Annotated in this window: 115 protein-coding genes (2 of these 115 running past the window's edge); 52 read left to right on the top strand and 63 right to left on the bottom strand. The window is 71.7% G+C overall.

Annotated elements, in window-relative coordinates; translation table 11 throughout:
• Both dapD and L2K70_RS03850 read left to right on the top strand, forming a co-directional pair.
• Window positions 1-408, top strand: the final stretch of a protein-coding gene (gene dapD, locus L2K70_RS03855) for a 2,3,4,5-tetrahydropyridine-2,6-dicarboxylate N-succinyltransferase (protein WP_236399238.1). The gene continues 522 nt to the left of window position 1, outside the view; only the last 408 of its 930 coding nucleotides appear in the window; the start codon falls outside the window, past its left edge; its stop codon occupies window positions 406-408.
• A 13-nt stretch (window positions 409-421) separates the two neighbouring features.
• Window positions 422-1,390, top strand: coding sequence for a VldE C-terminal domain-containing protein (locus L2K70_RS03850; protein ID WP_372477466.1), 969 nt, complete (start codon window positions 422-424; stop codon window positions 1,388-1,390).
• A gap of 27 nt (window positions 1,391-1,417) precedes the next feature.
• Here the strand turns inward: L2K70_RS03850 and L2K70_RS03845 are convergent, their stop codons facing one another.
• Genes L2K70_RS03845 through fdxA form a run of 3 tightly spaced genes read right to left on the bottom strand, consistent with a single transcriptional unit; the run spans window position 1,418 to window position 3,766 of the window.
• Entirely contained in the window at window positions 1,418-2,260 is an 843-nt protein-coding gene (locus L2K70_RS03845) for an NAD(P)-dependent oxidoreductase (protein WP_236399235.1), read from the bottom strand.
• Between the two features lie 16 nt (window positions 2,261-2,276).
• Window positions 2,277-3,443, bottom strand: a complete 1,167-nt coding sequence (gene dapC, locus L2K70_RS03840) for a succinyldiaminopimelate transaminase (RefSeq protein ID WP_308195725.1) — start codon at window positions 3,441-3,443, stop codon at window positions 2,277-2,279.
• A complete protein-coding gene (gene fdxA, locus L2K70_RS03835) occupies window positions 3,440-3,766 on the bottom strand; it encodes a ferredoxin (RefSeq protein WP_236399232.1) in 327 nt (108 codons plus the stop codon). The genes dapC and fdxA overlap by 4 nt, the downstream gene beginning before the upstream one ends.
• 67 nt (window positions 3,767-3,833) lie before the next feature.
• On the opposite strand from fdxA, the gene L2K70_RS21540 reads away from it, so the two are divergent.
• A complete protein-coding gene (locus L2K70_RS21540; protein ID WP_236399228.1) occupies window positions 3,834-4,766 on the top strand; it encodes a GNAT family N-acetyltransferase in 933 nt (310 codons plus the stop codon).
• On the opposite strand, the gene L2K70_RS03825 is transcribed toward L2K70_RS21540, so the two are convergent.
• The 6 genes from L2K70_RS03825 to L2K70_RS03800 form a co-directional block, all read right to left on the bottom strand.
• Window positions 4,748-5,719, bottom strand: a complete 972-nt coding sequence (locus tag L2K70_RS03825; RefSeq protein ID WP_236399226.1) for a DUF389 domain-containing protein — start codon at window positions 5,717-5,719, stop codon at window positions 4,748-4,750. The genes L2K70_RS21540 and L2K70_RS03825 overlap by 19 nt on opposite strands.
• 19 nt (window positions 5,720-5,738) lie before the next feature.
• Window positions 5,739-7,493, bottom strand: coding sequence for a VanW family protein (locus tag L2K70_RS03820; RefSeq protein WP_236399223.1), 1,755 nt, complete (start codon window positions 7,491-7,493; stop codon window positions 5,739-5,741).
• A complete protein-coding gene (locus L2K70_RS03815; protein WP_236399220.1) occupies window positions 7,465-7,845 on the bottom strand; it encodes a hypothetical protein in 381 nt (126 codons plus the stop codon). Before L2K70_RS03815 ends, L2K70_RS03820 begins: the two co-directional genes overlap by 29 nt.
• Window positions 7,846-7,855: 10 nt before the next feature.
• Window positions 7,856-8,758 carry an N-acetyl-1-D-myo-inositol-2-amino-2-deoxy-alpha-D-glucopyranoside deacetylase gene (mshB, locus tag L2K70_RS03810; protein WP_236399217.1) on the bottom strand — a complete coding sequence of 301 codons (903 nt, stop codon included), beginning with the start codon at window positions 8,756-8,758 and terminating at the stop codon, window positions 7,856-7,858.
• Between the two features lie 4 nt (window positions 8,759-8,762).
• Window positions 8,763-9,053, bottom strand: a complete 291-nt coding sequence (locus tag L2K70_RS03805; protein WP_372477465.1) for a hypothetical protein — start codon at window positions 9,051-9,053, stop codon at window positions 8,763-8,765.
• A 144-nt stretch (window positions 9,054-9,197) separates the two neighbouring features.
• Window positions 9,198-10,049 carry a hypothetical protein gene (locus tag L2K70_RS03800; protein WP_236399212.1) on the bottom strand — a complete coding sequence of 284 codons (852 nt, stop codon included), beginning with the start codon at window positions 10,047-10,049 and terminating at the stop codon, window positions 9,198-9,200.
• A 374-nt stretch (window positions 10,050-10,423) separates the two neighbouring features.
• On the opposite strand from L2K70_RS03800, the gene L2K70_RS03795 reads away from it, so the two are divergent.
• Window positions 10,424-11,542 (top strand): hypothetical protein, encoded by a 1,119-nt coding sequence (locus tag L2K70_RS03795; RefSeq protein WP_236399209.1) that lies wholly within the window; start codon window positions 10,424-10,426, stop codon window positions 11,540-11,542.
• 101 nt (window positions 11,543-11,643) lie between these two features.
• Here the strand turns inward: L2K70_RS03795 and L2K70_RS03790 are convergent, their stop codons facing one another.
• The 3 genes from L2K70_RS03790 to L2K70_RS03780 are packed head-to-tail and all read right to left on the bottom strand — an operon-like array spanning window position 11,644 to window position 14,836.
• Entirely contained in the window at window positions 11,644-12,450 is an 807-nt protein-coding gene (locus tag L2K70_RS03790) for a thioesterase family protein (protein ID WP_236399206.1), read from the bottom strand.
• Between the two features lie 25 nt (window positions 12,451-12,475).
• Window positions 12,476-13,516 (bottom strand): family 43 glycosylhydrolase, encoded by a 1,041-nt coding sequence (locus L2K70_RS03785; RefSeq protein ID WP_236399204.1) that lies wholly within the window; start codon window positions 13,514-13,516, stop codon window positions 12,476-12,478.
• A 30-nt stretch (window positions 13,517-13,546) separates the two neighbouring features.
• Window positions 13,547-14,836, bottom strand: a complete 1,290-nt coding sequence (locus tag L2K70_RS03780) for a cytochrome P450 (protein WP_236399201.1) — start codon at window positions 14,834-14,836, stop codon at window positions 13,547-13,549.
• 54 nt (window positions 14,837-14,890) lie between these two features.
• On the opposite strand from L2K70_RS03780, the gene L2K70_RS03775 reads away from it, so the two are divergent.
• Complete coding sequence (locus L2K70_RS03775; protein ID WP_236399198.1) at window positions 14,891-15,217, top strand: DUF3054 domain-containing protein; 327 nt, start codon at window positions 14,891-14,893, stop codon at window positions 15,215-15,217.
• Window positions 15,201-16,427 carry an MFS transporter gene (locus tag L2K70_RS03770; RefSeq protein WP_236399195.1) on the top strand — a complete coding sequence of 409 codons (1,227 nt, stop codon included), beginning with the start codon at window positions 15,201-15,203 and terminating at the stop codon, window positions 16,425-16,427. The genes L2K70_RS03775 and L2K70_RS03770 overlap by 17 nt, the downstream gene beginning before the upstream one ends.
• Window positions 16,428-16,433: 6 nt before the next feature.
• On the opposite strand, the gene L2K70_RS03765 is transcribed toward L2K70_RS03770, so the two are convergent.
• The 4 genes from L2K70_RS03765 to L2K70_RS03750 are packed head-to-tail and all read right to left on the bottom strand — an operon-like array spanning window position 16,434 to window position 19,359.
• Window positions 16,434-16,634: a hypothetical protein gene (locus L2K70_RS03765; protein ID WP_236399193.1), complete on the bottom strand. Its 201-nt coding sequence runs from the start codon at window positions 16,632-16,634 to the stop codon at window positions 16,434-16,436.
• A gap of 27 nt (window positions 16,635-16,661) precedes the next feature.
• Window positions 16,662-17,426, bottom strand: coding sequence for an FAD:protein FMN transferase (locus L2K70_RS03760; protein WP_236399189.1), 765 nt, complete (start codon window positions 17,424-17,426; stop codon window positions 16,662-16,664).
• On the bottom strand, window positions 17,423-17,938 hold the full coding sequence (locus L2K70_RS03755; RefSeq protein ID WP_236399184.1) for an FMN-binding protein: 516 nt from the start codon (window positions 17,936-17,938) through the stop codon (window positions 17,423-17,425). The genes L2K70_RS03760 and L2K70_RS03755 overlap by 4 nt, the downstream gene beginning before the upstream one ends.
• A 26-nt stretch (window positions 17,939-17,964) precedes the next feature.
• A complete protein-coding gene (locus L2K70_RS03750) occupies window positions 17,965-19,359 on the bottom strand; it encodes a ferredoxin reductase family protein (protein WP_236399181.1) in 1,395 nt (464 codons plus the stop codon).
• Window positions 19,360-19,485: 126 nt separating this feature from the next.
• Here L2K70_RS03750 and L2K70_RS03745 point away from each other — a divergent pair, with 126 nt between their 5' ends.
• Together L2K70_RS03745 and L2K70_RS03740 are read left to right on the top strand one after the other, a co-directional pair.
• A complete protein-coding gene (locus L2K70_RS03745; protein WP_236399178.1) occupies window positions 19,486-20,391 on the top strand; it encodes a carbohydrate kinase family protein in 906 nt (301 codons plus the stop codon).
• Window positions 20,391-21,290, top strand: a complete 900-nt coding sequence (locus tag L2K70_RS03740; RefSeq protein ID WP_236399176.1) for a pseudouridine-5'-phosphate glycosidase — start codon at window positions 20,391-20,393, stop codon at window positions 21,288-21,290. Before L2K70_RS03745 ends, L2K70_RS03740 begins: the two co-directional genes overlap by 1 nt.
• 7 nt (window positions 21,291-21,297) lie before the next feature.
• Here L2K70_RS03740 and L2K70_RS03735 read toward each other — a convergent pair whose 3' ends face one another.
• The gene (locus L2K70_RS03735; RefSeq protein WP_236399173.1) at window positions 21,298-21,675 is read right to left on the bottom strand and encodes a DUF6916 family protein; all 378 of its coding nucleotides are present in this window, start codon (window positions 21,673-21,675) and stop codon (window positions 21,298-21,300) included.
• Window positions 21,676-21,746: 71 nt separating this feature from the next.
• On the opposite strand from L2K70_RS03735, the gene L2K70_RS03730 reads away from it, so the two are divergent.
• The gene (locus tag L2K70_RS03730; protein ID WP_236399170.1) at window positions 21,747-22,061 is read left to right on the top strand and encodes a DUF6916 family protein; all 315 of its coding nucleotides are present in this window, start codon (window positions 21,747-21,749) and stop codon (window positions 22,059-22,061) included.
• Window positions 22,062-22,087: 26 nt separating this feature from the next.
• Here the strand turns inward: L2K70_RS03730 and L2K70_RS03725 are convergent, their stop codons facing one another.
• From L2K70_RS03725 to L2K70_RS03705, 5 genes are all read right to left on the bottom strand, one after another.
• Window positions 22,088-22,423, bottom strand: coding sequence for a GNAT family N-acetyltransferase (locus tag L2K70_RS03725; RefSeq protein ID WP_236399168.1), 336 nt, complete (start codon window positions 22,421-22,423; stop codon window positions 22,088-22,090).
• A gap of 161 nt (window positions 22,424-22,584) precedes the next feature.
• Entirely contained in the window at window positions 22,585-23,106 is a 522-nt protein-coding gene (locus L2K70_RS03720) for a phage tail protein (RefSeq protein ID WP_236399164.1), read from the bottom strand.
• A gap of 9 nt (window positions 23,107-23,115) precedes the next feature.
• On the bottom strand, window positions 23,116-23,619 hold the full coding sequence (locus L2K70_RS03715; RefSeq protein WP_236399161.1) for a phage tail protein: 504 nt from the start codon (window positions 23,617-23,619) through the stop codon (window positions 23,116-23,118).
• Window positions 23,620-23,628: 9 nt separating this feature from the next.
• Window positions 23,629-24,126, bottom strand: a complete 498-nt coding sequence (locus tag L2K70_RS03710; protein ID WP_236399157.1) for a phage tail protein — start codon at window positions 24,124-24,126, stop codon at window positions 23,629-23,631.
• A 36-nt stretch (window positions 24,127-24,162) separates the two neighbouring features.
• Entirely contained in the window at window positions 24,163-30,342 is a 6,180-nt protein-coding gene (locus L2K70_RS03705; RefSeq protein WP_236399154.1) for an Ig-like domain-containing protein, read from the bottom strand.
• Between the two features lie 165 nt (window positions 30,343-30,507).
• Here L2K70_RS03705 and L2K70_RS03700 point away from each other — a divergent pair, with 165 nt between their 5' ends.
• The 3 genes from L2K70_RS03700 to L2K70_RS03690 are packed head-to-tail and all read left to right on the top strand — an operon-like array spanning window position 30,508 to window position 32,152.
• Window positions 30,508-30,924, top strand: coding sequence for a VOC family protein (locus L2K70_RS03700; RefSeq protein ID WP_236399151.1), 417 nt, complete (start codon window positions 30,508-30,510; stop codon window positions 30,922-30,924).
• A complete protein-coding gene (locus tag L2K70_RS03695; protein ID WP_236399148.1) occupies window positions 30,921-31,481 on the top strand; it encodes a GNAT family N-acetyltransferase in 561 nt (186 codons plus the stop codon). The genes L2K70_RS03700 and L2K70_RS03695 overlap by 4 nt, the downstream gene beginning before the upstream one ends.
• Window positions 31,478-32,152 carry a DedA family protein gene (locus tag L2K70_RS03690; RefSeq protein ID WP_236399145.1) on the top strand — a complete coding sequence of 225 codons (675 nt, stop codon included), beginning with the start codon at window positions 31,478-31,480 and terminating at the stop codon, window positions 32,150-32,152. The genes L2K70_RS03695 and L2K70_RS03690 overlap by 4 nt, the downstream gene beginning before the upstream one ends.
• Window positions 32,153-32,167: 15 nt before the next feature.
• Here the strand turns inward: L2K70_RS03690 and L2K70_RS03685 are convergent, their stop codons facing one another.
• The 4 genes from L2K70_RS03685 to L2K70_RS03670 all read right to left on the bottom strand — a co-directional run bounded on the left by L2K70_RS03685 (window position 32,168) and on the right by L2K70_RS03670 (window position 35,373).
• Entirely contained in the window at window positions 32,168-32,797 is a 630-nt protein-coding gene (locus tag L2K70_RS03685; protein ID WP_236399142.1) for an NADPH-dependent F420 reductase, read from the bottom strand.
• Between the two features lie 42 nt (window positions 32,798-32,839).
• A complete protein-coding gene (locus tag L2K70_RS03680) occupies window positions 32,840-33,571 on the bottom strand; it encodes an FAD-binding oxidoreductase (RefSeq protein ID WP_236399139.1) in 732 nt (243 codons plus the stop codon).
• Window positions 33,568-34,179 (bottom strand): sulfite oxidase-like oxidoreductase, encoded by a 612-nt coding sequence (locus L2K70_RS03675; RefSeq protein WP_236399136.1) that lies wholly within the window; start codon window positions 34,177-34,179, stop codon window positions 33,568-33,570. Before L2K70_RS03675 ends, L2K70_RS03680 begins: the two co-directional genes overlap by 4 nt.
• Window positions 34,180-34,257: 78 nt before the next feature.
• Window positions 34,258-35,373, bottom strand: a complete 1,116-nt coding sequence (locus L2K70_RS03670) for a sugar phosphate isomerase/epimerase family protein (protein ID WP_236399133.1) — start codon at window positions 35,371-35,373, stop codon at window positions 34,258-34,260.
• A 151-nt stretch (window positions 35,374-35,524) separates the two neighbouring features.
• Between L2K70_RS03670 and L2K70_RS03665 the strand changes: the two genes are divergently transcribed.
• On the top strand, window positions 35,525-36,205 hold the full coding sequence (locus L2K70_RS03665; RefSeq protein ID WP_236399130.1) for a class I SAM-dependent methyltransferase: 681 nt from the start codon (window positions 35,525-35,527) through the stop codon (window positions 36,203-36,205).
• Between the two features lie 286 nt (window positions 36,206-36,491).
• Here the strand turns inward: L2K70_RS03665 and L2K70_RS03660 are convergent, their stop codons facing one another.
• Window positions 36,492-38,219 carry a sulfatase-like hydrolase/transferase gene (locus L2K70_RS03660; RefSeq protein ID WP_236399127.1) on the bottom strand — a complete coding sequence of 576 codons (1,728 nt, stop codon included), beginning with the start codon at window positions 38,217-38,219 and terminating at the stop codon, window positions 36,492-36,494.
• Between the two features lie 307 nt (window positions 38,220-38,526).
• Here L2K70_RS03660 and L2K70_RS03655 point away from each other — a divergent pair, with 307 nt between their 5' ends.
• Complete coding sequence (locus L2K70_RS03655; protein WP_268930130.1) at window positions 38,527-39,432, top strand: formylglycine-generating enzyme family protein; 906 nt, start codon at window positions 38,527-38,529, stop codon at window positions 39,430-39,432.
• A 12-nt stretch (window positions 39,433-39,444) separates the two neighbouring features.
• Here the strand turns inward: L2K70_RS03655 and L2K70_RS03650 are convergent, their stop codons facing one another.
• The 5 genes from L2K70_RS03650 to L2K70_RS03630 all read right to left on the bottom strand — a co-directional run bounded on the left by L2K70_RS03650 (window position 39,445) and on the right by L2K70_RS03630 (window position 42,851).
• A complete protein-coding gene (locus L2K70_RS03650) occupies window positions 39,445-39,738 on the bottom strand; it encodes an STAS domain-containing protein (RefSeq protein WP_236399120.1) in 294 nt (97 codons plus the stop codon).
• 107 nt (window positions 39,739-39,845) lie between these two features.
• Window positions 39,846-40,022 carry a hypothetical protein gene (locus L2K70_RS03645; protein ID WP_236399118.1) on the bottom strand — a complete coding sequence of 59 codons (177 nt, stop codon included), beginning with the start codon at window positions 40,020-40,022 and terminating at the stop codon, window positions 39,846-39,848.
• A 101-nt stretch (window positions 40,023-40,123) separates the two neighbouring features.
• Window positions 40,124-41,479, bottom strand: coding sequence for a CotH kinase family protein (locus L2K70_RS03640; RefSeq protein ID WP_236399115.1), 1,356 nt, complete (start codon window positions 41,477-41,479; stop codon window positions 40,124-40,126).
• The gene (locus tag L2K70_RS03635) at window positions 41,476-42,255 is read right to left on the bottom strand and encodes a polyphosphate polymerase domain-containing protein (RefSeq protein ID WP_236399112.1); all 780 of its coding nucleotides are present in this window, start codon (window positions 42,253-42,255) and stop codon (window positions 41,476-41,478) included. The genes L2K70_RS03640 and L2K70_RS03635 overlap by 4 nt, the downstream gene beginning before the upstream one ends.
• Window positions 42,252-42,851, bottom strand: coding sequence for a DUF4956 domain-containing protein (locus L2K70_RS03630; RefSeq protein WP_236399109.1), 600 nt, complete (start codon window positions 42,849-42,851; stop codon window positions 42,252-42,254). The genes L2K70_RS03635 and L2K70_RS03630 overlap by 4 nt, the downstream gene beginning before the upstream one ends.
• Before the next feature lie 191 nt (window positions 42,852-43,042).
• On the opposite strand from L2K70_RS03630, the gene L2K70_RS03625 reads away from it, so the two are divergent.
• The 4 genes from L2K70_RS03625 to L2K70_RS03610 are packed head-to-tail and all read left to right on the top strand — an operon-like array spanning window position 43,043 to window position 47,247.
• Window positions 43,043-43,984: a phosphodiester glycosidase family protein gene (locus L2K70_RS03625; RefSeq protein WP_236399106.1), complete on the top strand. Its 942-nt coding sequence runs from the start codon at window positions 43,043-43,045 to the stop codon at window positions 43,982-43,984.
• 3 nt (window positions 43,985-43,987) lie between these two features.
• The gene (locus tag L2K70_RS21535; RefSeq protein WP_236399104.1) at window positions 43,988-45,112 is read left to right on the top strand and encodes a GtrA family protein; all 1,125 of its coding nucleotides are present in this window, start codon (window positions 43,988-43,990) and stop codon (window positions 45,110-45,112) included.
• 43 nt (window positions 45,113-45,155) lie between these two features.
• Window positions 45,156-46,685, top strand: coding sequence for a carbohydrate-binding domain-containing protein (locus L2K70_RS03615; RefSeq protein WP_236399100.1), 1,530 nt, complete (start codon window positions 45,156-45,158; stop codon window positions 46,683-46,685).
• 55 nt (window positions 46,686-46,740) lie between these two features.
• Window positions 46,741-47,247, top strand: a complete 507-nt coding sequence (locus L2K70_RS03610; RefSeq protein ID WP_236399097.1) for a hypothetical protein — start codon at window positions 46,741-46,743, stop codon at window positions 47,245-47,247.
• Window positions 47,248-47,358: 111 nt separating this feature from the next.
• Here L2K70_RS03610 and L2K70_RS21530 read toward each other — a convergent pair whose 3' ends face one another.
• The 8 genes from L2K70_RS21530 to L2K70_RS03570 all read right to left on the bottom strand — a co-directional run bounded on the left by L2K70_RS21530 (window position 47,359) and on the right by L2K70_RS03570 (window position 54,521).
• Window positions 47,359-48,045, bottom strand: a complete 687-nt coding sequence (locus tag L2K70_RS21530; protein WP_236399094.1) for a sensor histidine kinase — start codon at window positions 48,043-48,045, stop codon at window positions 47,359-47,361.
• A 223-nt stretch (window positions 48,046-48,268) separates the two neighbouring features.
• The gene (locus tag L2K70_RS03600; RefSeq protein ID WP_236399092.1) at window positions 48,269-49,243 is read right to left on the bottom strand and encodes an AraC family transcriptional regulator; all 975 of its coding nucleotides are present in this window, start codon (window positions 49,241-49,243) and stop codon (window positions 48,269-48,271) included.
• Between the two features lie 66 nt (window positions 49,244-49,309).
• Window positions 49,310-49,903: a hypothetical protein gene (locus tag L2K70_RS03595; protein ID WP_236399089.1), complete on the bottom strand. Its 594-nt coding sequence runs from the start codon at window positions 49,901-49,903 to the stop codon at window positions 49,310-49,312.
• A gap of 52 nt (window positions 49,904-49,955) precedes the next feature.
• Window positions 49,956-51,104: a zinc-dependent alcohol dehydrogenase gene (locus L2K70_RS03590; RefSeq protein WP_236399088.1), complete on the bottom strand. Its 1,149-nt coding sequence runs from the start codon at window positions 51,102-51,104 to the stop codon at window positions 49,956-49,958.
• Between the two features lie 43 nt (window positions 51,105-51,147).
• Window positions 51,148-52,314 carry a zinc-dependent alcohol dehydrogenase gene (locus tag L2K70_RS03585; protein ID WP_236399086.1) on the bottom strand — a complete coding sequence of 389 codons (1,167 nt, stop codon included), beginning with the start codon at window positions 52,312-52,314 and terminating at the stop codon, window positions 51,148-51,150.
• A 5-nt stretch (window positions 52,315-52,319) separates the two neighbouring features.
• Entirely contained in the window at window positions 52,320-52,802 is a 483-nt protein-coding gene (locus L2K70_RS03580) for a hypothetical protein (RefSeq protein ID WP_236399084.1), read from the bottom strand.
• Window positions 52,799-53,371 (bottom strand): type 1 glutamine amidotransferase domain-containing protein, encoded by a 573-nt coding sequence (locus tag L2K70_RS03575; RefSeq protein ID WP_236399082.1) that lies wholly within the window; start codon window positions 53,369-53,371, stop codon window positions 52,799-52,801. Before L2K70_RS03575 ends, L2K70_RS03580 begins: the two co-directional genes overlap by 4 nt.
• Window position 53,372: 1 nt before the next feature.
• Window positions 53,373-54,521, bottom strand: coding sequence for a glutathione-independent formaldehyde dehydrogenase (locus L2K70_RS03570; protein ID WP_236399080.1), 1,149 nt, complete (start codon window positions 54,519-54,521; stop codon window positions 53,373-53,375).
• Between the two features lie 218 nt (window positions 54,522-54,739).
• Here L2K70_RS03570 and L2K70_RS03565 point away from each other — a divergent pair, with 218 nt between their 5' ends.
• The gene (locus L2K70_RS03565; protein WP_236399079.1) at window positions 54,740-55,594 is read left to right on the top strand and encodes a helix-turn-helix transcriptional regulator; all 855 of its coding nucleotides are present in this window, start codon (window positions 54,740-54,742) and stop codon (window positions 55,592-55,594) included.
• A 26-nt stretch (window positions 55,595-55,620) separates the two neighbouring features.
• A complete protein-coding gene (locus L2K70_RS03560; protein WP_236399077.1) occupies window positions 55,621-56,007 on the top strand; it encodes a DUF4186 domain-containing protein in 387 nt (128 codons plus the stop codon).
• On the opposite strand, the gene L2K70_RS03555 is transcribed toward L2K70_RS03560, so the two are convergent.
• Entirely contained in the window at window positions 56,004-56,456 is a 453-nt protein-coding gene (locus tag L2K70_RS03555) for a winged helix-turn-helix transcriptional regulator (protein ID WP_236399075.1), read from the bottom strand. The two genes, L2K70_RS03560 and L2K70_RS03555, sit on opposite strands and share 4 nt — an antisense overlap.
• Before the next feature lie 76 nt (window positions 56,457-56,532).
• On the opposite strand from L2K70_RS03555, the gene L2K70_RS03550 reads away from it, so the two are divergent.
• Complete coding sequence (locus L2K70_RS03550) at window positions 56,533-57,768, top strand: MFS transporter (protein ID WP_236399073.1); 1,236 nt, start codon at window positions 56,533-56,535, stop codon at window positions 57,766-57,768.
• Here L2K70_RS03550 and L2K70_RS03545 read toward each other — a convergent pair.
• Window positions 57,731-58,315, bottom strand: coding sequence for a TetR/AcrR family transcriptional regulator (locus tag L2K70_RS03545; RefSeq protein WP_236399070.1), 585 nt, complete (start codon window positions 58,313-58,315; stop codon window positions 57,731-57,733). The two genes, L2K70_RS03550 and L2K70_RS03545, sit on opposite strands and share 38 nt — an antisense overlap.
• 132 nt (window positions 58,316-58,447) lie before the next feature.
• On the opposite strand from L2K70_RS03545, the gene L2K70_RS03540 reads away from it, so the two are divergent.
• Entirely contained in the window at window positions 58,448-59,029 is a 582-nt protein-coding gene (locus L2K70_RS03540; RefSeq protein WP_236399068.1) for a hypothetical protein, read from the top strand.
• Window position 59,030: 1 nt separating this feature from the next.
• Window positions 59,031-60,512: a dihydrolipoyl dehydrogenase family protein gene (locus tag L2K70_RS03535; protein WP_236399066.1), complete on the top strand. Its 1,482-nt coding sequence runs from the start codon at window positions 59,031-59,033 to the stop codon at window positions 60,510-60,512.
• 67 nt (window positions 60,513-60,579) lie between these two features.
• On the opposite strand, the gene L2K70_RS03530 is transcribed toward L2K70_RS03535, so the two are convergent.
• Complete coding sequence (locus tag L2K70_RS03530) at window positions 60,580-61,071, bottom strand: SPFH domain-containing protein (RefSeq protein WP_236399064.1); 492 nt, start codon at window positions 61,069-61,071, stop codon at window positions 60,580-60,582.
• Window positions 61,072-61,155: 84 nt separating this feature from the next.
• Here L2K70_RS03530 and L2K70_RS21525 point away from each other — a divergent pair, with 84 nt between their 5' ends.
• Both L2K70_RS21525 and L2K70_RS03520 read left to right on the top strand, forming a co-directional pair.
• A complete protein-coding gene (locus L2K70_RS21525) occupies window positions 61,156-61,956 on the top strand; it encodes a GAF and ANTAR domain-containing protein (RefSeq protein WP_236399063.1) in 801 nt (266 codons plus the stop codon).
• 93 nt (window positions 61,957-62,049) lie between these two features.
• Entirely contained in the window at window positions 62,050-62,709 is a 660-nt protein-coding gene (locus L2K70_RS03520; protein WP_236399061.1) for a TetR/AcrR family transcriptional regulator, read from the top strand.
• Between the two features lies 1 nt (window position 62,710).
• Here the strand turns inward: L2K70_RS03520 and L2K70_RS03515 are convergent, their stop codons facing one another.
• Window positions 62,711-63,508, bottom strand: a complete 798-nt coding sequence (locus L2K70_RS03515; protein ID WP_236399059.1) for an alpha/beta hydrolase — start codon at window positions 63,506-63,508, stop codon at window positions 62,711-62,713.
• 66 nt (window positions 63,509-63,574) lie between these two features.
• On the opposite strand from L2K70_RS03515, the gene L2K70_RS03510 reads away from it, so the two are divergent.
• Both L2K70_RS03510 and L2K70_RS03505 read left to right on the top strand, forming a co-directional pair.
• Window positions 63,575-64,969: a flavin-containing monooxygenase gene (locus L2K70_RS03510; protein ID WP_236399057.1), complete on the top strand. Its 1,395-nt coding sequence runs from the start codon at window positions 63,575-63,577 to the stop codon at window positions 64,967-64,969.
• A gap of 70 nt (window positions 64,970-65,039) precedes the next feature.
• Window positions 65,040-65,918: an alpha/beta hydrolase gene (locus L2K70_RS03505; RefSeq protein ID WP_236399055.1), complete on the top strand. Its 879-nt coding sequence runs from the start codon at window positions 65,040-65,042 to the stop codon at window positions 65,916-65,918.
• 16 nt (window positions 65,919-65,934) lie between these two features.
• Here the strand turns inward: L2K70_RS03505 and ychF are convergent, their stop codons facing one another.
• Window positions 65,935-67,011 (bottom strand): redox-regulated ATPase YchF, encoded by a 1,077-nt coding sequence (gene ychF, locus L2K70_RS03500; RefSeq protein WP_236399052.1) that lies wholly within the window; start codon window positions 67,009-67,011, stop codon window positions 65,935-65,937.
• A 315-nt stretch (window positions 67,012-67,326) separates the two neighbouring features.
• Here ychF and L2K70_RS03495 point away from each other — a divergent pair, with 315 nt between their 5' ends.
• Both L2K70_RS03495 and L2K70_RS03490 read left to right on the top strand, forming a co-directional pair.
• Window positions 67,327-67,818, top strand: coding sequence for a PH domain-containing protein (locus L2K70_RS03495; protein ID WP_236399049.1), 492 nt, complete (start codon window positions 67,327-67,329; stop codon window positions 67,816-67,818).
• Window positions 67,815-69,335: a PH domain-containing protein gene (locus L2K70_RS03490; protein WP_236399047.1), complete on the top strand. Its 1,521-nt coding sequence runs from the start codon at window positions 67,815-67,817 to the stop codon at window positions 69,333-69,335. Before L2K70_RS03495 ends, L2K70_RS03490 begins: the two co-directional genes overlap by 4 nt.
• A 6-nt stretch (window positions 69,336-69,341) precedes the next feature.
• Here L2K70_RS03490 and L2K70_RS03485 read toward each other — a convergent pair whose 3' ends face one another.
• Both L2K70_RS03485 and L2K70_RS03480 read right to left on the bottom strand, forming a co-directional pair.
• Complete coding sequence (locus L2K70_RS03485) at window positions 69,342-71,144, bottom strand: acyl-CoA dehydrogenase (protein ID WP_236399044.1); 1,803 nt, start codon at window positions 71,142-71,144, stop codon at window positions 69,342-69,344.
• 72 nt (window positions 71,145-71,216) lie between these two features.
• Window positions 71,217-72,029, bottom strand: a complete 813-nt coding sequence (locus L2K70_RS03480) for a matrixin family metalloprotease (RefSeq protein WP_236399042.1) — start codon at window positions 72,027-72,029, stop codon at window positions 71,217-71,219.
• A gap of 229 nt (window positions 72,030-72,258) precedes the next feature.
• On the opposite strand from L2K70_RS03480, the gene L2K70_RS03475 reads away from it, so the two are divergent.
• Window positions 72,259-73,038 carry an exodeoxyribonuclease III gene (locus L2K70_RS03475; RefSeq protein WP_236399038.1) on the top strand — a complete coding sequence of 260 codons (780 nt, stop codon included), beginning with the start codon at window positions 72,259-72,261 and terminating at the stop codon, window positions 73,036-73,038.
• Between the two features lies 1 nt (window position 73,039).
• Here L2K70_RS03475 and L2K70_RS03470 read toward each other — a convergent pair whose 3' ends face one another.
• Complete coding sequence (locus L2K70_RS03470) at window positions 73,040-74,362, bottom strand: MFS transporter (RefSeq protein ID WP_236399405.1); 1,323 nt, start codon at window positions 74,360-74,362, stop codon at window positions 73,040-73,042.
• A 77-nt stretch (window positions 74,363-74,439) separates the two neighbouring features.
• Between L2K70_RS03470 and L2K70_RS03465 the strand changes: the two genes are divergently transcribed.
• The 3 genes from L2K70_RS03465 (at window position 74,440) to L2K70_RS03455 (ending at window position 77,201) form a co-directional block, all read left to right on the top strand.
• Complete coding sequence (locus tag L2K70_RS03465) at window positions 74,440-75,417, top strand: GlxA family transcriptional regulator (RefSeq protein ID WP_236399037.1); 978 nt, start codon at window positions 74,440-74,442, stop codon at window positions 75,415-75,417.
• 148 nt (window positions 75,418-75,565) lie between these two features.
• Window positions 75,566-76,735 (top strand): DNA recombination protein RmuC, encoded by a 1,170-nt coding sequence (locus L2K70_RS03460; protein WP_236399034.1) that lies wholly within the window; start codon window positions 75,566-75,568, stop codon window positions 76,733-76,735.
• Window positions 76,736-76,757: 22 nt separating this feature from the next.
• Window positions 76,758-77,201 (top strand): DUF6542 domain-containing protein, encoded by a 444-nt coding sequence (locus tag L2K70_RS03455; RefSeq protein WP_236399031.1) that lies wholly within the window; start codon window positions 76,758-76,760, stop codon window positions 77,199-77,201.
• Between the two features lie 6 nt (window positions 77,202-77,207).
• Here the strand turns inward: L2K70_RS03455 and L2K70_RS03450 are convergent, their stop codons facing one another.
• Complete coding sequence (locus L2K70_RS03450) at window positions 77,208-77,831, bottom strand: L-threonylcarbamoyladenylate synthase (protein WP_236399028.1); 624 nt, start codon at window positions 77,829-77,831, stop codon at window positions 77,208-77,210.
• Between the two features lie 8 nt (window positions 77,832-77,839).
• Window positions 77,840-78,844, bottom strand: a complete 1,005-nt coding sequence (locus L2K70_RS03445; RefSeq protein ID WP_236399025.1) for a 4-hydroxy-3-methylbut-2-enyl diphosphate reductase — start codon at window positions 78,842-78,844, stop codon at window positions 77,840-77,842.
• Between the two features lie 38 nt (window positions 78,845-78,882).
• Between L2K70_RS03445 and xseA the strand changes: the two genes are divergently transcribed.
• Both xseA and L2K70_RS03435 read left to right on the top strand, forming a co-directional pair.
• On the top strand, window positions 78,883-80,136 hold the full coding sequence (xseA, locus tag L2K70_RS03440; RefSeq protein ID WP_236399022.1) for an exodeoxyribonuclease VII large subunit: 1,254 nt from the start codon (window positions 78,883-78,885) through the stop codon (window positions 80,134-80,136).
• Window positions 80,129-80,338, top strand: coding sequence for an exodeoxyribonuclease VII small subunit (locus tag L2K70_RS03435; RefSeq protein WP_236399018.1), 210 nt, complete (start codon window positions 80,129-80,131; stop codon window positions 80,336-80,338). The genes xseA and L2K70_RS03435 overlap by 8 nt, the downstream gene beginning before the upstream one ends.
• A gap of 102 nt (window positions 80,339-80,440) precedes the next feature.
• Here L2K70_RS03435 and L2K70_RS03430 read toward each other — a convergent pair whose 3' ends face one another.
• Window positions 80,441-81,001 carry a DUF4245 family protein gene (locus L2K70_RS03430; protein WP_236399016.1) on the bottom strand — a complete coding sequence of 187 codons (561 nt, stop codon included), beginning with the start codon at window positions 80,999-81,001 and terminating at the stop codon, window positions 80,441-80,443.
• Between the two features lie 184 nt (window positions 81,002-81,185).
• On the opposite strand from L2K70_RS03430, the gene L2K70_RS03425 reads away from it, so the two are divergent.
• The 5 genes from L2K70_RS03425 to glpX are packed head-to-tail and all read left to right on the top strand — an operon-like array spanning window position 81,186 to window position 85,133.
• Window positions 81,186-81,593 (top strand): TOBE domain-containing protein, encoded by a 408-nt coding sequence (locus tag L2K70_RS03425; protein ID WP_236399013.1) that lies wholly within the window; start codon window positions 81,186-81,188, stop codon window positions 81,591-81,593.
• Window positions 81,590-82,339: a molybdate ABC transporter substrate-binding protein gene (gene modA / locus L2K70_RS03420; protein ID WP_236399010.1), complete on the top strand. Its 750-nt coding sequence runs from the start codon at window positions 81,590-81,592 to the stop codon at window positions 82,337-82,339. Before L2K70_RS03425 ends, modA begins: the two co-directional genes overlap by 4 nt.
• A gap of 10 nt (window positions 82,340-82,349) precedes the next feature.
• Complete coding sequence (locus L2K70_RS03415) at window positions 82,350-83,141, top strand: ABC transporter permease (RefSeq protein ID WP_236399008.1); 792 nt, start codon at window positions 82,350-82,352, stop codon at window positions 83,139-83,141.
• 11 nt (window positions 83,142-83,152) lie between these two features.
• Window positions 83,153-84,115 (top strand): sulfate/molybdate ABC transporter ATP-binding protein, encoded by a 963-nt coding sequence (locus L2K70_RS03410; RefSeq protein ID WP_236399005.1) that lies wholly within the window; start codon window positions 83,153-83,155, stop codon window positions 84,113-84,115.
• 10 nt (window positions 84,116-84,125) lie between these two features.
• The gene (gene glpX, locus L2K70_RS03405) at window positions 84,126-85,133 is read left to right on the top strand and encodes a class II fructose-bisphosphatase (protein WP_236399003.1); all 1,008 of its coding nucleotides are present in this window, start codon (window positions 84,126-84,128) and stop codon (window positions 85,131-85,133) included.
• On the opposite strand, the gene L2K70_RS03400 is transcribed toward glpX, so the two are convergent.
• On the bottom strand, window positions 85,098-85,928 hold the full coding sequence (locus tag L2K70_RS03400) for an alpha/beta fold hydrolase (protein ID WP_236399000.1): 831 nt from the start codon (window positions 85,926-85,928) through the stop codon (window positions 85,098-85,100). The genes glpX and L2K70_RS03400 overlap by 36 nt on opposite strands.
• Window positions 85,929-86,020: 92 nt before the next feature.
• Between L2K70_RS03400 and L2K70_RS03395 the strand changes: the two genes are divergently transcribed.
• A complete protein-coding gene (locus L2K70_RS03395) occupies window positions 86,021-86,941 on the top strand; it encodes an alpha/beta fold hydrolase (RefSeq protein ID WP_236398997.1) in 921 nt (306 codons plus the stop codon).
• Between the two features lie 87 nt (window positions 86,942-87,028).
• On the opposite strand, the gene galK is transcribed toward L2K70_RS03395, so the two are convergent.
• The gene (gene galK / locus L2K70_RS03390) at window positions 87,029-88,126 is read right to left on the bottom strand and encodes a galactokinase (protein ID WP_236398994.1); all 1,098 of its coding nucleotides are present in this window, start codon (window positions 88,124-88,126) and stop codon (window positions 87,029-87,031) included.
• 101 nt (window positions 88,127-88,227) lie between these two features.
• Here galK and L2K70_RS03385 point away from each other — a divergent pair, with 101 nt between their 5' ends.
• The 4 genes from L2K70_RS03385 to L2K70_RS03370 are packed head-to-tail and all read left to right on the top strand — an operon-like array spanning window position 88,228 to window position 92,579.
• A complete protein-coding gene (locus L2K70_RS03385) occupies window positions 88,228-89,526 on the top strand; it encodes an extracellular solute-binding protein (RefSeq protein WP_236398992.1) in 1,299 nt (432 codons plus the stop codon).
• Window positions 89,523-90,473: a carbohydrate ABC transporter permease gene (locus L2K70_RS03380; protein ID WP_236398989.1), complete on the top strand. Its 951-nt coding sequence runs from the start codon at window positions 89,523-89,525 to the stop codon at window positions 90,471-90,473. Before L2K70_RS03385 ends, L2K70_RS03380 begins: the two co-directional genes overlap by 4 nt.
• Window positions 90,473-91,312, top strand: a complete 840-nt coding sequence (locus L2K70_RS03375; RefSeq protein WP_236398986.1) for a carbohydrate ABC transporter permease — start codon at window positions 90,473-90,475, stop codon at window positions 91,310-91,312. Before L2K70_RS03380 ends, L2K70_RS03375 begins: the two co-directional genes overlap by 1 nt.
• A 7-nt stretch (window positions 91,313-91,319) precedes the next feature.
• A complete protein-coding gene (locus L2K70_RS03370) occupies window positions 91,320-92,579 on the top strand; it encodes an ABC transporter ATP-binding protein (protein ID WP_236398983.1) in 1,260 nt (419 codons plus the stop codon).
• A gap of 12 nt (window positions 92,580-92,591) precedes the next feature.
• Here L2K70_RS03370 and L2K70_RS03365 read toward each other — a convergent pair whose 3' ends face one another.
• Together L2K70_RS03365 and L2K70_RS03360 are read right to left on the bottom strand one after the other, a co-directional pair.
• Window positions 92,592-94,220: an alpha-amylase family protein gene (locus L2K70_RS03365; RefSeq protein ID WP_372477471.1), complete on the bottom strand. Its 1,629-nt coding sequence runs from the start codon at window positions 94,218-94,220 to the stop codon at window positions 92,592-92,594.
• A 399-nt stretch (window positions 94,221-94,619) separates the two neighbouring features.
• The gene (locus L2K70_RS03360; RefSeq protein ID WP_236398977.1) at window positions 94,620-95,705 is read right to left on the bottom strand and encodes an ABC transporter ATP-binding protein; all 1,086 of its coding nucleotides are present in this window, start codon (window positions 95,703-95,705) and stop codon (window positions 94,620-94,622) included.
• Between the two features lie 285 nt (window positions 95,706-95,990).
• On the opposite strand from L2K70_RS03360, the gene L2K70_RS03355 reads away from it, so the two are divergent.
• From L2K70_RS03355 to L2K70_RS03345, 3 genes are all read left to right on the top strand, one after another.
• Window positions 95,991-97,370: an ABC transporter substrate-binding protein gene (locus L2K70_RS03355; RefSeq protein ID WP_236398974.1), complete on the top strand. Its 1,380-nt coding sequence runs from the start codon at window positions 95,991-95,993 to the stop codon at window positions 97,368-97,370.
• A gap of 110 nt (window positions 97,371-97,480) precedes the next feature.
• Complete coding sequence (locus tag L2K70_RS03350) at window positions 97,481-98,449, top strand: carbohydrate ABC transporter permease (RefSeq protein ID WP_236398971.1); 969 nt, start codon at window positions 97,481-97,483, stop codon at window positions 98,447-98,449.
• Window positions 98,446-99,393, top strand: coding sequence for a carbohydrate ABC transporter permease (locus L2K70_RS03345; RefSeq protein WP_236398968.1), 948 nt, complete (start codon window positions 98,446-98,448; stop codon window positions 99,391-99,393). The genes L2K70_RS03350 and L2K70_RS03345 overlap by 4 nt, the downstream gene beginning before the upstream one ends.
• Here the strand turns inward: L2K70_RS03345 and L2K70_RS03340 are convergent.
• Window positions 99,383-100,780, bottom strand: a complete 1,398-nt coding sequence (locus L2K70_RS03340; RefSeq protein ID WP_236398965.1) for a GH1 family beta-glucosidase — start codon at window positions 100,778-100,780, stop codon at window positions 99,383-99,385. The genes L2K70_RS03345 and L2K70_RS03340 overlap by 11 nt on opposite strands.
• Window positions 100,781-100,818: 38 nt before the next feature.
• On the opposite strand from L2K70_RS03340, the gene L2K70_RS03335 reads away from it, so the two are divergent.
• Window positions 100,819-101,874 carry a LacI family DNA-binding transcriptional regulator gene (locus L2K70_RS03335; RefSeq protein ID WP_236398962.1) on the top strand — a complete coding sequence of 352 codons (1,056 nt, stop codon included), beginning with the start codon at window positions 100,819-100,821 and terminating at the stop codon, window positions 101,872-101,874.
• Here L2K70_RS03335 and L2K70_RS03330 read toward each other — a convergent pair.
• Both L2K70_RS03330 and L2K70_RS03325 read right to left on the bottom strand, forming a co-directional pair.
• On the bottom strand, window positions 101,868-102,515 hold the full coding sequence (locus L2K70_RS03330; RefSeq protein ID WP_236398958.1) for a DUF1707 SHOCT-like domain-containing protein: 648 nt from the start codon (window positions 102,513-102,515) through the stop codon (window positions 101,868-101,870). The two genes, L2K70_RS03335 and L2K70_RS03330, sit on opposite strands and share 7 nt — an antisense overlap.
• A gap of 44 nt (window positions 102,516-102,559) precedes the next feature.
• The gene (locus L2K70_RS03325) at window positions 102,560-103,642 is read right to left on the bottom strand and encodes an NAD(P)-binding domain-containing protein (RefSeq protein ID WP_236398955.1); all 1,083 of its coding nucleotides are present in this window, start codon (window positions 103,640-103,642) and stop codon (window positions 102,560-102,562) included.
• A 57-nt stretch (window positions 103,643-103,699) separates the two neighbouring features.
• Between L2K70_RS03325 and L2K70_RS03320 the strand changes: the two genes are divergently transcribed.
• Complete coding sequence (locus tag L2K70_RS03320; RefSeq protein WP_236398952.1) at window positions 103,700-104,467, top strand: isocitrate lyase/PEP mutase family protein; 768 nt, start codon at window positions 103,700-103,702, stop codon at window positions 104,465-104,467.
• A gap of 105 nt (window positions 104,468-104,572) precedes the next feature.
• Entirely contained in the window at window positions 104,573-104,965 is a 393-nt protein-coding gene (locus tag L2K70_RS03315; protein WP_236398949.1) for a PLD nuclease N-terminal domain-containing protein, read from the top strand.
• Between the two features lie 21 nt (window positions 104,966-104,986).
• Here the strand turns inward: L2K70_RS03315 and L2K70_RS03310 are convergent, their stop codons facing one another.
• The 4 genes from L2K70_RS03310 to L2K70_RS03295 form a co-directional block, all read right to left on the bottom strand.
• Entirely contained in the window at window positions 104,987-106,045 is a 1,059-nt protein-coding gene (locus L2K70_RS03310; RefSeq protein WP_236398946.1) for an ABC transporter ATP-binding protein, read from the bottom strand.
• Entirely contained in the window at window positions 106,042-106,830 is a 789-nt protein-coding gene (locus L2K70_RS03305; protein ID WP_236398943.1) for an ABC transporter permease, read from the bottom strand. The genes L2K70_RS03310 and L2K70_RS03305 overlap by 4 nt, the downstream gene beginning before the upstream one ends.
• Window positions 106,827-107,588, bottom strand: coding sequence for an ABC transporter permease (locus L2K70_RS21520; protein WP_236398941.1), 762 nt, complete (start codon window positions 107,586-107,588; stop codon window positions 106,827-106,829). Before L2K70_RS21520 ends, L2K70_RS03305 begins: the two co-directional genes overlap by 4 nt.
• Window positions 107,589-107,776: 188 nt before the next feature.
• The gene (locus tag L2K70_RS03295) at window positions 107,777-108,901 is read right to left on the bottom strand and encodes an ABC transporter substrate-binding protein (RefSeq protein ID WP_236398938.1); all 1,125 of its coding nucleotides are present in this window, start codon (window positions 108,899-108,901) and stop codon (window positions 107,777-107,779) included.
• A 170-nt stretch (window positions 108,902-109,071) separates the two neighbouring features.
• Between L2K70_RS03295 and L2K70_RS03290 the strand changes: the two genes are divergently transcribed.
• Complete coding sequence (locus tag L2K70_RS03290; protein ID WP_236398935.1) at window positions 109,072-110,793, top strand: fumarate hydratase; 1,722 nt, start codon at window positions 109,072-109,074, stop codon at window positions 110,791-110,793.
• Between the two features lie 13 nt (window positions 110,794-110,806).
• Here the strand turns inward: L2K70_RS03290 and L2K70_RS03285 are convergent, their stop codons facing one another.
• On the bottom strand, window positions 110,807-111,578 hold the 3' portion of the coding sequence (locus L2K70_RS03285; protein ID WP_236398932.1) for a putative endonuclease domain-containing protein. Its footprint extends 218 nt past the window's final position; 772 of the gene's 990 nt are visible here — the last part of the coding sequence; the start codon falls outside the window, past its right edge; its stop codon occupies window positions 110,807-110,809.

Below are 111,578 nucleotides of genomic sequence, written 5' to 3'. Positions count from 1 at the left end.
AACTTCAATGCCGGCACGCTCGGCGCATCCATGGTCGAGGGCCGCATCTCCGGCGGCGTCGTCGTGGGTGACGGCTCGGACATCGGCGGCGGCGCCTCGATCATGGGGACGCTGTCCGGCGGCGGCAAGGAGGTCATCTCGGTCGGCGAGCGCTGCCTCCTCGGGGCCAACGCGGGCATCGGCATCTCGCTCGGAGACGACTGCGTCGTCGAGGCCGGCTGCTACGTCACCGCCGGCACCAAGGTCACCGTCACCGACATGGACGGCAAGCCCGCCGTTGTGAAGGCCCACACGCTCTCGGGCGTGGACAACATCCTGTTCCGCCGCAACTCGGTCAGCGGCGCCGTCGAGGCCGTGCCGTGGAAGGGCGAGGGCATCGCCCTCAACGCGGCACTGCACGCCAACTAGCGGGGGCCTGAGCATGCCGTCCCTGCGGACGGCCACCATCGGGGCGGTGGTGGCCCTCGGAGCGGTCGCCACCACGGTCGTCCTCGTCGACCGCGGCGGCGTGCCGACCATCCTCGACACGTCCGGCTGCACCGCGGAGGTCGACGGCCACACGGTGGAGATCGACCTCGAGCAGGCCGAGAACGCCGCCCTCATCACGGCCGTCTCGATCCAGCGCGGGATGCCCGCGCGTGCGGCCAGCATCGCGCTCGCCACGGCCTTCCAGGAGTCCAAGCTCTACAACATCGACTACGGCGACCGGGACTCGGTCGGCCTCTTCCAGCAGCGCACGTCGCAGGGCTGGGGCACGGTCAGGCAGCTGATGGACCCCGTCTACGCCACCAACGCCTTCTACGACGCGCTCGAGAAGATCGACGGCTACCGCGACATGGAGATCACCGAGGCCGCGCAGGCGGTGCAGCGCTCGGCGTACCCCGATGCGTACGCCGACCACGAGGAGGACGGGCGCGCGCTCGCCTCGGCCCTCACCGGCAACTCGCCCGAGGCGATGTGGTGCGACGTACCGGGCGACGCCGACGAGGAGCCGGACGAGCTCGACGGGTCGGGCCTCACCGCCCGCGCCGCGGTGGTCCGCGCCGACCTCGAGGCCCGTTTCGGCTCGCTCTCCCTCGGCGGCTTCGAGCCGCAGGGCGTCTCGAGCGGCCACATGGAGGGCTCCGCGCACTACGAGGGCCGCGCGATCGACATCTTCTACCGGCCCGTCTACGCCGAGAACAGGCAGCGCGGCTGGGCGATGGCGACCTACCTCGTCGCCAACGCCGACCGCCTCGACATCAAGACGCTGATCTTCGACGACCGGATCTGGCACGCGGGCTCGCGGTCGGGCGACGGCTGGACCGACTACCGGGTGCCGTCGTCGTCGCGGGGCGACCGGCAGATCCTGGAGCACCGCGACCACGTGCACGTCGACGTCTTCGACTGACGGGCCCGGCCGGGCCAGGGGCGTGGTTCAGAAGACGGTGCGCACCGCGGCCATGTCGTCGTCACCGTGGCCCGCTTCGCTCGCGTCGGCGAACAGGGCCAGCACCGCCGTCAGGAGTCGGTCGTCGACCGACGCGCCGTGCGCCGCGTCGCGGATCAGCCCGAGGTCCTTGACCACGCCGTCGACCGCGAACGACGGCGTCCAGTCGGCGCTCGTCATCGCGGCACCCTTCAGGTGCGCGTAGGGCGCGTCGACCGCACCGCCCGCGATCGCGTCGAGGAACAGCTGTGCGTCGAGGCCGAGGGCCTCCGTGAGGGCGACCGACTGGCCGAGCGCCGCGGTCAGCGAGGCCACCCAGGCGTTGCAGGCGAGCTTGAGCCGGGACCCGGCGCCAGGACGGTCCCCTGCGCGCACCACGCGTGAGCCGATCGCGTCGGTGACCGGTCGCGCCGCCTCGAGCGCGGCGTCGTCACCGGCGGCGAGCACGACCAGCGCGCCCTGCTCGGCCGGCGCCTTGGTGCCGAGGACGGGGGCGTCGAGCAGCAGCCAGCCACGCTCCTCCGCGAGCGCGGCGACGCGGTCGGTGCCCTCGAGCCCGATCGTCGACGCCTGCACCCACACGCAGCCGTCGGGGAGCGAGGCGCCGCCCATCACCTCGAGGACCGAGTCCGTGTCGAAGAGGATCGTCACGACCGCCTCGGCGTCGGCCACTGCGTCGGCCGGGTCGGTCGCGACGCGGGCGCCGTCCGCGGCGAGCGGCTCGGCGCGCGAGGCCGTCCGGTTCCAGACCGTGACGTCGTGTCCCTCCCGCAGCAGCGAGTGGGCCATGCCCACGCCCATCGTCCCGGTGCCCATCACGGTCACGCGCATCGCGGCTCCTCCTCGATCAGTCGGTGAGACGGGCCACCGCGGCGTCGATCCGCTCGTCGGTGGCGGTGAAGGCGACGCGGACGTGCCGGCCGCCGGCCGCGCCGTAGAAGTCGCCAGGGGCCACGAGGATGCCCTTCTCGGCGAGCCACGCGACCGTCGCCCAGCAGTCCTCGGCACCCTCCTCGACCTGGCGCTGTGCCCACAGGTAGAGCGACGCCTCGGAGTGGTCGATCCGGAACCCGGCGCCCTCGAGCGCCTGCTTCAGCTTCGCCCGCCGGGCGGCGTACGTCGCGTGCTGCCGCTCGACGTGCTCGTCGTCCTCCAGCGCGGCGATCATCGCGCGCTGCTGCGGGCCGGGCATCTGCAGACCCAGGTTCTTGCGGACCGCCAGGAGCTCACCGACCAGAGCCGGGTCACCGGCGACGAAGGCGCAGCGGTAGCCGGCGAGGTTGGAGCGCTTGGAGAGCGAGTGCACGGCCAGGATCCCGTCGTGGGAGCCGCCGCTGACCCGCGGGTCGAGGATCGAGAGCGGCGGGTCGTCCGTCCACGCGCACTCGATGTAGCACTCGTCCGAGACGAGGATCGTGCCGCGCTCGCGGCACCAGTCCACGACCTTGCGCAGGTGGTCGAGCGGCAGGACCCGACCGCTCGGGTTGGCCGGACTGTTGAGCCACAGCAGGCGCGGCGTGCGCGGGCCGAACGCCGTCAACGAGTCCGTGGCCAGGCTGTCGGCACCGGCGAGCGCGGCGCCGACCTCGTAGGTCGGGTAGGCGAGGGCCGGGTAGCCGATGAGGTCTCCCGCCCCGATCCCGAGGTGGAGCGCCATCGACCCGATGAGCTCCTTGGACCCGATGACCGGCAGCAGGCCGTCGAGGCCGAGGCCGGTCACGCCGTGGCGGCGCGCCAGCCAGTCGATGGCCGCGCGGCGGGTGGCCTCGAGACCGATGGTCGTCGGGTAGCCCGGCGCGTCAGCGGCCGCGCGCAGCGCCTCCTGGACGACCTCGGGCGTCGCGTCGACGGGCGTGCCGACCGACAGGTCGACGATCCCGTCGGCGTGCGAGCGGGCGGTCGCGGCGTGGGCCGTGAGCTTGTCCCACGGGAAGTCGGGAAGCCGCTCGGAGACCTTCCGGTGGTCTCGTGACGGTCGCTGTGCGACCTCCTCGACCAGCGGAAGGTCACTCACTCGTCGTGCTCCTGCGGGGGCAGCGCGGCGACGAGCTCGTGGTCCTTGTCGATGAGGCCCATCTTGGCCGCCCCACCGGGCGAGCCGAGGTCGTCGAAGAAGTGGACGTTGGCGTCGTAGTAGCCCTTCCACTCCTCCGGGGTGTCGTCCTCGTAGAAGATCGCCTCGACCGGGCAGACCGGCTCGCAGGCGCCGCAGTCGACGCACTCGTCGGGGTGGATGTAGAGCATCCGCTTGCCCTCGTAGATGCAGTCGACGGGGCACTCGTCGACGCACGCGCGGTCCTTGAGGTCGACGCACGGCTGGGCGATGACGTAGGTCACCAGGTCCTCCTGAGGAGCGGGGAGCACGGATGGGGAATCGAACGCGGATCACTCTAGTATCCGGGGCGTGTCAGGCACGGCAGAACCCCAGCCAGTGGGCAGGCACTCCCTCGGCCCGCACGTCGTCGGGCAACGGATCGTGGTGCGCCACCGGCTCGTTGACGGCTCGGCGACCGACGTCCTGGGTGTCTGCACGGCGTGGGGTCAGGGCGTCCTCACCGTCGACCGGGACGGGCACGGCCCCGTCACCATCCCCCTGGCCGACGTCATCACCGGCAAGCCCGTCCCACCCCGCGCGTCCGTGCGCGCCCGGGTCGAGGCGCAGGAGGTCGAGGAACGCACCGGCGCCCTGTGGTCGTCGATCGCGACCGAGGCGCTCGGCGGCTGGCTGCTGCGTGCCTCTCCCCCGCACGGTGGCCGGCTGCGCCGCCGCGGCAACTCCGCGCTCGCCATGCGCGAGCCCGGCATCGGCTGGGTGGACGCCGCCTTCGGCGTCCGCCGCTACTACGACGCGCTCGACCAGACGCCGGTCGTCCAGGTGGAGCGCGGGTCGTCGGTCGAGGCGCGGCTCGCGCCGCTCGGCTTCGCCCCGGTCGCCCTCCCCGACGGGGACGGGACCGGAGCGGACGGCGACGCCCATGCCCAGCTCGCCTCCGTCGCGCGGGCGCTGCGGTCAGCGCGGGCCGCCGCACCCACGGTCGACGCGGCGCTCGACGAGACGCCGTACGACGCCACGGTGTCGGTCGCGGGCGGCGTGGCGTCGGGTCGCGGCGTGCTGACGGGCGACTGGCTGCTCCTCGAGTCCCTGGCCGTCGACGAGGACCACCGACGCCGCGGTCTCGCGACGGCGGTCCTCGCCGAGCTGCTCGACTGGGGCGCGTCGCTCGGGGCGACGACCGCAATGCTCCACGTCGAGACCGTCAACACGGGGGCGATCGCGCTCTACGAGCGGCACGGCTTCGTCACGCACCACACCAACCGCTACCTCGTCGCGCGCTGATCCGACCGCGTGAAGAGCCGCTGTGCGGCCCGGAGCGTACGGACCCACAGCAGGCGCTGCAGGACGAGGACGAGCATCCCGGCGACGACCATCCCGCCGATGTTCACGGCGAGCTGGGCGGCGGACCCGCGGATCTCCGACGGCGCCCACACGCCCAGCGCGAGCGCGAGGTTGCCGACCGCGGGGATCGTCGTCACCGAGATGAAGACGCCGACCATCGCGTTGGCCCGCGCGGTCGTCATGGCCAGCACCCCTGCGGCGCCGGCGATCAGCGCGACGATGAACGACCACCGGTCGGGGTGCCAGATGAACCCGGTCTGCGGGCGCGGGCGGGTGACCATGTCGGCGGTGATCAGGCCGGTGAGGCCGGCGACGAGGCTGAGGAGCGTGACGACGACGACGGAGACGAGGACGCCGGTGACGAGCAGCCGCAGCGCCTTGCCGCTCAGCCGGAGCCGGCCGAACACGAGGCCGGTCGCGATCGCGGCGACCGTCCCGAACTCGGGACCGACGACCATCGCGCCCACGACCAGCACGGCCGAGTCGGTGATGACGGCGATCGAGGCGAGCATCGTGGCGAGGACGAAGAACAGGTAGTAGGAGACCGTCGGCCGGCTCGCGGCGTAGCACTGCTCGATGACCGCCTCCCACACGACGGCGTCGTCGGGGTCGCCCGGTGCGGCTCGTTCGAGGCGGCGCGCGGCGGTGAACGGCGTGCTGGTCGGCGTGGTGACGACGATGCCACCGGACTCGTGCAGGCCCAGCCGCTTCAGCCGGGCGATCACCTCGCCCGCGAGCTCGCGGGCCACGTCGCACTCGACGAGGTCGCCCATCGGTGCCAGGGACGCGCCCCGGGTCAGCGTGAGGTTGGCGGAGCGGTCGTCGTGGCACAGCAGGTCGACGACCTGGTCGCTCAGCTCGGCCGGGACGGTGAGCCGCAGGTGGAGCAGCATGGCGGAAGTGTCGCAGCGATCACTCGTCGACGGCGTCGGGATTGGTGCAGACCACCGTGTCGCTGGGGATGTAGGTGGTGCTGAAGACCTCGTCGGGGCGGGTCTCGGTGTTGCCGTTGACCGGCGTGAAGGAGCGGGTGACATCGATGTCGAAGCCGCCGTAGCCCTCGTTGGGGTGGCACTTCAGGTCGTCGATCCTGCGGACCTTCGCCTGGGTGATGTTGTGCCGCGGCCCCTCGGTGGTGGTGATGTCCCAGTACTTCGTGGAGTACATCGTCACCGTGGCGACGCCGGAGGTGGAAGGAGTCGACGGCGTCACCGATGCCTGGATGAGCACGCCGTACGGGGTGTCGTTCCTGAACCGCAGGTCGACCGATCCCCAGGCCACGGTGGCCTCGCGGCCGACGGGGTAGCGGTCGATGTAGAACGAGTGCGGCTTGTGCTCGACGTCCTCGAGGCCGGCGAAGAACATCGCGTTGAACGTCGTCGTGGCGATCTGCGAGACGCCGCCGCCGAGGTCCTGGACCAGGATGCCGTCGTTGATGATGTAGCCCTTGGTGAACCCGTTCGCCTCGGTGCGCTCGCCCACGGTTCCGTTGAGCGAGAACGTCTCCCCCGGCTTCAGCACGGTGCCGTTGATCAGCTCGGCCGCGCGGCCGAGGTTGATGTTGCGGTACTCGGCGTAGGGGAAGTAGGTCGTGAAGGTCGAGACCTGCTCGGTGATCTTGAGGTCTCGTGCGTCCTGGGTCGTGAAGGCCGGCTCGGCGACCTTGGCCGTGAGCGCGAGGGTCCGCTCGCCCTGCGGCTTGGCGACGGTCTCGAGGAACCCCGCCTCGAGCTCCTCCTCGTCGAAGGTGATGCCCGGCTTGGCGGGGACGACCTGGGGCCTGCCGTCGACGAGGGCGACGCTCGCGTCGACCGGGGCGCCCTGCGTGATCCTGGCGTCGACGACCTCGGAGAGCTTCGCGGCGTCGAGGGTCGGCACGAGCTCACCGTCGGTCGGCACGAGGCTGAGCGCCGCGGTGTAGTCGGCTGGGAAGACCTTGACGCCGGATCCGTCGAAGCTCAGCGTCACCGGCGCGGCGACCGCCGGCGACGCGAAGCCGTCGAGGGCTTCCTGCACGTCACCCGCGTCGATGGCGGGGGCGACGTCGACCGTCTCGAGGGCGACCGTGCCGGGCTCGTCCTCGAGGAAGGCCGTGCGCAGGGCCGTGAGGGTGTCGCCCGGATCGAGGGCCTTGCCCGTGACCGCGTCCTTCTTCACCACCCGGGCGCCGTCGAAGCCGACAGCGCCGTCGCGGGCGGCCGTGCCGTGCTGCTCGTCGAGGGTGGCGAGGTAGCCCTGGAAGGCCGCGTCGTCCACGCTCACCTCGGCCTCGGAGGCGTCGCCGCCGGTGAAGTAGTTCCACAGGCGGACCGGGTCCCAGCTCTCCTCGCCGCCCGCCTCGGCGACGGACGCCTCGTAGTCGACCGACAGGCCGGCCTGGGCGGGGTCGACCTCGACCGGGGTGCCGTCGATCGTCGTGGCGATCGGCCGGTTCACCGTGTCGGCGAGGCCGGCCTGGAGCCGCTGCGCGGCCTCGGCCTGGGGGTGCCCGCCGATGCGGACCCCGGAGACCGTCGTGTTGCGCGGGACCTTGTCGCCGGCGACGTAGTGCGCGGCGACGTACAGCCCTCCGAAGATCGCGACGAGCCCGAGCAGGAGCCACCCGACGACGGAGGCGCCCGCCTTGTCGCGAGGCGGCCTACTGGTGCTCTGGGGGTTCTTCGCCACGCGGCGAGTCTAGGTAGGGCGTGCTCGAACTCCCGGATCCGCGCCGCGCCCCGGCACCACTGCGCACGGTCAGCAGCGCACCCAGCAGCAGCACCGACGAGGCGGCCAGCCACGACCAGCCGGGCGCGTCGGAGGCGATCAGGAAGCCCCCGGCCGGCCGCTCGAGCGCACCCCGCAGGACGGCGAGGCACCAGCCGGTCGCGAAGGCGAGGCGTACGACGCCGGGCGACAGCCAGCCCAGCGCCGCAAGCCCCGCCGCCGCAGCCAGCGCCAGGCCCCACCACTCCTGGTGGAGGAGCGTCCCGGCCGTGCCGGAGACCAGCCCCACGACCCCGGCGAGCAGGGCCCTCACCGAGGGCCCCTCACAGCCCGGCGAAGAGGTCCTCCTCGAACCCGTCGGCGTCGAGGGGTCCCGGGGTGCCCTTGACGAGGCGGTAGTACTCGTCGGACCACCACGAGTGCCCGCTCTCCGCGCCGGAGAAGAAGTGCCCGTCCTGCTCCACCTGGGTCGCGTGCTGGCGCAGCGCCCCCATCTTGCGCTCGACCGTCGCCGACCCGTCGACGCGGGCGCTGATGAGCTCGTCCGGGGTGACGAACGGCGGGAGCTTGCCGTCGGGCTCCATGCCCTTGAACGTCTCGGTGTCACCCGACTCGCGCAGCTGGCGCAGGCTCTCGCGCATCCGCGACTCGCTCATCGCGGTCCAGTAGATCTTGGCGATGTCGTGCGGCTCGCCGAGGTCGCGCTTGTAGGACGGGACCGCCGCCAGCTGGGCGGCGTACATCGCGACGCGGTGGGCCTGGATGTGGTCGGGGTGGCCGTAGCCGCCGAACTGGTCGTAGGTGACCAGCACCTGCGGGCGGACCTCGCGGATCACCTTCACCAGCTCGTCGGCCGCCTCGTTGAGGTCCGCGGTCCAGAACGCGTTGTCCGGGATCGACTCGGCCGGGATCGCGTGGCCGTCCTCGTGCCAGGCCATGCCGGAGTCGTGGAAGCGGCCGAACCCGCCGAGGAAGCGGTGGTCGGTGACGCCGAGGACCTTCATCGCCTCGTCCAGCTCGCCGCGGCGGTGCTCGCCGAGACCGCCCTCCTTCTCGTAGGCGAGGTGGGCCAGCTCGGGCACGAGGACCTCACCCATCTCGCCGGCCGTGCAGGTGACGAGGGTGACGCCGACGCCCTCGTCGACGTAGCGCGCCATGGTGGCGCCGGTGCCGATGCACTCGTCGTCGGGGTGGGCGTGCACGAGCAGGATGCGGTGGTCGGTCATTCACTCAGCCTAGGTCTGGGCGCTTGATGCGCTTCGGAGCGGTCGGGAGGTGCAACGGCGGCAACGGGTCGCCCTGTTCCCCGGGCTCGTCGTCCTCGTCGAGCCACCCGTCGTGGGAGTCCACCAGGACCTCGAGCATGAACGGCGGGGCGTCGGTGAGCACCGCCCACGGGTGGTCCTCGTCGTCGTCCTCCCCCGCCAGCCGTTCCCGCTCGACGTGCGCCTCGAAACCGTCCGCGCGCAGCTGCCGGACGACGGCCTGCGCGTCGTCCTCGTCGAAGAAGATCGCCCTCACGGAGACCATCCTCCACCCGGCCTTCCCGCTCTCTGCAGGCCGGCGCTCCCGCCCCCGCCCGCTGGGGTAGTCCGCATCAATTGTCACGCCTGGCCCCGATTGGAAGGTGAAGATTGATGCGGACTATCCCAGCTCCCGGCCGCATCAAAGCCCGCGAGCCGCAGCCCAGGCCGGCCACCAGTCAGGTTGCTCGAGGGTCCAGAGCCGGTCCCCCGGCTCGCGGAAGAGAGCACGAGCGCGAGCTGCGTGCATCCGCTTCGAGACCAGGTCGACGTCCGACAAGTCACCGCCGACCACCTCGAAGCACTCGATGCCGGCATCGCGCAGGCGCTGCTCGCGGGCAACGTCCTGACGATGCCGCTCGCCCTCCTTGTGGTCCGCCCCCTGGTACTCGCCGGCGCACCCGGACAACGGCTCGAAGAGGTCCACCACCGCGATGAGGCGACCATCGAGATCGAAGATCGGCACGTTGCAGAGCGGCCGGCCGAGCTCGGCGTCCAGGATCCAGATCAACGCCATCTTGGCCTCCGTCCTGGACCAGCACCCGAGCCCCGCCAGCGCGACGGCGTCGCGCGCCAGGCCGATCCCGGTCCATGGATTGTGGCTAGCCACGTAGCGGGAGAACTCGTCGTACGACAACAGGCCGGCCGCCACCGCCACCTCGATGTCGGCGACGGCGTCCCGGAGGCGGCCGTGACGGCGCATCTCGTCGAACAGCGCTCGAGCAGGAACGGTCGTCCAGACGCCGCACACCAGCTCGCGCTCGTCCTTCGCGAGCTGCTCGCGAGTCACGACCACGCGATCGTCGGCGCGAAGCAGCGCCGGACCGGTGACGATGGGGACGGGCGCCAGCACACCATCGTCGGCGAACACCGACCCGTCGAAGAACCGAGCGCCGCGGAACCGCAGGCTCGCCCACCCCGTCACCGCGCCGTACGACCGGATGCGGTTCCCCTGCTCGAGGATGTGCTGGTGGATGCCCCGCTCGGTCGCCAAAGGGACGAACCGACCCGGCGAGGTCTGACGCCACCGGGGGCCATACGCCTGGCGTCGCGTGGGGCCGTCCGCCCCCGTCGGATCGACCTGAACCGGCACGACCAAGCCATCGGGGCGCGCTTCCCAGGCTGCCTTCTTCGGGTACATCCCGAGATCACATCGCCGGGTCCTGACGTCTCGCGCACCGAGCCGACCGGGCCTGTGGAGAGTGGCTCCCCACGCAGTCTGTGGATGATTGCCGGCTGTGCTCGCCTCCCGCTCCCGGGGTAGTCCTCATCAGGTTTCACCTGCGCCGGGTGCCTCGGGGTGACAATTGATGCGGACTACCCGTTGGAGGGGCGGCAGGCTGACCGACCGTGGCTAGGGTCGAGCGCGTGAGCACCGCGTCGGAGTCGCCGTACGTGCAGGGGGTCCACCTGCAGCGCACGGACGAGAACGTGCGCGAGATCGCGGCGCTGGCCGAGGTGCTGGGCGAGCCGACGGGGCTCGACGGCGTGCTGGGCGACCTGAAGTGGGAGGTACGGCGCTCGCGGGTCCCGCGGCTGCTGGGCCGGGCGGTGCGCGAGGCCTACCGGTGGGACGACTACGACGAGCAGGACGAGCAGTGGTACCCGCAGGGGATCTCCACCAGCGCCGACTCCTCCGACACCGAGGCCTTCCAGACGGCGACCGGCGACGGGCGGCGGGTGGTCGTTGCGACGTGGTACTCGACCGGCAAGGACGGCACGAAGCGCGGGTCGCGGGTCACCTTCGTCGACCTCGATGCGCGCAAGTACCGCCACGTCCTGCTCGTCGCGCCGGTCTTCGACAAGACCGGGCGGCTGGCCCTCAAGCCGATGAGCATCCACGCCGGCGGCATCGTGTGGGCCGGCCCCTACCTCCACATCGCGGCCACCAGCCGAGGCTTCGTGACCGCGCGGGTCGACGACATCATGCGGGTGAGCGGCGACGACGCGCACCCGGAGAGGTTCGGCATCGACGGCCGCACGCTCTACTCCTACGGCCACCGCTACGTCCTGCCGGTGCGGTTCACCTACCAGGCCTACGCCGACGAGGGCCACGAGAAGCTGCGGTACTCCTTCATGTCGCTCGACCGGCGGTCCGACCCGCCCGCGCTGATCGCCGGCGAGTACGCCCTCGACCCGGACGCGTCCACCCGGCTCGCCCGGTACCCCCTAGACCCGCAGACGTGGCAGCTCGCCGTGGGGGATGACGGGTTCTCGCGCCCGTTGGCGATCGACGAGGGCGGTGTGCGGCAGATGCAGGGCGCCGTGATCGCGTCGGGGCGTTACCACGTCACCGTCTCCCACGGGCCGTGGACGCCGGGCTCGATCCACGCCGGCCAGCCGGGCTCGATGACGGAGCACCGGTGGGCGCTGCCGATGGGTCCCGAGGACCTCAGCTACTGGCCGTCGACCGACCGGATCTGGTCGGTCACGGAGCACCCCCGGCGGCGCTGGATCGTCGCGATGGACCGCGCCTTCTTCGACTGACTCGCCGTTGAGTCTCCTGGAGACTCAAGGTCGAGCACCGCCCGCGACACGCCCGAGCTGCACGGTTGAGTCTCCCAGCGACTCAGGGGCAAGGCTGCAGGTCAGCGGCGGGGCTGCATCGCCAGCTGCCGGCTCTGGGCGACCAGGCGGCCGGCGGAGTCCCAGACCTCGCAGTCCTCCTCGAACATCCCGCCAGCGACGTTGCGGGTGCGGTGCGAGACCTTCAGCCAGCCGGGCGTGGGGACGGCACGCACGTGCACCGTCAGCTCGAGCGTCGGTGCCCAGCCGGGCAGGCCGAGGTCGAACGTCACAGGCGGGAGGGCGTCGCACACCATCAGCAGCCCGACCGGGTCGACGTCGTGGCCGTCGGCCATCCGGAACCAGCCCTGGATGAGTCCGTTGCCGCTCGGCGCACCCATCGCCCAGCCCACGCAGGCCGGGTCGAAGCGGATGTCGAAGCGCTCCATCAGCGGCGCGATCCGGCGCACCTCCTCGGGCGCCATCGTGCCCGGGACGCACTCCTCGATCGGCGGGAGCGCGGGCTCCTCAGCCGTCGTGGCCACGTCGCCGTGCATCGCCCGCAGGTCGCCGTATGTCGCCAGCGCGGTGATGCGGGTGACGCCCTCCTGGCCGAGCTCGGCCGCCACGGTGGCGACGCTGCCGCCCTCGCGCAGCACCCGCGTCGAGACCTGCGCGGGGCCGGGCGTGGAGGCGGAGAGGTAGTAGGCGCTCACCGAGAGCGGGTGGGGCTTGGCAGGCACGCTCTCGGCGACCGCGCGGCCGAGGATCCCGAGCAGGTAGCCGCCGTTGACGCCGCCGCCGACCACCCAGCCCGGGTCGAGCTCCGCGCCGAAGAGGCCGTCCCCGGTCGCGGTGACGGAGGTGTGCGTGTCCCACTCGGATGGCATGGACCGAGCGTAGGACCGGCCGGGCTCAGCCGGCGCGGAGCCAGTCGGTGACCTGCGGCACACCACCGAGCCAGCCGAGCTCGGCGGCGTACATCGCCCGCACCCCGCGCTGCCGCGGCTTGTGGTCCCACTTGCCGCGACCCACGCACGGCAGGTCGGTGCCACGACAGGTCCAGCCGTGGAGGAACAGCAGGGTCCGCCCACCGCTCCCCTCGACGAGGTCGGCGCCGCCGGGACCGCACAGTGGCGTCGTGGCGTCGTCGAGCAGCGTCGACGGGACCGCGGCCGACCAGTCGAGCAGGGACGGCGCGATCCGCCACGTGGTCGCGTAGCCGCAGCGCGTCCAGTCGCCCTCCGACGTCAGCATCACGTAGCCCTCGGGGCGCTGCGTGAGGACCGGGTTCTCGATCACGCCGGCCGAGCGGACGAGCTCGATGCTCGTCGCGCCGGGCGCGACCGACTGGCCGGTCTCAGCGAGCGGGACGAGGCGGATCGTGGACGGGACCCGGTCGGTCTTGTAGAGCAGGTACGGCGTCCCGTCGGCGTCGCGGAAGAAGGACGGGTCGATCACCCCCGCACGCGGCAGGGTGGGGTCGCGTGGCAGGAGCGGGTCCTGCGCGGTCGGCACGCCGGCGTAGGACGGGCACACCAGCGGGCGACGGCCGACCGGGCGGAACGGGCCGCGCGCCGAGTCGGAGCGGGCCACGCCGATGCAGCGGCCGGTCGTGCCGAGGCTGGACACGGGAGTCGCGTAGTAGAGGACCCACGTGCCCTGGACGCGCTCGACGTCGACGGCCCAGATGCCACCGTCACGCGACCAGCCGGGGCGGTGGGTGAGCAGCCCGGGACCACGACGCCACGGACCGTCGGCGCTGCGCGACCAGGCGTGCGGCACCCGGTCGCCGGTCGAGTACGCGACCAGGCCGCTGCCGGTGGCGACGACCGCCGGGTCCGGGAAGTCGACGTCGAGCACCGGACGCGGTACGTCGTCGGCCACCGCGGGGGTCGTGACGCCGAGCAGCGCCATCGCGAGGGCGACCAGCAGCAGCACTCCCCGGGTCGGCACGGGGTGGACCGTATCCCGAGGGGGACGGGTTCAGGGCCGCAACGTGGCGGGAAGTCGCTCGTAGCCGCGCAGGATGCGTGTCGCGCGGCGGCGGGCACCCGGGTCGAGCCGCAGGTCGGGGTAGCGCTGCCAGATCGTGCGCAGGCCGACCTCGCCCTCCATCCGCGCCAGCTGGGCCCCGAGGCAGTGGTGCCGCCCGGCGGAGAAGGCGATGTGGTCGCGGGCGTTGGGGCGGGCGACGTCGAAGCGCAGCGGGTCCTCGAAGACCTCGGGGTCGCGGTTGGCCGCGCCGAGGATCGCGGTCACCATCGAACCGGCCTTGACCGGCGAGCCGGCGACGTCGGTGTCGCGCAGCGCCATCCGGCCGGTGAGCAGGACGGGCGGGTCGAGCCGCAGCGCCTCCTCGACCACGTTGGTCCACAGCGACGGGTCGGCGTCGACGCGCGCCCGCTCGGCCGGGTTGTCGTGCAGGAGAGCGATGCCGTTGCCGAGCAGGTTCACCGTCGTCTCGAAGCCGGCGGCGAGGACCAGCCCGGCCGTCGCCTTGAGCTCCGTCTCGGTGAGGCCCTGGCCGTCCTCGCGCACGGTCACGAGCTGGCTGAGCAGGTTGTCGCCCGGGTCGCGGCGCAGGCGCTCGAGGTGGTCGCCGAGCCAGGCGTCGAAGCGCGCCAGCGCCTGCGAGACCGAGCGGTAGCGCGCGTAGCCGAGCCCGAGGTCGAGGCTCGGCGCGGCCGCGGAGCCGAAGTCCAGCACCGTCCCGCGCTCGGCGTCGGGCACCCCGAGGATCTCGGCGATCACCGTCACCGGCAGCTGCGCGCAGTAGGACTCGACGAGGTCGACCGAGCTCGTCGCGTGCGGCTCGAGCGCGTCGAGGAGCTCGGTCGCGATCTGCTCGGTGCGCTCGCGCAGCCTCTCGACCGCACGCATCGTGAAGACCCGCGTCACCAGCTTGCGGTAGCGGGTGTGGTCGGGTGGCTCGGTCACCAGCAGGGACGGTGGCTGGACCGGGTGCAGCGTAGACGGCGCGGCCCACCGGACGACCCGCCCGATCGCGCCCTCCGCCGTCGGCAGGCCCGACCGGAAGTCGTCGCTCGTCAGCACCTGGCGCACGCCCGGGTGACTGGTCACGACCTGCCCGATGCTCGAGCGGTAGAGCGGCCCCCGCGCCCGGATCTCCTCGATCAGGTCGAAGACGGCTTCCTCGGAGCCCAGCGAGCCGATGCGGATCAGCCGCGCCTGGAGGTCACCGCGCGCGGCCGCCCGCCGGAGGTAGAGCGTGGGGAGGCCGTGGGCCACGCTCCAGTGCACCGTCGACTTCATGTCCCGACAGTAACCGTGCCTAGGGTCTGACACATGTCCGATCGAAGATGGCTCGTGATCGATCTCGTCCTCGTCGGCGTCTTCGCGGTGATCGGCCGGCTCAGCCACTACGGCACCCTCACCGCGGGCGGCTGGTGGACGACGGCGTGGCCGTTCCTGACGGGAACGCTGCTCGCCTGGGCCGCGCTGGTCGCCGTACGACGTCCGGGCGGGGCGACCACCTCGGGTGTGGTCGTCTGGCTCGGCGCGCTCGTCGGTGGGATGGTGCTGCGCCAGGCGAGCGGACAGGGCACGGCCACCGCCTTCGTCGTCGTGGCCACCCTCGTCCTCGGCGCGCTCCTGGTGCTGCCTAGAGTCGGTGCACGTGTCCGACGCCGATGACCGCCCCTCGACCCGGTCGCACGGCGCGGCCCTCCCCTTCGCCGTCCTGGTCGCCGCCGTCGTCCTCGTCTCGATCAACCTCCGACCGGGCGCGTCGTCCGTGGGCCCGGTCCTCGAGGAGGTGCGCGACGGCCTCGGGATGAGCGCCGGCGTGGCCGGTGCGATGACCGGACTGCCGGGCCTCTGCTTCGGCATCGTGGGTGCGCTGTCGGTCGCCTTCGCCCGTCGCATCGGCACGACCGCCGGCATCGCGATCGGGCTCGCGGTCGCCGCAGCCGGGCTGCTGCTGCGCGTGGCCGCCGACAGCGAGCCGCTCTTCCTCGTGCTGACCGTGGTCGGCCTGTCGGGCATGGCCGTCGGCAACGTGCTGGTGCCGGCATGGGTGAAGGCGCACGGCCACGCCGTCGCGCTGATGACCGTCTACGGCACCGGCCTGGTCGTCGGCGGCACCATCGGCTCGCTCCTCACCGCCCCCGTCAGCGAGGCGACGGGCTCGTGGCGCGCCGGACTCGGCCTGTGGGGCGTCCTGGTCGCGGTGGCGCTGCCGCTCTGGGGGTGGCTCGCGGTGCGCGAGCGTCGGTCACCGGCCGAGCGCGAGGTGAGCGGTGAGGCGCCGGCGGGCCGCGTCGTCCACTCCCCCACGGCGATCGCGCTCACCGTGCTGTTCGGCGTGCAGTCGATGCACGCCTACGTGCAGTTCGGCTGGCTGCCCACGGTCTACCGCGACGCGGGGCTCTCGTCGTCCACCGCAGGCGCGCTCCAGGCGCTGCTGTCGTCCGTCGGCATCCTCGGGGCGCTGGTGATGCCGACGATCATCGCGCGCGGGCGCGGGCTGCGGCCGATCACGGTGTCGTTCGGGGTCGCCCTCGCGACCGGCTACGCCGGCCTGGTCGTCGCGCCCGCGACGGTGCCGTGGCTGTGGGCGATCATCCTCGGCTACTCGGGCCTGGCGTTCCCGACCGCGATCGCCCTCATCACCGCGCGCACCCGCCATCCGGCCGTCACCGCCCAGCTCTCCGGGTTCGTGCAGCCGGTCGGCTACGCCCTCGCCGCGATCGGGCCGTTCGCCGTGGGGCTCGTCCACGAGGCCACCGAGGGCTGGACGCTGGTGCTGGTCCTCCTCGCGCTCACCTCGGTGCCGCTCACCCTCGCCGCGCTCCGTGTCGCGCGGCCGACGTACGTCGACGACGAGCTCGAGCGGGTCCGGTAGCAGCGCTCAGTCGTTGCGGCCGCGACCTCCGAGGCGGTGGTGGATCGTGACCGGAGCCTCGCCGAGGTGGCCGGTGCCGGTCCCCGGCCGCTGACGACGACCGCCCATCCCGGGACGGGTGAGGTCCTCCCAATCACGCCGGCGCTGCCGCTCGCTCAGCACGTGCACGACGACGACGACCGCGACGACCACCCCGATGAGGACCATCCGTCGACGGTACGCCCGATCGCTCGCTCAAACCACGACCTCCGCGCGGCCGTCCGCCCACACCACGACCCCGGTCCGCAGTCGCGAGCGCAGCCACTGCGGGCCGTCGAGGCCGAGCGCAAGCGCCGTGGTCGCGTCGATGTCGACGCTGGTGAGGTCGGCGCCGATGACCGTGACGGACGCGACGGCCTCCGCCGGCCCCCCGGTGCGCGCGTCGACGACGTGGGCGCCGCGGTGGGCCGTGCCGGAGGTCGCGACGGCAGCGCGGCGCACGGGCACCTGCGCGACCAGCCGCGTCGGGTCGAGGGGGTGCTCGATCCCGACCAGCCACGGCTCGCCGGCGTCGTCGGCCACGTGGCACACCATGTCGCCGCCGACGGAGAGGCAGACGTCGGTGTCGGCCAGCGCGAGCAGGGGGCGTACGGCTCGGTCGACGGCCCAGCCCTTCACGACTCCGCTCGGCTCGAGACGTCGTACGCCGTCCGGGCCGGGGAGGAGGATGTCGAAGGCACCGCCGGACGACGCGCGGGCGGCGTCGCCGAGCCGGAGCACCTCGGCGACCGCCGGATCGCACTCGTCGACGGTGACCTCACCTCGGCCGAGCCGCGAGACCTGGCTGTCGGGCCGCCAGGTGCTGAACACCTCGTCGACCCAGCGGAGCTCGGCCAGCGCCGCGTCCCAGGCCGCGTCGGCCTCGGGACCGGACGCGTGGCGACCGCGCAGCGCGAGGCTGACCGGCATCCCCATCACGTGCTCGACGCGGCGGGCGACGGCGGGGGCGGCGGTGCTCACAGCCCCGCCTGGTCGAGCGCGCTCTGCAGGGACTGGGCGTAGCCCTGGCTGGTGTAGGTCGCCCCGCTGATCATCGAGACCGACCCGCTCTGCGAGTCGAGGGTCTGCTGGATCAGCTGCGGCAGGGCGTACTGGGCGATCTGGATGTCGCGACCGTCGCTGTCCGGGTACTGCAGCACCGACACGTCGGTGATCGTCGAGCCGTCGAGGTCGACCTGGACCTGCACCGGCCCGTAGCGCGTCTGGGCGACGGCACCGGTGACGGACGTTCCCGAGCCGGAGGAGCCGGAGGAGGAGCCCGCCCCCGACCCGGTGGACGACGAGCCCGAGGAGCCCGTGGACGTCGAGCCGCCGTCGTCGGGGGGAGCCGACCCGCTGGTCGTCGTACCGGTCCCCGATCCCTGGACCGACCCGGTGATGGCGGTCTCGCTCCCGGTCGCCGTGGCCATCGTGGCGGAGGTGGAGGTGTGGTAGCCGAAGAGGACCACCAGGGTGGACAGGGTGCTCAGCACCCAGAGGACAATGCGTTTCACGCCAGTCACCAGCCGAAGGTCTCGTAGTGGATGTGCTGCTCGGGCACCCCGGCGGCCCGGAGGTCGCGGAGGACGAGGTCGGCCCACGGGGTGGGGCCGCAGAGGTACACGTCGCGCTCGGCCACGTCGGGCACCCAGGACGTGAGGGCGGCCAGGTCGGTCGGGGCGGCGATGCCGTCGCCGAGCCAGGAGTCTGCGGCACGGCGACGACCGGGCAGGCCCCACACGACGAGCCCGCGCTCGGCGGACAGCTCGTGGAGCTCGTCGACGAAGAGGGGTGAGCCCGACGAGCGGTAGAGCAGGAGCGCGTCGCCCGGGGCGTACTCGAGGTGCTCGGCCAGCGCCCGCAGCGGGGTGATGCCGACCCCGGCGGCGATCATCAGCACCTTCTCCCGGCTCCGCGCCCGGGGGCTCAGGCGGCCGTAGGGGCCCTCGATCCAGGCGCGGCTGCCGACCTCGAGCCCGGCCGCGGCCGCGCTCCCGTCGCCGGCGTCCTGGACCGTGATCCGCAGCGAGCGGCCGTCGGGGGCCGCGGACAGGGAGTACGGGTTGGCGCGGCTGCGACCGGGGCGGCCGCCGAAGCGCCAGGTGAAGAACTGCCCGCCCTCGACCGGGAGGCGGTGCAGGTCGCGGCCGGTCACGTGGACCGACACGGTGCCGTCGCCCTCGGGCACGACCGCGGCGACGCGGAGGTCGTGACGCAGGTTGCGCCACAGCGGCAGGCCCACCCGCCAGACGAGCACGCTGGCCATCGACGCGCCCCACGCGGTCCACCAGAAGACCTGGCGGCCCGGCGAGGACGTGAAGTCGGTGCCGGTCCAGAGCTGGTGCGGGATCGCGAGGCCGACGCCGAGGTAGGCGTAGAGGTGCATCAGGTGCCAGGACTCGTAGCGCAGGCGGCGCCGCGCGGCGCGGACGCTCGTCACCAAGACCATCACCAGGCACAGGGTGGCGGCGGCGGCGAGCAGCATGCCGGGGTAGTTCACGACCAGGTCCCACAGCGTCGCGGGCGACGCCAGCAGCGACCCGGCGGCGTAGCCCCAGGTGATGAGGACGACGTGCGCGACCATCAGGTTGAACGACGTGAAGCCGACGACGCGGTGGATGCCGGTGAGCCGGTCCTGGCCGAACGCCCGCTCCAGCACCGGGATGCGCGCCATCAGCACGACCTGGGCGAGCAGCAGGACCGCGGAGGCGAGGCCGCTGATGCGGCCGACCGACTCGAGGCCCGTCGCCCACCCGCCGAGCTGGCTGATCCCGCCGCCGGTGGTCCACCACCAGGTGACGAACAGCAGCGCCAGCCACAGGGTGCTGCCGGCCGCGAGGCGGACGCCCGCGTCACGGCGGGCACGCGCGCCGAGTCGTACGACGTCCGGCGCGGACGTCGGGAGGAGGGTCATGGCACGAGCGTGCCGGGCCCGGCTGGCACGAGGGTGGGTGCTACCTGTGACCTTGCTGTGAGAGGCCGTCCGGTGGGACCCGGTCCCGTGGGAGGACCGGCGGGGTCTCTCTGTCAGGATCTGCGCGTGAACCAGTGGGTGGTGGTCGTCGGCGGGACCAACATGGACGTCGTCGCCCGCACCTCCGCCCCGCTCGTCGCCGCCACGAGCAACCCCGGCCACACCCGCATCTCCCCCGGCGGCGTCGGCCGCAACATCGCGGCCTGCCTCGGCCTCCTCGGCGCCCCGGTGCGCCTGGTGTCGGCGGTGGGCGAGGACACCTTCGGCGACGAGGCCCTCCGGGTGACCGCCGCGTGCGGCGCCGACGTCTCGGCCGTGCGGCGGGTGCCGGGCGCGGCGACCGGCACCTACACCGCGGTCCTCGACGACGCCGGCGAGCTGGTCGCGGCCGTCTCCGACATGGCCGTCGTAGACGAGCTGGTGCTCGAGACGGTGCACCTCGACGACGCCGCGCTGGTCGTGGTGGACGGCAACCTCGCGCACGAGCAGGCGGCGCAGGTCGTGGCGGCGGCCTCCGACGCCGGCGTGCGGGTGGCCTTCGAGCCGGTCTCGGTCGCCAAGGCCCGGCGCCTCGCCGACCTCGTGGACGACCTTTTCCTGGTCACCCCCAACACCGACGAGCTGGCCGCCCTCACCGGGCGCCCGGTGGACGACTGGCGGGCGTCGGTGGCAGACCTGCACGCCCGCGGCGTCGAGCACGTCTGGGTCCGGCACGGCGCGAACGGCTCGTTCGTGTGCAGCCGGGACGCCGACCCGGTCCACCTCCCGGCCCGGCCCGCGACCGTCGTCGACGTCACCGGGGCAGGTGACGCGATGCTCGCCGCCTGGGTCTCCGCCTGGCTGGCCGGCGCCGACCCGGTCGAGGCGGCGCACGCCGGCCACCGCGCGGCGGCCGCCACCATCGAGAGCCCCCACACCGTCCGGCCCGACCTGGCCGAGACCATCCGATCGACCCACGAGGAGACCCCCTGATGCTCACCGTCACCGACGAGGTGCGCGACGCGCTCGCGTCAGGGCAGCCCGTCGTCGCGCTGGAGAGCACGATCATCAGCCACGGCATGCCCTACCCGCAGAACGTCGAGATGGCCCGCACCGTCGAGGGCATCGTCCGCGACGGCGGCGCCGTCCCCGCGACCATCGCGGTGCTGCACGGGACGCCCACCATCGGCCTGTCCGCCGACGACCTCGAGCTGCTCGCCTCGGACGAGTCGGTCATCAAGGTGTCCATCCGCGACCTGCCCTACGTCGTCTCGCGCGGCCTGCACGGGGCGACGACGGTCGCGTCGACGATGCGACTGGCCGCCCTCGCCGGCATCGGCGTCTTCGTGACCGGCGGGCTCGGCGGCGTGCACCGCGGTGCTGAGACGTCGTACGACGTCTCGGCGGACCTCACCGAGCTGTCCACGACCTCGGTGGCCGTGGTCTGCGCGGGCGTGAAGAGCATCCTCGACATCGGCCTGACCCTCGAGAAGCTCGAGACGCTGGGCGTGCCGGTGCTCGGCTACGGCACCGACGAGTTCCCGTCGTTCTTCTCCCGCTCGTCGGGGTTCGGCGCGCCGATGCGCGTCGACTCGCCGGCCGAGGTCGCCGCGCTGATGCGGGCGAAGTGGGACCTCGGGCTCGCCGGCGGCGTCGTCGTCGCGAACCCGATCCCAGCGCAGGCCGAGATCCCCGCCGACGAGATCGGCGCGATCATCGAGCGCGCCCTCGCCGACATGGACGACCTCGGCATTCGCGGCAAGGACGCGACGCCGTACCTCCTCGGGCGGATCGTCGAGATCACCGAGGGCGCGTCGCTGAAGGCCAACATCGCGCTGGTCGAGCACAACGCGCGGCTGGGCGCCGCCATCGCCGTGGAGTACGCACGCTGACCGGCTGCTAGTTGACGACGACCTGGTACGTGCGCCGACGCGCGTCGCTCGGGACGACGAACAGCACGGTGGGTCGGAAGCCCTTGCGCCGCAGCGTGTAGGTGCCTTGCGGCGGACCTGCGCTGAGACGTCGGAAGGTCAGCGCGAACGAGCGCTGCTCACCTCGTCGGGCGTGGGCCAGGTCGGTGACCCGGGTCAGGGTGACCGTCCAGCTGCCGGTGCCGTCGGTGAGCACGAACCTGCGTCCGCGCAGGCGGGTGAACCTGCGGCGGGTGTAGAGACTGCGCACCTGCGCCGGGGAGGCGTCGGCAGGACCGCCGACGGCGAGCACGGCGGCGCCTGCGGCGCTCGCGCCCAGGACGGTCCGGCGGGAGATCTCGGTCATGGTGTGCTCCGGTGATCGGTGGGGTCGGTCTGGTCGGTGGGCTCGGGCACCTGCGGGACTAGCATCGGCGCGTGACGAGGATCGAGTGGCTCACCCACGAGCACTTCGCGCCGCTGGTCGGGCAGGACGTCGAGGTGGACGCGGGTGCGGCCGGGACGTTGACGATGAGGCTCGCGGAGGCCACTGCCAGCGAGGTGCCGGGCGGTCCCGGCCCCGACGGCCAGCAGCGGGTCCAGTTCTCGCTCGTCTTCCTCGGCCCGCACGACGCGCCCCTGCCGCAGGCGACGTACGTCGTCACCCACCAGGCGGTCGGGGAGCAGGAGATCTTCCTGGTCCCGATCGGCCGCGACGCCGACGGCGTGCGCTACGAGGCGGCCTTCGCCTGAGCCCGGCCGCAGGTCGGCCGTCCGGCTCACGCGGACCACTCCATCCGGCGGTAGACGCCGAGGTCGGCAGCGACGACGAAGCCGAGCCGGGAGTAGAGCCGAGCGGCACGGTTGTGGACCTCGACGTGGATGCTGACGATGCAGCCGCTCACCCGGGCCTCCTCCACGAGGTCGGAGAGGAGTCGACCGCCGATCCCCGCCCCGCGCGCTTCCGGGAGGAGCGAGATGTCGACCACCCGGATGTCGCCCGGACGGCGATCGACGATCAGGCGCCCGACGGGACGACCGTCGACCTCGATGACGTCGAAGCGGCCGCGGGGGTTGTGTCGCCTGTACTCGGTGTCCTGGGCGTCGAACTGCATCCGCACGAAGGCGTCGAGCTGGCCCGGTGCCCAGCCGACCTGCGCCAGCTCCTCGGCACGCGTGGACCCGTAGACCGACGAGGAACTCCCGGTCGTCCGGCGTCGAGCGGCGCAGGACGATGCCGGTGGCCGCAGCGGGGGCGGGGCGGGCGGACACGTGCTCAGGACCTCGGCGGGAACACGCCCTGCAGGGCGATGTTGAAGTAGAACGTGAGGTAGGGCTGCATGTTGTTGTGCGGCTGGTCCCCGCCAGCCGGGGACAGCGCCTCGGGCGCGAGCGGGACCAGGTTGTCCGGGTTGTCGCGGTAGACGGTGTTCGTCGTGCGGCCGGCCACGCGGTCCGGAGCGGGCGACTGCAGGCTCGCCGGTCCGGAGCTGGCGTTGACGGTGTGCGTGTGCGAGGGGATCTCGCTCTCCAGGAGGGTGACGGTCTCGCTGCCGCCGGTCTCCCCGAGGTCGTGCAGGCTGAGTCCCGGCCCCTGACCGGGGTGCATCGGCGCGCGGACCATGAGGTCGGGCAACGCGAAGTTGGACTTGCCGTTGCCCCCGTAGGTCGTGCCGAGCAGGGAGAAGAGGGCCGTGTTCTGCGAGAGCGGGAGGAGCTGGCCGTCGCACCACGCCCAGCCCTTGGGGGCGAAGTTGAACGGGAAGATCCGGATCTCCGCCACGAACGGGTCTGCCATGGGTGTTCCTTAGGTCGGGGAGGGGAAGATGCCGAAGAGCGAGATGATGTGGTTCACGCAGAGGTAGGGCTGCATGTTGGTGTGCGGTTGCGACCCGCCGGTCGGCCACACCGACTGGGTGGACATCGCCGCCGAGGCGGGGGCGGGCCGGTAGACGTTGCCGGACCCGCTCGCGGCCAGGACGTTGCCGGCAGGGCTGGCGGCCGACCCGACCGCGGTGCTGGCCACCAGCGCGTGGGAGTGGGCCGGGATCTGCTGGGGGGTCACGGTGACCTCCTCGACGCCCCCCGTCTCGGCCAGGATGAAGCCGTTGCCCTGGTGGATCGGGACGCGGCCGCGGAGGTCGGGCAGGGCGAAGGTCGACTCGCCGTCGCCTCCGTAGGTCGTGCCGATGAGGTTGAAGAGGGTCTCGTACTCGGAGATCGGCAGGAGCTGTCCCTCGCAGAACATCCAGCCGGCGGGCGCGAAGTTGCCGGCGAACATGCGGATCTCACCGATGTAGGGCTGTGCCATGTCAGGTCCTCAGGTCTGGCTCGGGAAGATGCCCTGGAGGGCGATGCAGAAGGACAGGGTGAGGAACGGCTGCATGTTGAGGTGGGCCTGCGAGCCCCCCGCGGCCGTGGTGGAGGAGGCGTCCAGCGAGGTCAGCTGGCTCGGCGGACCGTAGAGCTGGCTCGAGCGACCCACCACGTTGTCGGTCGGCAGCACCACGTCCGCGTCGGCTCCCGACCCGCGCAGCTGGTGCGTGTGCGCCGGCAGCTCGGCGACGGTCAGGGTGTGGGCCTGCTCGCCTCCGCGCTCGCCGAGCGTGTGACCTCCGCCGACGTGGATCGGCACGCGGCCGCGGAGGTCCGGCAGCGCGAAGTTCACCCGGCCGTCACCCCCGTAGGTCGTCCCCAGGAGGCTGAACAGCGCCTGGTTCTGGTTGATGGGGAGCAGCTGGCCGTTGCACAACGCCCAGCCCTTGGGGGCGAAGACGAAGCTCATCAGCCGGATCTCGGACAGGAACGGCTCAGCCACTGCGGCCTCCGGTCATCTCGGGCGTGGTCTGGTGCGTCACGGCGTGCCCTGGGCCAGCTGGCACGCGGTCGCGCTCGTGCCGGTGGGCTCGGCGCCGTACGTCTCGAACGTCAGTCCCGGGCTTCCCGGGTTCTTCGATGCGAGGCTCGACTGCACCGCTGCGGCACTCGGGGTGACGACGTCGGCGAATCGCAGGCTGGCCGAGCCGAAGCGGTCCATCGCGACGTCGGGAAGGCCCTGCTGGCCCGCGGACTGCAGACCGACGTTGTTCTCGAGGTCGACGCACACGTCGCTGGTGTCGCCCGTCGCTCCCCCGGCGAGCACGTAGACGCCCTCGAAGGCGTTGGGCCCGGCGTCGGCAGCGCCGAACGAGTTCCCGGTCGCGGTGTAGTCGGCCGAGCCGCTGCCCTCGTTGTGGGAGAGCGTCAGGGCGCTACCTCCCCAGTTGGCGATGGTGTTGTTGCGGACCTCGATGCGAGTCGCGCCGCTGCCGTGGGCCCAGCCCCATATGCCCACCCCGGCGTCGACCTGCGGGTCCAGGGCTCCCGGCTGGGCGTCGCCGATGTCGTTGCCGACCACCGTCGCGTCGAACGTGCCGGTGTGGCCGGGCAGGGTGTTGAGGATCAGCTCGGACCCGGCGGCGCTCTTGATGTCGTTGTTCGACACCCTCGCCTTGACGATCGCGCCGCTTCCGGCGTTGATGGAGACCTGTGGACGCCCGGGGACGGCGGACGGGCTGCCGCCGGAGACGTCGTTGTCGTCGAAGACGAGGGTCTGGCGTGCCGTGTTGGCCGCGTCGGTCTGCATCGAGAAGCCGGGGTCGGCGTTGAGGGAGAAGACGCTGCGCTGGACCGTCGCGGTCATCGTGGACGAGCCCTCGCCCCTGATGCGCAGGCCGGCGTTGTTCTTGGACCCGGTGAACGTCGAGCCGTCGACCGACAGCGTCGTCGTGCCCGTGGTGTTCCTGATGTGGGCGTTGGAGTCGTCGGACCCCGAGACCACCGTGCGCAGGATCTGCGGGCTACCGGTGACGTCGAGGTAGTCGAGCCCGCGCTCCTCCGCACCGCCCGCGTGGCTGTCGCCGTTGCCGGTGACGAGGACGTCGCTGAGGTCGAGGTCGCCGACGGTGGTGGCGCGGATGCCGTCGTCGAGGCCCTGGCCCACCTGCACCTGCGAGAGGCTGACGCCGCCGGGGACGTTGGAGAGCAGGATGCCGGGACCCGACGAGGACAGGATCTTGCCGCCGGAGCACGTCGGGGTCGCGACCGTGCAGGCCGTCCCGGTCCCGCCGGTGACGGCGAGCCGGCCCATTCCGGTCCCGCTCAGCACGACACCGTTGACGGCACCGTTGGACGCGATGCTCCGGAAGGTCAGCCCGTCCGCGTGGATCGCGGTGCCGGTGACGGTGAGGGGCGTGCCGGTGGTCGCCTGCAGCGAGTTGGCGTCCGATGCGGCCGACACCGCGACCGTGCCGCCACCGGTGGCGGTGAACGCCGGCTGGGTCGTCGTACGCACGACCAGGCCGCCGTCGAGACGCACCGTCGCGCCAGTGTTGCCGGTCAGCTGGACGCCCAGCTCGCCACCGTCGCCGTCGCCGTTGTCCGTGATCGCGCCGTTGAAGTCCTTGACCCCACCGGTGGTGCCGTTGACCCGCAGCAGCCGGCCGACGTCGTTGGTGATGGCACCGTCGTAGGTCACCGCGCCGCTACCACCGTCGAGGTCGAACGCGGTGTCCGAGGCGTTGGTGATCGTGCTGCCCGTGGCGGCGGAGAAGGTGCCGGCGCCGAGGCCGCTGAGGTTGATGCCGTCGCCGGTGCTCCCCGTCGAGTCGACGTCGTCGAAGGAGAGGTTCGCGCCGGCCGCCGAGACGACGTCGATCGCCGGACCACCGGTGATGGAGACGTCGGAGGTGCCGCTCGCCGGAACGGTGACCGAGGGTGCGTTGGCCAGCCGGAAGGCCGGGGTCGTGCCCGTCATGCCGGTCAGCGAGATGTCACCCTGCGCACCGTCGCCGAGCGAGACCGCGCCCGTGGTGTTGCTCAGCGAGATGCCCCCCACGGCGGAGCCGGTCACGACGATGCTGCCGAACGTGCTCCCGGTCAGCGACGTGCCGGTGACGTCGAGGGCCTTGGCTCCGTCCGTACGCACGGTCGTGGCCCCGTTGCCGGTGCCGAACACGACGGTGCCGGCATTGTTCAGCCGGATGCCGGTGGCGCCAGCCGTCTCGACGACCAGGCCGGTGACCGCCGAGCTGCCGGTGGTCCCGTCGAGCTCGAGACCCGGCTGGCTGCCGGGCGTCCCACTGTCGATGATGCGCACGTCCTGGAGCACGACACCTCCGACTCCCGCCCCTCCCGAGATACCGCCACCGGTGCCCTGCGGGTCGACCTCGACACCGCGCACGCTGGAACCCGTCGCGAGCGCGAGGACGTCGGCGTTGGTGTTGGTGATGGTGGGACGGGCGCCGGGCACGGCGGAACGCAGCAGGACGGCGCCTGCGAACAGGTTCGCCGCCTCCCCCACCAGGCGCTGTCCGGGCTTGAGGGCGAAGCCCGCGGCACGGCCGGTGGTCGTGTCGTCGCCGTCGAGGAGGTAGATCGTGTGGTTGGGCGCGGACGCGCTCTCCGCCTGCGCCAGCGTGTCGAACGGCGCGCTCGACGTGCCGGCGTTGCCCGGCGCGTTGTTCGAGACGTACCAGACGCAGTCGGTGACCTGGATCGTCACGCGTCCGGTGTCGCTGGCCGGCGTGGCGGCGGAGTCGGACACCGTGTAGTCGAAGAAGTCACTGGTGTCGGTGCAGCTGGTGCCCGCGGCGGGGGTGAAGACGAAGTCCCCGTCCGCCTCGAGCACGACCTGGCCGCCGTCGTTGGTGGCGAACGTGCCGGCGGTGACGACGAGGGGGCCGGGGCCGTCGACGTCGGTGTCGCCGTCGAGGATGTCACCGCTGACCGTGCGGCTCGCGTTGCTCACCGTCGGTGCGCCGTCGGTGGGGTCGTCGACGATCAGCGTCGTGTTGCCGATCGCACCCGAGATGGTCTCGTCGTCCGCGACCGGGGCGTCGTTGACGCAGGTGACCGTCATGGTGACCGTCGCGGTCGAACCACCGGGGCTGAGCGTGTAGGTGAAGGAGTCCGGTCCGCAGTAGTCGGCGGCGGGCGCGTACGTCACCGCCGTGCCGCCGCCGGTGATCGCGGCCGTCCCGTGCGCGGGCTGGGTCACCGACGAGATCGAGCTCGGGCCGCCGTCGACGTCGGTGTCGTTGGAGCGCACGTCGATCGACGTCGCGCCGGAGTCCTCGGCGACGGTCCGCGCATCGGCGACCGCGACGGGGCCGTCGTCGACGCAGGTCACCGTGACCGACACGGTCGCCGTACCGCCGCCGTTCAGCGTGTAGGTGAAGGTGTCGGGGGTCCCGCCCGTGCCGGAGTTGCAGTAGTTCGCCTCCGGCGCATAGGTCACGGCCGCGCCGCCGCCGGTGATCACGACCGTGCCGCGGGCCGGCTGGGTGACCGAGGCCACCGACTTCGGGCCACCGTCGGGGTCGGTGTCGTTGGCCAGCACGTCGATCGCCGTCGACCCGGAGTCCTCCGCCACCGTCGCGGCGTCGGCGACGGCCGTCGGCGGGACGTCGCAGGAGACGGTGACGGACACCGTGGCGGTGCTGCCGCCGTTCAGGGTGTAGGTGAAGGTGTCCGGGGACGCGGTGCCACCGGTGTTGCAGTAGCCGGGGTCCGGCTCGTAGGAGACCGTGGCGGGCGTCCCGGCCAGGGTGACGGTGCCGTTCGCGGGCTGCGTCACCGAGGCGATGGTGAGCGGGCCGTCGTCGACGTCGGTGTCGTTGGCCAGCACGTCGATCGCCGTCGGGTCGGCGTCCACCATCACGCTCGCGGCGTCGGCCACGGCGACCGGGGCGTCGTCGACGCAGGTCACCGTGACGGACACGGTCGCGGAGGTGCCGCCGTTCAGGGTGTAGGTGAAGGTGTCGGGGCTGCCGCCGACGCCGGTCGTGCAGGAGTTCGCGTCGGGCGCGTAGCTCACGCCGGTGCCGCCGCCGGTGACGGTGGCCGTGCCGTGCGAGGGCTGCGTCACCGACGCGACCGACTTCTGGCCGCCGTCGACGTCGGTGTCGTTGGCGAGGACGTCGAGCTGCGCCGTCGCGTCCTCGTCGGTGGTCGCTGCGTCGTCGACCGCGACGGGGCGGTCGTCGACGCAGCTCACCGTGACCGACACGGCGGCGGTGCCACCGCCGTTCAGGGTGTAGGTGAAGGTGTCGGGAGCTGCGTCGGGGACGCCGCCGCCGGGGGCGTTGCAGTAGTCGGCGTCCGGCTCGTACGTCAGGCCGGTGCCGCCGCCGGTGATGGCGACCGTGCCGTGTGCGGGCTGGGTGACGGTGTCGATGGTCGTCGTCCCGCCGTCGACGTCGGTGTCGTTGGCCAGCACGCCGATCGCCGTGGCGCTGGCGTCCTCGACGAGCGTCGCCGCGTCGTCGACGGCGACCGGGGCGTCGTCCACGCACGTGGCGGTGACCGAGACGGTCGCGGAGTCGCCGCCGTTGAGCGTGTAGGTGAAGGTGTCCTCGGGACCGCCGGGGGCGTTGCAGTAGTCAGCGTCGGGAGCGTAGGTGAGGCCGGAGCCGCTCCCGGTGATGACGACCGTGCCGTGGGCGGGCTGGGTCACCGACTCGATCGTGCGCGGCCCGCCGTCGAGGTCGGTGTCGTTGGCCAGCACCGCGATCGCACCCGCCCCGGCGTCCTCGACGACCGTCGCCGCGTCGTCGACCGCCACCGGGGCGTCGTCCACGCACGTGACGGTGATGGCGACGTCGGCACTCGAGCCGCCCGGGGCGAGGCTGTAGGAGAAGGTGTCCGGGGTCCCGCCCTGGCCGCTGTTGCAGTAGTCGGCGTCCGGTGCGTAGGTCAGCCCGGCGCCGCCCCCGGTGATGACGACCGTGCCGTGGTCGGGCTGGGACACCGACCCGATGGCGAGGTCGTCGCCGTCGGCGTCGCTGTCGTTGTCGAGGACGGTGACGGCCTGAGCCGCGGAGTCCTCGTCGACGGTGGCGGTGTCGTCGCTCGCCTCGGGGTCGTCGGGGACGCAGGTCACGTCGACCGTCACGCGCCCGACGTCCGTGCCCCCCTTGCCGTCGCTGACCGTGTAGTCGAAGCGTCCCGCGCCCGCGCCACAGAGGTCTGCGGTGGGGACGAAGCGGATGACGCCCGCCGAGAGCGTGACGGTTCCGCCGACCGGCGCCGACACCGCGGTCACGGAGAGCGGGTCGCTGTCCACGTCGTTGGCCGCCGGGCTGCCGGGGCCGCTCGCCGGCAGGACGAGGGCCGTGTCCTCGTCGGTCGTGGACGTGTCGTCGACAGCCACCGGTGCGCCGTTCTCCGGGACGTCGAGGACGGTGACCACCAGGTCCTCCTCGTACGACGCGCCGGAGCCGTCGGTGACCCGGACCCGGACGTCGAGCGCGGCGTCCCTCTCGAAGTCGAGGACCGCGGCGGTCAGCAGGCGGGTGCCGTCGACCGTGAACGACCCGTTGTCCGTGCCGCCCGCGACGAGCGCGAAGCGGTGGGTGTCGTGCTTGTCGACGTCGGTCACCGACAGGCTGCCGACGAGCGTGCCGACGGGAGCGTTCTCGACCACCGACGACGGCGTCAGCGCGAGGTCGGTGGGAGCGGCGTCGCGTCGCGGGAGCTCGCACGTGGGTGAGACCCGGTCGCCCGCGTCGGCGTACGCCCGGTCCCGGGAGCCCTGGTCGCAGCGCAGGACGTCCTCGAAGCGAGCCGCGTCTCGGGCCTGGAGCCGGTCGTCACCCCGGCCGCCGAGCATCACGTCGTCACCCGCGCCGCCGCGGAGCAGGTCGTCCCCGCGTCCGCCCTGGAGGTAGTCGTCGCCCGGCCCACCGACCAGACGATCGTCGCCGGACCCGCCGCCGCGCAGGACGTCGTCGCCACCGCCGCCGCGCAGCACGTCGTCGCCACCGCCGCCGCAGATGACGTCGTCACCGGAGGTGCCGACGAGCACGTCGTCGCCGCGGGTGCCCACGATGGTGCACGGGAGCTCGGAGAGACGCTTCTCCTCCGCCCGGTCACGCGCCCCCGCCCCCGTCGCCGCGGACGCCGGCACGGCGGTCAGCAGCGCACCGAGGAGCGCGAGGACGACGAGGGTCGGCCAGGTGGACAGATGGGTGCGGATCCCGATGGTCGACGCCACGTCTGGTGCTTTCTGCTCGCCACGCCCCGGTCCGAAACGACAGGAGGACCCGACCGAGGCGGGCCGCGGCCAGACTTCCACGCAGCCGCCGGTCGTGTGACCGGTTTGGGTGAACTCGTGGCCATCGGCCTCGGCCCACCGCCGTGCGCGTGCTTGGATCGGCCCATGGCCTCCCGACTGACCGAGATCTCGCTCGACTGCCACGACCCCGATCGGCTCGCGGACTTCTGGACGGCGGTGCTGGGCTGGGTGGTCCTGCACCGCGAGCCGGGGCTCGTCGAGATCGGCCCGGACGGCCGCGAGGACGCGGAGCTGCTCGACGCCGTCCGCTCGGGCCCGGTGGCGCCGACGATCTTCCTGGCACGGGTGCCCGAGGACAAGGTGGCGAAGAACCGCGTCCACTTCGACGTCTCGCCCGTCGACTGCTCGCAGGACGAGGAGGTCGAGCGCATCCTCGGCCTCGGCGCGACCCGCGCGGAGATCGGCCAGAGCGGCGAGGAGTCCTGGACCGTGCTCGCGGACCCCGAGGGCAACGAGTTCTGCGTGCTCCGCAGCCTGGCACCGGGGCACTTCTCGCTGTGAGCGGACTGCCGGTCGACCTGCCGCTCACCACCGATCGACTGGTGCTGCGGGCACACCGGATGGACGACCTGGACGACCTGGTGCGCTTCCACGGCGACCCCGAGGTGGTCCGCTACGTGCCGTGGCCGGTGCGCGACCGGGAGGCGACCGAGGAGACGCTGCGCGCGAAGCTCGGCCAGACCGTGCTGGACGAGCACGGACAGTGGCTGGTGCTGGCCGCCGAGCTCGCCTCGACCAAGACCGTGATCGGCGAGGTGCTGCTCAAGTGGGCGTCCGACCGGCAGGGCGAGCTCGGCTTCGCCTTTGGCCGCGAGCACCACGGCCAGGGGTACGCCATCGAGGCGGCCCGCGCCGTGCTGGGCCTCGCCTTCGACGACCTCGGGTTCCACCGGGTGACGGCCGTCGTGGTCGAGGGCAACGACCCCTCGCTCCGGCTGCTCGACCGTCTCGGCTTCCGGCAGGAGGCGCGCCACGTCGACGGGGCGTTCTTCAAGGGCGAGTGGGCCACCACCCTCGTCCTCGCGCTGCTCGAGGACGAGTGGAGGTCGAGCCGATGACCCCGCTCCCCCTGCCCCCGTTCCCCCTGCCCCTGGTCCTCGGCGTCCAGTGGCTCGACCCCGAGTGGCTGCTCTCCCAGCTCGGCGCCGGCTTCTTCTGGGTGAGCCTCGCCATCATCGTGGTGGAGTGCGGCCTGTTCTTCCCGTTCCTCCCCGGTGACACCCTGCTCGTCGCCGTCGGCCTCTTCCTGGCCAGCGACAAGCTCTCGGTCGTGCCGGGTCCGAGCCTGGTGGACCTCGCCGTGAGCTGCGCGCTGCTCGTCGCGGCCGCCATCGGCGGCAACGTGCTCGGCTTCGAGATCGGCAGCAAGCTCGGTCCGGTCATCTACGAGCACGACGGGAAGGTACTCAGGCGGGACTACTTCGAGCGGACCGAGGCCTTCTTCGACAAGCACGGCCGCAAGGCGCTGGTGATCGGGCGGTTCGTGCCCGTCGTCCGTACCTACATCACCGTGGTGGCGGGGGCGTCGAAGATGAAGCGTCCGCGGTTCATCGCGTGGAGCCTGGTCGGCGCCCTCCTCTGGGTGCTGACGATCACGCTCACCGGCTACTTCGTGGGGGACACCTTCCCCTGGCTCGCGCGCCACATCGACTACCTGATCCTGGGGCTGCTGCTGCTCACCGTGATCCCCGCCGCCATCCACTGGTGGCGCGAGCGCGCGACGGCCTAGGACCCGCGACGGGGCTCAGCCCGCGGCAACGGCCTCGCGCATCGCGTCCGCGCCCAGCTCGGCGCCGTACGCCGGCTTGTCGCGGTCGAACCGCTTGCCCTCGGCGAGGGGGCCGGCGTCGACCACGTCGAAGCCGAAGGACTCGATCAACCGGGTGACGACGGCCTTGGCGTCGGCGTCGTCGCCGGCGATCGGGAGGGCGCGACGGTCGTCGGCGCCCTGGGGGCGACCCTCGCTGACGATGTGGGCGGCCTGGATGGCGTTGAACGCCTTGACGACCCGGGAGGTCGGCAGGTGGGCGGCGAGCATCTCGCTCACGCTCGTGCGGCCCTCGTCGAGCTCCGCGTAGTGGCCGTCGCGCTCGAAGTAGTAGTTGTTGGTGTCGATGACGACCTTGCCCGCGAGCGGCTCGACCGGCACGTCGAGGTGGGCCTTGAAGGGGACGGTCACCACGACCAGCTCACCCGCCTCCCCTGCCTCCTCGGCCGTCGCTGCGCGGGCCCGCGGGCCGAGCTCGGCGACGAGGTCGGCGAGGGTCTCGGGCCCGCGCGAGTTGCTGAGCACCACGTCGTGGCCCTGCTCGATCGCACGGCGCGCGATTGCCGTACCGATGTGTCCGCTGCCGATGAGTCCGATGGTCGTCATGCCCGGTGCAACCAACCGCCGCGCCGTCTGCTTCCCCGCGCGTCAGCCGGTGACGCCGAACTTCTCGACGCGGATGGCCTGGGGATCGAGCCCGGACGAGAGCAGCAGGTCCTCGGCGAACCGGGCGAAGCGCGCCGAGCCGCAGACGTAGGCCAGCTCGGCGCCGTCGAGCAACGGGGCGAGCTCGTCGGCAGTGGGCGGGCCGGGCGGGCGGCCGTCGTCGCCCTCGCGGGTGTACGCGATGGTGGCGCCGAAGCGCGCGAGCTCGTCGGCGTACGGCAGCTCGTCGGGGCGGCGTGCCACGGCCATCACGCGCAGCTGGTCGCTGCGGCCGTGGTGGCGCGCCGCGCGGATCATGGACACCGCGGGCACCACACCGGTGCCGCCCACCAGGCACACGGACGGGGTGTAGGTGTCCCACCGGAACCAGCGCCCGATCGGACCCCGCAGCTCGAGGACGTCACCGACCTCTGCCTCGTCGGCCAGGAACTCCGAGACCTCCCCGTCGGGCAGCCGCTCGACGAGGAACTCGACGAGCGGGTCGCTGTCGTCGGAGGCCAGCGAGTAGGACCGCTGGGCCGTGTAGTCGTCAGGGGCGCGCAGCCGGATGAGGTAGTGCTGCCCGGGCCAGTGGCGCTGGCGGTCCTCGACGTGCATCCGCAGCCGGACCAGGTGCGGGGCCGGCAGGTCCTTGGTGATGATGCGTCCGGTCGTCCATGCGGTCGCGCCCGTCCCGCCCGGGTCGAACGACCCGGCCTCCTCGGCGCCGCTCACGGGTCACCCTGGTAGCGCTGCTCGAGCCACGGGTCGCCCCGGTCGTGGTAGCCGTTGACCTCCCAGAAGCCCGGACGGTCGGCGGCCATCAGCTCGAGCCGGCTGATCCACTTGGCCGACTTCCAGAAGTAGAGGTGCGGGACCAGCAGCCGCACCGGTCCACCGTGCTCGGCCGTCAACGGTCGTCCGTCGAACTCCCACACCACCCAGGCCTTGCCGCCGGTGAGGTCGGCCAGGGCGAGGTTGGTGGTGTAGCCGGTCGACGAGTGGGCCATGACGTACGCCGCCTCGGGCTGCGGCCCGGCGACGTCGAGCAGGCTGTCGACGGACACCCCGGTGAAGACGACGTCGAACTTCGACCAGGTGGTCACGCAGTGGATGTCGCCGCTGTAGGAGGACCGCGGCAGCTGCTGCACGTCGTCCCACGTCCACGTCGTCGGGCGGTCCACCAGGCCGTCCACCTCGATGGACCACGACTCGCGCTCGATCCGCGGGGTGGCCTCGGCGGTGAGGACCGGCCACCCCGAGCCGACGTCGTACTGACCCGGTGGCAGGCGCCCCTCGGGTCCATCGGGTCGGCGGCGGCGGAAACCTCGGGTCACGGGCACGAGCCGAGCCTAGCCACGAACACGTGTGCCGCGCCCCGGTCGGACCGGGACGCGGCACACGCAGCTGCGGGAGAGAGGTCAGCCCCGCAGGTTCTTGAGGTTGTCGAAGCTGTACTTCGCGAGGTCCAGCGACTGGCCGGGGTTCGCGGTGCCACCGGGAGCGCTGTCCTGCTCCCACATCGGGTTGTGGTAGCCCTTGGCGCCCACCCCGCCGAGGAACGCCTTGTAGTCGATGACGCCGGCGCCGAACGGTGCGAAGGCGTAGCCGTCGCGGGTGCCGGGCTGCGACGTGCCGTCCTTGGCGTGGAACAGGGGGTAGCGCAGCGGCCCGAAGGTGTTGACCGTGCCCAGCGGGTCGAAGGGGTCCGCCACGGTCGTGCCGTCCGCACCGACGTAGGAGCCGAAGCGGTACTGCGCGACGTGCGCCCAGTAGATGTCCATCTCCAGGAAGACGTAGCGCGAGTCGGTGTTGTCCAGGAACCACTCGAGGCGACGCACGCCGCTCGAGCGGGTCGGACGACCCTGGGCGTCCGCCGGGCCCACGTCGAGGAGGTGGCTGTACGCCTCGGCGTGGTTGTGCGTGTAGAGCTTGAGCCCGTGCTTGGTCATCGCGCGCTCGCCGAGGATGTTCCACCGCTCGGCCGCGAGCTGCCAGTCGGCCAGGTAGGCCGAGCTCGTCGGGTCGCTGCCGGTGCCGATGTGGCCCATGCCGAGGATGTTCGCCGCCTCGCAGGCGGCGTCGAAGGTCGCCAGGGTGGCGTCGGTGATCGTGCTCGGGATGCTGCCGTGGTTGCCCTCGGCCTCGAGGCCGTTGTCGTCGAGCCACTGCTTCAGCAGCTCCGGGGCCGGCGTACGTCCGCCCTCGGCGTTCGCGCTCTGCGTGTAGCCGGCGAACTCGATCTGCTTGTAGCCGATCTTCGCCAGCGCCGCGAAGACCTCCTTGAACCCGGACGGCAGGTCGGAGGTGAGCGGATCGCGGCTGACCGCGTCGCGCACCGAGTAGAGGATGATGCCGAGCTTGCCGCGCGGGATCAGCACGCCGTTCCCTGCGGCCGCCGAGGACGAGGCGAGCGGGCCGGCCATCGTGGCAGCGGCGGCGAGCCCGGTGGAGGCCGCCATGAGCTGGCGGCGGCTGAGACCGAGGCTGCGCCGGAGCGCGGGCGTCTCCTCGGACCTGATGTCGGGGGTCTTCATGGGGTTCCTCCAGGAGCGGGTCGGTCCGGCACCACGAGACCGGATGTGGCGTGCGTCACAACGTGACCCTGCGACCGTAGGCAGTTGTGACGACTGACGTCAATCTTTTGTCCGCATATCGACGAAAGTGGCAGACGGGCAGACTGACGCCATGGCACTCCGGGACCTCACGCGGTCGGTCGCTGGAGGTGCGCTGTCCTCGGGGATGGCACGGCTCAACGCGCGTCACCCGTGGAGCCACAACGACCACTTCCACCGCTGGATCCTCGACCACCTCCCGGTGCAGCGTCGGGCGGCGCTCGACGTCGGCTGCGGCCAGGGCGGGCTCGTCGCCACCCTCGCGCCGTACTTCGGTGAGGTGGTCGGCAACGACGTCGACGCGACGATGCGGGTCGCGGCGTCCCAGCTGTGCTCCGGGCTGGCGAACGTACGGATCGACGGCGGGGACTGGAGCAGGCTCGACGGCCCCTTCGACCTGGTGACGATGGTCGCCGTCCTGCACCATCTCGAGGTCGGACGCGCACCGGAGGAGGTGCGTGGACTGCTCTCCCCCGGCGGCCGCTTCCTCGCCGTGGGCCTCGCTCCCCCGACGTCGATCGCCGACCACGCCTGGGACGTCGCGTCGATCGTGACCAACCCGGTCATCGGGTTCATCAAGCACCCGAGGGCCAACCGCGGGGGCCCCCAGCCACCGCCGTACCCGGTGCAGGACCCGACGACGACGTACGACGACCTCCGCCGCCACGTCGCGGCAGTGATGCCCGGCGCACGGATGCGCCACCGGCTCGGCTTCCGCCACACGATCGAGTGGACCAAGCCGGCCGACCGTTGACGTGGGTGAGCGGACCTTCACACTCCGTTCACACCGCGCGGGCGCCGGGCCCGTCATGGGCCGGGGGACGCTCGTAACGTCGAAGCCATGCATCTCGACGTCTCGTCCCTCCGCACCTCGATCGACGTGCTGGCGGACCTGGCCGCGTGGCTCGAGCACGAGCCCGAGACCACCGAGGACTCGCGCACCCGCTGAGCGGGTCGCGACGGCGGCCCGTCCGGCCGCACCCCCCTGGCGCGGACCCGGACGACGTGGTCGTCCGGGTCCGTGCGTGGCGGACCTGCTCCTACGGGGTCGGCAGGAGGTACGGCACCGGGTCGCCGGCGGCGATGGTGATGGTGTCCCGGCGGTGGTGGGTGATGCGACCGTTGGCGTACGTGTCGCCGGTGAAGTCCTCGATCACGCGGGTCGGCTGACCGGCCCGGAGGGTGGCGAGCGGCGCGTCGGTCTCGTCGAGCCAGCCGATGAGCTTCTCGCCGAGGCGGTGCACGAGGCCGGGCTTCTGCGCGGCCAGGTCGGTCGTCTCACCCACGTCGGCGACGAGGTCGTAGAGCTCGAAGGAGCCGTCGTCGTAGGTGTAGTAGAGCTTCCAGCGACCGTCACGGACCAGGGACGACGGTCCCTGCACCCCGACGTAGCCCGGCAGGTGGTGGAAGTGGTCGCGGTTGATCTTCGTGCCCGTGCTGAACGCCGGCGTGAGGTCGATGCCGTCGAGGGGGACGCCGGCGGGCAGCGCGGCCCGGGCGTAGGACGCGAAGGTCGTGTAGAGGTCGGTGCTGTTGATGATCGTCTCGTTGGCACGACCGCCACCCCGCACGAGGTCGGGGTTCTGGCTCCACACGATCCACGGCACGCGGATCCCGCCCTCGTACATCTGGCCCTTGTCCTCGCGGAGCGGGCCGTTCCACGCGCCGGAGTTGACGGGGTCCTCCTCGCCGCCGTTGTCGGAGGTGAAGATCACCACGGTGTTCTCGGACAGCGGCTTGCCGCCGTTGCGGGGGTCCGGGGTCTCCTCGAGGTAGTCGATGATCCGCGCGACCGACTGGTCGACGCCCTCGGTGAGCGCGCCGTACGACGGCTTGGCCGGCGCCTGCCCGGGCACCTTCGCCTTGTACTTCGCGAGCAGGTCGGGCCGCGCCTGCGCGTCGTTCACCGGGAAGTGCGGGGCGAACTCGCTGACCCAGGCGAGGAAGGGCTCGTCCTTGCTGCGGTCGATGAAGTCGAGCGCCGCATCGGTCTGCGCGTCGGTCACGTGCTTGTCGGTGCCGACGAGCGCGTCGAGCTGGGCCTCGCTGACCCCGCGGCTGTAAGGCGCGATGTTCTCGTCGACGTAGTCCTGCGTGTAGTCCGCGGCGAACTGGTCGAGCGACGGAGAGACGGAGTCGTTGAACTGGTTGTTCGTGGCGAAGTAGTAGGTCGCGTGGGAGTTCTGGCTGCCACCCCAGTTCTCGTCGAACCCGTGGGCGGAGACGATCTCCTCGGCCGAGCCGGCGACGTGGAACTTGCCGCTGTAGCCGGTGGCGTACCCGGCCTTCTGAAGCGTCTCCCCCAGCGTCGTGTAGCCCGTGGCGATGGCCGTCTTGCCGTCCTCGGCAAGGCGGCCCTGCGTGACGCCCCGCAGCGGGGCGGTCGCGGGGCCCGTGACGGCGCCGACGGCGTACACGTTGTTGGTGGGGCGGGTGGCGTACTGGCCGGTGTGCAGCGCCGCGCGCGTGGGGCTGCACTGCACCGACGCGTACGCCTCGGTGAAGACCTGGCCCTCCTGCGCGAGCTGGTCCAGGCGCGGCGTCTCGTTGTAGTCGTTGCCGTAGCCGCCGTTGACCAGGCCGGTGCTCAGGTCGGACCAGCCGAGGTCGTCGGCCATGATGAAGACGAGGTTCGGGCGCGGCGCCTGCACGGGTGCGGGGGCCGCGTTGGCGGTGGTCGCCGGCGCACCGGCGAGGACGGGGGCGACGCTGGCCAGCGTGAGCACGGCTGGCGCGGCGATCGCGGTGAAGAGCTTGCGGTGGGGCATGACACGTCCTTCTCGAGATGGAATCGTGCCATGCAATCTACTGTTAACAAGTCGAGTTACTAGACATCAGTCCCTTCCATGTCGATCCGTGTTCCCTGACGCCCTGGACCTCATCCCTACTGACTTACTGTAATTTTGGTGGGTGCCCGTCGACCCGCCCGCGTCCCGCTCGCTGCTCCCACTGCTGGGCGCCGGCGACGGGGCACCCTCCGCTCCGCACCCGGAAGCCCTGCAGACCGGCACGCACGGCGACGCGTGCTGTGCCCCGACGGCGACGCGACACTCGGGCGAGGCGGCCACGCCCTCGATGCCGCGAGGAGCGCGGAGCACCCGCGGGCAGGTGCACATCGACGGCGGGTCCTTCTGGATGGGCGACAGCCACGGCGACGGCTATGCCGCTGACGGCGAGCAGCCCGTGCACGCCGTACGTCTGTCCTCCTACTTCATCGATGCCAAGACCGTCACCAACGCCCAGTTCGCCACCTTCGTGAAGTCGACCGGCTACGTCACCGATGCCGAGCGCGACGGGGTCTCAGCGGTCTTCCACCTCGCCGTGGACGCCGCGCCGGCCGACGTCCTGCGCCGGGTGGCCGGCGTGCCGTGGTGGCTGACGGTGCGCGGCGCGGACTGGCGCCACCCCGCCGGACCTCGCTCGAGCATCAACGACCTTCAGAACCACCCGGTCGTGCACGTGTCGTGGCGCGACGCCCAGGCCTACTGCCGGTGGGCCGGCAAGCGGCTGCCCACCGAGGCCGAATGGGAGCACGCCTCGCGCGGAGGCCTCGACCGCGCGCGCTACCCCTGGGGCGACGACCTCAGGCCCGGCGGGCGCTGGCGCTGCAACATCTGGCAGGGCGACTTCCCCCACCGCAACACCCTGGACGACGGCTTCCTCACCACAGCGCCGGTCACCACGTTCACACCCAACGGCTACGGCCTGCACAACACCGTGGGCAACGTGTGGGAGTGGTGCCAGGACGCGTTCCGCAGCACCGAGTACGTCGACCGCGCGGGCCCCGAAGCGGTCGTCGACCCGGTCGCCGCCGACCCCGCCGACGTCCCTGACGCGCACGTGCCGAGGGTCATGCGCGGTGGGTCGTACCTGTGTCACGACAGCTACTGCAACCGCTACCGGGTGGCTGCCCGGTCGTCGAACACCGCCGAGTCGTCGTCGGGCAACATCGGTTTCCGCTGCGCGAACGACGCGGCCTGAAGCAGCCCCCGATCACGACCGCAGGGACTCCACGGCCGCCAGGTCGGCGCGGAACGGACGGCTGCACCCGGTGAACGTGAGGACGGCCCCGACCTCGATGGCCGCGTCGCGGCAGCGCCCCAGGCCCCTCACGCCCTCGAGGCTCGCTGACGTCACCCGCGTCAGGTCGATCCCGATGACACGCGCTCCTCCCCGGAGCGCCGCGTCCACCCGAGCGCACAGGTCGTAGGCAGCGATGACGTCGAGCGGGCCGTCGACCTCGATCGAGGTCGTCAGCCCGGCGACTGAGGCGGTGATGTGGTGCATGGTGGACCTGCTCGGACGTGGGCTGCTTCGCGTGTTCTCTGGTGCCGAGCCTACGGACTGGAGGGGCGGGCGGAGCGCGGTTCGCCCGATGTTCACCCTGTCGGGCGTCAGTGCCGCCCGGGGCACCGCATGCGGGCGTAGGAGCAGACCTCGCACACCACGATCAGCCCGATCACGTCGGGGTGCTTCAACGTCCGCGGCGAGAACCGGTGGCCGGTTCCCTGGTCCCTGCCCCGCTGGTGGGCCGCGCCCACGTCGGTGGCTTGCTGTCCGAGTGTCGTCACCTGCCCCATGGTGGCGCGCCAATGATTCGCGGAGGTTGCGACACGTGTCGGGCGCGTTACGGTCCTCCGGGGCTCGCCCAGCACCCCTCGACCAGGACGCGTCAGAGCTTCGCCCGGATCGCGTCGGACTCGTCCTGCACCGTGGTGGCATCGACCAGGTCGCCGGCCTGCTCGAGCAGCACGCTCGTCCAGGCGTCGAGGACCTCCTCGGCGTAGCCACTGTCGATGAGCTCGTCGGTGAGGTCGCTCTTCGCCTGCTCGACGAGGTCGGCCCACTCCTCGACGGCGGTGAAGCGCTCGACGAGAACGTTGGAACGTCCCGGCATGCCCCCACCGCCGCCGTACCCGCCGCCGGGTCGCCCGCCGTCAGGGAAGTCGGTCGGCATCCCCTCGGGTCGCTGGCCGTCCGGGAAGTCCGTCGGCATCCCCTCGGGTTGTTCCCCGTCCGGGAAGCCACCGCCGGGCCCGCCCGCGCCGCCGGGCGAGGCGCCGAAGGCGAGGTTGTGGTCCCACGCGACGACCGTGAAGGCGCCGGTCTCGGCGTCGTAGCGCAGGTAGGAGTTGTTGCCGGGACCGTCGATGTCGTCGAAGTTGTCGACGAGCTCCTCGAACGCCAGGTAGCGAGCGAAGGACTGCACGTCGAGCCGGGACGGCAGCTCGGAGACGAAGTACTCGTCGCTGCTGTTGTTGAGGAAGTCGAGGAAGTCGATGAGCGGCGTGAGGTCGTCGTCGCCGGTCTCCTGGTCGAAGACGTCGGTGTAGGCGTCGGGGTCGTCACCGCGGTAGGACCAGTCCCCGCTCGCCTCGGACTTGTAGAGCAACCCGTCGGTCGAGAAGTTCTCCGCCTCCCAGTCCTCGTCGAGGTTCTGCACGACCAGGCGCAGCCGGGCACCCGAGCCGTTCACCTCGAACGACGACGCGACCGCGTGCTCGCTGGCCAGGCCGGCCTTGGCCAACAGGTCGAGCGCGACGGCTTCGTTGAGCGCGGTCTCGCTGCTGTTCGACCGGATGATGAACTCGCTCGACCCGTCGACGGCCTGGTCGTCCACGAACTTGTCGAGCCGGATCAGCCAGGGCAGGTCGGTCGGGTCGGAGTCGTCGCTGACGCTGCGGAGCGACGAGTTGCCCTTGAGCCTGATGCCGGCGCGCTGGAAGGTCTCGCCGTCGATCGTCACGGTCGCCTCTAGCCATTCCTTCTCGTCCGTCTCCTGGTAGGTGTCGATCATGGTCGCCACGGCGTCCCCGTCGACCTCGACGCTGATCGCGTGCACCTTGCTCGCGTCCCACACGCCGGAGCCGTCCGCCACCTCCCGCGCGGACGAGGTCACGCCCGTGGTGGCGACGTTCGCGTCGCCCGTCGTGGCGGAGCACCCGCCGAGGGCGAGGGAGGCGAGGGAGGCCAGGACGACGACGCGGCGGGTGGGACCGCTGGGACGGCTGGGGTGGTGGTCGCTCATGAGAGCACTCCTTGGTGGATCGTGAGGTGGTCGGCGAGGTGTCGGGAGGTGACCCGGTGCCAGCGGTTGCGCTGGAGGTCGGGGGTGAGGAGGGCGAGCCCGGTGCCGTACTTGCTGATGCGCACAGGTCGGTGGCCGAGCTCCCACAGCCGACGGTCGAGCGGACCGGGCCGGGCCGTGGTCGCCTTGGTCTCCACGACCAGCACCTGGTCGACCGCCGCACTGCCGTGGGGCGAGGTCCAGCGGAGGTCGCGGTCGATCGTGGCCCGTCCGGCGCCGTCGTCGAGCAGCACCGTCGTACGCCGATAGCTCGTGCGGAGCGTCGCGACGAGCTCACCGGGATCGACGTCGTGGACGTGCGCCGCTCCGAGCCGGTCGCGGACCCAGGCGTCGGCGCAGGACGGCACGCCGAGGTCGTCGTGGCCCGGGTGGGGCAGTCGCTCCTTCACCGTGGTGCCGCGCGGCCCGCGGGTCTTCACCTCCAGCCACCGCTCGCCGGTGTCGGCGTAGGTGCGGGTCCGGACCTTCCAGCGGCGGCGCCTGCGGTGCGCTGCACCGCTCCAGCTGTCGAGGTCGACCGTGTCGAGGTACGTCGACTCGTAGCGCGAGCTGCGTCGGCCGTCGATCTCGAGGGCGCGCAGGCCCGGGATGCCGGTCAGGACGGCGTCGAGGTCGTCGGCAGGGAGGACGTACTTGCGATCGATCCTGGTCAGCAGTGCGGCCTCGGTGTTCACCTCGCCGAGCGTCACCGCGGGGAGGCGGCCGAGGACCGTCATCGCGTCACCGCCGCGACGCTGCGCCGCTCGGTGGCGGGTACTGCGGGGCCACGCGGTGCGACGTAGTGCACCTCCACGGTGGTCGCGTCGTTCACCAAGTCCGTGCGCACCGGCGTCACCCGGACCACGCGCGCGTCGAGCAGCAGCTCGAGCCGCTCGACGAGCGACGCCTCGTCCGTGATGGCGGCGTCCAGCACGATCACCTGACGCAGCGTGCTGCTGTGGAGGAGGCGGCTGTCCGCGGCGGCCAGCACGCCCACCAGGACGGCCATCAGCGAGATCGAGAGGACGAGGTCGGCGGTGCCGAGACCACCGATCAGCCCGATCGCGAGCGAGGCGAAGTAGTACGCGATCTCGTGCTGCCCCAGCTCGTCGGACCGCAGGCGGATGATCGACAGCACACCGAACAGCCCGATCCCCAGCCCGACCGTGGCCGCGCTGCCGGACAGCACGATCGTGACGGCCAGGACGCCGACGTTGACCGCGATGAAGGCGGTGACGAGGTCGGCGCGCCGGTGGCGCGGGTAGTAGACGGCCACGGCGAGGACGACGACGGCGAGGAGGTCCACGGCCGCGAGGAGGTAGGTGGAGTTCATGGGATGCCCTTCTGGATCGGTGTGGTCCCGACCTTCACGGTCCGCGCTGTCCGCCGGCTCCGGCTCCGCTGTGCCCGCGCTGTGAACCACCACCGGTGCGTCCCGCACCCCTACGAGATGCACGGTCGCGCCACAGCCGTCGGACAGGGAGGCCCCGCACCGTCGGGGGGACCCCCGACGACAGGACCCCCATGCCGACACGCATCCCGACCTCCACCCGCCGCGGCTTCCTCATCGGAGGCCTCACCACCCTGACCCTCGGCACCGCCACAGGCGCATGGGCGCTCGACCGCTACGTCGTCGACCACGTGGAGGTGGCGGACGCGTCGGCGTACGAGGCGAGCCAGGGCAGCGACGGCACCGAGCTCGACACCTCTCAGGCCGTCCTCACCGACGACAGCTGGAGCGCCGACGGCACCACGGTGACCGTGCGCGAGGTGATGACCGGCAGCGGTGACGCGACCGTCACCTACTTCGTCGCCGACCTCGTGCTGAGCGACGCGACCGTCCTCCGCTCGGCCTTCGCCGGCGACGCGTTCGGCACGAACATCATCGACGAGACCTCGGACATCGCCGAGCAGAACGGCGCGATCTTCGCGGTCAACGGCGACTACTACGGCTTCCGCGACACCGGCATGGTGATCCGCAACGGCGTCGTGTGGCGCGACTCCGGCGCACGCGAGGGACTGGCGTTCTACCGCGACGGCCGGGTCGAGCTCTACGACGAGACCGCCACCGATGCGCAGACCCTCGTCGACTCCGGCGTCTGGAACACCCTCTCCTTCGGCCCTGCGCTCGTCGCGGACGGCGAGGTGCTCGACGGCATCGACGACGTCGAGGTCGACACCAACTTCGGCAACCACTCGATCCAGGGCGACCAGCCCCGCACCGCGATCGGTGTCGTCGAGGACAACCATCTCCTCGTCGTGGTCGTCGACGGCCGGTCCACCGGTTACAGCGCCGGCGCGACGATGACCGAGCTGGCCACCCTGATGAAGGGCCTCGGCGCGGTCACCGCCTACAACATCGACGGCGGTGGGTCCTCGACGTTCTACTTCGACGGCGAGGTGCGCAACCGGCCGAGCAACGGCGGCGAGCGCGGCACCTCCGACATCCTCTACATCAAGGGCTGAGCCGTGTCGTCGGTCCAGCCCGGCCCCACCGTCCTCGTGCCTGCCTTCCGTCCCGGCGCGGCACTGGTGCAGGTCGTCGCCGACCTGCGCGCGGCCCGCCCGGACTGGCAGGTCCTCGTCGTCGACGATGGATCCGGAGCGGCGTACGACGACCGCTTCGCGCAGGTGGGCGCGGCGGGCGCCCAGGTCGTCACCCTGCCCGTCAACTGCGGCAAGGGCGCAGCCCTCAAGGCCGGCCTCGCCCACGCCGCGGCGCACCGCACCGGCTCGCCAGTGGTCTGCGCGGACGCCGACGGCCAGCACGCGCTGGCCGACATCGTCGCGGTCGGCGAGCGCCTGGTCGACGATCCCGACGCCCGACGCCTCGTCCTCGGCACCCGCACCTTCGAGGGACCGGTGCCCGTGCGCAGCCGCATCGGCAACAGCGTGACCTGCTGGCTGTTCGCGGCCGCTGCCCGCACCCGCGTCCCCGACACCCAGACGGGCCTGCGCGGCATCCCGGCCGGCCTGCTCGCGTGGGCGTGCGGCGTGCCCGGCGAACGCTACGAGTACGAGATGCAGGTCCTGCTCCGCGCGGGACGATCCGGCATCGCGCTCGACGTGCTTCCGATCGCCACGATCTACCTCGAGGACAACGCCTCGTCGCACTTCCGGCCGGTCGTGGACTCCTGGCGGGTCTACGCACCGCTTCTGGCGTTCCTCGCCTCCTCGCTCGCCGCCTTCGCCATCGACACGATCGCGCTGCTTGCGCTGCAGGCCCTCACCGGCGACCTGCTGCTGTCCGTGGTCGGCGCCCGGATCACCAGCGCGGGTGTGAACTTCGTCGTCAACCGGCGTCTCGTCTTCGACGAGGAGCACCGGATCCGCACCCGCGTCGCCGCGGCGAGGTACGCCGCCCTTGCGACGGCGCTGCTCGGCCTCAACTTCCTGCTGCTGAGCGCCCTCGACGCGTCCGGGATCGCGCTCCTGCCGGCCAAGGTCCTCACCGAGCTCGCACTGGTGTCGACGAGCTTCGCGGCCCAGCGGGCGTTCGTCTTCCGGGCACCGGGTGCCCTCACAGGAGGCTCACAACGCCGGCCCACCTCCCCGACAGGCACGTCCACCACAGTCGACTCCACCAGCCGCTGACACCGGCCACCTCCTTCTCGCCAGCTCCTGAAAGGCCGCTCCCATGCGCCCCTCTCGATCCACTCGGCTCCCCACTTCCACCCGGATCCGCCAGGCGCTCGCCGGCACCGCGGCCGTCTTCCTGCTCGCCGGCTGCGGCGCCTCGGTGGCCGCCGACACCGCGACCACGACGTCCGCGAGCAGCTCGACCTCGTCGAGCGCCGTCGCCACCTCAGACGGGACGACCGTCGACGAGGCGCTCGCCGACGACGTCGCGGTCGAGACCGGCGACACCTCCTACGACGAGGCCGACGCGACCGCCATCACCCTCGACGGCAGCACCGCCACGTCCGACGGCCACGCGGTCACGGTCGACGGCGGCACGGTCACCATCTCGGCCGCCGGCACCTACGTGCTCTCCGGCGAGCTGACCGGCCAGGTCGTCGTCGACAGCGCCGGCGACGGCGTCGTACGGCTCGTGCTCGACGACGCCTCGATCACGTCCGAGAGCACCGCCGCGATCGACGTCGTCGATGCGGAGTCGGTCGTGGTCGTCCTCGCCGACGGCAGCGACAACAGCCTGGCCGACGCGACGACCTACGAAGACGCGGGCGACGACGCACCGACCGGCACGCTCTACTCGACCGCCGACCTGACCATCGGCGGCACCGGATCGCTCACGGTGACCGGCAACAGCAACAACGGCATCGTCGGCAAGGACGGGCTGGTCATCACCGGCGGAACGATCGACGTGACGTCGGTCGACGACGGCATCATCGGCAAGGACTACCTCGTCCTGGCCGACGGCACCGTCACCGTCGACGCGGCTGGCGACACCTTCACGTCCGACAACACCGAGGACGCCGGAGCCGGCTTCGTGCTGATCCAGGGCGGCTCGCTCACCGTCACGTCCGAGGACGACGGCATCAAGGGCGTCCAGGTGCTCGTCAGCGGCGGCACCGTGGACGTGGCCGAGTCCAACGAGGCGCTCGAGGGGTCGCTCATCATCATCGACGACGGCGACGTCGAGCTGCACTCGGCCGACGACGGCGTCAACGCGGCGAGCTCCGACGACAGCGCGCAGACCGACGGACAGCCCGGAGGCGAGATGGCCGCCGACACCTCAGTCGACCTGTACGTCAACGGCGGCACCCTCGAGGTGTGGGCCAGCGGCGACGGCCTCGACTCCAACGGCAACGCCACGATCACCGGCGGCGACATCGTGGTCTACGGACCCACCACCGACGGCAACGGAGCGCTCGACGTCAACGGCGCCTTCGAGGTCACCGGCGGCACGCTGATGGCCACCGGCAGCTCCGGGATGATGGTGGCCCCGTCCGCCGACTCCGCCCAGGGCTGGATCGCCACGGCGCTCGGCAGCACGGCCGCGGCCGGTTCGGACGTGGTGATCACCGACGCCGACGGCACCGAGGTCGCGTCGTACACGGTCCGGAAGGACTTCGCCTCCGTCGTCTACTCCTCCGCCGACATCACCTCGGGCGAGACCTACACCGTCACCGTCGCCGGCACCGCGACCGAGGTCACCGCGGGCGAGGCGCCCGCCGGCGGGCACGGCGGCCCGATGGGCGGCTGACCCGATGACCCACCCCGACCACCACTCCACCCCTCCGACCCACGAAGGAACTTCCATGAACGACGCACCCCAGCTCCCCGACGCCCCCTCGACCACCCCGGCCGCGGCGGCCAGCTCGCCGACGTACGACCCGGCCGTCCCCGCCGGACGGCGCACCTGGCGCGACCGGCTGCCCCGCGGGCGCACGGTGATCGCCGCCGGCGCGGTCGTCGCCGGGCTCGCGGTCGGCGGTGCCGGCTTCGGCGCCGGGTACGCCGTCGGCACCGACGACGCCGCCACCACCACCAGCACCCAGACCACCGACGGCTCCGGCGGTCGGGGCTTCCCCGGTGACGGCCAGATGCCCGGCGGTCCGATGGGCGACCTGGACGGCGGACAGATGGGCGGGCAGATGCCGGGCGGCCCGATGGGAGGCACCACCCAGGACGGCGGCGGGACCACCCAGGACGGCACCGGTCAGCAGCCCGACTTCGACGGCGACGGAGTGCCGGACGGCGACTCCGGCACCGGGACCGACAGCGGGGCGACCTCCGGCTCCGACACCTCGAGCCTCAACAGCTGACCTGGGTTCCCACGATCGCTCACCCCGGCCGACCTCCGCCCCCGTGAGGCGGCCGGGGTGAGCCTGCCGAGCTCGTGCGGCGTCGACCGCTGCACCTCACGTGCCTCGACATCACGCCCCGGTTGGCGTCCGATCATCGTCCGCGGGCAGGTCCATCTGCAGCACCGCCTCGTCCTCGGGCCCGCCGACCCGCACGCGGCCACCGTGGACGCTGGCGACCGTCGACGCGAGCACGACCCCGAACCCCGTCCCGGACAGGTGGCGGGAGCAACTGTCTTCCAGGCCATCCGCGCCAGCGGCCCGCTCCTGCGCGAACGGCGGCACACCGGGCGAACGGCGTACGACGGTGACGCGAACGCCACGATCCGTGGGGGTCGTCCGGACCTCGACCTCCGTCCCGGGAGCAGCCTCGCCCACGGCGTGCTCGAGCAACGCCCGGACCGCCCGTCCCAGGGCCGAGGGATCGCCGGTGCACAGCGCTCCCTCGACGCCGCGGAAGCTGAGCCGGACGCCGGCACGCACAGCGGCGTCCATGCAGGCGGACAGCTCCTCGGCCACGAGCTCGGAGAGGTCGACGAGCTGGAGGTGACGTGTGTCTGCACACGCGATGTCGATGAGGTCGCAGACGGCGAACACCACCTCGTCGAGTCGTGCGCCCGCGCGTCGCATCCCTTCGATCGAGGAGCGGACGTGCTCCGGCAGCTCGGCCCCGTCGAGGTCGACCAGGTCCGCGTGCCCCAGCAGGGCGGCCAGCGGGGTCTTGAGGTTGTGGTGCACCCATTCCACGACGTCACGCACGACTGTCTCCTCGCTCGGGAGGCCTCCCGTGGGCGTGGTGGTGCCTTGCGGCCGGTGGGGGAACGGACGCGCAAGGCACCACGAGGGCCGCCTCTTGGACCCACCCCGAGTCTCACCCGGGCGCGAGGGGCAGCAGCGTCAACCGCGGGAACGCCTGCGCGATCCGGCGCACCGTCCGCGCAGGCCGGACCGCGTCGAGGCACCGGGCGGGAGAAGCACGCCGTCAGGTGCGGCGCAGCGTCTCCGCAGGCGACTCGCCGAACTCGCGGCGGTAGGCCGCCGCGAACCGGCCGCGGTGGGACAGGCCGACCGCAGCAGCGGCGGACGACACGGTCGTCGCGGCCGGGGACCCGTCGACCAGCAGCTCGCGGACCCGACGCAGGCGCACCTGCTGGAGGTAGGTCATGGGCGGGACTCCGACGTGCGTCGCGAACCCCTCCTGCAGCGACCTCACGCTCACGTGCACCGCTCGCGCCAGCGACGTCGTGGACCAGGGCTCCTCGGGACGCTCCTCCAGCAGGTCCCGTGCCGCCTGGACGGACCGGTTGGCCGAGGGTGCCGCACGTCGCTCGAGCTCGGCGGAGTAGGTGTGCGGCTGGGCCAGGAGCAGGCCGTCGACCATGAGCCGCTCGAGCTGGCGAGCCGCACGACGGTGGGCGAGCAGGTGCGGCCCGTGGGTCAGCTCGCCCACGAGGACGTCGAGCGAGGCACGCCAGCCTCGCCCCGCCGGTCCGGACAGGTCCATCTCGGGCTCGAACACGACCGGACGTGTGACGGACCGCCCCAGCAGCTCCTCGAGCTCGCGCTCGACGGTGTCCTTCGGAAGCATCAGGCACAGCTGGCTGGCACCCTGTCCCCAACGGATGTCGGCCGGTCGGTCCGGCATGAAGACCGTCGCCTGACCGGAGCGGGCCCGGGTCCTCGGCCCGCCGCCCGCGCTGCTCACGACCTGACCCGTGACCGGGACGTTGACGTGGTAGTTCGTGGCCTCGCTCGTCCGCAGCCGGCTCTCGGCGCCGAAGGAGACGAGCCCCACGGTCGCGGAGTCGAGCTCGAGCGAGTCCAGGCGCAGCGCGAGCGGGCCTGCGCCGATCCGCTCGACGGAGCTGGGGAGGTAGGCGGCGGCGATGACGGCCTCGGCCTCACGCGGATCCTCGGTCCTGCCCGTGACCCGCCGGACCTCCTGACGATCCTGCACCGCTCTCTTCCCTCCGGCCCAGGGCCATCGTCGCGCCATGCTCCAGGCACGTCCGCGAATTTACCTTCAGGCCGGAGGCGTGTTCACCGAACGCGACGACCGGCGCAGCCGACGTACCAGCCTCCTCGTCAAGACCGCACCCGCGACCCAGGGCGCACCCACGATGAGGGGGTCCATCCAGTGGTGCTTGACGTCGGTGCGCTTGCGCCCCAGGCGGGAGCGAACGCCGTGGTGCGTGATCTCGGCGCGCACTCCCGTCTGGGTGATCGGGTTGTCCGGGTGGAGCGTCACGAACGACCGCAGCGCGCTCTCGAGCGTGTCCACCCGGTCGGCGGCGATGAGCAGCAGCCAGTGCGCGGCCTGGCCCTCGCTGTAGCGGGCGTAGGACAGCTTGCGGATGGCGCCGGACACGCCACGGGGTGGTTGCGCGGTGCCGAACACCGGGGGCAGCTGGGTGTGCTCGACTGATCGTTCGCGCGGCCACTTCTCGGGCTGGCGCTCGGGGTGCTTCCAGTGCGCTCCGGAGAGTGTCGGGTCGAACTGCTCCCGCGGCACCGACGGCCGGTCGGCGGGGTCGAGGTCGGCACCCCACCCGGGGATCCGGGCGAGGAGCTCCTCGCTGCTCTCGGCGATCGGGGGCTTCTCAGGGGTGTAGGTCATCGTGGGCTCCTGTCGTGGCTCGGGTCGGGCTCGGGTCGTGGGCTCCGTGGGTCTAGGCGGCGTCCGGTACGACGACCGTCTTGATGCAGCCGTCGAGCTTGGCGGAGAACATGTGGTAGCCCTCGGCGATGTGCTCGAGCGGCACCTCGTGGGTGACCACGTCGCTGGGCTTGAAGTGGCCGTTGCGGATGTGCTCGAACAGGCGCGGCCACTGCCGCTTGACCGGGCACTGGTTCATCCGCAGCGTCAGGCCCTTGTTCATCGCGTCGCCGAACTTCACGGCGCTGAAGAGCGGGCCGTAGGCGCCGATGACGGAGACCGTGCCGCCCTTGCGGACGGTGTCGATCGCCCAGTTCAGCGCGACGGGTGAGCCGCCCTGCAGCTTGAGCTTGGCGGACGTCACGTGCTGCAGGAGGTTGCCGTCGGCCTCGGCGCCGACCGCGTCGATGACGACGTCGGCCCCGAGCCCCTCGGTGAGGTACTTCAGGTGGCGCACCACGTCGGCGTGCTCGGTGAAGCAGATCGTCTCCGCGTGGGCGAAGTCGCGCGCCTTCTCCAGCCGGTAGTCGAGGTGGTCGACCACGATCACCCGGCCGGCGCCCATGAACCACGCCGACCTCGCGGCGAACAGCCCGACCGGCCCGGCGCCGTACACCACGACGACGTCGCCCTCCGCGATGTCCCCGATCTGGGCACCGAAGTAGCCGGTGGACAGCGCGTCGGTGCACAGCAGGGCGTCGGTGTCGTCCATCCAGTCCGGGATCAGCCCCGGCCCGACGTCGGCGAACGGCACACGGACGTACTCCGCCTGGCCGCCGTCGTAGCCGCCGCAGGTGTGGGAGTAGCCGTAGATGCCGCCCACGGCCGTGGCGTTGGGGTTGACGTTGTGGCAGTTGGAGTAGAGCCCGCGGGCGCAGAAGAAGCACGTCCCGCAGAACACGTTGAAGGGCACCATGACGCGGTCGCCGACGGACACGTTCTGCACCGAGCCGCCGACCGCGTGGACCTCGCCGATGAACTCGTGGCCGAACGTGTGCCCGACCCGGGTGTCCGGCATCATCCCGTGGTACAGGTGCAGGTCGGACCCGCAGATCGCCGCCCGGGTCACCCGCACGATCGCGTCGTTGGGGTGCTCGATCGCCGGGATGTCCTTCTCCTCGACGCGGACCCGGTAGGGCCCGCGGTAGACCATCGCTCGCATGTTGATCCTCTCCGAGATCGGGGTGGTGCTCGTGTGGTTGGTGTCAGGCCCCGGGGACGAAGACGGCGCGGACGCAGCCGTCCTCCTTCTCCTTGAACATCCGGTAGCCCTTCGCCCCGTCCTCGATCGACATCACGTGCGTGGCCAGGTGCTCGGTCCTGACCTCGTCGCGGCTCATGTGGTCGAGGATCTCGGGGATGTAGCGGTGCCCGTGCTGCTGGGCCCCGCGCAGCGTCAGTGCCTTGTTCATGACGGCGCCCAGCGGGAACTTGTCCACGACGCCGCCGAAGACGCCGAGCGTGAAGACCGTGCCCCCCTTGCGGCAGGAGTAGATGGCCTCCCTCACGGCGGTCGGACGGTCGGTCTGCAGGCGCATCTGCTGCTTGACCTGGTCGTAGACGTGCTGGGGACCGGGACTGTGCGCCTCCATCCCGACCGCCTCGATGCAGACGTCCGGGCCGCGTCCGCCGCTCATCTCGCGCAGCTCGGCCGGGACGTCGCTGTGCTCGTAGTCGATGGTGTCCGCGCCGATGTGCGTGCGAACCTGCTCGAGCCGGTTGTCGAACCGGTCGATGACGACCACCCGCTCGGCGCCCATCAGCATCGCCGCTCGCGCGGCCATCTGGCCGACACCGCCGGCGCCCCAGACGGCGACCACGTCCCCTGGCTGTACGCCGGCCTGGTGGGCGCCGGTCCAGCCGGTGGGTGCCGCGTCGGAGGCGAACAGCGCACGCTGGTCCGAGACGTTCTCGGGGATGGCGAACGCTCCCTGGTCGGCGTACGGCACCCGGATGTACTGCGCATGGCTGCCGGCCCAGCCGCCCATGGCGTGGGAGTAGCCGTAGCACCCGCCGATGGACTGGCCCCAGAGGGCCTCGGTGATGCCGGGGTTGGGGTTGCCGTTGTCGCACAGGGAGAACAGCCCCTGCCGGCAGTACCAGCACTGTCCGCAGCTGGTGAAGGAGACCACGACCACGCGGTCACCCATCTGGTGCTTGGTCACGGCGGGACCGGTCTCGACGACCGTGCCCATGAACTCGTGGCCCAGGACGTCGCCGGCACGCATGGCGGGGATGTAGCCACCGAGCAGGTGCAGGTCCGATCCGCAGGTCGCGCTCAGCCCGACCTCGACGATGATGTCGTGCCCGTTGAGGATGGCCGGGTCCGGCACGTCCTCGACGCCGATCTCGTTGACGCCCTGCCAGGTCACGGCCCTCACAGCACACCTGCCGCGGGGGCGTCTTTGGTCCAGGACTCGAGCACTGCGCCACTCGGCGTGGCACTGCGCTTGCCGTGCGGGGCCGGATCGACCGCGAGGACCTCACCGACCTCGACGAGCTGCTTGGCGCGGCGCAACGCCGAGCGCAGCTCGGCCTCGGCGTCGTTCCCGGTCAGCCTGCTGCCTGCGCTTCCGCCACCGCGTGCCTTCCTGCCGCGCAGCCGGGCGTAGAGCTCGGTGCCCTTGTCCCCCGGCGCCGGGCGGACGTCGACCTCGATGCGGTCGCCCAGCTCCGCGAGCGGGGCGGGAAGCGCCGCCGGGTCCAGCGCACCGGGCTCGCACAGCACGGTGACCGCGAGCCAGCCGGATGCCGGCCGGGACGCGCCCGCCGGGGAGGACGAACCGCCGAGCGACGACCGCACCTGACCCACGAGGGCACCGCCCGCGCGCGCGGCCCGGGCCGCGACACCCGGGCTCATCGCGCACCGCCCGAGGCGATGCTCGACGCGCCCGCGAACTCCTGCACGATCCTCTCGCAGAAGGCCGGCAGGTCGTCCGGGGACCGGCTCGTGGTGAGGTTGCCGTCGGTGACGACCTCCTCGTCGACGACCTCGGCCCCGGCGTTGCGCAGGTCGGTCCGGATGCTGGGGAACGACGTCAGGCGCCGGCCGCGGACGACGTCGGCCTCCATGAGGCTCCACGGGCCGTGGCAGATGGAGGCCACCGGCTTGCCCGAGTCCACGAACACGCGCACGAAGCGCACCGCGGTCGGGTCCGTCCGCAGCTTGTCGGGGTTCACCGTCCCTCCCGGCAGGAGCAGGGCGTCGTAGTCGTCGGGCGACGCGTCGCCCACCAGACGGTCGACCGCGAAGGTGCCGGCGTCCTGGAGGTCGTTGTTGCGCGCCTGGATCTCGCCCTCGGCGAGGGACACGACCTCCGTACGTGCGCCCGCACCGTCGAGCGCGCGCCGGGGCTCCTCCAGCTCCACCCGTTCCACGCCGTCGGCGGCGAGGATCGCGACGCGGCGACCGTCCAATGACCCGCTCATGTCAGGCACCGGCCGGGTGCAGGACGACCTTGGTCCAGCCGTCGTCGCGGTTGTCGAAGTGCTCGTAGGCCTCGGGTGCCTGGTCGAGGGGCAGCTCGTGGCTGACGATGAACGACGGCTCGGCCTTGCCGCCGGCGATCAGGTCGCGCAGCTGGCGGTTGTACTTCTTGACCGGCGCCTGGCCGGTGCCGACGTGCTGGCCCTTGAACCAGAACATGCCGTAGTCGAAGGCGAGCTTGCCCTGCTTGGCGAGCTCGTCGTTGGCGCCCGGGTCCTGCGGGACGAACACGCCGACGTTGCCGATCTTGCCGGTGAGGCGCACGGACGCCACCAGCCGGTTCATGGTCAGGTTGGCCTGCTCCTGCCCGTCGGGCTCGTGGGCCTGGTAGCCCACGCACTCGCAGCCGTTGTCGGCGCCGAGCCCCATCGTCTGCTCGAGGACCGCCTCGACCGGGTCGACCTTCGAGTCGTCGATGGCGATGGCGCCGATCGACTCGGCGAGCCGCAACCGGTCCGGGTGGCGATCCACGACCATCACCTTGCTGGCGCCGCGGATGGTCGCGGACAGGGCGGCCATGAGGCCGACGGGGCCGGCGCCGTAGATCACCGTCTGGTCACCCGGCTTGACCCCGGCCATCTCGGTGGCGTGGTAGCCGGTCGGGAAGATGTCGGCGAGCATCACGTAGTCGGTCTGGCGCTCCGCGGCGTCCTCGCCGAGCCGCAGGCAGTTGAAGTCACCCCACGGGACACGGAGCAGCTCGGCCTGGCCGCCGCCGTAGGGGCCCATGTCGGCGAAGCCGTAGGCCGCGCCCGCCATCTTCGGGTCGGGTTGCGCGGTGAGGCAGTAGTTGGTGAGCTGCTGCTCGCAGTTCTTGCAGTGGCCGCAGGCGATGTTGAAGGGCAGTACCACGTAGTCGCCGACCTGGACCTTGTCGACGCCGTCGCCGACCTCGACCACCTCGCCGAGGTTCTCGTGGCCGAACCACCGACCGGTCTCGAAGTCCGTCCGGCCCTCGTACATGTGGAGGTCCGAGCCGCAGATGTTCGCGGAGGTGATGCGGACCAGGACGTCGGTGGGCCTCTCGATCCTCGCGTCCGGGACGTCCTTGACGCTGACCTTGCGCGGGCCTTCGTACACCACTGCCTTCATGTGATCCTCCTGGTTCCGAGATCGGTGTCGCCAATGCTCGGCGACTCGTCCCTCCATTCAGGCAGGGGCGGCGAGGTGGGTGCTATCGGCAGACATACCGATCTCCGTCCGGGGTACGGGCCTGGTGTCCCCGGGCCCAGAAGCCGGCCGCGCTGGGGACGAGCGCACGGGTGCTCGCAGCTGGTCCGCGAGTGCCGGTGGAGAGAGAAGCCATGCCCGTGGACGAGCCACCCGTGGCCCAGATGCTGGAGGTCGCGACGTCGAGCGCGCCCCTGCTCGAGCGCGCGCGCGGGCTCGTCGAGAGCCTCGACGGCTGGTTGCCCGTCGACGACATCTGGATGACGTTGTCGGACCCGGACGAGGAGGTCTACGCCACCGCCGGGAGCCCCGGGCTCCACGAGCACGTCGGCCGCCCCGTTCTGGCCGTCACGCTCGCCGAGCCTGACGGTCATCCGCTCGGGGTGCTCCACCTCCTGTTCCCGGTCGCGGACCCGCCGAGCGAGGCAGTGCGCGGCCACCTCGCGACACTCTCGTCCGTGATCGCCGAGGGCATCTCGCCGATGCGGTCCGTGCTGGCCTCGGCCAAGATCGTCCACGCCGCCTCGTCCGGCGTCGTCCTCCTGCAGAACGGCGGCACCCACCCGTTCCCGGGGATGCGCGACGACCTGCTGTCGCGGCTGCCGCACGTCGTCGACGTCGCCCGTCGCGTCCTGCTCGACGGCCAGGTCTACCGGACCTTCATGTGGCCCGTGAGCGACGGAACCCCCCATCCGCCCCACGTACGCATCACGGTGCTGGCAGCGACCGACGCTCCCCGCTTCGTCCTGGGCGCCGTCCTGGCGAGCGATGACGGTCATTGCAACAACCTGACGGCACGCGAGCTCGAGGTGCTGGGCCTGATGGTCGACGGTCGCTCCAACCAGCAGATCGCGGAGCACCTCGTCATCGCCGCCCGCACCGTGGCGACCCACGTCGAGCACATCCTGCACAAGCTGGACGTGCCGACCCGGACCCACGCAGCAGTACGAGCCGAGCGCGAGGGCTGCTACGTCCCAGCGCCGCCTGCCGGCTGAGCCCGTGTCCTGCCCAGGGTGGCGCGGTGCCTGACCCGTCCGAGATCGACGACCGGATCGATCGTGCCAGCGCGCGACCGTTCGGGCGGGGGTTCCACCTGCGCGGGCGCGAGCGGGCCATCGCGGAGCAGCGCGGACCCCGGACGATCCGGGCCCATGCCTCCGAGATCGTGCTGGAACGGCTCGCGCCCGCCGAGCCGCGCAACGACGGCCGACAGACGCCGTACCGCAACCACCCGGTCTTCGTCGCCCAGCACGCGACGGCCACCTGCTGCCGGACGTGCCTGGAGACCTGGCACGACATCGCGAAGGGGCTCCGGCTCGACCGCGACGAGCTGGCCTACGTCGTCGAGGTCATCGGCCGCTGGATCGATCGCGAGCTGGCCGAGCCCGTCGACGGACCACGGGCCTAGCGCAGCACCTGCAGCTCGACCCGGGCATCGTCCACGACCCGGCCGGCGTCGTCGACCGGCGCCAGGTGGACCGCCTGACCAGTCGGCCCCTCGACGTAACGCAACGCATTGGGACGTCCCGTCGGCACCGGCCGGAACTCGTCCGCCCAGTCGTTGAGCGCGGCCAGGACCAGACCGAGCCGGATGCCGGACTCGGTTGCGACGTACTTCGGGCGAGGACGGTGCCCCGGCTCCCGGTACTCCACCTTGCTCACCACGCCGGCCCGGGTGAGCTTGGCCAGCCGGTCCGAGAGCACGTCGGGCGCCACGCCCAGCTCGCGCTGCAGGTCGCTGAACCGCTCGAACCCGCGGAGCACGTCACGGAGCACCAGCCCGGTCCACCGCTCGCCGAGCAGGTCCAACCCCCGTGCGATCCCGCACGAGTCGTCCGCCATGCCTGATCGCGCCATGACGTGATCATGACGGACTGGACAACTCCCGATCCACCTGACTAGGTTTTTCCTATTCAGACGGCGAGGAGGCGACATGGCGACATCGAGGTCGAGCACGTGGTTCTGGGTGCTCGCGGTCCTCTTCCTGGTCGCGGTCGCGTCGTCGGCGGTCCCCTCGCCCCTCTACCCGGTCTACGCGGCCGAGTGGGACCTCTCGCCGTTCATGCTCACCGCGGCCTTCGCCGCGTACATGGTCGGCATCCTGGCGAGCGTGCTCGTGGCCGGGCGCCTGTCGGACCACGTCGGACGACGCCCGGTGCTCGTCGTCGGGTCCCTCGGCATCGTGGTGTCGCACGTCGTGCTCGCAACGGCGGGCGGGTTCGCGGCGCTCGTGGCGGGCCGCGTCGAGCAGGGGGTCGCCGTCGGGGTGACGCTCGGCGCCCTCGGAGCGGCACTCATCGACCAGGCCCCGCCCGGACGTCCCGAGCTCGCCAGCACCGTCAACGCGGCCATGCCGGCACTCGCGCTGAGCGTCGGAGCACTCGCCAGCGGCACCCTCGTGCAGTGGGCCCCGGCACCCGAGGTGCTCGTCTACGTCGTCTTCGGCTCGGTCCTCGCCCTGCTGACGCTGCTGCTCCCCCTCGTCCCCGACGACGTCGAGCGCAGACCAGGAGCACTGCGGTCACTGCGACCCGCCATCTCGGTCCCGGCCGCCTCCCGCGTGGAGTTCCGCAGCGGCGCCCGCGCCATCGCCGCCAGCTGGGCGGTCGCGGGACTGTTCCTCTCGCTCATGCCGTCCGCGCTCGCCGACGTCTTCGGCACGTCGAGCCACTTCGCAGCGGGTGCGCTCATCGCCGCGACGACAGGGGCGGGAGCGTCGGCCGTCGTCGCGCTCCAGCACGTCGACGCCCGTCGCGCTCTCGGCGTGGGCGTCGCCGCGCTCGTCACGGGCTCCGTCCTGACCGTCGCCTCGGTCCTGCTCCAGCTCCTGCCCGGTGTCGCACTCGGGGCCGTCGTCGCGGGCGTCGGCTTCGGCGCCGGCTTCCAGGCGCCGCTGAGGCTGGTGCTCGCCACGGCACCGCCGACAGGACGAGCGAGCCTCATCTCGGCGGTCTACGTCGTCTGCTACGTGGCCTACGGCCTGCCCGCCCTCGTCGCCGGACTGCTGGTGCCGTGGCTCGGGCTCTCGGCGGTGATCGCGCTCTACGGGACGCTCGTCGTCATCGTGGCCGCCCTCGCGCTAGCGGGTCCTCGGCGCCTGACCGATGCTCGGCCCAGCGAGGAGCACGCCGTCATCGCGACGGCGAGACCAGGCCCGCGACGCCCTTGAGGAACGCCGAGGTCACCGCGTCGGGGTCGGCGAGACAGCCGGCGGCCATCGCACCGTCGCGCAGCAGCACGAACAGCGTGGCGGCGTCGGCGTCGCTGTCGAGTGCCTGCGACACCTGGTCGGCGTACCAGGCACGGTGACGCAGCACTGCCTGGTGGATCGGGTGCGACGGGTCGGGGAACTCGGCCGTCGCGTTGAGGAACGCGCACCCGCGGAAGGCGGGATCGTGGATCTGCGCGACCACCGCCCCGGCGAGCGCACCGATGGCGCCGCCGACCTTCCCGGCCGGCGCACCGCCGTCCCGGACCTGCGCGAGCGCGCCCTCGACCGCGGCACGCTCCATCGCGCTCGCCGCATCGAGGTAGGCGACGACGAGGCCGTCCTTGCTGCCGAAGTGGCGATAGAGCGTCGACCTCGTCACCCGGGCCGCCTCCACGATCTCGTCGACCCCGACGGCGTTGATGCCCTTGGCGTAGAAGATGCCGCTCGCCGTGCCCAGGAGGCGCGTGCGGGCCTCGGAGGACACCGGGGGTGCGGAAGCGCTCATCCGGGGAGCCTAGCAGAACGATCAGTTCGATCAAACAGAACGTTCGGTTGCATTGCCGCCGGACATGTGTCACTGTCAGAACGATCGTTCGCTCTGCTTGGAGCGAATGCCGAACCTAATCGAGGAGCACACATGTCCACCGCACTGTCCGCGCCACCAGCCGTCGTCCCGACCGGGCTGTCGCGCATCTACCTGACCCGGGCCGCGTTCGCGTTCGCCTGGGCGGTCCTGATCGCCGCAACGTCGACGAGCGACACCCTGTCGGCGCCCGTCTTCGCGCTCGCTCTCCTCTACCCCGCGGTGGACCTCGCCGCCGTGCTGGTGGACGCGCGGAGCGCGACTGCTGCAGGTCGTCCGACGTCCGTCCTGCTCCTCAACGCCGTCATCAGCCTGGCCGCGGTCGTGGGCATCGCCCTCGCCGGCACCGACGACGTCGGCGACGTCGTGCTCGTCTGGGGCGCTTGGGCGATCGCGTCCGGCGGGGTCCAGCTGGTCGTCGCTGTCCTGCGTCGCTCGCTCGGCGGCCAGTGGCCGCTCATCCTGAGCGGCGGGATCTCGGTCCTCGCCGGGGTCGGCTTCCTCGCCTCCGCGGCCGACAGCACGTCGCTGCGGCCCCTCGCGGGCTACGCGACCCTGGGCGGCCTGTTCTTCCTCGTCTCGGGCCTGCGCCTGCGTCGTACGACCCACCACACCGAGACGACCGAGGTCCGCTGAGATGACCGTGACAGAACACCTCTACGACGTCGTCGTGATCGGCGCCGGACCGGCGGGCGAGAACGTCGCCGACCGGGTGGTCGCCGGCGGTCTCACCGCGGTGGTCGTCGAGCAGCAGCTCGTCGGCGGCGAGTGCTCCTACTGGGCCTGCATGCCGACCAAGGCGCTGCTGTCCGCCACGACCTCACATCCGGCCCGCACGCTCGGCGCCTCCGACGCCGCCGAACAGGTGGCCGCGGCGCTGGCACGACGCGACCGGTTCGCCTCCCACTGGCACGACGACGACCAGGTGGCGTGGCTGGACAGCGCCGGGATCGCGCTGCTGCGCGGCCGCGCTCGCCTCGCCGGACGGCTCGCAGTGGACGTCCTCCCTGCCGACTCCGACGAGCCCGTCGCCCGCGTGACGGCACGGCACGCCGTCGTCCTGGCGACCGGCACCTCGGCGCTCGTCCCGCCCGTCCCGGGGCTGCGGGAGGTCGGGGCCTGGACGAGCAGGGACGCGGCGGCCGCGCAGGAGGTCCCGGCGTCGCTCGCCATCGTCGGCGGTGGCGTGGTCGCGACCGAGATGGCCACCGCCTACGCCGACCTCGGCTCTGCGGTGACCGTGCTGGCCCGTGACGGGGTCCTGCCGAACCTCGAGCCGTTCGCCAGCGCCATGGTCGTCCGCTCGCTCGAGGACGCGGGCGTCGACGTACGTCTCGGCGCGGAGGTCGTCGGGGCACGCAGGGACGAGCGAGGTGTCGAGCTCGATGTCGGCGGCGCGGGGACGGTCCGTGCGGACGAGGTCCTGGTCGCCGTCGGTCGGAGGCCGAACACCCACGGCCTGGGGCTCGGCAGCATCGGGCTGGATGATGGGTCGTGGATCTCCGTCGACGAGACCCTCCGGGTGCTCGACCGCGATGGCACGCTGCTCGACGGTGGCTGGCTCTACGCGGTGGGCGACGTCAACGGCCGTGCACTGGTCACCCATCAGGGCAAGTACCAGGCCAGGGCGGCCGGCGACGCGATCGTCGCGAGGGCTGCGGGACTGGCGGCCGACGACGAGCCGTGGGGATGGCACGCCGCCACCGCGGACCACGCCGCCGTCCCGCAGGTGGTGTTCAGCCATCCCGAGGTCGCGGCGGTCGGAGTCACCCTCGACCAGGCCAGGTCACGCGGCATCGAGGCCGTGGCGGTCGACTTCGACCTCAGCGCGACCGCCGGCGCAGCCCTGCGACCCGACGGCTTCCGGGGGCAGGCGCGCCTCGTGGTCGACCGCCCACGCGACGTCGTCGTCGGTGCCACGTTCGCGGGCGACGGTGTCGACGAGCTCCTCCACGCGGCCACCATCGCCGTCGTCGGCGAGGTCCCGGTGAAGCGCCTCTGGCACGCCGTCCCCGCGTTCCCGACGGTCAGCGAGGCCTGGCTGCGGCTGCTCGAGGCCTACGGGCGACCCGACTCACGTCACGACCTCAGCGGGCGGCCGGCGCGCGTCCCTGCCTGAGGTACGCGTGGAGCGGCTGGGAGGCCGTCGCGGGCGGGCTCGCTCCGTAGCGGGCTCGCTCGACCGGTCAGGAGTCGTCGCGCCTGCGCATGCCGCGCAGCGCAGGCGCGCCGTCGACGTCGTTGAGGCGGTCGAGCACCTCGTGCAGGTGCTCGCGCAGCCGGTGTGAGTGGTCCGTGGCCACCTGCTGCAGCCTCGCGACCTCGGCCTCACCTGCCGAACGCCGCTCCGCGGTCTCGGCCCGGATGGCCTCTGCCTCGCCCGCCGCGCGTCGCACGATCTCCGAGGCGTCGCGCTGGGCCGTCTCGACGAGCTCGTCGGCCGTGCGGCGGGCAGTGCTCACCAGGGCGTCCGCCTCCGCTCGTGCAGCGGCGACCACCTCGGCGGCCTCGACCCGAGCGTCGTCTCGCCACTGGTCGGTGTCCCGCGCGGTCATCTCGAGGAGCCGCGCGGCCGAGGTCGAGCGCGGTCCCGGCACCACGATGCGTCCGGTCTCACCGTCGGCACGAGGCTCGAGCGATGCGCCGTGACTGCTCTCCTGCTGTTCCTGGCTCACCACGTCTGTCTCCTCACCTCCCGCTCGGGCGGGATCACAGCAGCGTACGAGGAGACGCACACGGACCTCGACCCGGGGCGTCCGGCGGTGAGCAGCCACTCCGAATGGAGGGGCTCGCGCGCCCGGCACGATCGTGGGACGCTGAACTCTATGGCTTCGGGGTCACTCTCTGAACGCATGGCGTGGACAGGACGCCGCCTTCAGGAAACGCACGACGATCCGCGGGCGACGTTCCAGACCGCGGTGGAGGTCACGCACAGCTCGATCGAGGAATGTGACGCCGTCGGGATGTCGTTCGTCTCCCGCAAGCACACCGTGACCACGGTCGCCGCGACCGACGAGTTGGCCGTCGTCGCCGACCAGCTGCAGTACGACCTCCGCGAGGGGCCGCGCCTGGACGCGGTGTGGGAGAAGCACATCGTCCGGAGCCGTGACCTCTCCGCCGATCCGCGGTGGCCCACCTGGGGTCCTCGTGTGTCGGAGCAGACGTCCGCCCGCAGCGTGGTGTCGTACCAGCTGTTCACCAACGCCGACCACCTCGGAGCGCTCAACCTGTACTCGAAGGAGGTCGACGCGTTCGACGACACGACGATGGAGGAGGGCTACGCGATCGCCGCGCACATCTCCATCGCCGTTTCCTCGGCGCTGGAGATCGACGCCCTGGCGCAAGGACTGGCGAGCCGAACGGTGATCGGTCAAGCGACAGGGATTCTGATGGAGCGGTACGACCTGGACTCGTCCCGTGCGTTCAGCGTCCTGGCCCGGCTGTCCAGCCAGGGCAACATCAAGATCCGCACCCTGGCCGAGCAGATCGTGGACAACCGTCACGACGGAGTCGGGCTGCCCCCGTCGATCGATCACCGACCTCTCTCGCGAGGCACCGGCTGATCGAAGGGCCATCGCGCGTTCGACAGCCGCCCGGGGATGCACAGGGCGTGCCACACTTGTGACCGATGGTCACCTCGGCGGGAGGAGCGTGAGATGCCCACATCGACGTGGGAGAGATTGCCGCAGGCTCGTCGCGCCGCGGTCATCTCGGCAGCCGAGGCCGAGTTCGCCGAGCACGGCTTCTCCGGCGGAAGCCTCAACGTGATCGCGCGCGAGGCCGGCGTGGCGAAGGGCAGCCTCTTCCAGTACTTCCACGACAAGGTGGACCTCTACTCCTACCTGTCCGAGCGGGCGAGCACCCGCATCCGCGGCGACATGGAGCCCGTCATCGCGTCACTGCCGTGGCAGACGGACTTCTTCGGGGCGTTCGAGGACCTGACGGTGGCGTGGGTCGCGTACTTCCGTTCGCATCCGTTGGAGCTGGCGATGACGGTGGCGGTGAACCTCGAGCCGGACCGTTCGGCGCGCACGGCGGTCCGCCGTGTCGCCAACGAGCACTACCTCTCGGTGCTCGAGCCGCTGTTGCGAACCGCGAAGGACAGCGGCGCGCTCCGTCCCGATGCGGACATCGAGGCCTTCCTGTCGCTGCTCCTGGTCCTGCTGCCCCATGTTGCTGTGGCGCCGAGCAGCCCCGGACTGGATCCCGTCCTGGGGCTGAGCAGCCCCGACCACGACGACCAGGTAGCGGCCGCGAAGAGGCTGGTGGCGGTGCTGCGGGCGGCATTCGAGCCGGCGCCGGTCGGGGTGGCCTGACTCAGCGCGACGCTCGAGCGGCGAGCCAGTCGAGCATCGCTCGCGCTGGTCCTGCCCAGCTGCCGTCCAGCATGAGGTCGTGGCCCATCCCGGGGAACTCCCGCAGCTCCGCGCCGTAGCGCCGTGCCGTCCTCCTCACGTCGGTGATCGGGACCAGGGCGTCGTCGGGAGTGGCGAGCACCAGCACTGGCGCTGACGCGCGCGGCGCACTCGACGGGCGGTGGAGCAGCAGCTGGTACTGCGCCACCGAGGACTCCTTCCCGCACCGGGCGCTCACCCGTCGCGCCGCGTCCTCCGGGAGCTGGTTGACGAGGTACTCCGGTCGGAGCGGGAGCGATCCTCCGGCGATCATGCGCGCAGCGTCGAGGGGATGCCGGCGGGCGATGGCGAGCAGCGACCCGATGGCCGGGTGCGCCGGAACCGGGGCGACGAGCACCCCCGCCGCAGCGCCGTAGCGGGCCAGCGCCTTCTGCACGACCAGACCGCCCATCGAGTGCCCGACGAGCACCGCTCGACGGGGCAGGGTCGCAGCGACGTGGACCACGTCGTCGACGTAGGTCCCGAGGGAGGCGCTGCGCAACGATCCGCCGCTGCCGCCGTGACCGCGCAGCGACAGCGCGTACGCCGGGTGTCCGGCCCGCGCGGCCTCGAGCATCCAGTCCGTCCAGCACCAGGCCGCGTGCCCGAGGCCGTGGACGAAGAGCACCGGCGGCTTGTCACCGTCCGCGGGCGGGGCGGCGTACAGCACTTCCAGGTCGCGCGGTCCGGTCGTGGTCTCCACGGAGGTGTTGATCGTCACGGCAGGAGAGCCTACAGTGACCACTGGTCATATGACCATCGGTCACACATCACTCCGGAGACTCCCATGACGACGACAGCCCTCCCCCACCCGCCGTACGACGTGCGCGACGGCTCCGGGCAACGTGTCTGCGTGATCGGGGCGGGCTCCTCCGGCATCGCCGCCGTCAAGGTGCTGCACGAGCGCGGCATCGACGTCAAGTGCTTCGAGCTGTCCGACCGGGTCGGCGGCAACTGGGTGTGGGGCAACAGCAACGGAGTGTCGTCGTCCTACCGGTCGTTGCACATCAACACCTCGCGGAGCCGGATGGAGTTCAGCGACTTCCCGATGCCCGAGCACCTGCCGAACTTCGCCCGCCACGACCAGATCGCGGCGTACTTCGACTCCTACGTCGACCACTTCGGCTTCCGCGACCACATCACGTTCAGCACTGGCGTGGAGCACGTCGAGGCACTCGCCGGAGGCGGGTTCGACGTGAGGCTGAGCACCGGGGAGACCCGCTCGTACGACGCCGTGGTGGTCGCCAACGGCCACCACTGGGATCCCCGCCTCCCCGAGCCCGGCTTCCCCGGTGTCGAGACCTTCACGGGTGAGCAGATCCACTCCCACCACTACAGCGACGAGCAGCAGCTGGTGGGCAGGAAGGTGGTCGTCCTCGGCATGGGAAACTCCGCGATGGACATCGCCGTGGACGCCAGCTACCACGCGGCCGAGACCTACCTGGCCCACCGGCGCGGCGTGCACATCATCCCCAAGTACGTCTTCGGCAAGCCGTACGACGAGATCGCCGGGCACGAGCGGATCCCGGGATGGGTGCGGTGGCCGGTCGCCCGGCTGATGATGCGCGCCGCGACGGGCCCGATGTCGCGCTACGGCCTGCAGCAACCGGACCACAAGTTCGCGCAGGCGCACCCGACGATGTCCAGCCGCATCCTGGACCGCCTCGCGCACGGCGCCATCACGCCCAAGCCGAACATCGCGCGGTTCGAGGGCGACGAGGTCGTCTTCGAGGACGGCTCGCGCGTGGCCGCCGACCTGGTGGTCTACTGCACCGGCTACAAGATCTCCTTCCCCTTCTTCGACCCCGACTTCCTCGACCCGAGCGGGGACAACGAGGTCCGGCTCTACCAGCGCATGTTCCACCCGACGGTCCCCGGCCTGTACTTCGTCGGACTCATCCAGCCGCTGGGTGCCATCATGCCGATCGCCGAGCGCCAGTCCGAGCTGGTCGCCGACCACCTCGAGGGGAGCTACGCCCTGCCCGATGCGTCGCAGATGAAGCGCGAGATCGACCGTCACCGCAGCGCGATCGCCAAGCGCTACGTCGCCAGCAAGCGCCACACGATCCAGGTCGACTTCGACGACTACATGCTCACCCTGCGGCGCGAGCGCAAGGCCGGTGCCCGGCGAGCGGTCACCGGCGGCGCCCCTTCGCGGCTCGGCTCCACGAGCGCAGGCTGACACCGTGACCGGCCCCGAGAGGACACTCGCAGGCATGCCGTCGTCCTGCACCGCTGAGGATTCCTCCTTCGTGTCGCGAGGGACCACGTGCGCCGCGACCGTCCACCGCCCGGTGTCGTCCGCGACGGAAGCTCCGGTGATCGTGATGGGCCACGGCTTCGGCGCCGTACGAGCGCTGCGCCTGGGTGCGTTCGCCGAGCGCTTCGCAGCCGCGGGCTACACCGTCGTCACGTTCGACTACCGGGGCTTCGGCGACAGCGACGGGACACCTCGACAGGTCGTCGACGTCACCATGCAGCACCAGGACTGGCGAGCAGCACTCGCGTTCGCGCGGTCCCTGGACGGGGTGGACCCGGCGAAGGTGGTGGCCTGGGGCACCTCGTTCGCGGGCGGTCACGTCATCAGCCTCGCCGGACGAGGTGAGCCGCTCGCGGCGATGATCGCCCAGGTGCCCCACGTCAGCGGGCCCGCAGCAGTGAGGTCGACGGGCATCCGCGCGGGCGTCCGGCTCGTCCCGGCAGCCGTGCGCGACCAGGTCCGGGCCTGGTCGGGCAGGGCGCCCGTCTACGTCGAGTCCGCCGGCGCCCCGGGACAGACCGCCGTGATGACCTCCCCCGACGCCATGCCCGGGGTCGAGAAGCTCATCGCCGAGTCGGGCATCGCGCAGGGCGAGCACCGCACCGACGTCGCAGCGAGGATCGCGCTGAGGATCGGCCTCTACTCCCCCAGACGGTGGGCGTCCGGCGTCCGGTGCCCGGCGCTCGTGCAGATCGTGGACGCGGATGCCATCACGCCGGCCCGGATCGCCCGGGCTACCGCCGCCCGGATGGCAGCGCCGACCGTGCGCGTGTACACCGGGGGCCACTTCGACCCCTACGTCGAGCCACTGTTCGAGCGGGTGGTCACCGACCAGCTCGCTTTCCTGCGCGAGCACGTCCCGGCTCGATGACCGGCAGCTGCACCGGTCAGACGTTGAAGCGGAACTCCACCACGTCGCCGTCGGCCATCACGTAGTCCTTGCCCTCCATGCGCACCTTGCCGGCCTCCTTGGCCTTGAGCATGGAGCCGGCGGCCATCAGGTCGTCGAAGGAGACGACCTCTGCCTTGATGAAGCCCTTCTGGAAGTCGGTGTGGATGACACCCGCGGCCTCCGGAGCGGTGGCGCCCTTGCGGATCGTCCAGGCCCGCGTCTCCTTGGGGCCGGCGGTCAGGTAGGTCTGCAGGCCGAGCGTGTCGAAGCCGACCCGGGCGAGCTGGTCGAGGCCGGACTCGGTGATGCCCATCTCGCCGAGCATCTCGTGCGCCATCTCGTCGTCGTCCATCTCGGCGAGCTCGGCCTCGAACTTCGCGTCGAGGAAGATCGCCTCGGCCGGCGCGATGATCTCGCGCATCCGGTCCTTGAGGGCCTCGTCGGCGAGCTCGTCGGCGTCGCAGTTGAAGACGTAGATGAACGGCTTGGCCGTCAAGAGCGACAGCTCGCGCAGGAGCGAGCGGTCGATGTCGGTCGCGATGACCGGGGTGCCGGACTCGAGCGCGTCCTTCGCGGCGCGGGCGGCCTCGAGGTTGGCGACGAGGTCCTTGACCTTGCGCGACTCCTTCTCGAGCCGGGCGATCGCCTTCTCGACGGTCTCGAGGTCGGCGAAGATCAGCTCGGTCTGGATGGTGGAGATGTCGTTGGCCGGGTTGACCTCGCCGTCGACGTGGGTGACGTCCTCGTCGCGGAAGACCCGGGTCACCTGGCAGATGGCGGCCGACTCGCGGATGTGGGCGAGGAACTTGTTGCCCAGGCCCTCACCCTGCGAGGCACCGCGGACGATGCCGGCGATGTCGACGAACTCGACGGTGGCGGGCAGCACCTTGGCGGACTCGAAGACCTCCGCGAGCTGCGGCAGCCGCTCGTCCGGCACCCCGACGACGCCGACGTTGGGCTCGATGGTCGCGAACGGGTAGTTCGCCGCGAGGACGTCGTTCTTGGTCAGTGCGTTGAAGAGCGTCGACTTGCCCGCGTTGGGGAGACCGACGATGCCGATGGTGAGAGCCACGGGCGGGGAGTCTACGGCGGCGCCGGACCCGCGGACGAAACGCGACCGCGCCACGACGAAGGGCCCGACCCAGCGGGTCGGGCCCTCCCCCCGGTCAGGGAAGGTGCCGGCTCAGGAGCCGTACACCGCCCGCACGAGTGTCGGTCGGATTGGTGGGTGCCCCTCCACCACACCCCGGCGCCGGATCGCAGGGGAAGGTCTGGTCAGGGTCAGGTGTGTGCACTGCACGAACCTGCAGAAGTACGTCGGCTCGCCCAGCGAAGCTCCGGATCGCACAAGTTCGCCGACGCGGGCGCACCTGCAAGACTCGCCCGCATGAGCGACGTCGTGCTGCGCGAGCCCGCCCACCGGGTCTCGCCGCGGGCGGTCCCCTACTGGCGGCTGTCGGCGGCGATCGGGGACGCGATCGTCGCGATCGCAGCCGTGGTGGCGTACGTCGTCGTGCCCGGCATGCCGGGGTGGACCATCGTCCTCGTGCTGCTCGTCGTCGCCGCGGCCGTCGCACACGTGGTGCTGATGCCGCGGATCCGCTACCGCGTGCACCGGTGGGAGGTCACCGACACGGCGGTGCACACCCGCTCCGGCTGGATCGGGCGGGAGTCCCGCATCGCGCCGATCAGCCGGGTGCAGACGGTGGACTCCCGCCAGGGCGCGCTGATGCGGCCCTTCGGGCTGGCCTCGATCACCGTCACCACCGCGTCGGCCGCCGGTCCGATCACCGTCGACTGCCTGGACGCCGACACCGCTCGCGAGGTGGTCGCGCGGCTGACCGCGATCACCGCCGCCACGGAGGACGACGCCACGTGATCCCCTCCCCCGGTGACGGGTGGTCCCGGCTCAGTCCCCGCAAGCTCCTGCTCGATCCCGTCAAGGCGATCGGTCAGGCCTTCGTGCCGGTCGTGGTCGCGCTGGTGGGCATCAGCCAGAGCGACGGAGGGTTCGGCTGGGTGCTGCTGCCGATCGCCGTGGTCGCCCCGCTCCTCTTCGGCGCGCTCCCCTGGCTCACCACGCACTACCGGCTCACCGACACCCAGGTCCAGGTCCGCTCCGGCATCCTCAGCCGGAACACCTCGACCGCTCCGCTCGACCGGGTGCGGAGCGTCGACCTGGAGGCATCGCTGCTGCACCGGGTCCTGGGCCTGCAGAAGGTCGAGATCGGCACCGGCGTCGACGACGACCGGATCACCCTCGACGCGCTCGCGGCGGCAGACGCCCGTGCGCTCCGTACGACGCTCCTGCGCCGTCGCGAACCGCCGACGACCGGGCCTGTCGAGGTCGCCGACGCACCCGTCGACGGCGAGGTCGCGGTCCCACCGCCGTCAGCTCCTCCCGCTGTGGAGCTCGCCCGGATCGACTGGTCGTGGCTGCGGTTCGCGCCGTTCAGCCTCGGTCGCCTCGTCCTCCTGGCCGGCGCGCTCGGCGTGCTCTCCCAGTTCGGCAACGACCTGCCGATCTGGAACGAGGAGACGGCCCGGTCGGCGTGGGAGTGGATCATCCAGTTCGCCCTCGTCACGGTCGTCCTCGTCCTGGCCGCCGGGGCGCTCGCCATCTGGCTCGTCGTGTCCGTCGCCGGCTACGTCGTCCAGTGGTGGCGCTTCCTCCTGGTGCGCGAGCACGGCTCGCTGCACCTGACGAGCGGGCTCTTCACCACGCGCTCGATCACCGTCGAGAAGGCCAAGGTGCGCGGCGTGGAGATGACGGAGCCCGTCCTCATGCGCCTCGTCGGCGGCGCCGAGCTCTCGACGCTGGCCACCGGCGTCGAGGATGGCGTGACCCAGGTGCTCCCGCCGTGCCCGCGCGACGTCGCGATCGGAGTCGGCGAGACCGTGCTCGAGCACCGCGGACCGCTGACGGCACCGCTCGTCGAGCACGGCCGCCTCGCCCGGCGTCGCGCGTGGTTCCGCCAGCTGCGCGAGGCAGTGTTTCTCGTGGTGGTCGCGGCCGTCGCCGCGTGGTGGTTCGACGTCTCGTGGTGGTGGGTCGGTGCCGGCGGGGTCGCCCTCCTGCTGCTGGCCGCGGCCGTGGGCGAGTCGTCGTACCGACACCTGGGGCACGCGCTCACCGGCGACCACCTGGTCGCGGGCAGCGGTCAGCTCGCGCGGGTCCGCACGGTCCTCGAGACCGACGGCATCATCGGCTGGGTCGTCTCGCAGACGTGGTGGCAGCGGCGCATCGGGCTCGCCGACCTGGTCGCCACGACGGCCGCCGGCAACGAGCGCGTGCTCGTGCACGACGTACGGCTCGAGGTGGCGGTCGCCCTCGCCGACGCCGCAACGCCCGGGTTGGTGCGCGAGTTCCTGGTCGAGCCGGCCGAGGCCGGCTAGAACCGCCTAGAACCAGCTCGCCCGCATGTCGAGCGTGGTCGTGTCGCCCGCCGCCAGCAGGTCCAGCATCGGACCCACCTTGGGCAGCTCCCAGCCGAAGAAGTAGCGGGCCGCGGCGCGCTTGCCGTCGTAGAAGTCGCCGTCCTTGTCGCCCACCGCGACGAGCTGCTCGAGCCACATCCACGCGATCACGACGTGACCGGCGGCCTCGAGGTAGATCGTCGCGTTGGCCATGATCCGGTCGGGGTCCCCCAGACCGGCCAGACTCATCGTGACCTCGCCGAGCCGGTCGACCATCGCCTTCAGCGCGGCGGCGTGCTCGGCGGGCTCACCGGCGAGGGCAGTGGCCCGGTCGACGGTCTCCCCGATGCGGCCGGCCAGCGCCATCAGCGACGCGCCACCGCCGCCGAGCACCTTGCGGCCGAGCAGGTCGAGCGCCTGGATGCCGTGCGTGCCCTCGTGGATCGGGTTGAGCCGCTGGTCGCGCCAGTGCGCCTCGACGTCGTGGTCGCGGGTGTAGCCGGCACCGCCGAGCACCTGGATCGCCAGGCTGCACGACTCCTGGCCCCACTGCGAGGGCCACGACTTCGCGATCGGGGTGAGCACGTCGAGCAGCTGGCCGGCGGCGAGCCGCTCGTCGTCGTCCGTGGCGGTCACCTGGTCGTCGAGCAGCCGGCTGCACCAGAGGTTGAGCGCGAGCGCGCCCTCGACGTAGGACTTCTGCGCCAGCAGCATCCGGCGCACGTCGGCGTGCTCGATGATCGGCACCTGCGGCCCGGTCGGGTCGGCGGCGGTCAGCGACCGGCCCTGTGGCCGGGAGCGGGCGTACTCCAGCGACTTCAAGTACGCCGTGTAGGCGGTGGTGGTCGCCGACATCCCGACGCCGAGCCGGGCGGCGTTCATCATGTGGAACATGTAGGAGAGGCCCTTGTGGGGCTCGCCCACGAGGTAGCCGATCGCACCGGGCGAGCCACCGGGCGTGAAGGCGCCGTCGCCGAACACAGGCGCGGTGTTGACCGTGCCGCGGCTGCCGAGCTTGTGGTTGATCCCGGCGAGGGAGACGTCGTTGCGCTCGCCGATCGAGCCGTCGTCGTTCACGAGGTGCTTGGGGACGATGAAGAGCGAGATGCCGCGCGATCCCGGCGGCGCGTCGGGCAGCTTGGCCAGCACGAGGTGGACGATGTTGTCGCCCATCTCGTGGTCGCCGCCGGAGATCCACATCTTGCTGCCGAAGATGCGGTAGGTGCCGTCGTCCGCTGGCACCGCGCGGGTGACGACGTCGCCGAGGCTGGAGCCGGCGTGCGGCTCGGAGAGGGTCATCGTGCCGAAGAACCGGCCCTCGAGCATCGGCCCGACGTAGCGCTCGACCTGCTCGGGCGAGCCGTGGGCGAGCAGCAGGCCGGCGTTGGCGATGGTGAGGAACGAGTACGCCGCGGTGCCGATGTTGGCCGCGGTGAACCACGCCATGCACGCCGCCGCCACGACGCGCGGCACCTGCAGGCCGCCGTGCTCCTCGTCGAGCGACAGGGTCAGCACGTCGGCGCGGGCGAGCTTCTGCAGCGCGGACTCGATCTCCGGGATCAGGGTGACCTTCGAGCCGTCGAAGGACGGCTCCTCGGTGTCGCTCTTGCGGTAGTGGCTCGCGAAGTGCTCGGTGGCGAGCTCCTCGCACAGCGCCAGCAGGGCGTCGTACGACGCGCGGTCGTGCTCGGCGAACCGCGGCCGCTCGCTGAGCTTCTCGACGTCGAGCCACTCGAAGAGGAGGAACTCGAGGTCGCGGGGGTTGAGGATCACCGAGCTGCTGGTCACGAGGCGACCGTATCCGGGCAGACGAACGCCCCCTCCGCTCGGGACGGAAGGGGCGTTCGTCTCCTCAGCGGATCAGGCGCCGTAGAGGGCGACTGCTCCCTGGCGGTCGGTGCTGGTCATCGAGAGGTTGCTCGACGAGCCGTTGCACTGCGGGTAGTGCATGATCGACGCCGAGTCGTACGGCGTCAGCGGACGCCAGTTGTTGTCCTCGAAGCAGGTGCCGGCCTCGGGACGGGTGTGCTCGTGGCGGAAGCCCAGCGTGTGGCCGAGCTCGTGGCCGAGGATGTTGGACGGCGTCCAGCTGCCCGAGGTCCAGATCGAGTCGTCGACCAGGACGTTGCGCGAGCGCTTCGGGGTGCTCGGGAAGAACGCGCGGGCGATGTACTGCGAGGTCTGGACGGGCTCGACCGAGAACAGCACGTTGTTGTTGCGCGTGGTGCAGCTCGGGTCCTGCGACGGGACGTAGACGAAGTTGATCTTCGACGAGGCGGCCTCCCAGAGGCCGGCTCCGCCGTTCATCGCGTTGACGATGTCGGCCTTGCGGCTGCCGAACTTGTCGCTGACGCAGTAGGTGAGGTTGCCGACCTGGGCGGTCGACCACTTGTCGTCGACACCGCCCACGGTGTTGACGATCAGGCCCTCGTTGAGGGTGTCCTCACCGACCAGGCGGTCGTAGAACTTCTGCAGGTCGGCGTTGGTGCCGGCCGGCTCGTCACCGTTGACGATGTACTGCTTGTCCGCGTCCTGGTAGGTCGCGGCCTTGAACTCCTGGTAGGTCGGCACGGTGGTGCCGGTCTCCGTGGCGGCCATGGCCGGCGAGGCCAGTGCCGCGCCGAGGAGTGCGGAGCTGGCGAGGGCGATCGCCCCGAGTCGACTGCGCTGCATCGTGATTTCTTCTCCTTGATGGGGGATGTGGGCACACGCCATCTCGGAGGTCGAGCAAGGGTCGACCAGGTGAGAGACAGGTCGATCCAGTGGTGAGCACGAAGTTCCCGAGACCAGTGCGCTGCTCAGAACCTCCCCCACGGACCCCCCATCTGTAAAGGGTCGGCGCCGTGAAGACTGTCCCCGCCCCGTGGCGTACGCCGTCGGATCCCGTCCCTAGGGTGGAGTGGTGCGCATCGCCACCTGGAACGTCAACAGCCTCCGCTCCCGCATCGACCGCGTGGAGGCGTTCGTGCAACGCCACGACATCGACGTGCTCGCGCTGCAGGAGACCAAGGCCCGCGAGGACCAGCTGCCGCTGATGGGCCTGCAGGCCCTCGGCTACGAGATCGCGGTGGCCGGGTTGAACCAGTGGAACGGCGTCGCGCTGCTCTCGCGCGTCGGGCTCGACGACGTGCAGGTCGGCTTCGAGGGCATGCCGACCTGGGGCGAGCCCGCGACCGAGGAGGCGCGCGCGATCGCCGCCACGTGCGAGGGCGTCCGCATCTGGTCGCTCTACGTCCCCAACGGCCGCAAGCCCGACGACCCGCACTACGTCTACAAGCTCGACTGGCTCGCGCGGCTGCGCGAGACGGCCCGCGGGTGGCTCGACACCCCGACCGCGATGGTCGGCGACTGGAACATCTGCCCCACCGACGACGACGTCTTCGACCCGGCGCAGTTCCAGAAGTCGACCCACGTCACGCCGCCGGAGCGGGCCGCGTTCCAGGGCTTCCTCGACGACGGGTACACCGAGGTGACCCGCGCGCACGCCCCCGGCTACACCTACTGGGACTACTACCGCCAGCGCTTCGAGCGCGACCGCGGGCTCAAGATCGACTTCGTGGTGGCGTCCCCGGCCCTCGCTTCGCGGGTCACCGGCGCCTTCATCGACCGCGACGAGCGCGACCCGCAGGTGTTCTCGGGTGCTCCCTCCGACCACGCCCCCGTGGTCGTCGACCTCGGCTGAGTCACATGACCCCTGCGGGCTGCGGCTGGTCCGCGGGCTGCGGCCTCCGCCGGATGGCGTACGACATCGCGGCGGCGACCGCGCAGAGGCCGGCCGCCGAGTAGAAGGCGGGGTCGTAGTCCCCGGTGACGTCGCGGACGATGCCGGCGCCGGTGGCGGCGACGGCCGCGCCGACCTGGTGGCTGGCGAAGACCCAGCCGAACACGATGGGGCCGGAGGCTGCGCCGAACCACTCGCGGCAGATCGCGACCGTCGGCGGCACGGTCGCCACCCAGTCGAGGCCGTAGACGATGATGAAGACCCACATGCTCGGCTGCACGTGCGGCGACATCAGCGCCGGGAGCGTTATCAGGCCGACACCGCGCAGGGCGTAGTAGCCGACGAGCAGCAGGCGCGGGTCGACCTTGTCGGTGAGCCAGCCCGACGCGATCGTCCCGACGACGTCGAAGACCCCGACGACCGCGAGCAGCGACGCGGCGGTGGTCGCGGGCATGCCGTGGTCGTGTGCCGCGGGCACGAAGTGCGTGGCGATGAGGCCGTTGGTGGTCATCCCGCAGATCGCGAACCCGCCCGCGAGCAGCCAGAACGTCCGCGTACGGGCGGCGTCGCGCAGCACCGCCAGCGCGCGGCCGGCGCTCGAGCCGACCTGCTGGTGCGGTGGCGGGCCGGGGTCGGCGTCGGTCGCGCCGAGCGCACGAAGCCCGAGGTCGGCCGGGTGGTTGCGGAGGAAGACGAGGACCAGGGGTACGACGGCCAGCGCGGCCACGGACGCCAGCAGCGCCGCCGTACGCCACCCGTGGTGGGTGGCGAGCCACGCCACGACAGGGAGGAAGATCAGCTGCCCGGTGGCGTTGCCGGCGGTGAGGATGCCGCTCACGAGGCCGCGGCGCGCGACGAACCAGCGACTCGTGATGGTGGCGACGAAGGCCATCGACATCGACCCGGTGCCGACCCCGACGAGCAAGCCCCACGTGAGGATCAGCTGCCACGGCTGGGTCATGAAGACGGTCAGCCCGCTCCCCAGCGCGACCATCAGCAGCGCGAAGGTGACGACGGGACGGACGCCGAAGCGGTCCATGAGCGCGGCGGCGAAGGGCGAGATGAGCCCGAAGAGCATGAGGTTGAGCGAGACCGCCGACCCGATCAGGCCGTGGGACCAGCCGAACTCGTCGTGCAGCGGCTCGATCAGCACCCCCGGCACCGAGCGGAAGGCTGCGGCACCGACCAGCGTGGTGAAGGCGACGGCCGCGACGACCCAGGCGAAGTGGACCCGCGGGCGGGGGTCGTCGGCGGGCGTCAGGGGCCCTGGCGGCGGGCTCGTCATCGTCACGCGCGACAGCCTCTCGCGTCGGGCTTCTGGCGACGAGTGGCACAATTGCCAACATGTGCAAGGATCCGGCCATGGTCCTGCCGCACCGCGTGGTCGTCCTCGCGATCCCGCCCGTGATCGGCTACGACCTCACGATCCCGCCGCAGGTGCTCGGCGAGGCGCGCGACGACGACGGCCGGCCGCTCTACGACGTCCAGGTCGTGTCGGTCGACGACCGGCCGGTCGCCACGAGCAAGGGCTACGCGATCGCCCCGTCGGCCGGCATCGGGGCGCTGGCCACCGCGCAGACGGTGGTCGTGCCGGGCACGATGATCCACGGTCCGCGCCACGACGGCACCCTCCCCGACGAGCTGCGCGCCGCGCTCGCGACAGTGCCGGCCGACGCGCGATGGGTCTCGATCTGCACGGGCGCCTTCGTCCTTGCCGCCGCCGGGATCCTCGACGGGCACCGCGCCACGACGCACTGGAAGTACGCCGACGACTTCCGCCGGCTGCACCCCACCGTGGCGGTCGACGAGGACGTCCTCTTCACCGACGACGGCCGCGTGCTGACGTCCGCCGGGCTGAGCGCCGGGATCGACCTCTGCCTCCACCTCGTCCGCACCGACCACGGAGCGAGCGTCGCCAACGCGGTCGCCCGCCACATGGTCGTGCCGCCGTGGCGCGACGGCGGCCAGGCGCAGTTCATCGAGCGGCACGTGCCGCGGCGCACCGACGAGACGACCAGCGACGTACGCGCGTGGGCGCAGGCCAACCTCCACCGCCCGCTCGACGTCACGACGCTCGCGAAGAGGTCGTCGATGAGCGTGCGGACCTTCACCCGGCGCTTCCGCGAGGAGACCGGCCAGTCCCCCGGCGCGTGGGTCACCCAGCAGCGGATCCGCCACGCGCAGCACCTGCTCGAGGCCACCGACCTGCCCGTCGACCAGGTCGCGGCCCGGGCTGGGATGGGCACGGCCGCCTCCCTGCGCCAGCACCTCCGGACCAGCGTCGGCGTCTCGCCGTCGGCGTACCGGCGCACGTTCCGCGGCGCGCCGTCGTCGGCGTAGTCCAGTGGGCTCTTGCTGCCACCGGGGGGTAGTCCAGTGAGTTCTTGCTGCCGTTCGGGCCGCCTGACGACAGAAGCCCACTGGACTACCCCGCGACGCCGGCGGTGACCTCCCACCGGCTGTCGGACCCCCGCTCCATGCTGGGTCCATGGACACCTTCCCCCTGCTCCTCACCCTGGCGCTGGTCCTCGCCGTCGGCCTCGGCCTCGGCGCCGTCATCGGCGTGCTGTGGTCGCGCAGCCGCCCGGAGGACGACGTCGCGGTGGCCGCGCTCCAGCAGCGGGTCGCCGACCACGCCGTCGTCCGTGAGGGGCTCGAGCGCCTGCAGGACCAGCTGAGCGACCTGTCCCACGACCGCGCGGCGTGGCAGGCCCAGCTCCACCAGCAGGTCGCCGACGTCCGGCTCTCGACCGACACGCTGCGCCGCGAGACCACCACGCTGGCCGCCGCGCTCCGCAAGCCGCAGGTGCGCGGGCAGTGGGGCGAGATGCACCTGCGGCGCACGGTCGAGCTCGCCGGGCTGGTGGATCACTGCGACTTCACCGAGCAGGTCCGCCTCGACGACGGCCGGCTGCGCCCCGACCTGGTCGTCTCGCTCGCGGGTGGGCGGACCATCGCGGTCGATGCCAAGGCTCCTCTGGCGGCGTTCCTCGACCTGACCAGCGCGGACGACCCCGACGAGCACGACCAGGCGCTGGCCCGCCTGGGCGAGCACGTCCGCAAGCACGTCGCCGACCTCGGCTCGCGCCGCTACTGGGAGGCCCTGTCCGGGACGCCCGAGTTCGTCGTGCTCTTCCTCCCAGGCGAGGCGATCCTCCAGGCGGCGCTGCAGGCGGTCCCCGACCTGGTCGAGCAGGCTGCCGCGAAGAACGTCGTGCTGGCGACCCCGTCCACGCTCATCGCCCTGCTGCGCACCGTGGCGCAGGGCTGGCAGCACGAGCTGCTCAGCGCGCAGGCCCAGGAGGTCCAGCGACTCGGGCAGGAGCTGCACGCGCGGCTCGGGTCGATGGCGGGCCACCTCGACCGGGTGGGCCGTTCGCTGGGCGCCAGCGTGGCGGCGTACAACCAGGCGATGGGCTCGCTCGAGGGTCGGGTCCTGGTGTCAGCGCGCCGCTTCGCCGACCTCGGGGTCACGTCCGAGCAGCTCGAGGCGCCCCGGCAGGTCGAGGCCGTGCCGCGCTCGCCCGCTGCGCCGGAGCTCACCGTGCTCGACGGGGTGCCCACAGCCCTCGGCGACCCGACGCTCGACGAGCTGCTCGCGGACCAGGGAGCGCCCGACGCCGTGGACCACACGGCGCGCCGCGTGGAGGGGGCGTGAGGTGCGCCCTAGGTTGAGCGTCGTGGACCAGGCCGGAGCGTTCTGGGAGGCCGGGCGCGAGCCCGGTCGACAGGTGGTCGCGCTCGGCGTCGCCGTCGCCCTCACCGCGGTCAGCATCGACGTGCTGCTCGCCGGCCGGCTGACCCTGTTCTTCGACCTGTGCTTCATGGCGCTGTGCCTCGGCCTCGCGGCCCTCGTGCGCCGGCGCGACTTCTACCTGGTCGCCCTCCTGCCGCCGCTGCTGATGACTGCGGTCTTCACCTTCGTCGCCGCGGTCGCCCGCGATGTCGTCGCCGATCCCGCCGACAGCCTCGTGCAGGCGGTGGTCTCGGGCGTGGCCACCCACGCCGTCGCACTGTCCCTCGGCTACGCCCTCTGCCTCGGATGGTTGGTCTGGCGGCTCCACCGCGAGGGCGAGGACGACATCGCGACCGAGCTCAGCCGCGAGCTCTCGCGGCCTGCCTGACGGGGCTCACTCCTCGAAGCGCGACACGTCGCCCGCCCCGTGGCGTACGACGACGGGCTGGGCCTCGGACCAGTCGATCACCGTGGTCGGCTCGGCGGTCACCTCGCCGGACTCCACGACGATGTCGACGACGTGGTCGAGGTCCTCCTTGATCTCCCACCCCATCGTCCGCGCCTCGGTCTCACCGGGCAGGATCAGGGTGCTGGTGAGGATCGGCTCGCCGAGCTCCTCGAGCAGTGCGCACACGAGCCTGTGATCGGGGATCCGGACGCCGACCGTGCGCTTCTTCGGGTGCATCAGCCGCTTCGGGACCTCGCCGGTGGCGGGGAGGATGAAGGTGTACGGGCCGGGCGTCGCGGCCTTGATCGCGCGGAACGCGTAGTTCTCCACGTGCACGAACTGCCCGAGCTGGGCGAAGTCCTTGCACATCAGCGTGAAGTGGTGCCGGTCGTCGAGCTCGCGGATCCTGAGGATCCGGTCGCGGCCCTCCCGGTTGCCGAGCTGGGCGCCGAGCGCGTAGCCGGAGTCGGTCGGGTAGGCGATCAGCTCGTCGTTGCGCAGCGCCTCGACGACCTGGGTGACGAGCCGCGGCTGCGGGTTGTCGGGATGGATGTCGACGAAGCGGGCCATCGCGATCGTCAGGCCCTCTGTGCGGCGCGCAGGTCGCGGCGCAGCTCGGGCGGGAGGGCGAAGATCAGCGACTCCTCGGCGGAGTGCACGGCCTTCGCGTCGGGGTAGCCGCGCTCGGCGAGGAACGCCAGCACCCCCTCGACGAGGTCCTCGGGCACCGACGCACCCGACGTCACCGAGACGGTGTCGACCCCCTCGAGCCAGGCCTCGTCGATCTCGGTGTGGTCGTCGACGAGGTACGACGCCTTGGCGCCCGCCTCGAGGGCCACCTCGACCAGGCGGACCGAGTTGGAGGAGTTGCGCGAGCCCACCACGATCACGAGGTCGGCGTCCTGCGAGATCTCCTTGATCGCCAGCTGCCGGTTCTGGGTGGCGTAGCAGATGTCGTCGCTGGGCGGGTCGAGCAGCAGCGGGAACTTCTCCCGGATCGCCGCGACCGTCTCGAGGGTCTCGTCGACGCTCAGGGTGGTCTGCGAGAGCCAGGCGACCTTCGCGGGGTCGCGCACCTCGATGTGGGCCACGTCGGCAGGGCTCTCCACGAGCTGGATGTGGTCGGGCGCCTCGCCCGCCGTGCCCTCGACCTCCTCGTGACCGGCGTGGCCGATCAGGAGGATGTCGTAGTCGTCGCTCGCGAAGCGCTTCGCCTCGTGGTGGACCTTGGTGACCAGCGGGCAGGTCGCGTCGATGGTCTTGAGCCCGCGGTCGGCGGCCTGGGCGTGGACCACCGGCGAGACGCCGTGCGCGGAGAAGACGACGGTCTGGCCCTCGGGGACCTCGTCGAGCTCCTCGACGAAGATGGCGCCGCGCGACTCGAGGTTCGCCACGACGTGCTTGTTGTGGACGATCTGCTTGCGGACGTAGACCGGGGCGCCGTAGAGGTCGAGCGCCTTCTCGACGGTGATCACGGCCCGGTCGACCCCAGCGCAGTAACCCCGGGGGGCCGCGAGGAGGACGTTCTTGGCGGTCTCGGGGTCGAGGACCGGGGGCAGGCCGAGGTCTGTCATGCCCCTCATTCTACGGGCGTGTCCGCGGCCTCCCCTATCCTCGCGGCGTGCCCTCCCTCCGCGACGCCACGGCCGAGCAACCGGCCCCGGTGCGCGCGGTCGCCAATGCCGTCTCGCAGTGGATCGACCGGCTCGGCGGCGTCTGGGTCGAGGGCCAGATCGCGCAGGTCAATCGCCGTCCGGGCGTGCAGACGGTCTTCATGACGCTCCGCGACACGGTGGCCGACATCTCGGTGACCCTGACCTGCGCACGCTCGCTCGTCGACTCGATGAACCCGCCCCTCGTGGAGGGCGCCAGCGTGGTCGTCCACGCACGGCCCAGCTTCTACGCCAACCGCGGGTCGTTCTCGCTGGCCGCGCGCGAGATCCGGATGGTCGGGCTGGGCGAGCTGCTGGCGCGGCTCGAGCGTCGTCGTCAGCTGCTGGCCGCCGAGGGCCTGTTCGCGCCCGAGCTCAAGCGCGACCTCCCCTTCCTGCCCGGACGCGTCGGCCTGGTGACCGCGCCCAACAGCGCTGCCGAGCGCGACGTCCTGGAGAACGCCCGCCGCCGCTGGCCGGCCGTGGAGTTCGAGGTGGCCTACGCCGCGATGCAGGGCACCCGATCGGCGGCCGAGGTGATGGAGGCCCTCGACCGGCTCGAGCGCAACGTCGACGTCGACGTCATCGTCGTCGCGCGCGGAGGCGGCTCGATCGAGGACCTCCTCCCCTTCTCGGACGAGGCACTCATCCGGGCCGTGCACGCGATGCGCACGCCGGTGGTCTCCGCCATCGGTCACGAGCCCGACCAGCCGCTGCTCGACCTCGTCGCCGACGTCCGCGCCTCGACCCCGACCGACGCCGCGAAGCTCGTGGTGCCGGACATGGCCGAGGAGGCGCACGGCGTCACCTGGGCGCGCGACCGCCTGCGCCAGGTGATCACCCAGCGCATCGCGCGCGAGCAGGAGTGGCTGACGCAGGTCCGGTCCCGACCGGCGATGGCCGACCCGCGCAACCTGCTCGTCGCGCGCTCCGACGAGCTCGACGAGCTGCTGGCGCGCGCCCGTCGTACGCTCTCGCACCGGCTCGACCGTGCGGCCGACGACATCGGCCACCAGCGAGCCCGCGCCCAGGCGCTGTCGCCGCTCGCCACCCTGCAGCGGGGGTACGCCGTCCTGCAGGACGCCGACGGGCACGTCGTCACCTCCGTCGCGCAGGCAGCCGTCGGCGCCGCGGTGTCCGTCCGGGTCGCCGACGGCCGGATCCACGCCACCACCGACACGATCGAACAAGCCACCCTGGTCGAGGAGGACCCCGATGCCTGATGCACCCGCGAAGCAGCCGACCTACGAGGGGGCCCGCGAGGAGCTCATCGAGGTGGTCCGCACCCTCGAGGCCGGCGGCACGACCCTCGAGGAGTCGCTCGCGCTCTGGGAGCGCGGCGAGGCGCTCGCCAAGATCTGCCAGGAATGGCTCGACGGCGCCCGCAAGCGCCTCGACGAGGCCATCGGCCCCGACGCCGACTGACGTCTCCGCTGGTCGAGGAGGGACGAAGTCCCGTCACGAGATCCGCTCAGGCCACAGGGCGCGCCAGCCGACGGGTTTCGACACGGACGCTGCGCGACCTCCTCAACCAGTGGTGGCGGGCGAGGTGGTGAGCAGGCCGATGAAGGCCTCGATGTCGGCGACCGGGGCCGAGCCGTAGACCAGCACGGCCTCGTCACCGACCTCGGTCGAGAAGCCGTGGTCGCCGCCGGAGTCCGACCAGGTCTGCCAGGTGTCGGTGACCTCGGACGGCACGGTGGCGTCGTCGCCGGCGTCGGCCTTCTCGTCGACGTACGTCTCGACGAGCGAGTCCACGGACGTGTCCTGCTGGCGAATCCCGACGAAGTCGCCGTCGTCGGTGAGCACGCCGAGACCCCACCGCGGGTCGTCGCTCGCGTTGAGCTCGACGCTCGTGGCGATCCACCCGGCCGGCAGCTCGCGCGGCCGGACGACCTGCAGCCCGGCCTGGTCCGCGAGGGTGACGGTCTCCTGCCAGTCGACCGGCACCGGGGTGTCGTCGGTGTCGGTGCGGAACAGCCCGCGCCACGTCACGAACGCCACCACGAAGAGCACGGTCACGATGAGGGCGCCGGCCATGCCGCCGAACGAGCGGTTGTACCTGCTCGGCTGTCCCTGCCCACTCACGCCGGCCATCCTCCCAGCCGCCCCCAGCCGCTGTAACGCCGGGTTAGGAGCTGTACCCCCTACGGAGCACGGGGGTGGGTAGAGCACCTAACCCGGCGTTACAGCGCAGCAGGCGGACGGCGGCTGACACCGCGGGTGCGGGCGGTCGGAGGCCAAATGGCCGCAGATGCGGCATACTGCCACCGTGATCACGTACCGAATCGCGGAAGCCGCGGAGATCCTGGCGGTCAGCGACGACACCGTACGGCGCTGGGTGGACACGGGCCGGATCCCGAGCCAGCGCACCGAGGGCCGGGCGACCGTCGCGGGGCCCGACCTCGCGGACTTCGCCGAGCACCTCGTGGAGTCGGGCGAGCTGGCCGAGCGCGACCGCACCCGGGCCAGCACGGTGAGCGCCCGCAACCGGATGAGCGGCATCGTCACCCGGGTCAAGCGCGACACCGTGATGGCGCAGGTCGAGATGATCTGCGGCCCCTACCGGGTCGTGTCGCTGATGAGCAGCGACGCCGCGGACGAGCTCGGCCTCGAGCCCGGCGTCCGCGCCATCGCCAGCGTCAAGTCCACCAACGTCGTGGTGGAGGTCCCGAAGTGAAGCACCGTCTCGCCGCGGCAGCCCTCGCGCTCGTCCTCCCCCTCGCCGCCTGCGGAGGAGGTGACGAGGGGCCGGCCGACGACCGGGGCGAGCTCACCGTGCTCGCCGCCGCGTCGCTGACCGACGTCTTCCAGCAGCTGGCGACGCCGTTCGAGGAGGAGCAGGACGCGAAGGTCACCTTCTCGTTCGGCTCCAGCACCGACCTCGCCGAGCAGGCCGCCGACGGCGCCCCCGGTGACGTCCTGGCCACGGCCGACCAGACGTCGATGGGCCTCGCGGAGGACGCCGGCGTCACGGGCGACGTCCAGACGTTCGCCACCAACGTGCTCACGATCGTCGTACCGAAGGGCAACCCCGCCGGCATCGAGTCGCTCGACGACCTCCAGGGTGCGACCTGGGTGCGCTGCGCCGACGAGGTGCCGTGCGGCAAGGTCGCCCTGGCCGTCCTCGACGACAACGGCATCAGCGCGGAGCCCGCCAGCCTCGAGGAGGACGTCCGCGCCACCCTCGACAAGGTCATCTCGGGGGAGGCCGACGCCGGCCTCGTCTACGCCACCGACGCCGTCGCCGCCGGTGACGACGTGGTGGCCATCGAGATCCCGGGCGCCGAGGAGGACCTGACGTCCTACTACGTCGCGGCGCTCGACCAGTCGGAGGACTCCGGCCTTGCAGCAGACTGGGTCGCGTGGGTGACGTCGGACGAGGGCCAGGCCATCCTCAAGGACGCCGGCTTCGGCAGCCCGTGAGGGACAGGCAGTGAAGGACAGGCTCGGCAGGCCGCCCGCGCTGCTGATGGTGCCGGCGGCCCTCGCCGCGCTCCTCCTGCTCGTCCCGCCGGTCGCGATGGTCGCCAGCACCAGCTGGTCACAGCTGCCGGAGCACCTCACGTCCCGCGTCGCGCTCGACGCGCTCCGGCTCTCGCTCGTCACCTCGACCGTCGCGATCGTCTTCTGCCTGGTCCTCGGACTGCCGCTCGCCTGGCTGCTCGCCCGCGTCGACTTCCGCGGCCGCGGCGCGTTGCGGGCACTGGTCACGGTCCCCCTCGTCCTGCCGCCCGTGGTCGCGGGCGTCGCCCTGCGCAGCGCCTTCGGCCGGACCGGGCTCGTCGGCGAGCCGCTCCTCGCCTGGACCGGCTTCGCCTTCCCCTTCACGACGTACGGCGTCGTGCTGGCGCACGTCTTCGTCTCGATGCCGTTCGTGGTGATCGCCATCGAGGGCGCCCTGCGCTCGGCGGACCCGAGGTACGACGACGCTGCCGCGACGCTCGGCGCGACCCGCTGGACCACCTTCCGCCGGGTCACCGTGCCGCTCGCGCTCCCCGGCGTGGTCGCCGGGACCGTCCTCGGCTGGGCCCGCTCGCTCGGCGAGTTCGGCGCGACGATCACCTTCAACGGCAACTACCCCGGCACGACGCAGACGATGCCCACGCTCATCTACGTCACCCGCCAGGCCGACCAGGACGCCGCGCTGTCGCTCAGCCTCGTCATGCTCGTCGTCTCGATCGGCGTCCTCGTGGCGCTGCGCGACCACTGGCTCGGTACGCCGTGATGCGCCGGCTGGTGGCGGACCTCCACGTCGCCGACCGGGTGCGCGCCGCCTTCACGGTCGAGCCGGGCGAGGTGCTCGCCGTGATCGGGCCCAACGGCGCCGGCAAGAGCAGCCTGCTGCACGCGCTCGCCGGCCTCGTCGACGTCGACGGGACGGCGCACCTCGGCGGCACCGACCTGCTCGCGGTCCCGGTTCGCGAGCGCCGGGTCGGGCTCGTCTTCCAGGGCCAGCTGCTCTTCCCGCACCTCACCGCCCTCGACAACGTCGCCTTCGGCCGCCGCGCACGGGGTGAGGACCGCCGGGCCGCCGAGGCCGTCGCGCGCGACTGGCTGGAGCGGTTCGGCATCAGCGACCTCGCTGACCGCAAGCCGCATGAGTTGTCCGGCGGCCAGGCCCAGCGCGTCGCGATCGCCCGCTCGCTCGCCACCGACCCGGACGTGCTCCTGCTCGACGAGCCCTTCACCGGTCTCGACGTCTCGGTCCAGGTGGCGCTGCGCATCGAGCTCGGCCGCCACCTGCGCGACTTCCCCGGCATCGCGCTGCTGGTGACCCACGACGCGATCGACGCACTGACCCTGGCCGACCGCGTGCTCGTCCTCGACGACGGTCGGGTGGCCCAGGTCGGGCCACCCGCCGAGGTCGCGGCCGAGCCCCGCACGGCCCACGTCGCCCGCCTCGTCGGGCTCAACCTCGTTCCCCAGGGCGGTGAGCTGATCTCCTTCACGCCGGACGCGGTGACGGTGTCGCTGTCCGAGCCGGAGGGCTCGTCGCGGCTGCGCTGGCACGGCCCGATCGCGACCCTCGCGCCGCACGGCGACGCCGTACGACTGCTGGTGCACGCCTCCCCCGACCTGCTCGCCGACGTGACCCCCGCCGCCGCCACCGAGCTCGAGCTGGTGCCCGGACGGGAGGTCTGGTTGTCCGCCAAGGCGACGGCTGTCAGCCGGTACGGCGCCCGCGACACCGGCCGATAACGTGTGCGCCATGAGCGCCGACCTCGCCCCGCAGCCCGAACGCAACCTCGCCCTCGAGCTGGTGCGGGTGACCGAGGCGGCGGCCATGGCAGCGGGTCGCTGGGTCGGCCGCGGCGACAAGAACGACGCGGACGGCGTCGCGGTCGAGGCGATGCGCTACATGATCTCCACCGTCGAGATGCGCGGCACCGTCGTGATCGGCGAGGGCGAGAAGGACAACGCCCCGATGCTCTTCAACGGCGAGCAGGTCGGCGACGGCACCGGCCCGGAGTGCGACGTGGCGGTCGATCCGATCGACGGCACGACGCTGACCGCGAAGGGCATGAGCAACGCCATCTCGGTCCTCGCCGTCTCGCCGCGTGGCTCGATGTACGACCCCAGCGCGGTCTTCTACATGGACAAGCTCGCCACCGGTCCCGAGGCCGCCGACGAGGTCGACATCCGCCTGCCGGTGAAGGAGAACATCGCCCGGGTCGCCAAGGCCAAGGGCCTGGGCGTCCACGACGTCACCGTCGTGCTGCTCGACCGGCCGCGCCACGCCCAGCTCGTCGAGGACATCCGCGAGACCGGCGCGCGGATCAAGTACATCACCGACGGCGACGTGGCCGGCGCGATCATGGCCGCCCGCCCGGACACCGGTGTCGACCTCATGCTCGGCGTCGGCGGCACTCCCGAGGGCATCATCACCGCCTGCGCGATGAAGTGCCTCGGCGGCACGATCCAGGGCCAGCTCTGGCCGCAGGACGACGACGAGCGCCAGCGCGCCCTCGACGCCGGCCACGACCTCGACCCGGACGTCGTGCTGGCGACCGACGACCTGGTCACCGGCGACGACGCGTTCTTCGTGGCGACCGGGATCACCGACGGCGAGCTGATGCGGGGCGTGCGCTACCGCGGCAACGGCGTGACGACCCACTCGCTCGTGATGCGCTCGCGCAGCGGCACGGTCCGCTCGATCACCGCGGAGCACCAGCTGTCGAAGCTACGCGCTCTCTCCACGATCGACTTCGACAACTGACCCGGCCGCCGGGCGCAGCGCGGCCGACACCGCCGCGATGACGGCGGGGTCGAACGCCATCCCCACGTGCGACGAGCGCACCTCGACCGCGATCGCGACCGGGTCGATGCAGGCGCGCCAGTCGACGATGCCGTCGCGGCGGGAGTAGATCGCGGTGAAGTCCACGTCCGCGGGCAGGTCGGCGCGCGCCTGCGCGAAGCTCTCCTGCGCGCACAGCCCGGCCACGCAGTCCTCCGCCATGAGGTTGCGCAGTCCGGCGCGGTTGAGGCGCACCAGGAGGTCGACGCTGCGCGCCAGCGAGGTGTGGTGCGCACCCGGCGCGAGCATCGGGCTGCCCATGGTGACGATCCCGGCCACGAGGTCGGGACGTCGAGCCGCGACGCCCCGGGCGAGCATCCCGCCGAGACTGTGGCCGACGATCCGCACCCGCGAACCGCGGCGCTGGGTGATCTCCTCGAGCCGCTCCTCGAGCTGGGCGGCCGCGGCGAGGGTGCAGCCCACGTTGGCGCGGATGTCCGCGCGGTAGGTGCGGAAGCCCTGCTGGCGCAGCGTCCTGCTCATCGGGCCGAGCGAGGAGTCGCCGGCCATGAAGCCGGGGACGAGCAGGACCGGCTCCGTCACCCGCACGGGCAGGGCGCCATAGGGCGTACGACGTCTCGCTCCGCGCGCACCGAGGGCCTGGACGGCGTACCGACCGGCTTCGGTGAGGACCGAACCCTCGCGCAGGACGGCCGCCAGGGAAGGCTGGGAGAAGCCCTCCGGCGTGAGGAACGCCGCCATCGTGCGCTGGGTCACAATGGCTGAACCTAGCCCAGAACCCCCATTCGTAAAGGGACATCCCCCACTTTCGGGTGCACTGGGGACGGACCGTCGTGTTCACTGGAGCCATGCCCACCCGCCGCGACAGCACTGCAGCACCCGTCGTCGCCGACGAGCTCGTCGCGCCCGTCGGCACCGGGGTCGAGCTCTACTACCAGACCTTCGGCGACCCGTCCGACGAGCCGCTGGTGCTCGTGATGGGCCTCGGTGGACCCATGAACTGGTGGGACACCGAGCTGTGCGTGATGCTCGCGGAGGCGGGCTTCTACGTCGTGCGCTACGACAACCGCGACACCGGTCGCTCCACCCGGATCCCGGGTCGGGTCAAGCGCAGCCACCTCGTGCGGGCCTTCGGCGGCGCGAAGGTGCGGGCGCCGTACTCCATGTCCGACCTCGCCGACGACGCCGTCGCGCTGATGGACCACCTCGGCCTCGAGTCCGCGCACCTCGCCGGCATCTCGATGGGCGGCATGATCGCGCAGACTGTCGCGATCGAGCACCCGAAGCGCGTGCGGTCGTTGACGAGCATCATGTCGACGACCGGGAAGCGGTCGGTGGGGTGGCAGGACCCGCGCCTCATCCCAGCGCTCCTCGCCCCGCGCAAGCCCGGCCGCGAGTCGTACGTCTCCACCAGCGTCGCCTTCTGGGACGTCATCGGTTCGCCGGGCTACCCCGCCGACCGTGAGCGCCTCACCGCCCGCGCCGGCGAGACCTTCGACCGCGGCTACAGCGCCAGCGGCGTGATGCGCCACATGATGGCCGTCCTGCAGCAGCCCGACCGCACCCACCGCCTGCGCAGCCTGCGCATCCCCGCGCTGGTCGTTCACGGGCTGAACGACAAGATGGTGCACGTCAGCGGCGGCCGCTCCACCGCCGCCGCCATCCCCGGCGCCGAGCTCGTCCTGGTCGACGGGATGGGCCACGACCTGCCCCCCGCCCTCTTCGAGACCCTCGTCGAGGCGATCTCCCGCACCGCCGACCGCGCATAGCCGTTGGTCGAGGAAGGCGCACTGGCGCCTGTCACGAGACCGACGCCTTCGGGACAAGGGTTTCGAGACGGTCGCTGCGCGACCTCATCAACCAGCAAGGGAGCGGGCGCCGGCCTCGGCGGTCGCGGTGAAGAGGGACGGCTCGCCGAAGCCGGCGTCGGCGAACGCCCGGCGTACGGCGTCCCCGCCCGCGTCGACGTCGTCCTCGGGCAGCAGGCCGATGACGCAGCCGCCGAAACCTCCACCGGTCATCCGGGCGCCGAGGGCGCCGGCCGACAGCAGCGCGTCGACGGCGGTGTCCACCTCGGGGACGGTGATCCGGAAGTCGTCGCGCATCGAGGCGTGGGAGGCGGTCAGCGCCTGGCCGATGTCGGGGAGCCGGCCCTCGTCGAGCAGGCGCGTGACCGCGAGGACCCGCTCGTCCTCGGTCACCACGTGGCGCACGTAGCGGCGCAGCTCCTCGGAGTCCAGCCGGCCCAGCGCAGAAGACAGGTCCGGGCCGCCGACGTCGCGCAGCGCCGGCACGCCCAGGACCCGCGCGGCCTCCTCGCAGCCGCGCCGGCGCGCGCCGTACTCACCGTCGGAGTGCCGGTGCGGGGCCTTCGTGTCGGCGACGAGGACGGACAGGCCGTGGCCGGCGAGGTCCAGGGGGACGGCGCGCGTGTCGTGGCTGCGCATGTCGCACAGCAGGACGTGGCCCGCCTCGCCGCGCAGGCTGATCAGCTGGTCCATCCCGCCGGTCGGCGCGCCCACGGCGTCGTTCTCCACGTCGCGGGTCAGGGCGAACACCTCGTCGTCGTCGAGCCCGAGACCGAGGTGGTCGTCCACGGCCCGGACGACCGAGCAGACGAGGGCGGCCGACGACGACAGGCCTGCTCCCGTGGGCACGTCGGAGTCGACCGTGATCTCCAGCGGAGGTACGTCGACGCCGCGGTCGGTGAGCAGCCAGAGTGCGCCGAGCACGTAGCGGGTCCACTCGGGCACGTCCTCCGCGTCGCTGAGCCCCGAGCGTCGTACGACGACCGGCTCGGGCTCCTGCGCCGACCGGACGGTCCACTCGGAGTCAGCGTCGGCAACCGTCGCGGCGCAACCGACACCGAGCGCGAAGGGCAGCACGAAGCCGTCGTTGTAGTCGGTGTGCTCGCCGATCAGGTTGATGCGTCCAGGCGCGAACCAGCTCGTCACGTCGGGTGGGTCCTCTCGGAGTTCGCGGGGGTGAGACGCGTTTGCCAAACCCTAGCGGCCTCCACTAGACCAGTGGCCTAGGTCACAGAGGAGGAGAGCGCATGGCATCCCGATCATCGACCGGGTCTCCGCGCCCCCGCCCCCGACGCGCGGCAGGATCGGTGGCCGCGCTGGCGCTCGCCAGCAGCCTCCTGGCCGCGTGTGGTGGGGACGGCGGCAAGCCGGAGCTCGTCTGGTACATCAACCCCGACAGCGGCGGCCAGGCCGCGATCGCGAAGGACTGCTCGACCGACGAGTACACGATCACGACGCAGGTCCTGCCGCAGGACGCCGGGCAGCAGCGCATCCAGCTCGCGCGGCGCCTCGCGGCCAAGGACCCGTCCATCGACCTCATGTCGATCGACCCGCCGTTCACCGCCGAGTTCGCCGACGCCGGCTTCCTCGCCGAGGTCCCGCAGGACGCCAAGGCCAAGCTCGAGGAGCAGGGCACCTTCAAGGGAGCGATGGATGCGGCGACGTGGAAGGACAAGCTGGTCGTCTTCCCGTTCTGGTCCAACACGCAGGTCCTCTGGTACCGCAAGTCGTTCGTCGACAAGGCCGGCATCGACATGTCGCAACCGGTGACCTGGGACCAGATCATCGACGCGGCCGACGAGAACGACGCCAAGATCGGCGTGCAGGCCAACAAGTACGAGGGCTACGTCGTGTGGATCAACGCCCTCGTCGAGGGCGCGGGCGGCCACATCCTGGAGGACGCCGGCGAGGGCGTCGACGCGAAGATCACCCTCGGCGACGAGGCCGGGCAGGACGCCGCGGCCATCATCGAGAAGCTCGCCACCTCCGAGGCCGCACCCGCGGACCTCAGCGTCTCCAACGAGGGCACGGCGGGCTCGACGTTCGGCTCCGACCAGGGCTCGTTCCTCGTCAACTGGACCTACATCTGGCACAACTACGACGACACCGCGCCGGACGTCGCCAAGGACATCGGCTACGCCCGCTACCCGCAGACCGTGGAGGGTGAGGAGTCGCGGCCCCCCTACGGCGGCATCGGCATCGGGGTCAGCGAGTTCTCCGACGAGAAGGACCTCGCCCTCGAGGCCGCGCAGTGCCTGGTGAGCCCCGAGAGCCAGGGCGTCAACGCGGAGATCACCGGCAACATGCCGGCCAGCACGAAGGGCTACGAGTACCCGAAGCTCGAGGACCAGTACCCCGCCGACCTCCTGGAGCTCTTCCAGGCGAGCGTCGACGCGGCCGCCCCGCGCACGGTGACTCCGTACTGGAGCGACGTGTCGGGGGCCATCCAGAACATCTGGCACCCGCCGCGGGCCGTCGACAAGGACACGCCCGAGCGGTCGACCGTCTTCATCGAGGACGTGCTGAAGGGAGGTGACCTGCTGTGACCGCGACCATGGCACCCGAGAAGGACGTCACGAAGGCGGCCAAGCGGGCGGCGAGCGACCGCGCCCAGGCCGAGAACCGGCTCGGGCTCAAGCTCGTCGCACCGGCGGTGGTCCTGATGCTCCTGGTGACGGCGTGGCCGATGATCCAGGCGCTCTACCTCTCGCTCTTCCGCTACCGGCTCACCGCACCGGACGACCGGGCGTTCGTGGGGATCGACAACTACCTGACGATCCTCAGCGACGACCAGTTCTGGAAGAGCACGCTCACGACGCTGCTCATCATGGTGGTGACGGTGGCGGTCGAGCTCGTCATCGGGTTCGCGTTCGCGATGGTGATGCACCGCATCGTCTTCGCACGCGGCCTGATGCGCACCTCGATCCTCATCCCCTACGGGATCATCACCGTGGTCTCGGCGTTCGCGTGGCAGTTCGCCTTCTCGCTCAACAACGGCTTCGTGAACTCGTGGTTCAACTGGCTGCCGTTCATCGCCGACGACACCAACTGGTTCGGCGACTACCCGCACGCGATGTTCGCGATCATGGTCTCGGAGATCTGGAAGACCACGCCGTTCATGGCGCTGCTCCTGCTGGCCGGACTGGCGCAGGTCAGCGAGGACATGCTCGAGGCCGCCAAGGTCGACGGCGCCACGTGGACGCAGCGGCTGACCAAGGTGATCCTCCCCAACATGCGGGCGGCGATCATGGTCGCGGTTCTCTTCCGCGCGCTCGACGCCTACCGGATCTTCGACAACATCTTCGTGATGACCAAGGGCGCCGAGGGGACGCAGTCGATCTCCTTCCTCACCTACCGGCAGGTGATCGAGCAGATGCAGCTCGGGCTCGGCTCGGCCATGTCGGTGCTGCTGTTCCTGTCGGTCCTGCTGCTGGCGTGGCTGATCGTCAAGCTGTTCCGGGTCGACCTGGCGCAGGCGAGGGGTGAGGGCTGATGGCGAAGCAGAGCGGAAAGAACCAGGTCGGCACCTGGATCGGGTTCGTCCTGATCATGCTGTGGTGCCTGTTCCCGGTGGCGTGGATCATCTCGCTGTCGTTCAAGTCCGAGGGCGAGACGGGCGCGGGCAGCGCGCAGTTCCTGCCCAAGGAGCCGACGTTCGACAACTACAAGGCGATCATCGACAACCCCGACTTCACGCGGGCGCTGATCAACTCCTTCGGCATCTCGCTGATCGCGACGGTGCTGTCGGTGATCTTCGCGACCCTGGCGGCCTACGCCATCGCCCGGCTGGAGTTCAGGGGCAAGCGCCTCGTGCTCTCGCTGGCGCTCGCGATCGCGATGTTCCCCGTCGTGGCGCTCGTCGGGCCGCTCTTCGACATGTGGACGACGTTCGGGCTGTTCAACACCTGGCCCGGGCTGATCATCCCCTACATGTCGTTCACGCTGCCGCTGGCGATCTGGACCCTGTCCGCCTTCTTCCGCGAGATCCCGTGGGAGATGGAGCAGGCCGCCCAGGTCGACGGTGCCACGTCGTGGCAGGCCTTCCGCAAGGTCATCGTCCCGCTCGCCGCACCCGGCGTGTTCACCGCGGCGATCCTGACCTTCTTCTTCGCGTGGAACGAGTTCGTGCTCGCGATCTCGCTGACCTCCACGACGTCCTCGCGGACGGTGCCGGCGCAGATGTCGTTCTTCGTCGGACCCGACCCGTTCAACCCGCCGTACGCGCAGCTCGCGACGGCGTCGGTCATCGTCACGTTGCCGGTGATCGTCATCGTCCTGCTGTTCCAGCGCAAGATCGTCGCCGGTCTCACCTCCGGCGCAGTGAAGGGGTGATCAGCACATGGCTGCCATCGAGATGAAGAACATCGTCAAGCAGTACGGCGACGGCTTCCCCGCCGTCAACGACGTGAGCATCGACGTGGAGGACGGCGAGTTCCTCATCCTCGTCGGGCCGTCGGGGTGCGGCAAGTCGACGCTGCTGCGGATGATCGTCGGCCTGGAGGACATCACCGACGGTGACATGGTCATCGGCGGCAAGCGGGTCAACGACCTCGCCCCGCGCGACCGGAACCTGTCGATGGTGTTCCAGAACTACGCGCTCTACCCGCACCTGACGGTCTACGAGAACATCGCCTTCCCGCTGCGCCTGCAGAACGCGTCGGACTCCGAGGTCGACGAGAAGGTGCGGGAGGCGTCGAAGACGCTGGAGCTCGACGAGCACCTCGAGCGCAAGCCCGGCAACCTGTCCGGTGGCCAGCGCCAGCGGGTCGCGATGGGTCGCGCGATCGTCCGTGACGCGGAGGCGTTCCTCTTCGACGAGCCGCTGTCCAACCTCGACGCGAAGCTCCGCGGCCAGATGCGCACGGAGATCTCGCGGCTGCAGAAGCGCCTGGGCATCACCACGGTCTACGTGACCCACGACCAGACCGAGGCGATGACGCTCGGCGACCGCGTCGCCGTGCTCAAGCGCGGGGTGCTCCAGCAGCACGCGACTCCTCGCGAGCTCTACGAGAACCCCGCCAACCTGTTCGTCGCGGGCTTCATCGGCTCGCCGCCGATGAACTTCCTGCCGGCGACGGTCACGGGCAACCAGGTCGAGCTGCCGTTCGGCACGGTCACGATCCCCGAGGAGAAGGCCGCCAAGGCCCAGGGCAAGGGGCTGCTGATCGCCGGCATCCGTCCCGACCACTTCGAGGACGCCTCGGTCATGGACTCCGACAAGGTCACCGACGAGGCGACCTTCTCGGCCACCGTCGACGTCGTCGAGTGGCTCGGCAACGAGGCCTACGCCTACATCCCCTTCGAGGCGCCGCCGGAGGTGCAGGAGCAGCTCCAGCAGCTCGAGCGCGACCTCGACGGCGAGTCGCTGCGCACGCAGCTGGTCGTCTCCCTCGACGGCGCGAGCCGCATCAAGGAGGGCGACGAGGCGACGATCTGGGTCGACGCCCGCAAGATCCACCTCTTCGACCCGTCCACCGGCGAGAACCTCACGATGGACGCCGACCACGCCGGCATCGTGCCCGGCGGCAACGCGATGGCGAAGGCCGAGGAGGTCGGCAAGGAGCAGGACGACGTCAAGCCGGAGGCCAGCGCGACCTGACGCAGGCGAGGCTCAGCCGCCGTCGTGCAACCACGCGGCGGCGTACGGCTCCAGCGGGACCGCCCCCTCGTGCAGCGAGGGAGCGGTCCCGCTGATCGCGTCGCGGAGCCCGTCGGTGTGCAGCCCGAGCCAGTGCAGGACGTCGGCGTCGACCCAGGCCCGCTCCCCCGTGACGTTGTGGGCCGCGAGCAGCGGCCCCGACGGGTGGCGCCGCACCACGAGCAGCACGCCGGGGTCACGCGGGTCCCACACCTCGGTGGGGGTCGCCGCGTGCAGGTGGGGCAGCGACCGTCGTACGGCGAGCAGGTGCCGCAGGCCGGCCGTGATGCGGTGCGGGTCCCGGCCCTGCTCGACCGTGGGCCACGGCATCCGGGGCCGGTGCACCCAGCGGTTGTCCGCGGCGTGCGCCGGGTCGTCCGCCCAGTGCGGGTCGTTGAGGAGGCCGAGCTCGTCGCCCATCCAGATCACCGGCAGGCCGCCGAAGGACAGGACCACCGCGTGCGCCAGCAGGATCCGCGCGACCGACTGCGGGTCCCCGGCCTCCAGCCCGGCCAGCGAGGCCAGCGAGCCGGAGATCCGCCGGTCGCCGGTCTGCTCGTTGTGCTGGAACACCAGGCCGCGCGCCCACGAGCCCGGGAAGGACCCGGAGTACCAGTCGGACAGGAAGCGGCGGTGCGCCGACGGGTCGGTGCCGACCGCCCAGGCGTCCTCGTCGGCGATCGCCCACCCGATGTCGTCGTGGCACCGGACGTAGGTCACCCATGCCGTGGTCGGCGGCGGTTGCGGGATCCCCTGGAGCGCGTGCGTCGCCAGCCGGACGTCGCCGGAGGCGAGCATCGACCAGACCTGCACCATCAGCCCGTTGTGGTAGGCGAGGTCGCTCACCTTGCCGGCGTGCTCGCCGACGCCGAGGTAGGCCGGCAGGTCGGCCGGGCCGACGATCGCCTCCGCCTTGAAGTGCACCGCGGGCGCCGCGATCCGGGCGACGGTGCGCAGCGCGCGCGTCAGCTCGTGCACCTCGGGCTCGTTCTGGCAGTCCGTGCCGAGCCGCTTCCAGATGAAGGCGATCGCGTCGAGGCGGAACACCTCCACGCCGAGGTTCGCCAGCGCGAGGATGATGTCGGCGTACTCGCACAGCACGGCGGGGTTCGACCAGTCGACGTCCCACTGGTAGTCGTTGAACGTCGTCCACACCCACCCGTCGAGCTCGTCGTCCCAGGTGAAGTTGCCGGGCGCGAAGTCGGGGAAGACCTCAGGCAGCGTCGCCTCGTAGGCGTCGGGCACCTCGCGGTCGGGAAAGACGTGGAAGTAGCCGCGCTTGTCCTCGTCGCCCGCGCGGGCGGCCTCCGCCCACGCGTGCTCGCGTGCGACGTGGTTGAGCACCAGGTCGAGGCAGAGGCTGATCCCCTCGCCGCGCAGCGTGGTGGCGAGGTCGCGCAGGTCGTGGGTGTCGCCCAGGTCGGGGCGCACGGAGCGGTAGTCCGCGACCGCGTAGCCGCCGTCGTTGGGTGCGGGCCGCGGCGTCAGCAGCGGCATCAGGTGGAGGTAGCCGACCCCGAGGTCGCGGAGGTACGGCACCCGGTCCTCGACGCCGCGCAGCGTGCTGGCGAACCGGTCGGCGTACGCCGCGTAGCCGAGCATGCCGGGCCGCTGGAACCAGTCGGGCTCGGCCAGCCGACGCTCGTCGAGCGCGCGGAGCTCGTCGGGCCGTACGTCGTGGGCGGCGCGCCCGATCGTGAGCAGCCGGTCGGCCACGGCCGGCGCGGCCTCGGCGCCGTACACCCGCTCGAGCGTGCGGAGCAGGTCGGGCGCCAGCTGCTGCAGCCTGCCCTCAAAGCCGGCGTCGGTCCGCGTCACGGGAGTCACTAGGGGGTCACCTCCGAGGGACCAGGTCTCGATGCGCCTCAATCGCGCGAAGAGCCCGTCGGTCGAGTAGCACGCGAGCGCCAGCGAGCGGCGTATCGAGACCCGCCCCGAAGGGCAGGTCTCGATACGCCTCGCTCGTTCCTCGCTCGGCTGCTCGACCGACGGTGAGGACCGTCAGTCGGAGAGGCGCTCGCCCGACTCGGTGTCGAAGACGTGCACGTGCTCGGGGTCGGTGGTGACGTGGAGCGTCTCGCCCTTCTGCGGGTGGTGGCGCCCGGAGACGCGCACGATCACGTTGGAGGGCGTGCCCTCCACGTCGCAGGTGCCGTAGACGAAGCTGTCCGCGCCGAGCTCCTCGACCACGGTGACGGTGACGGGCAGGCCACCCTCCTCCGCGCTGACGAGGCGCCAGTTCTCGGGGCGCACGCCGACCGTGACGTTGCCCTTCATCTTCTTCTCGGCGGTCGGGTCGACCGGCACGGCGTACTTGCCGAGACGCACGACGCCGTTCTCGTCGGCCACGCCCTCCAGCAGGTTCATCTGCGGCGAGCCGATGAAGCCCGCGACGAAGAGGTTGGCGGGCTTGTCGTAGAGCTTGAGCGGGGTGTCGACCTGCTGGAGGACGCCCAGCTTCATGACGGCCACGCGGTCGCCCATCGTCATCGCCTCGACCTGGTCGTGCGTGACGTAGACCGTCGTGACGCCGAGGTCCTGCTGGAGGCGGGCGATGTCGGTGCGGGTCGCGACGCGCATCTTCGCGTCCAGGTTGGACAGCGGCTCGTCCATGCAGAACACCTGCGGGTTGCGCACGATCGCACGGCCCATCGCCACGCGCTGGCGCTGGCCGCCGGACAGCGCCTTGGGCTTGCGCTGGAGGTACTCGGTGAGCTGGAGGATCTCGGCCGCCTTCGCGACCCGCTCCTTGCGCTCCGCGGCCGGCACCTTGGCCATCTTCAGCGAGAACGCCATGTTCTCCTCGACCGACATGTGCGGGTAGAGCGCGTAGTTCTGGAAGACCATCGCGATGTCGCGGTCCTTCGGCGGGACGTTGGTGACCTCGCGGTCGCCGATGAAGATCTTCCCGTCGTTGACCTCCTCCAGCCCCGCGAGCATGCGCAGGGTGGTGGACTTGCCGCAGCCCGAGGGACCGACGAGCACCATGAACTCGCCGTCCTTGATCTCGAGGTCGATGCCGGGCACTGCTGGTGCGTCGGCCCCGGGATACCACCGCTGGGCCTTCTCGAACGTCACTGATGCCATGACTCGTTCACTCCTTCACCGGCAGGAACGTGCCGGACGATCCGTAGTGGAAGGGACGTGCGGACGCCCGTGAGCGGCGTCACACCCGGCGCACACTACCCCTCCCACGCCGATCGCGCTGTTACGCAACCGTGACCTAGACCAGCGTTGACGAAAGACCGTTGCAAACGTTTTCATCTTTGCGTGACGCCGGTCACTTCCCACCACCGGCCCAGCACCGGCGGATCGTGGAGACGGGGCACCCCTCCTGCCATGGCCGCACCCCAACGAGAGGTAAAACGTCGAATGAAGAACCAACGGACCCGCAAGGGACTGGCCGCCGTCGCGGTGGTCGCCGTCTCGACCCTCGGCCTGGCGGCCTGCGCCAGCGACGACGGCGGCGGCAGCAACGAGGTCAGCGGCGACGCGCCGGGCAAGGGCAAGCCGGAGTGCGCCCAGCTCGAGCAGTTCGGTGACCTGACGGGCAAGACCGTCTCGATCTACACCTCCATCCTGCCGCCCGAGCAGCAGGCCCAGGAGGACTCCTACAAGGTCTTCACCGACTGCACCGGCGCCAAGGTCGACTACGAGGGCTCCGACCAGTTCGAGACCCAGCTCGTCGTCCGCGTGAAGGCCGGCAACGCCCCCGACATCGCCTACATCCCGCAGCCGGGCCTGCTCAAGACCCTGGTCAGCTCGGGCAAGGTCGTCGAGGCGCCCCAGCCGGTCGCCGACAACGTCGACGAGTTCTTCGGCGAGGACTGGAAGTCCTACGGCACGGTCGACGGCACGTTCTACGCCGCCCCGCTCGGCGCCAGCGTGAAGTCGTTCGTCTGGTACTCCCCCAAGATGTTCTCCGACAACGGCTGGGAGGTCCCGCAGACCTGGGACGACATGCTCGCGCTGTCGGACGACATGGCCGCCAAGGGCATCAAGCCGTGGTGCGCCGGCATCGAGTCCGGTGAGGCGACCGGCTGGGTCGCCACCGACTGGCTCGAGGACGCGGTCCTGCGTGACGCCGGTCCCGACGTCTACGACCAGTGGGTCAACCACGAGATCGCCTTCGACGACCCCGCCATCGTCGACTCCCTGGACCGCGTCGGCGGCATCCTGAAGAACGACAAGTACGTCAACGGCGGCTTCGGCGACGTGAAGTCGATCGCCACCACGGCCTTCCAGGACGGCGGCCTGCCGATCCTCAAGGGCGAGTGCGGCATGCACCGCCAGGCGTCGTTCTACGCGGCGCAGTGGCCCGAGGGCACGAAGGTCACCGAGGACGGCGACGTGTTCGCCTTCTACCTGCCCACGACCAACGAGGACAACGGCAAGCCCGTCCTCGGCGGTGGTGAGTTCGTCGCCGCGTTCGACGACCGTCCCGAGGTCCAGGCGTTCCAGACCTACCTGTCCTCGGACGTGTGGGCCAACGAGAAGGCCAAGGCCACGCCCGGTGGCGGTTGGGTCAGCGCCAACACCGGTCTCGACATCAACAACCTGACGAGCCCGATCGACAAGCTGTCGGCCGAGACGTTCCAGGACCCCGAGGCCGTCTTCCGCTTCGACGGTTCCGACCAGATGCCCAGCGCCGTCGGCGCCGGCTCGTTCTGGAAGGAGATGACCGCCTGGATCACCGGCGAGTCGTCGTCGGACGCCCTCAAGAACATCGAGGAGTCCTGGCCCGCGTCGTGACGTGAGGAGGGTGGTCGGGTCGGGGTCATCCCCGGCCCGGCCGGCCTCGTCGTCCCGTCCGTGCGGAACCTGACCCGACCCGCGATCCGACCCGAGGGAGAGAGCACCACGTGACCACCTCCGAGAAGTTCTTCCACATGGCCATCGCCGTGCTGCTCTTCTACGGCGTGATGGCAGCGATCCTGCTGCTGACCCAGCGCCTGCGCTCCAGACAGGGTGAGCGCGTCCAGGCGGCCGCGTTCCTCGGGCCGTCGCTGCTGCTGATCGGCATCGGCCTGCTCTACCCGGCCGGCGTCACCATCTACCAGTCGTTCTTCGGGGCGGCGACCTTCGACCCGCCGTTCGTCGGGCTCGACAACTACTCCGCGCTGTTCACCAACTCCCAGCAGCTGACCGTGCTGCGCAACACGCTCTTCTGGGTGCTGCTCACCCCCACGATCTCCACCATCATCGGACTGGTCTACGCCGTCCTGGTCGACCGGGCGTCGTTCGAGAAGTTCGCCAAGGCGCTGCTGTTCCTGCCGATGGCCATCTCGATGGTGGGCGCCTCGATCATCTGGAAGTTCGTCTACGACTACAAGGCCGGCGACAGCACCCAGATCGGCCTGCTCAACCAGATCCTCAAGTCGATCGGCCTCGACACCTACAACTTCCTGCTCGAGCCCCCGTGGAACACGTTCTTCCTGATCATCATCCTGATCTGGATCCAGGCCGGGTTCGCCATGACGATCCTCTCGGCGTCGATCAAGGGCATCCCCGAGGAGATGACCGAGGCCGCCCGTCTCGACGGCGTCGGCGCGTGGCAGATGTTCCGCCACATCACGGTGCCGAGCATCCGTCCCTCGCTGATCGTCGTGCTGACGACGATCACGATCGCGACGCTCAAGGTCTTCGACATCGTCCAGACCGCCACCGGCGGCAACTTCGACACCAGCGTGCTGGCCTACGAGTTCTACCGACAGAACTTCGTGGCCGGCAACCAGGGCCTGTCCGCGACGATCGCGGTGGTCATCTTCATCCTGGTGATCCCGATCGTGATCTACAACATCCGTCAGATGCGCAAGCTGGAGGCCCGATGAGCACGAGCACGCCGACCGCGGCAACGGTCCCGGTCGAGACCGCACCCGCGGTCCCCGCCTCCACCGCTGCGAAGAAGGGCCTCACCAACAGGTGGGCCTCCGCCGTCGCACTCATCGTCGCGATCGTGTGGACGATCCCCACCTTCGGCCTGCTGGTCTCGTCGTTCCGCCCGGAGGCGGACGTGAAGACCAACGGCTGGTGGAACTTCTTCACCGACCCCTCGCTCACCCTGCAGAACTACCGCGACGTCCTCAGCGGCGGATCCACCGGCGAGTCCCTCACCACCAACCTGATCAACACCATCGTGATCACGGTGCCGGCCGTGCTGATCCCGATCAGCCTGGCCACGCTCGCGGCCTACGCCTTCGCGTGGATCGACTTCAAGGGCCGCGACACCCTGTTCGTGGCGGTCTTCGCGCTGCAGATCGTGCCGATCCAGGTCACCCTCGTCCCGCTGCTCCAGCTCTACGTCGACCCGCCCGGCAACCTGATGCCGCTCGCGGGCCGCGACGCGCCGGCCGGCGGCCTCTACGAGCTGTGGTTGTCGCACACGATCTTCGCGTTGCCGCTGGCGATCTTCCTGCTGCACAACTTCATGCGCGAGGTGCCGGGCGAGCTCATCGAGTCCGCGCGGGTGGACGGCGCCGGCCACGTCGCCATCTTCACCAAGATCATGCTGCCGCTGATGATGCCCGCGATCGCCGCCTTCGGGATCTTCCAGTTCCTGTGGGTCTGGAACGACCTCCTGGTCGCGCTGGTCTTCAGCAGCCCCGAGGTGTCGCCGATGACGGTCAAGCTCGTCAGCCTGGTGGGTCAGCGCGGCGAGGACTGGCAGCTGCTGGCCTCGGGCGCGTTCGTCTCGCTCGCGATCCCGCTGGTCGTCTTCATCGCGCTGCAGCGCTACTTCGTGCGCGGCCTGCTCGCGGGCAGCGTCAAGGGGTGATCAGCCCGGCAGCGCGCGCACGGCCCCGTGCGGGCGCTGCCCGGTCGGCGAACCAGCGGTACGACGCCTTGGGCGTCCGCGTCAGGAGTGGAGAGGAGCGGTCGACGTGGACCAGACCGAAGGTCTTGTCGTAGCCCTCGGCCCACTCGAAGTTGTCCATCAGGGTCCAGGCGAAGTAGCCGCGGACGTCCGCCCCCGCGGCCCGCGCCCGGTCGACGGCGGCGAGGTGGCCCTCGAGGTAGTCGATGCGGTCCTGGTCGTCCACGACGCCGTCGACGACCTCGGTGTCGGTCATCGCCGCACCGTTCTCGGTCACGACCAGCGGGACGCCGACCCGTCGGTGGGTGTCGACCAGGAGCTCCTCGAGCCCTCGCGGCTCGACCTCCCAGCCGATGTCGGTGCGCGGCTCGCGCACCACCAGGTCGAGGTCGGGCACGCCCGGGTACGCACCCTGCTCGGGGTGCGGCTCCCCGTGGCCGGACGGCACGGCGGGCCGGATCGGCGTGTAGTAGTTGATGCCGAGCCAGTCGATCGAGCCCTGCATCGCCTCCAGGTCGCCCGGCCGGACCAGCTCGGGGTCGCCGAGCACCGGCGCGACGTCGAGCAGGCGGGCGTCGTACGCCCCGTCGACCAGCGGGTCGAGCCAGACGCGGTTGCGGATCGCGTCGACCCCGTCGGCGATCTCCTCGGCCTGCGGCGTCTCGGGCCACACCGGGGCGAGGTTGAGCACGATGCCCAGGTGCGTGTCGGGCAGGGCCTGACGGACCAGCGCGTGCCCGAGCAGCAGGTGGTGGGCGGCGCGGTGGCCCGCGGCGCCCTCACGTCGTCCGGGGGCGTGCACGCCTGCCGCGTAGCCCAGGTAGGCCGCGCACCACGGCTCGTTGTGCGTCGCCCACGACGACACCCGGTCGCCCAGCCGCTCGTGGACCACGCGCGCGTAGTCGACGAACGCCTCGGCCGTGCTGCGCGACACCCAGCCGCCCTCGTCCTCCAGCGCCTGCGGCAGGTCCCAGTGGTAGAGGGTCACGGCCGGCTCGACGTCCGCCTCGAGCAGGGCGTCGACCAGCCGCTCGTAGTAGTCCAGCCCGCGGGTCTCGACCTTCCCGCGACCGTCGGGCATGACCCGCGGCCACGCGATCGAGAAGCGGTAGGCGTCGACCCCGAGGCCGCGCACGAGCGCGAGGTCGTCGTCGAGACGGTGGTAGGAGTCGCAGGCGTGCGTGCCGTCGTCGCCGTTGCGGACCCGGCCCGGCTCGGCGCTGAAGGTGTCCCAGATGGAGATGCCGCGGCCGTCCTCGGTGGTGGCCCCCTCGATCTGGTACGACGCGCTGGCGACGCCGTACGCGAGGGGCTTGAGGTCGGCGGCGGCTGGGGTGCTGGTGGTCACCGACCCATCGTAGTGACGGGCGGAGAGGCGGTGAGCGCGTGAGCGACATCGTCCCGCAGCCCGGGCAGGTCAACATGGCCGACGTCGCGCGACGTGCCGGCGTCTCCATCGCCACGGTCTCCCGCGCGCTCCGCGACCTGCCGGGTGTCAGCCCGCTGACCCGCAGCCGCGTGCTGTCGGCCGTGGCCGAGCTCGACTACGTCGTGTCGCCCGCGGCGGCCTCGCTGCGCGGCGCGACCCGGAGCGTCGCGGTCGTGCTGCCACGCCTCGACAGCTGGTTCTCCGCGACCATGCTCGGCACGATCGAGTCGACGCTGCGCCAGGCCGACCTCGACGTGATCGTCTACCAGGTCGGGACGCAGGAGCAGCGGGCCGCCTTCTTCCGCGACCTCCCCGCGCGCCGCAAGGTCGACGCGGTCGTGCTCGTGACGCTGCCCATCCGGCCCGAGGAGGAGGAGCGCCTCGACGTGATGGGCGTGGAGGTCGTGGTGGCGGGCTCGCGGCTGCGCGACTTCCCCTCGGTGAGCGTCGACGACGTGGCCATCGGCATGGAGGCCGTGGCACACCTCGCCGGCCTCGGCCACACCCGGATCGCGATGATCCGCACGAGCGACACCGATGGCGCCAAGTGGGCCAGCGACCTCCACCGCCGCACCGGCTACCTCCAGGGACTCGAGCACCACGGCCTGCCCCACGACCCCGAGCTCGTCGTCACCGCGCCCTACGGCGTGGACGCGGGCGCCGTGGGCATGGAGCGCCTGCTGGCGCTGGCCGACCCGCCCACCGCGGTCTTCTGCTACAGCGACGACATCGCCGTCGCCGCGAGCGTCGCCGCGCGCCGCCACGGCCTGGCCGTGCCCGAGGACGTCTCGCTCGTCGGGGTCGACGGCAACGGCCTCGGCGCGCTCTTCGACATCACGACGATCGACCAGCACGTGCCGGACCAGGCCCGCGCGGCGGGCGCGATGGTGATCGACGCGCTGTCGGGGCGCTCCCCCGCGGACCCGTGGCTCACGCTGCCCACCCACCTGACGGTGCGTGGGTCGACGGCGGCGCCGCGGACGGTCGCCGGCACGGCCCGCCGACGTCAGTAGGAGCCGAGGAACTTCTTCGGGGTGCCCGGCGCGGGCTGCCGCTGGACGTTGACCGATCCCATGAGGGCCATCCCCCGCACCCGCACGGTCGGCGAGCCGGGACCTACCTCGGCCGGCGTCTTGTCCTTCTGCTGGGTGAACTCGCCCATGATGGGCGTCCCGTCGACGACGACGTGCATGTCGGCCGGGACGATGATCTTGACCTCGCCCATGATCGAGCTGGCGTTGATGTGCGTCTCGCGCGCCGACAGCTGCGCCTGGCGCAGGTCGATGACGACCGATCCCATCAGCGCGAACGCACTGTGGTTCTCCGGCACCGACCAGACGCCCTGGCGCTTGACCTCGCCCATGATCGCCGTCGACGAGGCGTGGCCGACCGCCGGCAGCCCGGACGACGTACGACGCACGGGTGCCGCGGCGGGCGGGGTCACCGGGCCGGTCGACTGCAGGTCGAGCGTGATCGGGACCAGGTCGCCGTAGGTCTTCGCGGCGAAGGTCAGGTCGAGGCGCTCGTCGAGCTCGTCGAGGTCGAGGCGTCCCTCACCGGCGGCTTCGCGCAGCACCTCGGCGACGCGCTGCCGGTCGGCGTCGGACACGCGCATCAGCGACGGGTCGTGCGGGCGGTTCTCGATCTCCCCCATGGCGCCAGCCTAGCGAGTCCGCACGCGGTGTCCCGTGACGTTCGTCAGGCCGCAGCGGCCGTGAGGACACGGGACACGGCGAGTGCCGCCTGGCGCCCCGCACGCGAGGCTCCGATCGTGCTCGCCGACGGGCCGTACCCCACGAGCTGGACGCGGGGGTCGACCACCGAGGTGGTCGCGCCCTGCACGTTGCCGGGCACCGGGACGAGCGCGATGCCGCCCTCGGGCGTGCGGAGGCCCAGCGGGGCGAGGTGGTCGACAGCCGGCCGGAAGCCGGTCGCCCAGAGGATCACGTCCACGGGCTCGAAGCGCCCGTCCGCCCACCGCACCCCCCGGGGCTCGATCCGCTCGAAGATCGGCTGCCGGTCGTACGCTCCGAGACGGGCCGCCTCCTGCTCCTGCGGCCGCAGCGCGAGCCCGGTGACGCTGACGACGCTGGCCGGCGGCAGGCCGCGTCGTACGCGCTCCTCGACGGCCGTCACCGCCGCGAGCCCGGCCTCGGCGTCGAAGTCGTCGCGCCAGACGGGCGGCCGCCTCGTCACCCACAGGGTCTCGGTGACCGGCGCGATCTCGCCGAGGAGCTGGACGGCGGACGCCCCTCCCCCGACGACGAGCACCCGCCTGCCCCGGAAGTGCTCGGCGCCCGGGAAGTCCGCCGTGTGCAGCTGCTCGCCGGCGAACGAGGCGACGCCCGGGTAGTAGGGCACGAAGGGCCGCGTCCAGGTGCCGGTCGCGTTGACGAGCGTGCGCGTCCGCCAGGTGTGCCCACCGGCGTGCGCGACGAGCAGCTCCCCCTCGTCCTCGACCCGGCTGACCTTCACCGGCCGGAGCACGGGCAGGCCCTGCTCGCGCTCGTAGTCACCGAAGTAAGCCGGCACGACGAGGTTGGCGGGGCGCCGCGAGCGCGTGGGCGCCGACGAGCCGGGCAGGTCGGCCACGCCGTGGACGTCGTCCATGCTGAGCGAGGTCCAGCGGTGCTGCCAGGCGCCGCCCGGCTCGGGGTTCGCGTCGAGCACGACGTGGTCGACGCCCCGCTGGCGCAGGAAGTACGACGCCGCGAGGCCGGCCTGGCCGGCACCGATCACCAGCGAGTCCAGCGTCGGTCCGGTCGGTCGATGGGCGTCCACGCAAAGGGAACGCCAGCACCCTCGCGCCTATGCCCGTCCGCGTGGCAGCCTCGACGCATGGACACCTCCGCCTCCGCCAAGGCCACCGCGCTGCTCGAGCTCCACCACACCGGCACCACGCTGGTCCTCCCCAACGTCTGGGACGCCTGGTCGGCCCGCGCCGTCGCCGAGGCCGGCTTCGGGGCGCTGAGCATCGGCAGCCACCCGCTCGCCGACTCGCGCGGCCAGGGCGACAACGAGGACATGTCGATCGACGACGCCCTCGACGGCATCCGCCGCATCTGCTCGGCCGTGCCCGACGTGCCCGTGACCGCCGACATGGAGTCCGGCTACGGCGTCGCGCCCGCCGAGCTGGTCGAGCGGCTCCTCGAGGCGGGCGCCGTCGGCCTCAACATCGAGGACACGGTGCACTCCGAGGGCGGGCGCATGCGCTCGGTGGCCGAGCACGCCGACTACATCGGTAAGATCCGGCAGGCCGCCGACTCCGCCGGGGTGGACGTCGTGGTCAACGCCCGCACGGACGCCTACCTCAAGAAGGACCGATTCGACGACCCGACCGCCGAGGCGATCACGCGGCTGCGCGCGTGCGAGGAGGCCGGCGCCCGCTGCGTCTATCCGGTCGGCGCACCCGATGCCGACGCGCTCCAGCGCCTGCTCGACGCGCTCGCCGGTCCGGTCAACGTGATCGCCAACCCCCGGAAGGGATCCGCCGCCGGGTCGTTGGAGGACCTGCAGGCGATGGGCGTGCACCGGGTGACCTTCGGCCCGTTGCTCCAGAAGGAGCTCGCACCCGACCTCGCCGCGCTCGTTGCCCCCTGGAAGTAAGGGCTCGGTTCGACCCCTGCGGGGCGTGGGCGGCGCTACGCTGCCGCCACGACGGGCGACCCCGTCGTCCGAGGCCCCGGCTGGGCCGACCTGCGGGGGTCCCACGTGTTGCGGTTGCTGCTGTTCCTCGTCCCTGTCGTGCTGTGCGTCTTCTGCGTCGTCCAGGCCATCACGAGCCGGGACGACGAGATCCGCAACCTCCCCAAGCTGTGGTGGATCGTGCTGATCCTCTTCTTCCCGTTCGTCGGGTCGGTCGCCTGGCTCGTCGCCGGGCGACCGCTCACGACGCCGCGGCGTCTCGGCCCCCACGAGCGCAGCGCCAGCGCGTTCCCGGAGTACGACCGTCCCGGCCGGTTCGCGGCCGCGGACCCCGAGGCCGACGAGGAGTTCCTCCGCAAGGTGCGCGAGCGTGCCGAGGAGCAGCGCAGGAAGTACCGCGAGCAGAAGCAGCGCGAGGCCGGCGGGACCGACCCGGCTCCCGGGGAGCCGACTTCCTGAGAGCGGCTCGTCGGCGGCCGGTCAGCCGGCGACGACGAGGACGGGCGACGGCTCGACCTCGAGGCGTACGGCGTCGCCCGGCTGCAGCCGCAGGGCGTCCGAGCTGGCGAGCTGGGCGACCACGTCGGTGCCGTCGACGAGCTGGCAGGTGACCCGGGACAGCGGTCCGAGGAACATCACCGCCGTCACCGTCGCGCCGCCGTCGGCGTCGGCCACCACGGAGATGGCCTCGGGGCGGACCAGTGCGTAGCCGCTCGTGGAGCCGTCGAGGGCGGGCACGTCACGGCCCAGCACGGACGCCGTACCGCCCTGCACGGTGGCCGGGAGCCGGTTGCTGAGGCCCACGAACTCACCGACGAACTTGGTCGCCGGGGCGGAGTAGAGCTCGGCGGGCGGGGCGAGCTGCTCCAGCCGGCCGGCGTTCATCACGCCCACCCGGTCGGCGACCGCGAGCGCCTCCTCCTGGTCGTGCGTGACGAAGAGCGTCGTCGTACCGACCTCGAGCTGGACCCGGCGGATCTCGTCGCGCAGCTGCACGCGGACCTTCGCGTCGAGCGCCGACAGCGGCTCGTCGAGCAGGAGCACCGACGGCTCGATCGCGAGCGCGCGGGCCAGGGCGACGCGCTGCTGCTGGCCGCCGGAGAGCTGGTGGGCGTAGCGGTCGGCGTGCTGGCCGAGCCCGACGAGGTCGAGCATGTCGCCGGCGCGGGCGCGTCGTGACGAGCCGTCCTTGCCGCGCAGCTTGAGGCCGAAGGCCACGTTGTCGATGACCGTCATGTGAGGGAAGAGGCTGTAGGCCTGGAAGACCATCCCCATGTCGCGCTTGTTGGCCGGCACCCTGGTGAGGTCCTTGCCGCCGACCGACACCGACCCGGACGTGGGCTGGTCGAGGCCGGCGAGGATGCGGAGCGCCGTGGTCTTGCCGCAGCCGGACGGACCGAGGAGGGCGACGAGCTCGCCCGGCGCCAGGTGGAGGGTGAGGCCGTCGAGCGCCTTGACCGCGCCGTAGACCCGCGTGAGGTCGGACAGCTCGACGGCGAGACCGCGCTCCGTGCCGGGACGGGTGGACACGTCGGTCATGAGGAGGCTCCTTGCTTGTGCCGGTCACGGCTGAGGAAGGTGAGGCCGACGAGCAGCACGGCGACCAGGATCATCGAGGCGAGCGCGGCGGCCATCGCGGCCGGCCCGTTGCTCTTGTAGAGCGCCGCCATCGCCACCGGCAGGGTGTCGAAGTGCAGCAGGGACGCGAAGACGTACTCACCGAGCACGAGCGCCACCGAGATGAACGCCGCGCCCAGGATGCCCCCGGTGATGTTGGGCATGATGATCCGCACGATCACCGTGAACCAGCTCGCGCCCAGCGAGCGGGCCGCCTCCGAGAGCGTCGCCGCGTCGATGGCCGCCAGCGAGGCGTCGATCGCACGGTAGGAGTAGGGCAGGACCAGCACGACGTAGGCGAAGGTCAGGACGAGCGCGCTGTCACCGAGCAGGTAGGTCACCCACGAGTAGACGTTGGTGATGCCGACGACGATCACCAGCGCCGGGATGGTGAGCGGCAGCAGGCAGAGGAACTCGATGAGCGGGCGGGCACGCGGCACGCGCAGCCGGACCCACACCATCGTCGGGACGAGCAGGACCACCATCAGCACGACGGTCAGCACCGCCAGCAGCAGCGAGGCGACGATCGAGGACCGCAGGTCCTCGTCGGTGACCATGAAGGCCCAGTTGTCCCAGGTGCGCCCCTCGGCGCTGCCGCGACGCTGGGTCGAGAAGTCGAACATCGCCAGCAGCGGGACGAAGAAGTAGGCCGCGAAGACCAGCAGGCCGATGGCGCGGAAGGCGCGGAACCCCGGGGTGAGCCTCACCGCATCCACCTCGCCGTGCGTCGCAGCAGGACGTTGTAGGCGACCATCACGAGGGTCACGACGACGATCATCTCCAGCGCCAGCGCGAACCCGACGTTGGCCTGGCCGAGCAGCACCTCGCTGGTGATGGCCTGGCGGATCATCAGCGGGACGATCGGCTGGCCCTGGCTGACCAGCACCGCGGCGGTGGCGTACGCCGCGAACGCGTTGGCGAACAGCAGCAGGAGCGCGCCGAGGAATGCGGGCGTCAGCAGCGGCAGCGCGACGTGGCGCCAGTAGTCCCAGGTGCTGGCGCCCAGGTTGACCGCGGCCTCGCGCCACTGCGGCCGGAGCCCCTCGAAGGCCGGGGCGAAGACGATCACCATGAGCGGGATCTGGAAGTAGCAGTAGACGACGACGAGGCCTGGGAGGCCGAAGAGCCAGCCCGAGCCGTAGATGTCGGCGCCGACGAGGTCGTTCATCGCCTTGGTGAGGACGCCCACCGGACCGATCGTGGCGATCCACGCGAACGCCAGCACCACGCCCCCGAACTGGGCGAGCACGCCGCTGACCGCGAGCGTGCCCCGTCGCATCAGGCTCTGCGGGGGCATGGAGACGATGAGGTAGGCGAGCAGGGCACCGAGCAGCGCGCCGATGACCGCGGTCGACGCCGAGAGGATCAGGGATCCCTTGAGCGCGGTCACGGCCGCCTCGCTCGTCAGCGCGTCGAGGTTGCCGAGGGTCAGGGCGCCGTTCTCGTCCTGGAACGCGCCGACCACGACCGTGAGGGTCGGGGCGACGAGGAAGACCAGGACGAAGAGGAGGAACGGGAGGAGAGGGAGGGCCGGGCCGACGGCGAACCGTCGGCGCCCCCCACCCGGGCCCCCGGGGGGGGGGGGGGGGGCGGGGCCCGCCGCCCCCCCCCCCCCCCCCCCCCCCCCCCCCCCTCCACTCGCGGTGGTCGTGCTCAGCGGATGGCCTTGGACCAGTTGGCCGCGAGGTACTCGCCGGCCTTGGTGGTCTGGTCGTCCGTCGGGATGACCGGGTCCCCGGTGACCGCGGGCAGCGCGCTCCACAGGTCCTCGTCGATCGTGCCGGCGGCCTCCATCGCGTCGCCGCGGACGGGGCGGGCGCCGCCCTTCAGCCAGAGGTTCTGGCCCTCGTCGCTGTAGAGGAACTCCTGCCAGAGGCGCGCCGCGGCCGGGTGCGGCGCGTCGGCGTTGATCGCCTGGAAGTAGTAGCCCGCGACCACGGCCTCCTCCGGGACGACGGTCTTCCACGTGTCGACGTTGGCCGCTGCGGCCGCACCGAGGTAGTCCCAGTCGATGACGACGGGCGTGGTGCCCTGCTCGATCGTGGTCGAGTCGGGGTCGACGGTGAGGAAGTTGCCGGCCTTCTTGAGCTGGCTGAAGAAGTCGACGCCGGGGGCGATGTCGTCGGCCGAGCCGCCGTTGGCAATGGCCGCCATCATCACGCCGCTGAACGCGGCGCCGGCCTGGGTCGGGTCGCCGTTGAGCGCGACCTTGCCCTTGAACTCCGGCTTGAGGAGGTCCTTCACCGACGTCACGTCGGGGACCACCGAGGAGTCGTAGCCGATGGCCATGTAGCCGCCGTAGTCGTTGACCCAGGTGCCGTCGGCGTCCTTGAACTGGTCGGGGATGTCGTCCCAGGTCTCGACCTGGTAGGGAGCGAACATGTCGGTGTTGGCGAGCGCGACCGACTGGCCGAGGTCGAAGACGTCGGGCGCACGGTCGGTGCCGGCGAGGTCGTTGGCGGCGTTGATCTCGTCCTGCGAGGCCGCGTCGGGCTGGTCGGAGTTGACCTTGATGTCGTACTTGTCCTCGAACGTCGAGATGATCTCGCCGTAGTTGGCCCAGTCCGGCGGCAGCGCGATGACGTTGAGCTCGCCCTCGTCCTGAGCGGCCTTGACCAGGTCGTCCATGCTGCCGAAGTCGTCGGCGGAGGTGGCCTTGGCGGCGTCGACACCGCTCTCGGTCGTCGTGTCCGCCTCCTTCTCCGGAGCGGCGCAGCCGGCCGCGGCGATCATGGTCGCCATCACGGCGAGGGAAGCGAACGTCTTGCGGGTCTTCACAGGGGTCCTCCAAAGGGCTCGACCGAGATCTGGGACGAAGTGCAAGGCGGAGCCTCTCGGGTCCCGTCGGATCGGAGGCTACTCCCGAATGACGCGCGCGCGGCGTAACGATGAACCAACGGTTTGGGCAAGAAATACCGGGCACCTGGCGCTGCGTAGACTCATCGGACGTGACGACCGCTGCTGCAGGACCCGAGTTCCTCTACTCCGACCTCCTTCCCACCGCCGGTTCCAACGGTGAGCCGGAGACGCCGTACCGCCTCGTCACCACCGAGGGCGTGTCCACCGTCGAGGTGGAGGGCCGCACCTTCCTGAAGGTCGAGCCCGAGGCGATCCGGCGGCTGACCGAGGAGGCGATGCACGACATCAGCCACTACCTGCGCCCCGGTCACCTCTCCCAGCTCCGCAGGATCATCGACGACCCCGAGGCGTCGGGCAACGACCGCTTCGTCGCCCTCGACCTGCTCAAGAACGTCAACATCTCCGCGGGCGGCGTGCTGCCGATGTGCCAGGACACCGGCACCGCGATCGTGATGGGCAAGAAGTCCGAGGGCGTGCTCACCGGCATCGACGACGGCGAGGCGATCAGCCGGGGCGTGTACGACGCCTACACCCGGCTCAACCTCCGCTACTCCCAGCTCGCGCCGCTGACGACGTTCGAGGAGAAGAACACCGGCACCAACCTGCCGGCCCAGATCGAGCTCTACTCCACGCCCGCCAAGGACGTGCCGGAGTACAAGTTCCTCTTCATGGCCAAGGGCGGCGGCTCGGCCAACAAGTCGTTCCTCTTCCAGGAGACCAAGGCCGTCCTCAACCCGACGCGGCTGATGGAGTTCCTCGACGAGAAGATCCGCTCGCTCGGCACCGCCGCGTGCCCGCCGTACCACCTCGCCGTGGTCATCGGCGGCACGAGCGCGGAGTTCGCGCTGAAGACCGCGAAGTACGCCTCCGCTCACTACCTCGACGACCTGCCGACGTCGGGCTCGATGTCCGCGCACGGCATCCGCGACACCGAGCTGGAGGAGAAGGTCTTCGAGCTCACCCAGTCGTTCGGCATCGGCGCGCAGTTCGGCGGGAAGTACTTCTGCCACGACGTCCGCGTCGTCCGCCTCCCCCGCCACGGCGCGTCATGCCCCGTCGCGATCGCGGTGTCCTGCTCGGCCGACCGACAGGCGCTGGGCAAGATCACGCCGGAGGGCGTCTTCCTCGAGCAGCTCGAGACCGACCCGGCCCAGTACATGCCCGATGCCGGCATGGCCCACGACATCGAGGGCGGCGCGGTCGTGCCGATCGACCTCAACCAGCCGATGTCCGACATCCTCGCCGAGCTCTCGAAGCACCCCGTGAAGACCCGGCTCTCGCTGACCGGCCCGCTGGTGGTGGCGCGCGACATCGCGCACGCCAAGATCAAGGAGCGCCTCGACGCCGGCGAGGACATGCCGTCGTACCTCAAGGACCACCCCGTCTACTACGCCGGACCTGCGAAGACCCCGTCCGGCATGGCCTCGGGATCCTTCGGCCCCACCACTGCGGGCCGGATGGACTCCTACGTCGAGCAGTTCCAGGCCGCGGGCGGCTCGATGGTCATGCTCGCCAAGGGCAACCGCTCCAAGCAGGTCACCGAGGCGTGCGCCGCCCACGGCGGCTTCTACCTCGGCTCGATCGGCGGTCCCGCCGCCCGCCTCGCGCAGGACTGCATCAAGTCCGTCGAGGTCGTCGAGTACGAAGAGCTCGGCATGGAAGCGGTCTGGAAGATCGAGGTCGAGGACTTCCCCGCCTTCATCGTCGTCGACGACAAGGGCAACGACTTCTTCACCGACCCCTCGGGCGCCGTCACGGTCCCGCTGAGCTCTCTCCTGGGGGCCGGCATCCGGGTCCGTTCCGCCGAGTAGCCCGCGTGACGTGTCACGATGCGGTCGTCCTGGCGGCCGCATCGTCACACGTCCTCGGGAGTGGGCAGCCCTGGGAGCGCAGCGCCTCCTCGATCTGGGCGAAGAAGTCGTCGGCAGCGACGCGGAGCCCCAGCAAGGGAAGCCGGAGGACGACCGACGAGTCGAGCGTCACGGCGTTGTGGCGGAGCGCGTCTGCCACCACGTTCGTCGCCCAGCCGTGGTGGATGCCATCGATCTCGACCACCACGCCCCACTGCTCCCAGCAGACGTCGAGGTAGTACGTGCCGTCCCTCCCGCGTCGGACCACCTGGCGAGAGGGTCTCGGCAACCCCCGCCGCCGACACTCGGCCGCGAACTCCGCCTCACTGACGGAGCGCACGCCGTCGAGCAGGTCGAGGACCGTCGCGTGGAGCAACGTACGACGCCTGTCGCGCCGTACTGACAACAGGGAGACGCCGATCCGCTCGGCCGTCGTCAGCCGTTGCTGGACCGGCATCGTCAGGAGCAGCGCAGCCTGCTTGTCCGACACGGCCCAGAGCGCGGCGCGCACGGCCGCGACGTCCGGACGCGTCCGTGGGATGCCGGAAGGCTGGACGGTGCGTGGGTCGTACCTCCTCGTCCGGACGACCTGGAGGCCCGGCGCGGAGCGGGCCCGCGAGTGCATCGGCACGCTCACCCTGGTGACGTCCCAGCTGAATCCGGTCATTCCCTCGGCGATGAGGGCGGACGCACCGTCCAGGTGTGCCGAGGGGCCGCCCTCGAGAACCGCGGCCCACATCATCGCG

The sequence above is a fragment of the Nocardioides potassii genome (genome assembly GCF_021648885.1).
Taxonomy (GTDB): domain Bacteria; phylum Actinomycetota; class Actinomycetes; order Propionibacteriales; family Nocardioidaceae; genus Nocardioides; species Nocardioides potassii.
This window is presented reverse-complemented; position numbering and strand designations above follow the sequence as displayed.

Excerpts from the sequence above, each read along its gene's own strand:
- L2K70_RS03715 (WP_236399161.1), bottom strand. The coding sequence starts at position 23,619 with ATGGCACAGCCCTACATCGGTGAGATCCGCATGTTCGCCGGCAACTTC.
- L2K70_RS03640 (WP_236399115.1), bottom strand. The coding sequence starts at position 41,479 with ATGAGCGACCACCACCCCAGCCGTCCCAGCGGTCCCACCCGCCGCGTC.
- L2K70_RS03590 (WP_236399088.1), bottom strand. The coding sequence starts at position 51,104 with ATGCGAGCGATGGTCTACCGCGGGCCCTACCGGGTCCGCGTCGAGGAG.
- L2K70_RS03665 (WP_236399130.1), top strand. The coding sequence starts at position 35,525 with ATGGCACTCCGGGACCTCACGCGGTCGGTCGCTGGAGGTGCGCTGTCC.
- L2K70_RS03470 (WP_236399405.1), bottom strand. The coding sequence starts at position 74,362 with ATGACGAGCCCGCCGCCAGGGCCCCTGACGCCCGCCGACGACCCCCGC.
- L2K70_RS03535 (WP_236399066.1), top strand. The coding sequence starts at position 59,031 with ATGACCGTGACAGAACACCTCTACGACGTCGTCGTGATCGGCGCCGGA.
- L2K70_RS03360 (WP_236398977.1), bottom strand. The coding sequence starts at position 95,705 with ATGGCATCAGTGACGTTCGAGAAGGCCCAGCGGTGGTATCCCGGGGCC.
- L2K70_RS03310 (WP_236398946.1), bottom strand. The coding sequence starts at position 106,045 with ATGACCGACGTGTCCACCCGTCCCGGCACGGAGCGCGGTCTCGCCGTC.
- L2K70_RS03450 (WP_236399028.1), bottom strand. The coding sequence starts at position 77,831 with ATGGCCCGCTTCGTCGACATCCATCCCGACAACCCGCAGCCGCGGCTC.
- L2K70_RS03845 (WP_236399235.1), bottom strand. The coding sequence starts at position 2,260 with ATGCGCGTGACCGTGATGGGCACCGGGACGATGGGCGTGGGCATGGCC.
- L2K70_RS03750 (WP_236399181.1), bottom strand. The coding sequence starts at position 19,359 with ATGACCCTCCTCCCGACGTCCGCGCCGGACGTCGTACGACTCGGCGCG.
- L2K70_RS03555 (WP_236399075.1), bottom strand. The coding sequence starts at position 56,456 with ATGGCGCGATCAGGCATGGCGGACGACTCGTGCGGGATCGCACGGGGG.
- L2K70_RS03540 (WP_236399068.1), top strand. The coding sequence starts at position 58,448 with ATGTCCACCGCACTGTCCGCGCCACCAGCCGTCGTCCCGACCGGGCTG.
- L2K70_RS03595 (WP_236399089.1), bottom strand. The coding sequence starts at position 49,903 with ATGACCTACACCCCTGAGAAGCCCCCGATCGCCGAGAGCAGCGAGGAG.
- L2K70_RS03460 (WP_236399034.1), top strand. The coding sequence starts at position 75,566 with ATGGACACCTTCCCCCTGCTCCTCACCCTGGCGCTGGTCCTCGCCGTC.
- L2K70_RS03690 (WP_236399145.1), top strand. The coding sequence starts at position 31,478 with ATGACCCCGCTCCCCCTGCCCCCGTTCCCCCTGCCCCTGGTCCTCGGC.
- L2K70_RS03630 (WP_236399109.1), bottom strand. The coding sequence starts at position 42,851 with ATGAACTCCACCTACCTCCTCGCGGCCGTGGACCTCCTCGCCGTCGTC.
- L2K70_RS03670 (WP_236399133.1), bottom strand. The coding sequence starts at position 35,373 with ATGAAGACCCCCGACATCAGGTCCGAGGAGACGCCCGCGCTCCGGCGC.
- L2K70_RS03435 (WP_236399018.1), top strand. The coding sequence starts at position 80,129 with ATGCCTGATGCACCCGCGAAGCAGCCGACCTACGAGGGGGCCCGCGAG.
- L2K70_RS03575 (WP_236399082.1), bottom strand. The coding sequence starts at position 53,371 with ATGAGCGGGTCATTGGACGGTCGCCGCGTCGCGATCCTCGCCGCCGAC.
- L2K70_RS03700 (WP_236399151.1), top strand. The coding sequence starts at position 30,508 with ATGGCCTCCCGACTGACCGAGATCTCGCTCGACTGCCACGACCCCGAT.
- L2K70_RS03650 (WP_236399120.1), bottom strand. The coding sequence starts at position 39,738 with ATGCACCACATCACCGCCTCAGTCGCCGGGCTGACGACCTCGATCGAG.
- L2K70_RS03850 (WP_372477466.1), top strand. The coding sequence starts at position 422 with ATGCCGTCCCTGCGGACGGCCACCATCGGGGCGGTGGTGGCCCTCGGA.
- L2K70_RS03370 (WP_236398983.1), top strand. The coding sequence starts at position 91,320 with ATGGCTGCCATCGAGATGAAGAACATCGTCAAGCAGTACGGCGACGGC.
- L2K70_RS03355 (WP_236398974.1), top strand. The coding sequence starts at position 95,991 with ATGAAGAACCAACGGACCCGCAAGGGACTGGCCGCCGTCGCGGTGGTC.
- L2K70_RS03480 (WP_236399042.1), bottom strand. The coding sequence starts at position 72,029 with ATGCAGCGCAGTCGACTCGGGGCGATCGCCCTCGCCAGCTCCGCACTC.
- L2K70_RS03720 (WP_236399164.1), bottom strand. The coding sequence starts at position 23,106 with ATGGCAGACCCGTTCGTGGCGGAGATCCGGATCTTCCCGTTCAACTTC.
- L2K70_RS03625 (WP_236399106.1), top strand. The coding sequence starts at position 43,043 with ATGCCGACACGCATCCCGACCTCCACCCGCCGCGGCTTCCTCATCGGA.
- L2K70_RS03780 (WP_236399201.1), bottom strand. The coding sequence starts at position 14,836 with ATGAAGTCGACGGTGCACTGGAGCGTGGCCCACGGCCTCCCCACGCTC.
- L2K70_RS03635 (WP_236399112.1), bottom strand. The coding sequence starts at position 42,255 with ATGACGGTCCTCGGCCGCCTCCCCGCGGTGACGCTCGGCGAGGTGAAC.
- L2K70_RS03615 (WP_236399100.1), top strand. The coding sequence starts at position 45,156 with ATGCGCCCCTCTCGATCCACTCGGCTCCCCACTTCCACCCGGATCCGC.
- L2K70_RS03510 (WP_236399057.1), top strand. The coding sequence starts at position 63,575 with ATGACGACGACAGCCCTCCCCCACCCGCCGTACGACGTGCGCGACGGC.
- glpX (WP_236399003.1), top strand. The coding sequence starts at position 84,126 with ATGAGCGCCGACCTCGCCCCGCAGCCCGAACGCAACCTCGCCCTCGAG.
- L2K70_RS03465 (WP_236399037.1), top strand. The coding sequence starts at position 74,440 with ATGGTCCTGCCGCACCGCGTGGTCGTCCTCGCGATCCCGCCCGTGATC.
- L2K70_RS03365 (WP_372477471.1), bottom strand. The coding sequence starts at position 94,220 with ATGCTCGGCTACGCGGCGTACGCCGACCGGTTCGCCAGCACGCTGCGC.
- L2K70_RS03375 (WP_236398986.1), top strand. The coding sequence starts at position 90,473 with ATGGCGAAGCAGAGCGGAAAGAACCAGGTCGGCACCTGGATCGGGTTC.
- L2K70_RS03790 (WP_236399206.1), bottom strand. The coding sequence starts at position 12,450 with ATGCCATCCGAGTGGGACACGCACACCTCCGTCACCGCGACCGGGGAC.
- L2K70_RS03345 (WP_236398968.1), top strand. The coding sequence starts at position 98,446 with ATGAGCACGAGCACGCCGACCGCGGCAACGGTCCCGGTCGAGACCGCA.
- mshB (WP_236399217.1), bottom strand. The coding sequence starts at position 8,758 with ATGACCGACCACCGCATCCTGCTCGTGCACGCCCACCCCGACGACGAG.
- L2K70_RS03520 (WP_236399061.1), top strand. The coding sequence starts at position 62,050 with ATGCCCACATCGACGTGGGAGAGATTGCCGCAGGCTCGTCGCGCCGCG.
- L2K70_RS03660 (WP_236399127.1), bottom strand. The coding sequence starts at position 38,219 with ATGCCCCACCGCAAGCTCTTCACCGCGATCGCCGCGCCAGCCGTGCTC.
- L2K70_RS03725 (WP_236399168.1), bottom strand. The coding sequence starts at position 22,423 with ATGCAGTTCGACGCCCAGGACACCGAGTACAGGCGACACAACCCCCGC.
- L2K70_RS03655 (WP_268930130.1), top strand. The coding sequence starts at position 38,527 with ATGCCGCGAGGAGCGCGGAGCACCCGCGGGCAGGTGCACATCGACGGC.
- L2K70_RS03740 (WP_236399176.1), top strand. The coding sequence starts at position 20,391 with ATGCTCACCGTCACCGACGAGGTGCGCGACGCGCTCGCGTCAGGGCAG.
- L2K70_RS03385 (WP_236398992.1), top strand. The coding sequence starts at position 88,228 with ATGGCATCCCGATCATCGACCGGGTCTCCGCGCCCCCGCCCCCGACGC.
- L2K70_RS03495 (WP_236399049.1), top strand. The coding sequence starts at position 67,327 with ATGAGCGACGTCGTGCTGCGCGAGCCCGCCCACCGGGTCTCGCCGCGG.
- L2K70_RS03545 (WP_236399070.1), bottom strand. The coding sequence starts at position 58,315 with ATGAGCGCTTCCGCACCCCCGGTGTCCTCCGAGGCCCGCACGCGCCTC.
- L2K70_RS03685 (WP_236399142.1), bottom strand. The coding sequence starts at position 32,797 with ATGACGACCATCGGACTCATCGGCAGCGGACACATCGGTACGGCAATC.
- L2K70_RS03580 (WP_236399084.1), bottom strand. The coding sequence starts at position 52,802 with ATGAGCCCGGGTGTCGCGGCCCGGGCCGCGCGCGCGGGCGGTGCCCTC.
- L2K70_RS03735 (WP_236399173.1), bottom strand. The coding sequence starts at position 21,675 with ATGACCGAGATCTCCCGCCGGACCGTCCTGGGCGCGAGCGCCGCAGGC.
- L2K70_RS03550 (WP_236399073.1), top strand. The coding sequence starts at position 56,533 with ATGGCGACATCGAGGTCGAGCACGTGGTTCTGGGTGCTCGCGGTCCTC.
- L2K70_RS03330 (WP_236398958.1), bottom strand. The coding sequence starts at position 102,515 with ATGGGGGAGATCGAGAACCGCCCGCACGACCCGTCGCTGATGCGCGTG.
- L2K70_RS03825 (WP_236399226.1), bottom strand. The coding sequence starts at position 5,719 with ATGCTGCTCCACCTGCGGCTCACCGTCCCGGCCGAGCTGAGCGACCAG.
- L2K70_RS03610 (WP_236399097.1), top strand. The coding sequence starts at position 46,741 with ATGAACGACGCACCCCAGCTCCCCGACGCCCCCTCGACCACCCCGGCC.
- L2K70_RS03395 (WP_236398997.1), top strand. The coding sequence starts at position 86,021 with ATGCCCACCCGCCGCGACAGCACTGCAGCACCCGTCGTCGCCGACGAG.
- L2K70_RS03765 (WP_236399193.1), bottom strand. The coding sequence starts at position 16,634 with ATGGTCCTCATCGGGGTGGTCGTCGCGGTCGTCGTCGTCGTGCACGTG.
- L2K70_RS03320 (WP_236398952.1), top strand. The coding sequence starts at position 103,700 with ATGGACACCTCCGCCTCCGCCAAGGCCACCGCGCTGCTCGAGCTCCAC.
- L2K70_RS03570 (WP_236399080.1), bottom strand. The coding sequence starts at position 54,521 with ATGAAGGCAGTGGTGTACGAAGGCCCGCGCAAGGTCAGCGTCAAGGAC.
- L2K70_RS03445 (WP_236399025.1), bottom strand. The coding sequence starts at position 78,844 with ATGAGGGGCATGACAGACCTCGGCCTGCCCCCGGTCCTCGACCCCGAG.